Source organism: Phycicoccus elongatus Lp2, assembly GCF_000367525.1.
Classification (GTDB): Bacteria; Actinomycetota; Actinomycetes; order Actinomycetales; family Dermatophilaceae; genus Phycicoccus_A; species Phycicoccus_A elongatus.
In genome coordinates, this window is sequence record NZ_HF570956.1 from 1591439 (window position 1) to 1682587 (window position 91149).

General features: G+C 69.4%; 90 protein-coding genes and 1 pseudogene. 57 read left to right on the forward strand and 34 right to left on the reverse strand.

Annotated features, from left to right (window positions below; genetic code table 11):
- From BN10_RS07505 to BN10_RS07515, 3 genes are all read right to left on the reverse strand, one after another.
- Positions 1–386 (reverse strand): AzlC family ABC transporter permease (locus tag BN10_RS07505; protein ID WP_040751058.1); only part of this gene is annotated, 386 nt, incomplete at its 3' end.
- Entirely contained in the window at positions 383–973 is a 591-nt protein-coding gene (locus BN10_RS07510; RefSeq protein ID WP_010850619.1) for a GNAT family N-acetyltransferase, read from the reverse strand. The genes BN10_RS07510 and BN10_RS07505, both read right to left, overlap by 4 nt.
- Positions 973–1704, reverse strand: a complete 732-nt coding sequence (locus BN10_RS07515) for an enoyl-CoA hydratase-related protein (protein WP_010850620.1) — start codon at positions 1702–1704, stop codon at positions 973–975. The genes BN10_RS07510 and BN10_RS07515 overlap by 1 nt, the downstream gene beginning before the upstream one ends.
- A 41-nt stretch (positions 1705–1745) precedes the next feature.
- Here BN10_RS07515 and BN10_RS07520 point away from each other — a divergent pair, with 41 nt between their 5' ends.
- Complete coding sequence (locus BN10_RS07520) at positions 1746–2588, forward strand: FAD-binding oxidoreductase (RefSeq protein ID WP_233354286.1); 843 nt, start codon at positions 1746–1748, stop codon at positions 2586–2588.
- Here BN10_RS07520 and BN10_RS07525 read toward each other — a convergent pair.
- Both BN10_RS07525 and BN10_RS07530 read right to left on the reverse strand, forming a co-directional pair.
- Positions 2573–3049, reverse strand: a complete 477-nt coding sequence (locus BN10_RS07525) for a dihydrofolate reductase (RefSeq protein ID WP_010850622.1) — start codon at positions 3047–3049, stop codon at positions 2573–2575. The two genes, BN10_RS07520 and BN10_RS07525, sit on opposite strands and share 16 nt — an antisense overlap.
- A gap of 10 nt (positions 3050–3059) precedes the next feature.
- A complete protein-coding gene (locus BN10_RS07530; protein ID WP_040752915.1) occupies positions 3060–3893 on the reverse strand; it encodes a thymidylate synthase in 834 nt (277 codons plus the stop codon).
- Positions 3894–4020: 127 nt separating this feature from the next.
- Here BN10_RS07530 and dapA point away from each other — a divergent pair, with 127 nt between their 5' ends.
- The 3 genes from dapA to BN10_RS07545 all read left to right on the forward strand — a co-directional run bounded on the left by dapA (position 4021) and on the right by BN10_RS07545 (position 9421).
- Complete coding sequence (dapA, locus tag BN10_RS07535) at positions 4021–4908, forward strand: 4-hydroxy-tetrahydrodipicolinate synthase (RefSeq protein WP_010850624.1); 888 nt, start codon at positions 4021–4023, stop codon at positions 4906–4908.
- Complete coding sequence (locus BN10_RS07540; RefSeq protein ID WP_010850625.1) at positions 4905–6590, forward strand: ribonuclease J; 1686 nt, start codon at positions 4905–4907, stop codon at positions 6588–6590. The genes dapA and BN10_RS07540 overlap by 4 nt, the downstream gene beginning before the upstream one ends.
- A gap of 158 nt (positions 6591–6748) precedes the next feature.
- Positions 6749–9421: an FtsK/SpoIIIE family DNA translocase gene (locus BN10_RS07545; protein ID WP_010850626.1), complete on the forward strand. Its 2673-nt coding sequence runs from the start codon at positions 6749–6751 to the stop codon at positions 9419–9421.
- Here the strand turns inward: BN10_RS07545 and BN10_RS07550 are convergent.
- A complete protein-coding gene (locus tag BN10_RS07550; protein WP_010850627.1) occupies positions 9337–10497 on the reverse strand; it encodes a MauE/DoxX family redox-associated membrane protein in 1161 nt (386 codons plus the stop codon). The genes BN10_RS07545 and BN10_RS07550 overlap by 85 nt on opposite strands.
- Positions 10498–10537: 40 nt before the next feature.
- On the opposite strand from BN10_RS07550, the gene BN10_RS07555 reads away from it, so the two are divergent.
- On the forward strand, positions 10538–11236 hold the full coding sequence (locus BN10_RS07555) for an ion channel (protein ID WP_010850628.1): 699 nt from the start codon (positions 10538–10540) through the stop codon (positions 11234–11236).
- A 33-nt stretch (positions 11237–11269) separates the two neighbouring features.
- Here the strand turns inward: BN10_RS07555 and BN10_RS07560 are convergent, their stop codons facing one another.
- Positions 11270–12415, reverse strand: a complete 1146-nt coding sequence (locus BN10_RS07560) for a dipeptidase (RefSeq protein ID WP_010850629.1) — start codon at positions 12413–12415, stop codon at positions 11270–11272.
- 53 nt (positions 12416–12468) lie between these two features.
- Between BN10_RS07560 and rimO the strand changes: the two genes are divergently transcribed.
- The 4 genes from rimO to BN10_RS07580 are packed head-to-tail and all read left to right on the forward strand — an operon-like array spanning position 12469 to position 15358.
- Positions 12469–13890: a 30S ribosomal protein S12 methylthiotransferase RimO gene (gene rimO, locus BN10_RS07565; RefSeq protein WP_010850630.1), complete on the forward strand. Its 1422-nt coding sequence runs from the start codon at positions 12469–12471 to the stop codon at positions 13888–13890.
- Positions 13887–14525, forward strand: a complete 639-nt coding sequence (gene pgsA / locus BN10_RS07570) for a CDP-diacylglycerol--glycerol-3-phosphate 3-phosphatidyltransferase (RefSeq protein WP_010850631.1) — start codon at positions 13887–13889, stop codon at positions 14523–14525. The genes rimO and pgsA overlap by 4 nt, the downstream gene beginning before the upstream one ends.
- The gene (locus BN10_RS07575) at positions 14522–15016 is read left to right on the forward strand and encodes a CinA family protein (RefSeq protein WP_010850632.1); all 495 of its coding nucleotides are present in this window, start codon (positions 14522–14524) and stop codon (positions 15014–15016) included. The genes pgsA and BN10_RS07575 overlap by 4 nt, the downstream gene beginning before the upstream one ends.
- Positions 15017–15058: 42 nt before the next feature.
- Entirely contained in the window at positions 15059–15358 is a 300-nt protein-coding gene (locus tag BN10_RS07580) for a helix-turn-helix domain-containing protein (RefSeq protein WP_010850633.1), read from the forward strand.
- On the opposite strand, the gene BN10_RS07585 is transcribed toward BN10_RS07580, so the two are convergent.
- The 3 genes from BN10_RS07585 to BN10_RS07590 form a co-directional block, all read right to left on the reverse strand.
- Entirely contained in the window at positions 15345–16205 is an 861-nt protein-coding gene (locus tag BN10_RS07585) for a DNA-formamidopyrimidine glycosylase family protein (RefSeq protein ID WP_010850634.1), read from the reverse strand. The genes BN10_RS07580 and BN10_RS07585 overlap by 14 nt on opposite strands.
- Positions 16206–16209: 4 nt before the next feature.
- Entirely contained in the window at positions 16210–16389 is a 180-nt protein-coding gene (locus tag BN10_RS16810; RefSeq protein WP_156917173.1) for a hypothetical protein, read from the reverse strand.
- Positions 16390–16532: 143 nt separating this feature from the next.
- Positions 16533–21101, reverse strand: coding sequence for an Lhr family ATP-dependent helicase (locus tag BN10_RS07590; protein ID WP_010850636.1), 4569 nt, complete (start codon positions 21099–21101; stop codon positions 16533–16535).
- Positions 21102–21205: 104 nt separating this feature from the next.
- Between BN10_RS07590 and BN10_RS07595 the strand changes: the two genes are divergently transcribed.
- The 10 genes and pseudogenes from BN10_RS07595 to BN10_RS07640 all read left to right on the forward strand — a co-directional run bounded on the left by BN10_RS07595 (position 21206) and on the right by BN10_RS07640 (position 30459).
- A complete protein-coding gene (locus BN10_RS07595; protein WP_010850637.1) occupies positions 21206–21424 on the forward strand; it encodes a DUF3046 domain-containing protein in 219 nt (72 codons plus the stop codon).
- Positions 21421–22431, forward strand: coding sequence for an NAD(P)H-dependent flavin oxidoreductase (locus tag BN10_RS07600; protein ID WP_010850638.1), 1011 nt, complete (start codon positions 21421–21423; stop codon positions 22429–22431). The genes BN10_RS07595 and BN10_RS07600 overlap by 4 nt, the downstream gene beginning before the upstream one ends.
- A gap of 42 nt (positions 22432–22473) precedes the next feature.
- Positions 22474–23403 carry an ABC transporter ATP-binding protein gene (locus tag BN10_RS07605; RefSeq protein ID WP_010850639.1) on the forward strand — a complete coding sequence of 310 codons (930 nt, stop codon included), beginning with the start codon at positions 22474–22476 and terminating at the stop codon, positions 23401–23403.
- Positions 23403–24248: an ABC transporter permease gene (locus BN10_RS07610; protein ID WP_010850640.1), complete on the forward strand. Its 846-nt coding sequence runs from the start codon at positions 23403–23405 to the stop codon at positions 24246–24248. The genes BN10_RS07605 and BN10_RS07610 overlap by 1 nt, the downstream gene beginning before the upstream one ends.
- A gap of 1 nt (position 24249) precedes the next feature.
- Positions 24250–25020: an ABC transporter permease gene (locus BN10_RS07615; RefSeq protein ID WP_010850641.1), complete on the forward strand. Its 771-nt coding sequence runs from the start codon at positions 24250–24252 to the stop codon at positions 25018–25020.
- Between the two features lie 238 nt (positions 25021–25258).
- On the forward strand, positions 25259–26326 hold the full coding sequence (gene recA / locus BN10_RS07620) for a recombinase RecA (protein WP_010850642.1): 1068 nt from the start codon (positions 25259–25261) through the stop codon (positions 26324–26326).
- A 58-nt stretch (positions 26327–26384) separates the two neighbouring features.
- Complete coding sequence (locus tag BN10_RS07625; RefSeq protein ID WP_233354287.1) at positions 26385–26984, forward strand: regulatory protein RecX; 600 nt, start codon at positions 26385–26387, stop codon at positions 26982–26984.
- A gap of 91 nt (positions 26985–27075) precedes the next feature.
- Positions 27076–28703: pseudogene (locus BN10_RS07630) on the forward strand (circularly permuted type 2 ATP-grasp protein).
- Positions 28697–29617, forward strand: coding sequence for an alpha-E domain-containing protein (locus tag BN10_RS07635; protein WP_010850646.1), 921 nt, complete (start codon positions 28697–28699; stop codon positions 29615–29617). The pseudogene BN10_RS07630 and the gene BN10_RS07635 overlap by 7 nt, the downstream one beginning before the upstream one ends.
- On the forward strand, positions 29617–30459 hold the full coding sequence (locus tag BN10_RS07640) for a transglutaminase family protein (RefSeq protein ID WP_010850647.1): 843 nt from the start codon (positions 29617–29619) through the stop codon (positions 30457–30459). Before BN10_RS07635 ends, BN10_RS07640 begins: the two co-directional genes overlap by 1 nt.
- 15 nt (positions 30460–30474) lie before the next feature.
- On the opposite strand, the gene BN10_RS07645 is transcribed toward BN10_RS07640, so the two are convergent.
- Complete coding sequence (locus BN10_RS07645) at positions 30475–30888, reverse strand: YccF domain-containing protein (protein WP_040751062.1); 414 nt, start codon at positions 30886–30888, stop codon at positions 30475–30477.
- On the opposite strand from BN10_RS07645, the gene BN10_RS17980 reads away from it, so the two are divergent.
- A complete protein-coding gene (locus tag BN10_RS17980; protein ID WP_267878870.1) occupies positions 30887–31012 on the forward strand; it encodes a hypothetical protein in 126 nt (41 codons plus the stop codon). The two genes, BN10_RS07645 and BN10_RS17980, sit on opposite strands and share 2 nt — an antisense overlap.
- A 6-nt stretch (positions 31013–31018) precedes the next feature.
- Positions 31019–32542: a tRNA (N6-isopentenyl adenosine(37)-C2)-methylthiotransferase MiaB gene (gene miaB, locus BN10_RS07650; protein ID WP_010850649.1), complete on the forward strand. Its 1524-nt coding sequence runs from the start codon at positions 31019–31021 to the stop codon at positions 32540–32542.
- A 65-nt stretch (positions 32543–32607) separates the two neighbouring features.
- Here the strand turns inward: miaB and BN10_RS07655 are convergent, their stop codons facing one another.
- Positions 32608–32796: an antitoxin gene (locus BN10_RS07655; protein WP_010850651.1), complete on the reverse strand. Its 189-nt coding sequence runs from the start codon at positions 32794–32796 to the stop codon at positions 32608–32610.
- A 136-nt stretch (positions 32797–32932) separates the two neighbouring features.
- On the opposite strand from BN10_RS07655, the gene def reads away from it, so the two are divergent.
- The 3 genes from def to dapF are packed head-to-tail and all read left to right on the forward strand — an operon-like array spanning position 32933 to position 35337.
- Complete coding sequence (def, locus tag BN10_RS07660; RefSeq protein WP_010850652.1) at positions 32933–33538, forward strand: peptide deformylase; 606 nt, start codon at positions 32933–32935, stop codon at positions 33536–33538.
- Positions 33528–34469, forward strand: a complete 942-nt coding sequence (gene miaA / locus BN10_RS07665; protein WP_040752925.1) for a tRNA (adenosine(37)-N6)-dimethylallyltransferase MiaA — start codon at positions 33528–33530, stop codon at positions 34467–34469. Before def ends, miaA begins: the two co-directional genes overlap by 11 nt.
- 1 nt (position 34470) lies before the next feature.
- Complete coding sequence (gene dapF, locus BN10_RS07670) at positions 34471–35337, forward strand: diaminopimelate epimerase (RefSeq protein ID WP_010850654.1); 867 nt, start codon at positions 34471–34473, stop codon at positions 35335–35337.
- 194 nt (positions 35338–35531) lie between these two features.
- On the opposite strand, the gene BN10_RS07675 is transcribed toward dapF, so the two are convergent.
- A complete protein-coding gene (locus tag BN10_RS07675) occupies positions 35532–36143 on the reverse strand; it encodes a class I SAM-dependent methyltransferase (RefSeq protein WP_010850655.1) in 612 nt (203 codons plus the stop codon).
- Between the two features lie 176 nt (positions 36144–36319).
- Here BN10_RS07675 and hflX point away from each other — a divergent pair, with 176 nt between their 5' ends.
- Entirely contained in the window at positions 36320–37807 is a 1488-nt protein-coding gene (gene hflX / locus BN10_RS07680) for a GTPase HflX (RefSeq protein WP_010850656.1), read from the forward strand.
- 122 nt (positions 37808–37929) lie between these two features.
- Here hflX and BN10_RS07685 read toward each other — a convergent pair whose 3' ends face one another.
- On the reverse strand, positions 37930–38871 hold the full coding sequence (locus BN10_RS07685) for a GlxA family transcriptional regulator (RefSeq protein ID WP_010850657.1): 942 nt from the start codon (positions 38869–38871) through the stop codon (positions 37930–37932).
- Positions 38872–38979: 108 nt separating this feature from the next.
- Between BN10_RS07685 and BN10_RS07690 the strand changes: the two genes are divergently transcribed.
- Positions 38980–39291, forward strand: coding sequence for a putative quinol monooxygenase (locus tag BN10_RS07690; RefSeq protein WP_010850658.1), 312 nt, complete (start codon positions 38980–38982; stop codon positions 39289–39291).
- Positions 39292–39511: 220 nt separating this feature from the next.
- Here BN10_RS07690 and BN10_RS07695 read toward each other — a convergent pair whose 3' ends face one another.
- The 4 genes from BN10_RS07695 to BN10_RS07710 all read right to left on the reverse strand — a co-directional run bounded on the left by BN10_RS07695 (position 39512) and on the right by BN10_RS07710 (position 44061).
- Positions 39512–40114: a DUF3618 domain-containing protein gene (locus tag BN10_RS07695; RefSeq protein ID WP_010850659.1), complete on the reverse strand. Its 603-nt coding sequence runs from the start codon at positions 40112–40114 to the stop codon at positions 39512–39514.
- Positions 40111–40629 (reverse strand): phage holin family protein, encoded by a 519-nt coding sequence (locus tag BN10_RS07700; protein ID WP_010850660.1) that lies wholly within the window; start codon positions 40627–40629, stop codon positions 40111–40113. Before BN10_RS07700 ends, BN10_RS07695 begins: the two co-directional genes overlap by 4 nt.
- Positions 40626–41363: a hypothetical protein gene (locus BN10_RS07705; protein WP_010850661.1), complete on the reverse strand. Its 738-nt coding sequence runs from the start codon at positions 41361–41363 to the stop codon at positions 40626–40628. Before BN10_RS07705 ends, BN10_RS07700 begins: the two co-directional genes overlap by 4 nt.
- A gap of 124 nt (positions 41364–41487) precedes the next feature.
- A complete protein-coding gene (locus tag BN10_RS07710; protein WP_156917177.1) occupies positions 41488–44061 on the reverse strand; it encodes a DEAD/DEAH box helicase in 2574 nt (857 codons plus the stop codon).
- 10 nt (positions 44062–44071) lie between these two features.
- Between BN10_RS07710 and BN10_RS15710 the strand changes: the two genes are divergently transcribed.
- A complete protein-coding gene (locus tag BN10_RS15710; protein WP_010850663.1) occupies positions 44072–45103 on the forward strand; it encodes a GNAT family N-acetyltransferase in 1032 nt (343 codons plus the stop codon).
- A gap of 13 nt (positions 45104–45116) precedes the next feature.
- On the opposite strand, the gene BN10_RS07720 is transcribed toward BN10_RS15710, so the two are convergent.
- Positions 45117–45710 (reverse strand): YczE/YyaS/YitT family protein, encoded by a 594-nt coding sequence (locus tag BN10_RS07720; protein WP_156917178.1) that lies wholly within the window; start codon positions 45708–45710, stop codon positions 45117–45119.
- Positions 45711–45743: 33 nt separating this feature from the next.
- On the opposite strand from BN10_RS07720, the gene BN10_RS07725 reads away from it, so the two are divergent.
- Entirely contained in the window at positions 45744–48443 is a 2700-nt protein-coding gene (locus tag BN10_RS07725) for an MGH1-like glycoside hydrolase domain-containing protein (protein ID WP_010850665.1), read from the forward strand.
- On the opposite strand, the gene BN10_RS07730 is transcribed toward BN10_RS07725, so the two are convergent.
- Together BN10_RS07730 and BN10_RS07735 are read right to left on the reverse strand one after the other, a co-directional pair.
- Positions 48385–49887 (reverse strand): DHA2 family efflux MFS transporter permease subunit, encoded by a 1503-nt coding sequence (locus BN10_RS07730; protein ID WP_010850666.1) that lies wholly within the window; start codon positions 49885–49887, stop codon positions 48385–48387. The two genes, BN10_RS07725 and BN10_RS07730, sit on opposite strands and share 59 nt — an antisense overlap.
- 96 nt (positions 49888–49983) lie before the next feature.
- Positions 49984–51693, reverse strand: coding sequence for a formate--tetrahydrofolate ligase (locus BN10_RS07735; protein WP_051369644.1), 1710 nt, complete (start codon positions 51691–51693; stop codon positions 49984–49986).
- A 115-nt stretch (positions 51694–51808) separates the two neighbouring features.
- On the opposite strand from BN10_RS07735, the gene BN10_RS07740 reads away from it, so the two are divergent.
- The 3 genes from BN10_RS07740 to rpsT all read left to right on the forward strand — a co-directional run bounded on the left by BN10_RS07740 (position 51809) and on the right by rpsT (position 55484).
- Positions 51809–54001 (forward strand): ATP-dependent DNA helicase, encoded by a 2193-nt coding sequence (locus BN10_RS07740; RefSeq protein WP_010850668.1) that lies wholly within the window; start codon positions 51809–51811, stop codon positions 53999–54001.
- 52 nt (positions 54002–54053) lie between these two features.
- Complete coding sequence (gene holA / locus BN10_RS07745; RefSeq protein WP_010850669.1) at positions 54054–55034, forward strand: DNA polymerase III subunit delta; 981 nt, start codon at positions 54054–54056, stop codon at positions 55032–55034.
- A gap of 189 nt (positions 55035–55223) precedes the next feature.
- The gene (rpsT, locus tag BN10_RS07750; protein ID WP_010850670.1) at positions 55224–55484 is read left to right on the forward strand and encodes a 30S ribosomal protein S20; all 261 of its coding nucleotides are present in this window, start codon (positions 55224–55226) and stop codon (positions 55482–55484) included.
- Between the two features lie 66 nt (positions 55485–55550).
- Here the strand turns inward: rpsT and BN10_RS07755 are convergent, their stop codons facing one another.
- The gene (locus tag BN10_RS07755) at positions 55551–56054 is read right to left on the reverse strand and encodes a type II toxin-antitoxin system PemK/MazF family toxin (protein WP_010850671.1); all 504 of its coding nucleotides are present in this window, start codon (positions 56052–56054) and stop codon (positions 55551–55553) included.
- A gap of 39 nt (positions 56055–56093) precedes the next feature.
- Here BN10_RS07755 and BN10_RS07760 point away from each other — a divergent pair, with 39 nt between their 5' ends.
- The 6 genes from BN10_RS07760 (at position 56094) to BN10_RS07785 (ending at position 62167) form a co-directional block, all read left to right on the forward strand.
- Positions 56094–57308 carry an aminotransferase class I/II-fold pyridoxal phosphate-dependent enzyme gene (locus BN10_RS07760; protein WP_010850672.1) on the forward strand — a complete coding sequence of 405 codons (1215 nt, stop codon included), beginning with the start codon at positions 56094–56096 and terminating at the stop codon, positions 57306–57308.
- A gap of 73 nt (positions 57309–57381) precedes the next feature.
- Positions 57382–59244 (forward strand): translation elongation factor 4, encoded by a 1863-nt coding sequence (gene lepA, locus BN10_RS07765; RefSeq protein WP_010850673.1) that lies wholly within the window; start codon positions 57382–57384, stop codon positions 59242–59244.
- Positions 59245–59249: 5 nt separating this feature from the next.
- The gene (locus BN10_RS07770) at positions 59250–60431 is read left to right on the forward strand and encodes an MFS transporter (RefSeq protein ID WP_010850674.1); all 1182 of its coding nucleotides are present in this window, start codon (positions 59250–59252) and stop codon (positions 60429–60431) included.
- Positions 60428–60949 carry an O-acetyl-ADP-ribose deacetylase gene (locus BN10_RS07775; RefSeq protein WP_010850675.1) on the forward strand — a complete coding sequence of 174 codons (522 nt, stop codon included), beginning with the start codon at positions 60428–60430 and terminating at the stop codon, positions 60947–60949. The genes BN10_RS07770 and BN10_RS07775 overlap by 4 nt, the downstream gene beginning before the upstream one ends.
- 20 nt (positions 60950–60969) lie before the next feature.
- Positions 60970–61755, forward strand: coding sequence for a helix-turn-helix domain-containing protein (locus BN10_RS07780; RefSeq protein WP_010850676.1), 786 nt, complete (start codon positions 60970–60972; stop codon positions 61753–61755).
- A gap of 4 nt (positions 61756–61759) precedes the next feature.
- The gene (locus tag BN10_RS07785; protein WP_010850677.1) at positions 61760–62167 is read left to right on the forward strand and encodes a VOC family protein; all 408 of its coding nucleotides are present in this window, start codon (positions 61760–61762) and stop codon (positions 62165–62167) included.
- On the opposite strand, the gene BN10_RS07790 is transcribed toward BN10_RS07785, so the two are convergent.
- A complete protein-coding gene (locus tag BN10_RS07790) occupies positions 62155–62730 on the reverse strand; it encodes an NUDIX hydrolase (protein WP_010850678.1) in 576 nt (191 codons plus the stop codon). The two genes, BN10_RS07785 and BN10_RS07790, sit on opposite strands and share 13 nt — an antisense overlap.
- Before the next feature lie 41 nt (positions 62731–62771).
- Between BN10_RS07790 and BN10_RS07795 the strand changes: the two genes are divergently transcribed.
- Complete coding sequence (locus BN10_RS07795) at positions 62772–63239, forward strand: hotdog fold domain-containing protein (protein ID WP_010850679.1); 468 nt, start codon at positions 62772–62774, stop codon at positions 63237–63239.
- On the opposite strand, the gene BN10_RS07800 is transcribed toward BN10_RS07795, so the two are convergent.
- The 3 genes from BN10_RS07800 to BN10_RS07810 are packed head-to-tail and all read right to left on the reverse strand — an operon-like array spanning position 63217 to position 65415.
- On the reverse strand, positions 63217–63681 hold the full coding sequence (locus BN10_RS07800; protein ID WP_010850680.1) for an NUDIX domain-containing protein: 465 nt from the start codon (positions 63679–63681) through the stop codon (positions 63217–63219). The genes BN10_RS07795 and BN10_RS07800 overlap by 23 nt on opposite strands.
- A 1-nt stretch (position 63682) precedes the next feature.
- Positions 63683–64483 carry a tyrosine-protein phosphatase gene (locus BN10_RS07805; RefSeq protein ID WP_010850681.1) on the reverse strand — a complete coding sequence of 267 codons (801 nt, stop codon included), beginning with the start codon at positions 64481–64483 and terminating at the stop codon, positions 63683–63685.
- A complete protein-coding gene (locus tag BN10_RS07810) occupies positions 64480–65415 on the reverse strand; it encodes an ornithine cyclodeaminase family protein (RefSeq protein WP_010850682.1) in 936 nt (311 codons plus the stop codon). Before BN10_RS07810 ends, BN10_RS07805 begins: the two co-directional genes overlap by 4 nt.
- 26 nt (positions 65416–65441) lie before the next feature.
- Between BN10_RS07810 and hemW the strand changes: the two genes are divergently transcribed.
- The 3 genes from hemW (at position 65442) to BN10_RS16815 (ending at position 67663) form a co-directional block, all read left to right on the forward strand.
- Entirely contained in the window at positions 65442–66671 is a 1230-nt protein-coding gene (gene hemW, locus BN10_RS07815; RefSeq protein ID WP_010850683.1) for a radical SAM family heme chaperone HemW, read from the forward strand.
- A 14-nt stretch (positions 66672–66685) separates the two neighbouring features.
- The gene (locus tag BN10_RS07820) at positions 66686–67438 is read left to right on the forward strand and encodes an SDR family oxidoreductase (protein ID WP_010850684.1); all 753 of its coding nucleotides are present in this window, start codon (positions 66686–66688) and stop codon (positions 67436–67438) included.
- A 72-nt stretch (positions 67439–67510) separates the two neighbouring features.
- Positions 67511–67663, forward strand: coding sequence for a DsbA family protein (locus tag BN10_RS16815; RefSeq protein WP_156917180.1), 153 nt, complete (start codon positions 67511–67513; stop codon positions 67661–67663).
- A 3-nt stretch (positions 67664–67666) separates the two neighbouring features.
- Here the strand turns inward: BN10_RS16815 and BN10_RS07825 are convergent, their stop codons facing one another.
- Both BN10_RS07825 and BN10_RS07830 read right to left on the reverse strand, forming a co-directional pair.
- A complete protein-coding gene (locus BN10_RS07825) occupies positions 67667–68107 on the reverse strand; it encodes a DUF4870 domain-containing protein (protein ID WP_010850685.1) in 441 nt (146 codons plus the stop codon).
- Between the two features lie 101 nt (positions 68108–68208).
- Positions 68209–69090: a DUF3097 domain-containing protein gene (locus tag BN10_RS07830; protein WP_010850686.1), complete on the reverse strand. Its 882-nt coding sequence runs from the start codon at positions 69088–69090 to the stop codon at positions 68209–68211.
- Between the two features lie 129 nt (positions 69091–69219).
- Between BN10_RS07830 and hrcA the strand changes: the two genes are divergently transcribed.
- The 3 genes from hrcA to BN10_RS07845 are packed head-to-tail and all read left to right on the forward strand — an operon-like array spanning position 69220 to position 72171.
- Positions 69220–70248 carry a heat-inducible transcriptional repressor HrcA gene (hrcA, locus tag BN10_RS07835; protein WP_010850687.1) on the forward strand — a complete coding sequence of 343 codons (1029 nt, stop codon included), beginning with the start codon at positions 69220–69222 and terminating at the stop codon, positions 70246–70248.
- 21 nt (positions 70249–70269) lie between these two features.
- A complete protein-coding gene (gene dnaJ, locus BN10_RS07840) occupies positions 70270–71406 on the forward strand; it encodes a molecular chaperone DnaJ (RefSeq protein ID WP_010850688.1) in 1137 nt (378 codons plus the stop codon).
- 21 nt (positions 71407–71427) lie between these two features.
- Positions 71428–72171, forward strand: coding sequence for a 16S rRNA (uracil(1498)-N(3))-methyltransferase (locus BN10_RS07845; protein ID WP_010850689.1), 744 nt, complete (start codon positions 71428–71430; stop codon positions 72169–72171).
- Positions 72172–72174: 3 nt separating this feature from the next.
- On the opposite strand, the gene BN10_RS07850 is transcribed toward BN10_RS07845, so the two are convergent.
- On the reverse strand, positions 72175–72921 hold the full coding sequence (locus tag BN10_RS07850; RefSeq protein WP_010850690.1) for a Gmad2 immunoglobulin-like domain-containing protein: 747 nt from the start codon (positions 72919–72921) through the stop codon (positions 72175–72177).
- Positions 72922–73272: 351 nt separating this feature from the next.
- A complete protein-coding gene (locus BN10_RS07855; protein WP_010850691.1) occupies positions 73273–73797 on the reverse strand; it encodes an RNA polymerase sigma factor in 525 nt (174 codons plus the stop codon).
- 59 nt (positions 73798–73856) lie between these two features.
- On the opposite strand from BN10_RS07855, the gene BN10_RS07860 reads away from it, so the two are divergent.
- The 6 genes from BN10_RS07860 to BN10_RS07885 all read left to right on the forward strand — a co-directional run bounded on the left by BN10_RS07860 (position 73857) and on the right by BN10_RS07885 (position 78496).
- Positions 73857–74198, forward strand: coding sequence for a histidine triad nucleotide-binding protein (locus BN10_RS07860; RefSeq protein WP_010850692.1), 342 nt, complete (start codon positions 73857–73859; stop codon positions 74196–74198).
- Positions 74199–74223: 25 nt separating this feature from the next.
- The gene (locus tag BN10_RS07865; RefSeq protein ID WP_010850693.1) at positions 74224–75279 is read left to right on the forward strand and encodes a PhoH family protein; all 1056 of its coding nucleotides are present in this window, start codon (positions 74224–74226) and stop codon (positions 75277–75279) included.
- On the forward strand, positions 75276–75740 hold the full coding sequence (gene ybeY, locus BN10_RS07870) for an rRNA maturation RNase YbeY (protein WP_010850694.1): 465 nt from the start codon (positions 75276–75278) through the stop codon (positions 75738–75740). Before BN10_RS07865 ends, ybeY begins: the two co-directional genes overlap by 4 nt.
- A gap of 12 nt (positions 75741–75752) precedes the next feature.
- Positions 75753–77030 carry a hemolysin family protein gene (locus BN10_RS07875; RefSeq protein ID WP_010850695.1) on the forward strand — a complete coding sequence of 426 codons (1278 nt, stop codon included), beginning with the start codon at positions 75753–75755 and terminating at the stop codon, positions 77028–77030.
- Positions 77027–77968 carry a GTPase Era gene (gene era / locus BN10_RS07880; RefSeq protein WP_010850696.1) on the forward strand — a complete coding sequence of 314 codons (942 nt, stop codon included), beginning with the start codon at positions 77027–77029 and terminating at the stop codon, positions 77966–77968. Before BN10_RS07875 ends, era begins: the two co-directional genes overlap by 4 nt.
- A 282-nt stretch (positions 77969–78250) precedes the next feature.
- Positions 78251–78496, forward strand: coding sequence for a hypothetical protein (locus BN10_RS07885; protein WP_010850698.1), 246 nt, complete (start codon positions 78251–78253; stop codon positions 78494–78496).
- A 6-nt stretch (positions 78497–78502) separates the two neighbouring features.
- On the opposite strand, the gene BN10_RS07890 is transcribed toward BN10_RS07885, so the two are convergent.
- Positions 78503–79783, reverse strand: coding sequence for an HNH endonuclease signature motif containing protein (locus BN10_RS07890; RefSeq protein WP_010850699.1), 1281 nt, complete (start codon positions 79781–79783; stop codon positions 78503–78505).
- A 43-nt stretch (positions 79784–79826) separates the two neighbouring features.
- Between BN10_RS07890 and BN10_RS07895 the strand changes: the two genes are divergently transcribed.
- From BN10_RS07895 to BN10_RS07925, 6 genes are all read left to right on the forward strand, one after another.
- Positions 79827–80177 (forward strand): TraR/DksA family transcriptional regulator, encoded by a 351-nt coding sequence (locus BN10_RS07895; protein WP_010850700.1) that lies wholly within the window; start codon positions 79827–79829, stop codon positions 80175–80177.
- Positions 80178–80232: 55 nt separating this feature from the next.
- On the forward strand, positions 80233–81270 hold the full coding sequence (locus BN10_RS07900; protein ID WP_010850701.1) for an aspartate-semialdehyde dehydrogenase: 1038 nt from the start codon (positions 80233–80235) through the stop codon (positions 81268–81270).
- Positions 81263–81529: an acyl-CoA-binding protein gene (locus BN10_RS07905; RefSeq protein WP_010850702.1), complete on the forward strand. Its 267-nt coding sequence runs from the start codon at positions 81263–81265 to the stop codon at positions 81527–81529. Before BN10_RS07900 ends, BN10_RS07905 begins: the two co-directional genes overlap by 8 nt.
- 440 nt (positions 81530–81969) lie before the next feature.
- Positions 81970–82632, forward strand: a complete 663-nt coding sequence (locus tag BN10_RS07915) for a GntR family transcriptional regulator (RefSeq protein ID WP_010850704.1) — start codon at positions 81970–81972, stop codon at positions 82630–82632.
- Between the two features lie 70 nt (positions 82633–82702).
- A complete protein-coding gene (locus tag BN10_RS07920; protein ID WP_010850705.1) occupies positions 82703–83731 on the forward strand; it encodes a 1-aminocyclopropane-1-carboxylate deaminase in 1029 nt (342 codons plus the stop codon).
- Entirely contained in the window at positions 83728–86097 is a 2370-nt protein-coding gene (locus tag BN10_RS07925) for a transketolase-like TK C-terminal-containing protein (RefSeq protein WP_010850706.1), read from the forward strand. The genes BN10_RS07920 and BN10_RS07925 overlap by 4 nt, the downstream gene beginning before the upstream one ends.
- A gap of 13 nt (positions 86098–86110) precedes the next feature.
- Here the strand turns inward: BN10_RS07925 and BN10_RS07930 are convergent, their stop codons facing one another.
- Together BN10_RS07930 and BN10_RS07935 are read right to left on the reverse strand one after the other, a co-directional pair.
- A complete protein-coding gene (locus tag BN10_RS07930) occupies positions 86111–86995 on the reverse strand; it encodes a universal stress protein (protein ID WP_010850707.1) in 885 nt (294 codons plus the stop codon).
- Positions 86992–88485, reverse strand: coding sequence for an APC family permease (locus BN10_RS07935; protein ID WP_010850708.1), 1494 nt, complete (start codon positions 88483–88485; stop codon positions 86992–86994). The genes BN10_RS07930 and BN10_RS07935 overlap by 4 nt, the downstream gene beginning before the upstream one ends.
- A 117-nt stretch (positions 88486–88602) precedes the next feature.
- Between BN10_RS07935 and ddaH the strand changes: the two genes are divergently transcribed.
- Positions 88603–89367, forward strand: coding sequence for a dimethylargininase (ddaH, locus tag BN10_RS07940; protein ID WP_040751076.1), 765 nt, complete (start codon positions 88603–88605; stop codon positions 89365–89367).
- Between the two features lie 77 nt (positions 89368–89444).
- Here ddaH and BN10_RS07945 read toward each other — a convergent pair whose 3' ends face one another.
- On the reverse strand, positions 89445–90920 hold the full coding sequence (locus tag BN10_RS07945; protein ID WP_084310978.1) for a DEAD/DEAH box helicase: 1476 nt from the start codon (positions 90918–90920) through the stop codon (positions 89445–89447).
- Positions 90921–91149: the final 229 nt, after the last annotated feature.

A 91149-nucleotide genomic window follows, 5' to 3' on the forward strand; every position in this document is an offset into this window, starting at 1 on the left:
GGCTCGGGCTGGGCAATGCCCACGGCGGTGGATTCGTCGATGGTGAGTTGGGCCGCGGCCACCCGTCGAGGCCCGCGGACCCCCAGGAAGAGGGCGTTCTGGATCGCATAGAGACCGTTGCGCAGACCGAGCAGCGCGGCGGTCGCGATGGCGGCCGGGGCGGCAGCCAACCCACCCGCCGCGATGATCCCGACGAAGGCGAACTGCGAGCCACCGGTGAACATCAGGGTCGACAGCGCTTGGGTCTGCAGAACGTCGAGACCCGCCGCGACGGACAGCGCCCCGAAACTCACCCCATAGGCTCCGGTCGCCACCCCGACCGACCACGACTGGCGCAGCACATCGCGCCGGCGTTCTGGAGCCAGAGCCGTCTGCGGTGTGGTCATGCGGACAGGGTGCAGGACAGGCGCACCTCGCGAAGCACCTCGCCGTCGGCTGAGACGACCCGGTCGCGATACGCGCCGTCGGGCGCGAAGCCCGCACCCGTGAGGAAGGCGCGGGTCTGCTCGTCGTCGACGAGGATCCAGATCGACAACTGCTCGGCGCCGGCCGTCGTCAGGTGGTCGACGCCGGCGTTGAGCAGCCGGGAGCCGTGACCCTGCCGCCGACCGGCCGGGTGGACGCCCAGGGCGGTGATCTCGCCGGTCGTGGCATCGCTGTCGGGGTCTTGGCTCGGGCCCACGGCGACGAACCCCACGACCTGGCCACCGGCCAGGGCGACAAACAGGGCGTGGGCCCCTGGGGGAGGCGTGGCCAGGGAGTCGCGCCAGGCGTTCCCGAAAGCCGTCGGGGTGAAGGCCGAGGTCACCTCGGCCGGCACCTTCCCCTCGTATGCCGCGCGCCAGACTTCCGCCTGCACGTAGCCGACCGCGGGGGCATCGTTGACGCCGGCGCGGCGGACGCTGGCGTCGGCGAGCGGACCTTGCGCGGGGTCGTGGTCGTGGTCGTGGCCCTGGCCGTGGCTGTCCGGCATCAACGCCCCATGAACTCGGGGGAGCGACGCTGCGTGAAGGCCGCCCGCCCTTCCGCGAGATCGGCGCTGGCCCACGCGGCAGCGAAGGCCGCGGCATACCGGCCCTGACCTTCGGTGTCCGCGGACGAGACGTCGAGCCCGATCTTGGACCCCGCTTGGGAGAGCGGTGCGAGGCCGGTGGCGGCGGTTGCCAGAGCCACGGCGTCATCGAGACCACCACGGACCTGCGCGAAGCCGAGCCGCCAGGCGTCGTCGGAATCGAGGACGGCGCCGGTGAGGACGAGGTGTCGTGCGGCGCCCTCGCCGAAGAGTCGTCGCACCCGGTCGATCGTCCAGTGGTCGACCATGAGCCCGAGTTTGGCCACGGGGACGGCGAAGCGCGCACTCTCCGCGACGACGCGCACGTCGCAGGCGACGGCGAGCTGCATGCCCAGGCCCATGCACGATCCCTCGATGGCGGCGATCGTCGTGATCGGCACGCCCGCGAGATGGCGCAGGACCTCGGCGAGGCGCTCGGTGAAGCTGACGTCCTCGAGCTCCTTGAGGTCGGCTCCGGCGCAGAAGTGCCCCCCGGTCCCGGTCAACACGATGACGCGCGCGCCCTCGGCCACGGCTGACCGGACCGCCGCGTCGAGGTCCTCGAGGGCGTCGAGGTTGAGCGCATTGCGGCGCTCTGGCCGATCGATGGAGAGGACCACGATGCGGTCGGTCGTCGTCATGAGGATCGGCACCCGGCCAGCCTAACTTCCGGCCCAGGGGGTTGAATGGGGTGATGCCCCTGCTGTCCAAGCCTGCCCGGCACCCCCGGTTCGCGCCGTTGCGGGTCGCCGAGGTGAAGGAGGTCGCGGACCGGGCCGTCTCCATCGGCTTCGATGTGAGTGACCCGGGCCACGCGGCATACCTTGACTATGTGGCGGGGCAGTACGTCACCCTCGACGCCGAGGTGGCGGGCGAGCGCGTGCGACAGTCCTATTCGCTGTGGACTCGGCCGGCACGTGCCCGCGAGGAAGGCCTGCTCAAGGTGGCGGTCACAGAGATCTCCGGCGGGCGGATGTCGCCGTGGCTGGTGTCCACTGTCGAGCCCGGGGTCACGATCGGCGTGCTGCCGCCCATGGGCGAGTTCACCTACCTCCCCACAGCGGGAGCGGCTCGGCACGCGGTGGTCGCGGGGGGATCCGGCATCACTCCGGTGCTGGCGATCATGGCCGAGATCCTCGCGGCGGACGAGGCGACGAGCGTGGATCTGCTGCTGGCCAACCGCACCCGCGACAGTGCTGTTCTCCGCGACGAGGTCACCGCGCTCGTGGAGTCGAGCGGTCACCGGCTCCGAGTCATCGACGTCCTCAGCCGCGAGCAGGTGCGCGGTGTCCGCCACGCGCGGATCGATGCCGACCTGCTCGATCAGGTGTGGGGCGGCGAGGAGTCCGACATCGAGGGCTGGTGGCTGTGCGGACCCGAGGGACTGCTCCAGACCGCCGAGACGTGGATCGGGGGGCGCGACGTGGACCCCGCTCGGGTGCACCGGGAGCGCTTCACCCGCACGGGCCCGGTGGATCCGCGACCGGATCCGCGGTCTCGAGGGCTGTCCCGGGAGCGGTCTCAGCCGCGGGCGTAGCGCTCGTAGGTGACGAAGGCGAAGCCGTCTCGCTCGTCGCGGGCCACCTCACGCCAGTGGTTGGGGTTCCACTCGGGGAAGCGCGTGTCGCCCGGCGGGCTCGCGTCGACCTCGGTGAGGACCATGCGCTGGGCGAAGGGCATTGCTTGCTCATAGACCTCACCACCTCCGACGACGAAGACCTCGTCGGAGGTTCCGGCGAGCGCCAGGGCGTCGGCGAAGGAGTGGGCAGTCTCGACGTCAGGGTGGTGCCAGTTGCGGTTGCGCGTGATGACGATGGTGCGGCGGCCGGGGAGGGGGCGCCCGATCGAGTCGAAGGTCTTGCGACCCATGATCATCGGGTGGCCCATCGTGGTGGCCTTGAAGTGCTTGAGGTCGGCGGGCAGGTGCCAGGGCATCGTGCCATCGGCGCCGATGACGAAGTTGCGCCCCAGTGCAGCGATGAGGGTGATGTTGGTCAACGTCGTTCTCTCAGACCGCGATTGGCGCCTTGATGGACGGCTGCGCGACATACTCGAGGAGCTCGAAATCGGGTAGGTCGTAGGCGTCGATGCTGTCGCGCGGCGTGATGCGCATCGTGGGGAGCGGTCCGGGGGAGCGGCCGAGCTGGAGCCTGGCCTGGTCGAGGTGATTGCTGTAGAGGTGGGCGTCGCCGAGCGTGTGGACGAAGTGCCCGGCCGTCAGGCCGGTCTGCTGGGCCACGATCATCGTGAGCAGGGCGTAGGACGCGATGTTGAAGGGGACGCCGAGGAAGATGTCGGCGCTGCGTTGGTAGAGCTGGCAGTCGAGGTATGCCGTGGGCTCGCCCGAGCCGTGCTCGCCTGAGCCCTTCGTCGCGGGACGGACGTAGAACTGAAACATGGTGTGGCACGGGGGAAGTGCCATGTCGTCGACGTCGGCGACATTCCACGCCGAGACGATGTGGCGGCGGCTGTCGGGGTTGCGTCGAATGGACTCGATGACCCCGGTGATCTGGTCGATGTGGCGACCGTCGGGGGTCGGCCACGAACGCCACTGATGGCCGTAGACGGGGCCGAGGTCACCGTTCGCGTCGGCCCACTCGTCCCAGATGGTGATGCCCCGCTCCTGGAGCCAGCGGACGTTGGTGTCGCCACGGAGGAACCAGAGGAGTTCGCCGATGATCGAGCGAAGGTGCAGCTTCTTGGTCGTGAGGACCGGGAAGCCCTCGGCCAGGTCGAACCTCATCTGGTGCCCGAAGATGCTGCGGGTGCCTGTGCCGGTGCGGTCGGACTTGTCGACACCGTCGCGCAGCACGAGGTCGAGGAGGTCGAGGTACTGCTTCACGCAGGTCACGATATCCCCGCTGCGTTGGGGTGCGACGACCTCAGCCCCATGGAACGCCACCTCACCGAACTGCTCACCGCAGCCTGACGGAGACGTGACTCGCACGGCCGCCGGTAACCTTGGCCGCATGACTGATGCGCCCTTCGGCCGACTCCTGACCGCGATGGTCACCCCGATGACACCGGACGGAGCGGTCGACAGCGCAGGCATCGGCCGCGTGGTCGAGCACCTGCTCGCCAGTGGCCACGACGGAATCGTCGTCAATGGCACGACGGGGGAGTCCTCGACGCTGACCACGCAGGAGTCCATCGACGTCGTGCGCCAGGTCGTCGACCGGGTCGACGGGCGGGCGCACGTGGTGGCGGGGGCCGGGTCCAACGACACCGCGCACGCCGTCCACCTCGCGACCGAAATGGCGGCCGTTGGCGCCACGGGCCTGCTCGTCGTCACGCCGTACTACAACAGGCCACCGCAGCGTGGTCTGCTCGCGCACTTCCGGGCTGTCGCCGACGCGACCGACCTCCCGGTCTGCCTCTACGACATTCCCGGGCGCTGCGGCATACCGATCGAGACCGACACCCTCATTGCGCTTGCCGAGCATCCCCGGATCGTGGCCGTGAAGGACGCCAAGGCGGACCTCTTCGCCGCGACCAAGGTGATGGCCGCGACCGACCTGGCGTGGTACTCGGGGGACGACGTGCTCGTGCTGCCTCACATCGCCCAAGGCGCGGTGGGTCTCATCGGGGTCACCACGCATCTCGCGGGGCAGAAGTATGCCGCGCTCATCGATGCCGCTCTGGCGGGTCGGCGACAGGAAGCGATCGCGCTCAACCGCGAGCTGATCGCGGTCGCCGATGCCGTGATGAACACTTCGCAGGGCGCGATCATGGCCAAGGCCGGGCTCGTGGAACTCGGGGTCATCGAGCGTGCGACGGTACGCCTGCCGCTCGTCGAGAGCACACCGGAACACCTCGAGAAGCTGCGTGCCGGGCTCGCGGCTTCGGGCCTCGCGTGATCACCCCGCATCCCGACCTCGGGCTGCCGGCGCCGCTCACTGACAACGGTGTGCGGGTCGTGCCGCTCGGTGGACTCGGTGAGGTCGGGCGCAACATGACCATCATCGAGCACGCCGGGCAGTTGCTCGTCGTCGACTGCGGCGTGCTCTTCCCGGACGACGACCATCCGGGGATCGACCTGATCCTGCCCGACTGGTCGCACTACGCGGACCGGCTCGACGACATCCAGGCGATCGTGCTCACCCACGGCCATGAGGACCACATCGGGGCCGTGCCCTACCTGCTGCGCGAGCGACCCGGCATACCCCTCATTGGGTCACAACTGACGCTCGCGCTCGTCGAGGCCAAGCTCAAGGAACACAAGATCACGCCCTACACGCTCGGGGTGCGAGAAGGGGATCGCGAGCGGCTCGGTGTCTTCGACTGCGAGTTCGTCGCGGTGAACCACTCGATCCCCGATGCGTTGGCCGTCATGATCCGCACGCCCGGCGGGTCGATTCTGCACACGGGTGACTTCAAGATGGACCAGCTCCCGCTCGACGGGCGGCTGACCGACCTGCGGGCGTTCGCGCGGCTGGGGGAGGAGGGGGTGGACCTCTTCCTCACCGACTCGACCAACGCCGAGGTGCCAGGCTTCACGACTCCGGAGCGGGAGATCTCGCCGGCGATCGACAAGGTCTTCCGGCACACCGAGCGGCGCATCATCGTCGCCTGCTTCTCCTCGCACGTGCACCGGGTGCAACAGGTGCTCGATGCGGCGGAGAAGGCGGGCCGCAAGGTCGCGATGGTGGGGCGGTCGATGATCCGCAACATGGGGATTGCCGCTGACCTGGGCTACCTCACGGTGCCGGACGGCGTGCTGGTCGACGCCAAGCAACTGAGGGACCTGCCGGATCACCGGATCGTGCTCATCTGCACCGGTTCCCAGGGCGAGCCCATGGCAGCCCTGTCGCGGATGGCCAACGGTGATCACCAGATCGACGTCGGGCCGGGGGATGCGGTGCTCATGGCCTCCTCACTCATCCCGGGCAATGAGAACGCGGTCTATCGCGTCATCAACGGGCTGATGCGCCTGGGGGCGACCGTCGTGCACAAGGGCAATGCGCGGGTGCACGTCTCGGGCCACGCGTCGGCGGGGGAGTTGCTCTACTGCTACAACATCGTCCAGCCACGCAACGTCATGCCCGTGCACGGTGAGTGGCGACACCTGGTCGCGAACGCCGAGCTGGCTGTGGCCACCGGGGTGCCGCGAGGTCATGTGGCGCTGGCCGAGGACGGCGTGGTCGTGGACCTGGTCGACGGGGGCGTCTCGATCGCCGGCGCCGTGCCCTGCGGCTACGTCTACGTCGACGGCTCGAGTGTCGGCGGTGCCGACGAGACCCTGCTCAAGGATCGCCGGATCCTGCGCGACGAGGGCTTCATCTCGGTGATCGTCGTCATCGACTCGATGACCGGCAAGGTCGCGGCCGGGCCGGAGATCACCGCCCGCGGCTTTGTCGAGGATGACGTGATCTTCGACGAGGTCCGGCCCAAGCTCGAGGCGGCGCTGGACGAGGCGATCTCGCGAGGTGTGCGCGACACCCACGAACTCCAGCAGGTGATCCGCCGCGCTGTCGGGGGCTGGGTGGGCCGCAAGATCCGGCGTCGGCCGATGATCATCCCCACCGTCATCGAGTCGTGACGGGCCGTCCCAGGTCCTGCCTCTCAACACCACCGTCAGCGTGTCGGCGTCCAAGGTCAAGCCAGAACTCCATCGCCGCGGTCTGCCGAGTCCTGGCGCCAGTCGCTGGTGCGCGTGTGCTCCGTGGGATTGGTGTGACGATCACGTAGCCTGCCATCATGGCGACTCGTACGTCCTCGAGCACCCGCGCGCGCGGCGGCACCAGTTCGCGCCCGGCCAATCGACGACCACAGACCCGATCGGCCCCCCGCAAGGGTGCCAAGAAGCCCCAAGGCGGCGGCCTGCCGCTGCCCTTGCGTGCCTTCCGCACGACCTGGATGGGCATGGCCAATGTGACCGGCAGCGCCGTGCGCAAGGTCGGTGCGGCCGGTCGCGATCTGGAGCCCGAGCACAAGCGTGACGGCCTCGGCCTGGCGCTGGTCGCCCTCGCCGTTGTCGTCGCGGCCCGAGAGTGGTGGGGCCTGCCCGGCTTTTTCGGCAACATCGTCCACGCCGTCTTTGCCGGCACCTTCGGCACCGTGGCGTATGCCGTGCCGCTCGTCCTGCTCGCCTTCGGCCTCCACGTCCTGCGCGGCCCCGACCACCGTGAGGCCACCAACCGGCTCGCCATCGGCACCGTCGTCCTGGCCTTTGCCGCCTGCGGCCTGGTCCACATCGCCGAGGGCATCCCCGAACCCCCGGAGGGCGCGAACGCCATGCGCGCCGCCGGCGGCATCATCGGCTTCCTCGCCTCCAGCCCGCTCGAAGCCGCCGTCGGGTCCTGGCTGGCCGTGCCGCTCCTCGTGATCCTCGGTCTCTTCGGCCTGCTCATCCTCACGGCCACACCGGTCCACCAGATCCCGGGGCGCGTGCACCAGCTGCGGGCGTGGATCGCGGGTGTCCCGCTGGAGACCCTCCAGCCGACGACCGAGGAGCCCGCCCCGGCCAAGCCGCGCCGTCGCCGTCCGACCCGAGACCTCGAGGGCGACCTGGACGGCGACGAGGCCTTCGAGCAGGCCGCCGCCATCGACCCGGTCACCGGCAAGAGATTGCGCCCGGGCCAGAAACGCGACACCGCCGCCGGTGTGCTCGCGCCCACGACCAAGCCCGACCGTGCCCCCGCGACAACTGCGCCGGCAGTCACCCCAGCAGTCGACAAGGCCACCCTTCAGGCCCCCCCAACGACGCCGCTGCCCCAGCGCGTCGAGCAACTCGCCCTCGCCGGCGACGTCACCTACACCCTTCCGGACTCCAACCTGCTCGAGATGGGCAGCCCGCACAAGGAGCGTTCGGCAGCCAACGACCGGGTCGTCGATTCGCTGACCCAGGTCTTCGAGCAGTTCGACATCGACGCCCAGGTCACCGGCTTCTCCCGCGGCCCGACGGTCACCCGCTATGAGGTCGAGCTCGGCCCCGGCACCAAGGTCGAGCGCGTCACGGCGCTCTCCAAGAACATTGCGTATGCCGTGGCCTCGGCCGACGTGCGCATCCTCAGTCCCATCCCGGGCAAGTCCGCGATCGGCATCGAGATACCCAACACGGACCGCGAGAAGGTGTCCCTCGGCGACGTCCTGCGCAGCCAGGTCGCCCGCGGCACCGATCACCCGATGGTCATGGGGGTCGGCAAGGACGTCGAGGGGGGCTACGTCATTGCGAACCTCGCCAAGATGCCGCACCTGCTTGTCGCCGGCGCGACCGGCGCGGGCAAGTCGAGCTTCGTCAACTCGATGATCACCTCGATCCTCATGCGCTCCACCCCGGACGAGGTGCGTCTGGTCCTGGTCGACCCCAAGCGGGTCGAGCTCACGGCATACGAGGGAATCCCTCACCTCATCACGCCGATCATCACCAACCCCAAGAAGGCCGCCGAAGCCCTGCAGTGGGTCGTGCGCGAGATGGACACGCGTTACGACGATCTCGCAGCCTTCGGCTTCAAGCACGTCGACGACTTCAACAAGGCCGTCAAGGCTGGCAAGGTCAAGCCGTTGCCTGGGTCCGAGCGGGTCCTCCAGCCCTACCCCTACCTACTCGTCGTCGTCGACGAGTTGGCCGACCTGATGATGGTTGCCCCCCGTGACGTCGAGGAGTCGATCGTCCGGATCACCCAGCTCGCCCGGGCCGCCGGCATCCACCTCGTGCTCGCGACCCAGCGCCCCAGCGTTGACGTGGTCACCGGTCTGATCAAGGCCAACGTCCCCAGCCGGATGGCCTTCGCGACCTCCAGCCTGGCCGACAGCCGCGTCGTCCTCGATCAGCCCGGCGCGGAGAAGCTCATCGGTCAGGGTGACGCGCTCTTCCTGCCGATGGGTGCGAGCAAGCCCATGCGCGTGCAGGGTGCCTGGGTCACCGAGACCGAGATCCACGAGATCGTCAAGTTCGTCACCGACCAACTCAAGCCGAGCTATCGCGAGGACGTCACTGTCGTCGCGGCCAAGAAGCAGATCGACGACGACATCGGCGACGACCTCGACCTGCTGCTCCAGGCCACCGAACTCGTCGTGACCACACAGTTCGGATCCACCTCGATGCTCCAGCGCAAGTTGCGGGTCGGCTTCGCCAAGGCGGGTCGGCTCATGGACCTGCTCGAGTCGCGCGGTGTCGTCGGGCCCTCCGAGGGGTCCAAGGCCCGCGATGTGCTCGTCAAGCCCGACGACCTGCCGACCACCCTCGCGCTGATGCGCGGCGAGGACGTGCCGGACGTCGACGGCGATGACGGCACCCCGCTCGACGGTGACGAGCGAGCGATCGCCGAGGGGGTCGGCGCCGACTACTCCCGAGTCGCGGACAACTCCGCCGAGTGGGACGACGAGGAACCGTCCGAGGACGCCTGGGAGTTGACCGGCAGGTCCTGACCCTCGGCGACAAGCTCGCCCACGACGATGCCCTCGGCCTCAGCCGGGGGCATCGGCGCATCTGCCAGCGCCTCACCGATCTCGGCGAAGAACTGCTCCACGTCCTCCTGACCGGACACTGGGCCACCGGCCAGGAGGCCGTCGGCGCCGATGAGGACCGCCGCCGGGCTCGCACCCAAGCCGAAGGCCTTCCATCCCAGCGAGGCGTGATCCCGCCAGGCGTCGTCGGTTGGGAGATCCGTGGAGCTCTCCATGACCGGGATGCCCGAGAAGACCATCCGGACGTCGATCTGTGGCAGACGCTGCCGCCACTCGTGGGCCGAGCGGAGGGCATGCACCGTGGGGCCGCAATAGCAGTTGGCAAAGACGAGCAACTGGGCCCTGGTGGTCGCCATCTCGGCGACCGTGTGGGGCTCACCCTCGGCATCGACGAGGACCGCGACGGGGATCGGCTCGCGGACGTAGCCCTCGGGGTCGTCGTCAATCGCGCTCGTCGAGGAGGCTTGCTCGGTGGCGGGTGCAGGACCCTGGTCGTGGGTATGCCGCGGGGTGCCGGTCGGACTCGATCCGATCAGCCCGACCACCACGCCGACCGCGGCGGCCATGACCAGCCACAGCCAGCCGGCCCTGCCGAGGTCGGCCAGAGTCCCGGGGACCGTCGCACCGCGACCCGCGAACCAGACGACGACAAGAGCGAGCGTCACGAAGACTGCGTTTCGCCAGACCGTCTGTGCGCGCACGCGTTGGTCGCCGATGTTGCCGAAGCAGCCGCACGAGGGCCGCGGGTCGAAGGTCATGGCGCGCGCGATGATGAGCAGGTATGCCGCGAAGAGCGCGAGGGCGGCCCAGCTGGCGAGCCGTGCGAGGGGCACCCACGGCGACAGCATCGCGAGTGCCAGGACGACCTCGCCGACAGGCAGGGCCCGGGCGATGGTCTGGTTCTGCAGGAAGCGCGGCAAGCGCAGCAGCGTGATGGCGCTGACCGTGGAGGAGGGTTGTCGGGCCTTGGCGACGGCGCTCGTCACGAGCACGACGGCCAGGATCAGGGGAGCCACGACTCCGGCAGGGATCGGCATGGCGCTCAGTCTAGGTCGGTGCTCAGCCTAGGCTGCCGCCATGGCCATGCCCTGGGAGGACGACTTCACGCCCGCGAGCCGGACCGATCGCCTGAAGGCGATTGCGCGTCAGCAGCCGTCGGCGGTGCTCCTGCTCGTCCAGATCCTGGTGATCCTTCTGCTGCCGTGGCTGCAGGCGGTCTCCTATGGCCGGGTCGTCCTCAGCGTGCTCAGCTTCATCGCGTTGACCATCGCCATCGTGACCGTGCGCAGCACGCCCGCGCTGACCTGGCTGGCGGTGCTCCTCGGCCTGCCGGCCGCGACCTTGGAGATCGCGTCGATCTTCACCGATTCCGCGGTGGTCAACGCCTTGGGACACAGTGCCCTCTCCGCGTTCTACTTCTACACGGCATACAGCCTGATCGCCTACATGTTCGAGGACAGCTTCGTCACCAAGGACGAACTCTTCGCGGTCGGAGCCTGCTTCACCGTGCTCCTCTTCGCCTTCGCCTACCTCTTCCTTGCCATCCAGGAGATCTACCCTGCGTCGTTCACCGCGTTCGATGGCCCGGGCCGGCGCAGCTTTCTCGAACTGATCTACTTCTCCGGAGCCAATCTGACCAGCGTGGGCCTCTCGGATGTCACCGCCATCAAGCCTCTCGCGCGGTCGGTGACCACCGTCGAGCAGCTCGGGGGGGTGCTCTATGTCGCGATGGTCATCTCGCGTCTGGTCGCTCTCACCGTGCTCCGCAATCGCTGATGCCTGTCCTCACGCAGCGAAGGGCCGCGCTCTTCAGTGACGGCGAGGCTCGTCGCGGCCATCGGCCACGTCTTCGGCGTCGCCGAGCACCCGACGGATGTTGCCGCTGGTCAGGGCGCCCAGGTCCTGGGCCGACCACCCCCGCTCGGCCAGGGCCTCGAGCAGCCGCGGATACCCGGTTACATCATCGAGCCCCTCGGGCAGCAGGTCGACCCCGTCGTAGTCGCCGCCGAGCCCGATGTGCTCGATCCCCGCGACCTCGCGCACGTGCTCGCAGTGGGCCACCACGTCGGTCAGGGTAGCCACCGGCTGGGGCTCCCGCTCCCGGCGCCCCCGACAGAACTCTCCGTAGGCCGCGTAGTCGGCTGGGTCGACGCCCTCAGCCTTTGCTTCCTCGGCGGCCGCGAGATCCCACTCGCGCACCGTGGGCGACACGAACTTCGGCACGAAGGTCACCATGCAGACCCCGCCATTGGTCGCCAGGGACGCGAGCACGTCGTCCGGCACATTGCGCGGGTGATCACACACGGCACGGGCCGACGAGTGCGAAAAGATGATGGGCGCCGACGTGACGGCGAGCGCGTCACGCATGGTGTCCGCTGACACGTGTGAGCAGTCGACGAGCATCCCGAGGCGGTTCATCTCGCGGACCACGTCCCGCCCGAAGTCCGAGAGTCCGCCGAGCACAGGCTCGTCCGTGGCCGAGTCCGCCCACGGCACGTTGTCGTTGTGCGTCAGCGTCAGGTAGCGCACACCGAGCGCATGGAACATGCGCAAGGTTCCCAGCGAGGAATTGATCGAGTGGCCGCCCTCCATGCCCATCAGGGACGCGATCCGCCCCGATGCCCAGGCCGCGTCGACGTCGGCGACGGACGTCGCGAGGGCGAGCTCCGCGGCATACCGATCGGTCATCCGGCGGACGAAATCGACCTGTTCCAAGGAAGCCGTGACCGCCGCGTCCCCGGCGAGCTGGGCGGGGACGAAGACCGACCAGAACTGTGCGCCGACACCACCCTCGCGCAGTCGCGGCAGGTCCGTGTGGGTGCGCTCCCCGCGCGCGGCCACGTCGATCCGCTCCATGTCGTAACCGACCAGGTCACGCATCGCCCAGGGCAGGTCGTTGTGCCCGTCCCACACGGGATGCTCGGCCAGGACACCGGTCAACAGCTCCGCACTCATGGGAGGACTGTGCCATGCGTGGCCGACGCGCCTGACGCAACTAGAGTGACGACATGGCCACCGTGAGCAGTCCCGAGCGCACGGTCGCCCTCGTGACCCTGGGCTGCACCCGCAACGAGGTCGATTCCGAGGAACTGGCCGGCCGGCTGCAGGCCGAGGGCTGGACCCTCGTCGACGACGCTGCCGAGGCCGATGTGGCCGTCGTCAACACCTGTGGCTTCGTCGAGCAGGCGAAGAAGGACTCGATCGACACCCTGCTCGAGGCTGCCGATCTCAAGGAGCACGGCCGCACCCAGAAGGTCGTCGCCGTTGGATGCCTGGCCGAGCGCTATGGCCAGGAGTTGGCCGACGAGCTCCCGGACGCCGACGCCGTCCTCGGGTTCGACTCGTATGCCGACATGTCGGGTCATCTGCGCCGCATTCTCGCCGGGGAAAAGGTCGCCAGCCATGTGCCGAGCGACCGGCGTCGACTGCTGCCGCTCTCGCCGGTCGCCCGTCAGGACGGCGCCGGCGCCGTCGCCCTGCCCGGTCACGACAGTGGGGCGGAGGTCGTCACCCGGGCCCGGCTCGGCACCGGCCCGTGGGCGCCGCTGAAGATCGCGAGCGGCTGCGACCGGCGATGCTCCTTCTGTGCGATCCCGACGTTTCGGGGGTCCTTCGTCTCCCGCCGACCGACCGACGTCATTGCCGAAGCCCGGTGGCTGGGGGAGCAGGGCGTCAAGGAACTCTTCCTTGTCTCCGAGAACTCCACGTCCTACGGCAAGGACCTCGGCGACCTCGCCCTCCTCGAGAAGGTCCTGCCCGAGTTGTGCGACGTGCCGGGCATCGAGCGGGTGCGCGTGTCCTACCTCCAGCCGGCCGAGATCCGCCCCGGTCTGCTCGAGGCGATGGCCGGTCTGCGCAAGGTCATGCCGTGGTACGACCTGTCCTTCCAGCATGCCTCGCCGACCGTCCTGCGGCGGATGCGTCGCTTCGGTGGGACCGAGCATTTCCTGCGCCTCATCGACGGCATCCGTGAACGCGAGCCGCGCGCCGGCATCCGCACCAATGTCATCGTCGGGTTCCCCGGCGAGACCGAGTCCGACGTCGAGGAACTCGAGTCCTTCCTCGTGGACGCCGACCTCGATGTCATCGGTGTCTTCGGCTACTCCGACGAGGACGGCACCGAGGCCGAGCACCTGGGGGACAAGCTCGACCCACGCGTCATCGAGGAGCGCACGGCGCGGATCACCGACCTCGTCGAATCGCTGACGTCGGATCGAGCTGCGGCACGGGTCGGGGAGGACGTCGTCGTCCTCATCGACGAGATCGACGACGAGACCGGCGAGCCCATCGGGCGGGCCGAGCACCAAGGCCCAGAGGTGGACGGTGTCTGCATCCTGCCGCCCGGCTCGGGGGTCGTCGGCGAGTTGGTCGCCGGTCGGGCCGTGTCCTCGGAAGGGGTCGACCTGCGGGTCGACAGCGTCACCCCATGACGACTGCTGGCGGCCCCATTCGACGCGTGAGCGCGTGGAACATCGCCAACTACCTCACGGTGCTCCGCATCGCCCTCGTGCCGGTCTTCGGCTGGTTCCTTCTGGCTCACGACGGACAGAGTGAACCCCATCGGTGGGTCGCCTTCGGAGTCTTCACCGTCGCGATGATCACCGACCGGATCGACGGCGACCTGGCCCGCAGCCGCGGCCTGGTCACCGACTTCGGCAAGGTGGTCGACCCGATCGCCGACAAGTTGCTCGTCACGATGGCCCTCGTCGCGCTCTCCACCATCGCCCTCGTGCCGTGGTGGATCACCGTCCTCATCCTCGTGCGCGAGTGGGGCGTCACGGCCGTGCGCTTCTGGGTCATCCGGCACGGCGTCATGGCCGCGGGGCGCGGCGGCAAACTCAAGACCATGCTCCAAGCCATGGCGCTGGGTCTCTACATCCTGCCTCTGGACCTGCTGCCGTTGGCCTCCGTCACGACGGTGATCGCCTTCGTGCTCCTGCTGGCCGCCCTCGTGGTCACGGCCGTCACCGGTGTGGACTACGTCATCGACGCCCTGCGCCTGCGGCAGACGAGTGAGCGGGCCGCCATGAAACGGGCCCGCCGCGCGGGGCAAGGCGGGTCGTGACCCAGCCGTCGAACGCCCGGCAGGTCGTCCTCGCCCTGCGTGACCAGGGCCTGACCATCGCGACGGCGGAGTCCCTGACCGGCGGTCTGGTGTGCGCCGCTCTGGTCGACGTGCCCGGCGCTTCGCTGGTGGTGCGCGGCGGGATCGTGGCGTACGCGACCGACCTCAAGGCCGCGCTGCTCGAGGTGCCCGTGGACCTGCTGGCTGCGCGTGGCGCCGTCGATCCCGACGTGGCCAGCGCCATGGCTGACGGAGTGCGCGCTCGTTGTGGCGCAGATATCGGGGTCGCCACCACAGGGGTGGCCGGCCCCGACCCCCAGGACGGTATGCCGGTCGGTACCGTCCACCTCGCCGTGGCCGGGCCCGGCGCGGGAAGGGTCCAGGTGGAATCGGTGTTGTTCACCGGCGACCGCAACAGCATCCGCCGGCAGAGTGTGGACAGCGCCCTGCTGCTGGTGTCGCGGGTGTTGGATGTCGCTGCAGGCAGGTAACGTGACCCGCACGCAGGTCGTGACAGGTTGAAGGAGGTCGCCATGGTGTTGCTCAGACAAGAACTCGGCGAGCTCCTGCGCGAGACCCGACAGGAACAGGGCCGGACCCTGCGTGACGTGGCCGCTGGCGCTTCGGTGTCGTTGGGCTACCTCAGTGAGTTGGAGCGCGGGACCAAGGAGGCATCCTCCGAATTGCTGTCCTCGGTCTGCTCCGCGCTCGGGTTGCCGCTCTCGGCAGTCCTGGCCGACCTCACCGAGCGGGTCGCGCGAACGGAAGCGATGACCGCACCGGTGCAGTTGCCCGTGCCGGACCGAGACTCGGCACGCGTCAGCGCCGCCTGAGCGATCCTCTGCTGCTGCCCAACGGTGCCTGAGGGCGTCCGTCGTCGGTCGGTGCCAGCCCGCCCTGGCACGTCGGGCACGAGAAGAGGGTGCGTTGGCGCGGCTGGTCACCGGTCATCGCGACGCGAATCGTGTCGCCGCACCGCCGGCACGGCCGCCCGGATCGGCCGTGGACCCAGGACTCCTGACCGCGGCGCAGGATGCCGGTGCTGGACTGCGCCGCGTTCTCCTTGCCGCGATCCATCAGCGTGTGGATGCGGTCGACGAGGTGGGCGAGCCGCTCGCCACCAACGTCGGACGTCCTTCGCCACGGCAGGATGCGTTCGGCGAAGAGGGCCTCGCTCGCCCAGAACGTCCCGACACCGGCCAGGGTGCGCTGGTCGAGCAGGGCGTCACCCACGAACCCTTCGTATGCCGCGAGGTTGGCCACCGCTCGGGCCGGGTCCCAGTCGTGGCCCAGGACGTCCGGCCCCAGGTGCCCGACGAGGGTGTGCTCCTGCGCGGTCGGCACGACGTCGAGCATCCCCAGTCGCAGGCCCAGCGCCGTCCACTGCTCGGTGCCCAGTGCCGCCCGCAGGTCCGGATTGCGCAGGGCTCGCTCCGTCTCGGGACCGGGGTGGGCGATCCGCCATTGACCCTCCATCCGCAGGTGCGAGTGGACGGTCAGGCCGGAGTCGAGGCGATGGAGGAGGTGCTTGCCGCGCGCCGCAACCTCCACGGTGGTCATGGCCCGGAGGTCGACCGTTGCCACGGAGGCCCAGCGGAGATCGGCCAACACCAGTGCGTCGCCTGCCAGGGCTTGGTTCAGCCGGTGCGCCGTGCGCCACAGGGTGTCTCCCTCGGGCATGAACTCAGCTCGGCGAGAGGACGAGAAGTCCCTCGGACCGTGCGGCCTCGGCGAGGCGCTCGTCGTAGCTCAGCACGGTGGTTGCCTCAAGGGCCATGTGGCGCAACTCGGCAACAGGACGCAACTCGGCCACAGGACGCAGCTCGGCAACAGGACGCAACTCGGCAACAGGGTGTGAGAACACAAGGGACCGTAGCACCCGGGTATTACACCCGCTGCTGGGTGCGCACCACCACACCAGATCTCGCAGCCGACCATAGGTATGCCTGTGGTGCCGTGCGAGGTCTGGTCCGAGGGGGAACAGATCTCGCAACCCGTGCCCTGAACTCAGCGGCGGAATCGCAGGCCGCGTGGCGTGAGGTGGAAGCCGGCCGCGGCCAGCGCCTCACCGATCGGATGGTCGGTGCCGAGCACGGTCTCGCCGTCGGCCTTCTCGACGGTGATCCGCCCGAGCGCCCCCCGCCGCACCGCGTCGGCGATGGCGGCTGCCGCCCCGGCGAGCCTGTCCGGGTCGTGAGACCAGGTGAGCAGGGTCCGCCCGCCGCGCTCGACATAGAGGACGAGGTCACCGTCGACGAGGACGACGACAGCACCGGCCTTGCGACCCGGCTGGTGGCCGCCTTCGGCCTCCCGGGCCGGCCAGGGCAGGGCGGCACCATAGGGATTGGCCGGGTCGGTCGCCGCGAGGACCACGACCTCGGCCTCGTCGGCCCGCAGCCCGCGTCGGCGGCCGCCTTGTCGCAGTGCATCGACCGCTCCGGTGGTCGCGAACTGGGCCGCTCCGAGCCCCTCGACGAAGTAGCCGCGCCGGACCTTGCCGCTCTCCTCGGCACCGGCCAGCACCCGATACACCCCAGCGAACCCGCCGGGCAGATCCTCGGCCAGCGCCGCCCCCCGGGTGACCAGGCCGTAGCGGTCGAGCAACACCTCGGCATGAGCATGTGCCCGCACGGTGGCATTGGTCTCCGGCAGCGGCGTCGCCGACCACCGGCCGATCGTTGTCGGTGGCCCGAACCTCGTCGCCATCAACCGGCCACCGGTCCCCGTGGGGCTGCCGAGAGAGCCGCGGCGCGCGGCATACCGACTGCGGCGCGGGCCGGTGACGGCGCGGCGATGCGTGGTGCGTCCGCCACCGAGCAAGGCGCGAACGGGTGCGAAGGTGTCGCCGGTGACGCGGCCCTGCCAGACCAGGTCCCAGAGGGCCGTGGCGAGCGCGGCGTCATCCAGCCAACCCAGACGGTCGGCGAGGGCCCGGAAGAAGAAGGACCCACCGGAGTCCAGCGCCCCCAGGATGCGCGCGGTCAGCTCGGCGTCGTCGTCACCGATCTCGGCTGTGGGCGCCGGCTCGCGCAACGGCATCGTGAGGTGGGCGCTGTCGGCCAGGTGGAAGGAGAGCCAGCCGTCGTCGCCCCCCGTGGCGCCATGCCCGACCCAGAGGACCTCGCCCGCTGCGAGCACCTCGTCGAGCATCGCCGGGGAGAAGTCGGCGACGCGGGCCGGCAGGACCAGCGTCTCCCAGGCGCTCGCCGGCAGGGGGATGCCGCTCAGTTGCTCGAGCACCCGGAGCAGACCGTCCTCGCCTCGCAGCCGGCCACCGACGGACTGCCATCCGGGAAGGAAGCGCGCATAGTCCTGCGCCGGCACTGGCTCGACCTCAGCACGTAGGGCCGCGAGCGAGCTGCGGCGCAGCTGGCGCAGGACTTCGGCGTCGCAGAACTCGTCCCCGGCTCCCTGCGGCAGGAACTCGCCCTCGACCACCCGCCCACGGGCGACCAGCTGGGTCAGCGCCGACCGGACGACGGCCGGGCCGAGTCCGAAGCGGGCCGCAATCTGCGTGATGGTGAAGGGTCCGTGCGTGCGCGCGTGCCGGCCGACGAGCTCGCCCAAAGGGTCGGCGCTCGACTCCAGGAAGGCCTGTGGCACCCCGACGGGGAGCGAGGCGCCCAGTGCATCGCGCAGTCGGCCGGCATCCTCGATCGCCGCCCACTGGTCGATCCCGGCGACCCGCACGGGAATCACCCGTCGGGACTGCGCGAGAGCGGACAGCCAGCCCTCGACCCGGTCTCGCGCGTCCTCGCGGACCCGCAGCCGCACCGCATCGGTCGGCAGGGGCCCCAACATCCGCAGCAGATCGGCGACCTCGTCGGCGTCCCGGGCCGCGCGCTCGGGCACCAGGTGTTGCAGCCCGGCGACGATCCGCTCGATCGCGGCGGCGTCGAGCAGGTCGCGTAGGGCCAGGCCCTCGCTCGTGCCCAGCAACTCGGCAAGCAGCGCCGGATCGAGCGACAACGCCGCCGCACGACGCTCCGCAAGCGGTGAATCGCCCTCATAGAGGAATTGCGCGACATACCCGAAGAGCAGCGACTGGGCGAAAGGTGAGGGCCGGGCGGACTCGACGTCGACCAGTCGCACCCGTCGCGCCTCCAGGTCAGCCATCAACTGGACCAGACCCGGCACGTCGAAAACATCCTGAATGCATTCGCGCACGGCCTCGTGAACGATGGGGAAGGTGGGGTACTGCGCCGCCACTTCGAGCAACTGTGCCGCCCGCTGACGTTGCTGCCACAACGGCTGCCGTCGATCGGGTCGGCGCCGAGGGAGCAGTAGAGCCCGCGCTGCGCACTCTCGGAAGCGGGCGGCGAAGAGGGCCGAGCCGCCGATCTCGCGCACCACCGTGTCGTGGACCTCGCCGCTGTCGAGCCGCACGAGGTCGAGGATGTCGCGACCGATCGCCTCGTGGCCGTCCTCGAACTCCAGATCCGGGAGCCGGCAGATGATCCCGTCGTCCCCGTGTAGGGCTTGGACATCGACTCCGAAGCGCTCACGCATCCGCGCCGCGACCGCGAGCGCCCACGGGGCGTGCACCTGCGCCCCGAAGGGTGAGTGGATGGCGATCCGCCAGTCGCCGAGCTCGTCGCGGAAGCGTTCCACGACGATGGTCTCGTCGTCCGGCACGTGCCCGGTCGCCTGTCGCTGCTCCTCGAGGTAGGCGAGCAGGTTGTCGGTCGCCCACTCGTCGAGCCCGGCCTCACGCACCCGCTCCATGGCCGTATGCCGCGGGGCCGCCACCACCTCGCGCACGAACCCCCCGACGGCGCGGCCCAGTTCCGCCGGCCGACCCAGCGTGTCGCCCTTCCAGAAGGGAAGCCGGCCGGGCAGGCCGGGCGCAGGGGTGACGAGGACCCGGTCGTGGGTGATGTCCTCGATCCGCCACGTGCTCGTGCCGAGCGTGAAGAGGTCGCCGACCCGAGACTCGTAGACCATCTCCTCGTCGAGTTCTCCGACCCGCCGGCCGGGACCGTCGCCGGTGGCGAGGAACACGGCATACAACCCGCGATCGGGGATCGTGCCGCCCGAGGTGACGGCGAGTCGCTGGGCTCCGCGACGACCGATGACGGTGTCGGACAAGCGATCCCACGTGACGCGCGGGCGCAACTCGGCGAACTCGTCGCTGGGGTACTTTCCAGAAAGCATGTCGAGGACCGACTCGAGCAGCGGGCGGGTGAGGGTCGCATAGGGCGCTGCGCGGCGAACGAGGTCGTGGATGTCACCAACCGTCCAGTCGTCGAGTGCGCACATCGCCACGACCTGTTGGGCGAGGACGTCGAGCGGGTTGGTCGGCAGGTGGAGCGCCTCGATGGCGCCGGCGCGCATCCGCTCGGTGACGACGGCGGTCTGGACGAGGTCACCGCGGAACTTCGGGAAGAGCACTCCGTGACTCACGGCGCCGACCTGGTGACCGGCTCGCCCCACTCGCTGCAGCCCGCTCGCCACCGAGGGCGGGGACTCGACCTGCACGACGAGGTCGACGGCCCCCATGTCGATGCCCAGCTCCAGACTGCTCGTCGCCACCACCGCCGGCAGCGCCCCGGACTTGAGCGCCTCCTCGATCTCGACGCGCTGCTCCCGACTCACCGACCCGTGGTGGGCCCGCGCCAATGCATCGTCGTGACCCCGCTCGACCCAGATCTCGTTGAGTCGGGTCGTCAGGCGCTCTGCCAAGCGGCGGCTGTTGGCGAAGACGATCGTCGAGCGGTGCGCGCTGACGAGGTCGACGATGCGCTCCTCGACATGGGGCCAGATGCTCGCGCGACTCTCGGCGCCGGCCGCGGGGCCGGAGAGGTCCCCGGTCGTCGCGCCGAGATCGCTGAGATCGGGCACGGGCACGACCACGTCGAGATCCCAGGCCTTGGTCGAAGGGGGTTGGACGGTCGTCACCGGGCGTCCCCCGGCCAGGTAGCGCGCCACCTCGTCGACCGGTCTCACCGTGGCCGAGAGGCCGATCCGCTGGGCGGGACGCTCCAGGAGCGCGTCGAGGCGCTCCAGCGACAGGACAAGGTGTGCGCCGCGCTTGGAGCCGGCGAGCGCGTGGACCTCGTCGATGATGACCGACTCGACACCGACAAGGGACTCGCGGGCCGCGCTCGTGAGCAGCAGGAAGAGCGACTCCGGCGTCGTGATGAGGATGTCGCTCGGCGTGCGGGCGAAAGCCCGGCGCTCATCGGCCGGGGTGTCGCCGGTGCGCACGGCGACCGAGATGTCGGGCCGCTCCAGGTCGAGGCGGGCGGCCGCGTGGCCGATCCCGACGAGCGGTGAGCGCAGGTTGCGCTCGACGTCCGCGGCCAGCGCCTTCATCGGTGAGATGTAGAGGACACGGCAGCGTTGCTTGCGCTCCGCCGGGCGCGGTGTGGACGCGAGCCGGTCGATTGCCCAGAGGAAGGCCGACAAGGTCTTGCCCGACCCGGTCGGAGCGACGACGAGGGTGTGATCGCCGCGGCTGATCGCCTCCCAGGCGCCGCGCTGGGCCGCCGTCGGCGCGTTGAAACTCCCGCGGAACCACTCCCTGGTCGCGGGCGAGAAGGCGTCGAGGACGTCGACGGCGGGCTGCTCTGGCATGTCCTGCAAAGCCTCTCACCTCCCACCGACAGCCATGTCTTCGACCGAAACTGCACAATGGTGAGTTTTCGGTTGGATCGGTTGTCCCGACATAGGGTGTGCGAGTGCGGGAGAGCAAGTTCTGGGAACTCATGGAGGACGAGTTCGGCGCGTCCTATGCCGGTCACCTCGCGCGCAGTCATCATCTTTTCGCCCTGGGCGGGCGCACGGTCCTCGAGGCTCTCGTCACCGAGTCACCGCGCACGGTGTGGTTCGCGCTCTGCGACGACATGGACGTCCCCGAGGCGCGCCGCTTCGGCCGTGACGACCCGGTGCGGTCATGACCTGGCCGCACGGGCCGCTGGTCCTCGCCCCGATGGCCGGTGGACCGGGAAGTCCCGAACTCGTGGCAGCCGTCAGCGAGGCGGGCCTCTTCGGCTTCCTCCCGGCCGGATACCTCTCGGCCACCGACCTCGAGTCGCGGATCACTGCAATCCGCGCCCTCACGGCCGCACCCTTCGGGGTCAATGTCTTCGTGCCCTCCCCGGACTCGCCGCTCGCCCACACCGAGGCGATGGGGTATGCCGCGCGCCTGGCTCCGTGGGCGGCCGACGCGGGCGTGGAGTTGGGCCGACCCAGTTGGGACGACGACGGGTATGAGACCAAGATCGACCTGCTGGTCGGCAACCCGGTGCCCGTCGTGTCCTTCACGTTCGGATGGCCGAGCGGGCACGATGTCGAGCGCCTGCAGGACGTCGGCAGCCAGGTGTGGGTGACCATCAACGACCCCGCGGAGACCGAGTGGGCGCAGGAGCTCGGTGTCGACGGTGTCGTCGCGCAAGGATGGGAGGCCGGTGGCCACCGCGGTGGTCCGGTCGACAACGGCGAGGAGCACCTGCCGACCGCGGCTCTGCTCGCCGCCGTGCGGGCGCGCACCGAGTTGCCTGTCCTGGCGGCCGGTGGCGTCATGACCGGTCAGGAGGCGCGCGCGCTGCTCGAGGGTGGCGCAAGTGCGGTCGCCTTCGGCACCGCCTTCCTCGGGTGCCCCGAGGCCGTGCTCGCCCCCGTGCACCTGCACGCCCTGACCCATCGCGAGGGCACCACGGTCACGCGCGCCTTCACCGGGCGCAGCGCCCGCGCCCTGCGGACCACGTGGACCGACGTGATCGGGGAGGGCGCGCCCGCGGCATACCCCCATGTGCACCACCTCACGGCCCCCCTGCGTGCGCACGGGAAGGCGACCGGGGAGGCCGACCTCGTCCACCTGTGGGCCGGCGAGGGGCATGCCCGGCTGCGGCCGATGCCCGCCGCCGACCTCGCCCGCACCCTGCGCACGGAGGCCGGGTTCTAACTCGGATGAGGATGTGGGTGGCGTTCGGTAGCGTCCTTCGTCGTGACTGACGACGTACTCCTGAGTGCCAAGGGGCTGACCAAGACCTTCGGCGACTTCACCGCGGTCGACGGGATCGACGTCGAGGTGCGGCGTGGGGAGTCCTTCGGGTTCCTGGGCCCCAACGGCGCCGGCAAGTCCTCGACGATGCGGATGGTGGCCGCGGTGTCCCCGGTGACCTCCGGGGAGTTGCGGATCTTCGGTCAGGACCCGGCGACCCACGGCCCCGCAATCCGCGCGCGCCTGGGCAATTGCCCCCAGCAGGACCGCCTCGACGAGGAACTCTCGGTGGAGGAGAACCTCTGGGTCTATGGCCGCTTCTTCGGGTTGACCCGCGCCGAGGTGCGGGCGCGGGCGGATGAGTTGCTCGACTTCGCCCAACTGACCGAGCGCCGCAAGGACAAGGTCGAGCCGCTGTCGGGAGGCATGAAGCGACGACTGGTCATCGCGCGCTCATTGATCAACAACCCCGAGCTCCTGTTGCTCGACGAGCCGACGACCGGCCTCGACCCGCAGGCCCGGCATGTGTTGTGGGACAGGCTGTTCCGGCTCAAGCGCCAGGGCGTCACGCTCATTCTCACCACGCACTACATGGATGAGGCGGAGCAACTCTGCGACCGGCTCGTCGTCATGGACCACGGCCGGATCGTTGCCGAGGGGAGTCCACGCGCGCTGATCCAGGAGCACTCGACCCGCGAGGTCGTCGAGGTGCGCTACGACGTCGATGACCACGGCGTCCATGCGGGCCCGCTCGAGGGGATCGGCGACCGCCTGGAGATCCTGCCCGACCGCGTCCTCATCTACGCCGACGACGGCGACGCGGCAGCCGGCGCCGTGGCGCGGTCCGGCACCGAGCCCCTCTCGACCCTCGTCCGGCGCTCGACGCTGGAGGACGTCTTCCTCCATCTCACCGGCCGGACTCTGGTCGACTGATGAGTGCCCTCCCTGAGTCCCCACGCTCCCGGCTGGTCCACGGCGAGCGGAGGCCCCTGTCGGCCGTCGAGCGCACGTGGGGACTGGTCGGCTTCCACCTGACCCTGCTGCGGCGGACCTGGAGGGGTCTGGTCGTGAGCCGATTCCTCACGCCGGTGCTCTTCCTCGCGGCCATGGGCATCGGAATCGGTCGTCTCGTCGATCGGTCCTCCGGTGGTGTCGCCGGAGTGCCCTACCTGCAGTACGTCGTGCCCGGCATTGTCATGGCCTCGGCCATGCAGTGGGCGGTGGGGGAGTCGACCTGGCCGGTCATGACGCTCATCAAGTGGAACCAGATGTATGCCGCGATGCTCGCCGCTCCCACGCGGGTCGCCGACGTGTTGCGCGCCCACTGGGTGGTCGTCTCGTTCGGGATCGCCTGGGGTTCAGGGGTCTTCATCGCGATCGCGGCGCTCTTCGGTGGAGTGCGGTCGTGGTGGGCTCTGCTCGGCGTCCCGATTGCCGTCCTCACCGCGATGGCCTTCGTCGCGCCCCTCTTCTGGTTCGCGGCCCGCACGGACAACGAAGAGGGCTTCACGACCATCTTCCGCCTCGTCATCACCCCACTCATGCTCTTCTCGGGCACCTTTTTCCCGGTCTCGCAGTTGCCGATCTGGTTGCAGCCCGTCGCGTGGGTGACCCCGCTGTGGCACGGCACCGAGCTGGCCCGTCCCGCGTTCCTGGGCGACCCGCTCGACCCCGGCCACGGCGCCGGGTGGGCGATCCACCTCGCCGTGCTCACGGCATACGTTGTCGTGGGTGGGTGGGGCGCCCACCGGGCCTTCCGTGCGCGGTTGGAGGCCTGACGTGCTCGCGCTCGGCCTCGCCCGCTTCGTCATCCTGCGCAATGTCACCTCGTTCCGGCGGGGATGGCCGGTGTTCCTCTCCGGCTTCTTCGAACCGGTCTTCTACCTGTTCTCCATCGGGGTCGGGCTCGGTGCGCTGGTCAAGACCGTCACGACGGATTCCGGTGCGGTGGTGGGCTATGCCGATTTCGTCGCGCCCGCGATGCTCGCCTCCGCTGCGATGAACGGCGCGATCATGGACGTCACCTTCAACGTCTTCCACAAACTGCGCTTCGCCAAGCTCTACGACACGATGCTGGCCACTCCTGCCGCGCCGAAGGACATCGCGGTGGGGGAGGTGACCTGGGCGCTGATCCGGGGCGGGATCTACTCCGCCGGCTTCCTGGTCGTCGCGCTCTTCATGGGGTTCGTGCACTCGTGGTGGGCGGTGTTGGCGCTGCCTGCGGCGCTCGTCATCGGCGCGGCTTTCGCAGGGGTGGGCATGTGGGCAACCACCTACATGACGACCTGGCAGCAGTTCGAGATCATCTTCCTCATCGTGCAGCCGATGTTCCTGTTCTCGGCGACCTTCTTCCCGTTGTCGTCCTATCCCGAGGCGCTGCAGTGGGTGGTCCGTGCGACGCCGCTCTACCACGGGGTCGTGCTCGAGCGTGGGCTCATGCTCGGGGACGTGGGGTCGGGGCTGGTGGGCTCGTTGGCCTACCTGCTCGTCCTCGGTGGGGTGGGCATGTGGGGTGCCGGGCGCCGGATCGAGCGACTCCTCCTCACCTGATCGCGCGGCTGCCCGACCCACTCCGGCGTGTCGCAACGCCAATCCTTGTGTCGAACATTCGTTCGGGTACCTTGTCCACAGGTGCCGACACCGAGGGTGTGTCGTCCACAGACCGACGGCAACTGCGGGCTGACTGTCGGTGGCGGCTCCTAGCGTCTGACCAGACCTCGCGACGAGACCGACAGCGCGGGATGGTCGCCGGTGGACGCGACCCGATTCGACTCCGAAGGAGCAGGACATGGCAGCAGGACTCAGCGTCGTCAAGGCCCAGGGCGGCGACAAGGACAAGTCGCTCAGCGCGGCTCTGGCCCAGATCGAGAAGCAGCACGGCAAGGGTGCCGTCATGCGCCTGGGCGACGACGTGCGCCCCCCGATCGAGGTCATCCCGACCGGCGCGATCGCCCTCGACGTCGCCTTGGGCATCGGTGGCCTGCCTCGCGGTCGGGTCGTGGAGATCTATGGCCCGGAGTCGTCGGGCAAGACGACCGTCGCGTTGCACGCAGTGGCCAATGCGCAGAAGGCCGGCGGCATCGCCGCCTTCATCGACGCCGAGCACGCGCTCGACCCGGAGTATGCCGCGAAGCTGGGCGTCGACATCGACAACCTGCTGGTCAGCCAGCCCGACACCGGTGAGCAGGCGCTCGAGATCGCGGACATGCTGATCCGCTCGGGTTCGATCGACATCATCGTCATCGACTCGGTCGCTGCCCTCGTGCCGCGCGCCGAGATCGAGGGCGAGATGGGTGACAGCCACGTCGGTCTCCAGGCCCGCCTGATGAGCCAGGCGCTGCGCAAGATCACCGGCGCCCTCAACTCCACGGGCACGACGGCCATCTTCATCAACCAGCTCCGCGAGAAGATCGGGGTGATGTTCGGTTCACCCGAGACCACCACGGGTGGCAAGGCGCTGAAGTTCTACGCCTCGGTCCGTCTCGACGTCCGACGTATCGAGACCCTCAAGGACGGCACCGACGCGGTCGGCAACCGCACCCGCGTCAAGGTGGTCAAGAACAAGGTGTCCCCGCCGTTCAAGCAGGCCGAGTTCGACATTCTCTACGGCCAGGGCATCTCCCGTGAGGGAGGCCTGATCGACATGGGCGTCGAGCACGGCTTCGTCCGCAAGGCCGGTGCTTGGTACACCTACGAGGGCGACCAGCTCGGGCAGGGCAAGGAGAACGCCCGCAACTTCCTCAAGGACAACCCGGATCTGGCCGACGAGCTGGAGAAGAAGATCAAGGACAAGCTGGGGGTCGGCGTCCGCAAGGAGGACGCGGAGCCGATCGCGGACGTCCCGGTCGACTTCTGATCGTCTCTGATCCCGTATGCCGTTCTCGGACAGCCGCACTCCACCGCCCGCTTGGGCGGTGGAGTCCGGCACGGCAGCGTCGCAGGGGGCAGCCGTCATCTCGATGCGCACCCGGCGCCGGGTCGCCCCGCTCCCGGCCGATCCCGAGGGTGACCCGCGCACGCGCGGCCAGGAGCCCGATCCGCATGACTGGGCCCGCGAGATCGTGCTGCGGATGCTCACCGCGTCCCCGAAGACGCGCTCGCAGCTCGCCGAAGGACTGCGCCGCAAGGACTGCCCCGACGATGTTGCGGCTGCCGTGCTGGATCGCCTCGAGGGTGTCGGCCTCATCGATGACGCCACCTTTGCCGCCGACTTCGTCCGTCGTGAGCAATCAGCCAAAGGCCTGTCCGGTCGCGCCCTGGCCCAGCGACTGCGCGCCAAGGGGGTCGATGCGGACACGGCCCGCGACGCCCTCGAGGCCGTCGACCCGGTCCTGGAGGAGGACCAGGCGCGTGATCTCGTGGCTCGCCGGCTGCGCTCGATGGCCGGCCTTGACGCTGTCGTCCAGACCCGCCGCTTGGCGGGGATGCTCGCACGCAAGGGCTACGGCCCGGAGCTGTCGATGCGGGTCATCCGTGAGGCGCTCGCCGAGGCGCCGGAGCATCAACGCGACTGAGGACGAAACGTGGCCGTGACATTTGCGTGATCTGCGGCTAACGGCGTCGCCCTACGGTCGGACCGTGAGCAGCGTCGAGACCTCGGGTGGGATGTTCGTCGGCTATCCCCACGGGGCCGCTTGGGACGAAATGCTGGATGCCGACGAGCAGCCCAGGACTCCCTACAAGGCGGTCCACCACACCCTCAGGGACATGTCCGCCGCGTCACTCAAGGAACGCGCAGACACCTTGGCCAGGGCCTACCTCGACCAAGGGGTGACCTTTGACCATGCGGGCGAGGAGCGACCGTTTCCGCTCGACGCCGTCCCACGAGTCATCTCCGCCCACGAGTGGGATGTCATCGAGACCGGCGTCGTGCAGCGGGTCACGGCCCTCGAGATGTTCCTCGACGACATCTACTCGCGAGAGGGTGAGATCCCCAGGGCTGTCCACGAAGGGGTTATGCCCTGGCGGCTGATCGCCTCGTCGCAGCACTACCACCGGGCCGTCATGGGGATCCGCCCCGCCAACGGCGTGCGCGTCCACGTCTCCGGGGTGGACCTCGTCCGCGACGAGTCCGGCACCTTTCGCGTGCTCGAGGACAACGTGCGGGTCCCTCCGGCGTCAGCTATGTCATCGCCAACCGACGGGCGATGGCCAACGTTTTTCCCGAGGCCTTCAACACGATGCGCATCCGACCGGTCGGCAACTACCCGCAGATGCTGCTTCACGGCCTGCGTGCCTCGGCGCCCGACGGGGCCACTGACCCGACCGTCGTCGTCCTGACACCGGGCGTCTTCAACTCCGCCTACTACGAACATTCGCTGCTCGCCCGGATGATGGGCGTCGAGCTCGTTGAGGGCCGCGACCTGGTGTGCACCGGTGGACAGGTACGGATGCGCACGACCCATGGCGGCCGCCCGGTCGACGTTATCTACCGCCGAGTGGACGACGAGTTCCTCGATCCCGTCCATTTCCGCGGCGACTCCGTGCTGGGTGTCGCCGGACTGGTGTCAGCGATGCGTTCCGGTCGGGTCAGTGTGGCCAATGCGGTCGGCAACGGGGTCGCTGACGACAAACTCATCTACTCCTACCTCCCCGATCTCATCCGCTTCTATCTCGACGAGGACCCGATCCTGCCCAATGTCGAGACCTTCCGGTGTGACGAGCCGGCGGCACTGGCGCATGTCCTGGACCACCTCGACGAAATGGTCGTCAAGCCGGTCGATGGGTCAGGTGGCAAGGGCCTGGTCGTCGGGCCCCGCGCCGACCGGGCGACCCTCGACCGGCTCCGGGCCGGCCTGCGGTCGAATCCCCGTGGCTGGATCGCCCAGCCGGTCGTCCAACTCTCGACCGTCCCCACCTTCCTCGAGGGCCGACTCGTGCCGCGCCACGTCGACCTGCGACCCTTCGCCGTCAACGACGGTGAGCGCATTCAGGTGTTGCCCGGGGGACTGACCCGGGTCGCGCTCCCCGAGGGTGAACTGGTCGTGAACTCCAGTCAGGGTGGCGGCAGCAAGGACACCTGGGTTCTCGCCGGGCGAGGGCGACTGCGCGTGGCTCCGTCGGCGGAGCCGGCCGGCGAGACGCGCCAGATCGTCATCATGAGCGCGCCGACAGTCTCCCACGACGATTCGATCCGTTCCCAGCAGCAGCAGCAACAGCAACAGCAACGACAGCAATTGCGACCGCATGGACCACGGTGGGCACGGCCCGAAGCGGGGGAGGACCAATGCTGAGTCGGATCGCGGAGTCCCTCTTCTGGATCGGTCGCTACATCGAGCGCGCGGACGGCACGGCTCGGATCGTCGACGTCCTCCGCCTGCAATTGCTCGAGGACCTGGCCCAGGAAGGGGAAGCCGCACACACGGTCCTCTCCGTGATCATGGGCATGCCGAGTGACGGTGCGGTGGGTTTCACCGACGTCGGCGACCGGCTGGTCTTCGACCGGCAGAACCCCAGTGCGATCGCCGGAGCGCTCCTGGCAGCTCGCGAGAATGCGCGGCGCGCCCGCGAGACCCTCTCGACAGAGCTCTGGGAGGCGATCAACACCACGTGGCATCGCTGGCAGGGCCTGGGCCGTCAGGACGTGACCTCACGCCACCTCTCATGGGCGCGCGAGCGGGCCGCCCTCATCTCCGGAATCGCGGATTCCACGATGAGCCACGACGACGCCTGGCACTTCCTGGTCCTGGGCCGCAACCTGGAGCGCGCCGACATGACGGCGCGCCTCGTGGCCACGGGCGGGAGGCCGGGAAGCGGCGCACCATGGAGCGTCGTGCTGTCCAGTTGTGGTGCCCAACAGGCCTTCATGCGTTCCCAGCGCGGCCTGCACAGCGATGACCGGGCCGCGGCCTTCCTCGTCCTCGACCGGGAGTTCCCGCGATCGGTCTTCTACGCGATGACCAAGGCAGAGCAGCATCTGGCCACGCTGGACCCGCATGCGGATCGGATCGGCGTGAGCGACGAGGCCCGTCGGCAACTCGGTCGGGTGCGCACCTCCTTGGAGTTCCGCGCGACGAGCGAGGTCCTGGCCGAGTTGCCCGAGCAGATGCTGCGTGTCCAGCAGAGCGTCAACGGTGCAGCACAGGCGGTGGCCTCCCGCTACTTCCAGGCCGGGCCGCTGCCGACCTGGACCGAGGAGCTTGTCTGATGATGCGCCGCTACCGGATCACGCACAGCACCTCACTGTCCTATGACTCACCCGTGCGGGCCTCCCACAATGAGTTGCGGATGACGCCGCTCAACGAGCCGGGCCAGACCACGCTGGAGAACAGGCTGCGCATCAAGCCTCTGACGTGGAGCCTGGTCTACCGCGACCACTGGGGGACCCATGTGACCGCCATGGAGAGCTTGGCGGCGCACCCTCGACTGGACGTCGAGGCGACGTCGACCGTCGAGCGCACGCACCTGGGCCGGGCGGAGGAATCGCTCGGCTGGGAGGCCGTCCGGGACCTCGAGGTGCAGGACCGCAGCTACGAATGGCTCATGTCGACGGCTCGCACCCGGGCCGGTGACGGCATCCTCGACCTCGTCGAGTCGGTCCGTGGCCTCTCTGGGCCGCGTGATGTCGGCTTGGCGATTGCGTCCGTGCTTCGTGACACCATGACCTACCAAACTGGCGTGACGGGTGTGCACAGCAGCGGTGAACAGGCCTGGGCCGAGCGTCGAGGCGTGTGTCAGGACTTCGCACACATTGCCATCGGCGCCCTGCGCACGCTCGGCATCCCGGCTCGCTATGTCTCCGGCTACCTCGTGCCGCAGCGATCCCTCGAGATCGGCGAGTCCAGCGTCGGGGAGAGTCATGCCTGGGTGGAGTTCTGGGACGGTGGGTGGACCCCCATCGACCCGACGAACGGCACTCCCGTCGATCTCGACCACATCGTCGTCGCGCGCGGCAGGGACTACGAGGATGTGCCGCCCTTCAAGGGTGTCTACTCGGGCACCGGGTCCGCAGCCCTCGCCGTCGAAGTCACCTTCACGAGGCTCGCCTAACCCGCAGCGCCGGGCTCAGACGATCGCGTGGAGCGGACGCTGCCCCGCCGGCAGGAGGCGGGCGTCGACGATCTCCTTGCCGAAGGGCGCCAGCGAGACCGGAATGAGCTTGAGGTTGGCGATGGCCAGCGGGATGCCGACGATCGTCAGGGCCTGCGCCACGGCTGTCGTGAGGTGACCCAGCGCCAACCACCAGCCCGCGAGCACGATCCACACCAGGTTGAGCAACACGCTGCCGGCACCGGCCCCCGATGTCGGCACCACGGCCCGACCGAAGGGCCACAGGGTGTAGGACGCCATCCGGAAGGACGCGACCCCGAGCGGGATCGTGACGATGAGAATGCAGAAGATGACACCGGCGAGGGCGTAGCCCAGGGCGAGCCACAATCCGCCGAAGAAGAACCAGAGGATGTTGAGGAGGGTGCGCATGGCGCGGTCACAGTCCTTCGTCGAGGGGCCCGAGACCTCCGGGCCGGTCGTGGGGTCCAACGCGGCCCTTGGCTCGCGTGTTCCGCCGGATTCCGTGGGACGGGAGCGCGCGGCATACCCTTGAGCGGTTATGACGACGCAGCGCACCTATGACGTCCGCACCCACGGATGCCAGATGAATGTCCACGATTCCGAGCGCCTCGCCGGCCTGCTCGAGACCGCGGGCTATGTCGACCTCGCCAGCATCCCCGCCGCCGAGCGGCCCGCCACCGCTGACGTCGTCGTCTTCAACACCTGTGCCGTGCGTGAGAACGCCGACAACAAGCTCTATGGCAACCTGGGTCAATTGCGCCCGGCCAAGACCGCCAACCCCGACCTGCAGATCGCCGTGGGCGGCTGCATGGCGCAGAAGGACCGCGACACCATCGTCAAGCGGGCCCCTTGGGTCGACGTCGTCTTCGGCACCCACAACATCGGCAGCCTCCCGGCGCTGCTCGACCGAGCGCGCCACAACAAGCGCGCCGCGGTCGAGATCCTCGAGTCGCTCGAGACCTTCCCGTCGACTCTCCCGACCCGCCGTGACAGTGCGTATGCCGCGTGGGTCTCGATCAGCGTCGGGTGCAACAACACCTGCACCTTCTGCATCGTCCCGAGCCTGCGCGGCAGGGAGCAGGACCGTCGACCCGGCGACATCCTCGCCGAGGTGCAGGCGCTCGTCGACCAGGGCGTCATCGAGATCACCCTGCTGGGGCAGAACGTCAACACCTATGGCGTCGAGTTCGGCGACAAGGGCGCCTTCGCCAAGCTGCTCCGGGCCTGCGGCGAGATCGACGGCCTGGAACGGGTGCGTTTCACCAGCCCGCACCCGGCGGCCTTCACCGATGACGTCATCGAGGCCATGGCCCAGACACCCAACGTCATGCCGCAGCTCCACATGCCGCTGCAGTCCGGCTCCGACCGCGTGCTCAAGGCGATGCGGCGCTCCTATCGCAGCGAGAAGTTCCTCGGCATCCTCGACAAGGTGCGCGCCCAGATCCCCGATGCGGCGATCACGACCGATCTGATCGTCGGTTTCCCGGGGGAGACCGAGGAGGACTTCGCCCAGACGCTGCGCGTGGTCGAGGCCAGCCGCTTCAGTTCGGCCTTCACCTTCCAGTACTCCATCCGCCCCGGGACTCCCGCAGCGACGATGGAGGGCCAGGTTCCCAAAGCCGTTGTGCAAGAACGTTTCGAGCGCCTCATCGCCCTGCAGGAGGACGTCTCCTGGGCGGAGAATCGCCGCTTCGAAGGGCGTGAGGTCGAGGTCCTCGTCGCGCCCTTCGAGGGACGCAAGGACGGCGAGACGGCCCGCATGAGCGGGCGCGCACAGGACAACCGGCTCGTCCACTTCTCGGTACCTGACGGGGGAGAGCGGCCCAGGCCGGGTGACCTGGTCACCGTCGGTGTGACCTATGGCGCGCCGCACCACCTCGTCGCCGACGGAGCGCTTGAGGGCGGGCGGTATGCCGTGCGGCGCACCCCCGGAGGTGACGCCTGGGAGCGGCTCCAGACGGCGGCCGTGCCGGGCAAGCCCGCGGTCAGCCTCGGGATGCCGTCGGTGGGTGCGCCGGACCGGTCGAGCGTGCCGAGTGGGGCGGCCTGCGCCAGCTCTTGATCACTGACAGAGGAGGGGCCCCGGTCGATGACCGGGGCCCCTCCGACGTCGGTGTGAAGGAGACGTCACTCGCCGATGCGCTCGTCCGCCGCGTCCCGACCCTGCTGGATCTGGTCGCCGTACTTGCCGCCGGTCAGGTCATTCGCCCTGTCCGCGGCCCCGTCGAGGCCCTTGTCCGAGAACTCCTCGACCTTGTCGGGGTGCTCCCCGGCGAGGTTGGTCAGCTTCTCCTTGGCGTCATCGAGAAAACCCACAAACGCCTCCTTCCTTCCAGGTCCGGCCGGGTGGCCCGACTTCTGGTCCCAGCCTGTCCCCGAGAACCGAGGAAATCAACCGGTGCCGGCTGGGAGTTGGCTGAGACCACCGGGACGCTCTGACAGAATTTCGGCCATGACCATCCGCCCCGTCGTCATCACCGGCGAACCCGTCCTGCACCGCCGCGCCGAACCCGTCACCGTCATCGACGACGAGATCCGCACGCTGGTCGCGGACATGTTCGAGACGATGGACGCGGCCCGCGGAGTCGGACTGGCTGCCCCCCAGGTCGGGGTGGGCCTGCGCATCTTCACCTGGCAGATGCGCAATGCCGACGGCATCCCCGAGCGTGGGGTCGTCATCAATCCGCACGTGGTCTCGAGCAAGCCGGCACCAGGGGACCCGGACAAGGACGAGGAGTCCGAGGGCTGCCTGTCCGTGCCGGGCGAGTCCTTCCCGCTCAAGCGCGGGGAACGGGCGACTCTCACCGGCCAGGATCTCGACGGCAACGACCTGCACTACGACGCCACCGGCTGGTTCGCGCGGATGTTCCAGCACGAGTTCGACCACCTCAATGGCTTCCTCTATGTCGACCGCCTCGATGGCAAGTGGGCCCGCCGCGCAAAGAAGGCTGTCCGCAGCAACGGCTGGGGCACGCCGGGACAGACGTGGATGCCGGGTGTCGACCGGGACCCCTTCGGCCACGACGACGACAGCCCGGACGACGAGCTTGCCGACTGACGCCCGACCAGTCCTGGCCGTCGTCGGCGCCACCGGGACCGGCAAGTCCGAGCTCGGGGTGCGGCTCGCCGAAGCGTTGGGCGGTGAGGTCGTCAACGCCGACGCGATGCAGCTCTACCGCGGGATGGACATCGGGACGGCCAAGCTCACGCAAACCGAGCGCCGCGGCATACCTCATCATCAGTTGGACGTCCTCGACGTGACCGAGGAGGCGAGCGTCGCGGCCTACCAGAGCGCGGCGCGCGCCGACCTCGCCGCGGTCCGCGGTCGAGGTCGCGTGCCGATCCTCGTCGGCGGCTCCGGGCTCTACGTCAGGGCCGCGCTCGACCACCTCATCATCCCGCCGACCGACGCCGTCGTTCGGGAGCGCTGGGAGGCCGAGGCCACTGACCGCGGCACGCCGGCCGTGTATGCCGTGTTGCGGGCCCGCGACCCGCAGGCGGCGGCTGCGATCGAGCCCGGCAACACGCGCCGCATCGTCCGGGCGCTCGAGGTCATCGAACTCACCGGGCAACCCTTCTCGGCGACCATGCCGCGACGCGAATTCGTCACTCCCACACTGCTGGTCGGCCTGCGTGCAGAGCGAGCGGTCCTCGACGAGCGACTTGGCGAGCGGGTGCACCGGATGTGGGCACACGGACTGGTCGAGGAAGTGGCCGCCCTTGCCGAACGGGGACTGCGCGAGGGTCGAACGGCGCGCACGGCGATCGGCTATGCCCAGGCGCTCGCGCAGGTCGACGGTGCACTCACTGCCGAGCAGGCCCGTGAGGAGACCACGACGGCGACCCGACGCTTCGTCCGTCGGCAGGAGTCGTGGTTCCGACCCGACGACCGAATCCTCTGGTTCGACACGACCGATCCTGACGTCGGCTTGATGGCCGCGACGACCGGGGTGATCTCGCAATGGACGGCCATGACGGACAATGGGTGACATGACGCGCGAGATCGCCTTCACCAAGGGGCACGGGACCGAGAACGACTTCGTCCTCGTGCCCGACCTCGACGGCGCCCGCGAACTCACGCCGGAAACGGTTGCTGCACTTGCTGATCGACGCGTGGGCATTGGTGGCGACGGGGTCATCCGAATTGTCCCGGCTGCGTCGGCGATCGAGGCCGAGGTGCGCGACCAGGCTCGCTCGGCTCGGTGGTTCATGGACTACCGCAATGCTGACGGCTCCTTCGCCGAGATGTGCGGAAACGGCACCCGCGTCTTCGCCGCCTATCTGCGTCGCGAAGGCCTGGAGACGGCGGACGAGTTCGCCATCGCGACCCGCGCCGGGGTCAAGACCGTGCGTGTCGAGGGCGAGGAATTCGCCGTCGATCTCGGACCCTGGCGCCTCACCGACCCGATGGCGGCTGAGCGGGATGGCTTCGACGCGCTCGTCCACGTCGACGACGGCGACCCCTTCTCTGCCCTCTCCGTGGACCTGGGCAACCCCCACACCGTCCTGGCGCTCCCCGAGACCGTCGACCTGGCGGCCATCGATCTGACCCGAGCGCCCGTGGTGCGCCCCACCCCGGCACGGGGGACCAACGTGGAGTTGGTCCGCCCGCTCGGCCCGGACCACATCGCCATGCGGGTCCACGAGCGCGGCGTGGGGGAGACCCGGTCCTGCGGCACCGGTGCGGCCGCGGCCGCCATCGCGACGAGCTTCTGGGCCGGCCAGCACCTGGCCACCCCCACCTGGACCGTCGACGTCCCCGGTGGGCGGCTGCGGGTGCGGCTCCTGCCCGGCCAGCACGTCGAGCTGGCCGGTCCCGCTGCGCTGGTCGCGGACGGAACCGTCACCCTCCCCTGAGCGAAACATCGTGCCGGCGAGGAGTTCACCATTGCGTGCAACGGCCGACGCGGACTGGTCGGAGATGATCCGCGTGATGGAGGAGGGGCCGATCTGCGCTCCTCGACTCGCGTGTCCTGCTCGACGTCCTGGCCGACCATCCCCGACTGGGGCCCTCGAGGACCGCGTGATCCTCGCCTCGGACATGCCCTTTGTCAGGGACGCCCGGCTTTGATTTCGAGCACCCGGAAGCCCTTGTGGCTGCCCAGGCGAGCACACGGCATACCGAGGTCGGCCTCGATCCACCGGGCGAGGGAGTCCGATCCGAGATTGCGTTGCACCACGAGGTATGCCGTGCCGCCCGGTCCCAGCCTCGGCAACCAGGTCCGCAGCAGGTCGTGCAAGGCGGCCTTGCCGATCCGGATCGGGGGATTGGACCAGATCAGGTCGAAGCGCAGGTCCGGGTCCACTTCCGCGGGGAGTGATGCCCGAATCCGGGTGCAACCCAAGCGTTCTGCATTGCGCCGCGTGAGGTCGAGCGATCGTTCGTTGACGTCGATGGCATGGACACGGGCTGCCGGAGAGAGCATGGCCATCGAGATGGCGATCGGGCCCCAGCCGCAGCCGATGTCGAGGAAGTCGCCACCAGGTGGCGGGTTGGGAACTTCGCCGAGCAGCACGGCCGTGCCCTTGTCCAGGCCACCGGGGGAAAAGATGCCGGGCGCGGTCTCGACGACGACCCGTCGCCCCATGAGTTCGACCGCGACCTCCTGGCGCTGGTCCGCGGTTGCCGGTCGGGCGCTGAAGTAGTGGTCCTGCCCGGTCACCGGAGAACGGTAGCGCGGTCACGGCGTCTCCACGCAGTTGTGAACCGGCAGAAGGCGGCGCTGGGACGGCAGGGGTCGGCGACGCGCTATGGCGCCGGTGCGCGGCTGCTCCTGAAAACGCGGTCCAGAAACGGGTTGGAACTGCCCTGTGCCGAAATGAGAGGCTGGTGGGCACGATGACTGAACGCAACAGCTCCACGGGCAGCCTCTTCACGCAGCGCGCCGAGGCCCTGACCGACGATCGCTTCGATGAGGCCCGCTTCCTGACCGACGAGGAAACCGCCGACTCCCGGGACGACGGCGACCAACTCGACCGTGAGGAACGCGCCGCGCTGCGACGCGTCCGCGGCCTGTCGACCGAACTCGAGGACATCACCGAGGTCGAGTATCGCCAGTTGCGGCTCGAACGGGTCGTCCTTGCCTCCGTGTGGTCCGAGGGCACCCTCGAGGACGCGGAGAACTCCATGCGCGAGCTGGCCGCCTTGGCCGAGACAGCCGGCTCCGAGGTCCTCGACGGCCTGATCCAGCGGCGCAGCCACCCGGACAACGCAACCTACCTGGGCAAGGGCAAGGCCCAGGAACTGCGCGACATCGTCATCGCCGAGGGTGCCGACACCGTCATCTGTGACACCGAGCTCGCCCCGAGCCAGCGCCGCGCCCTCGAGGACGTCGTCAAGGTCAAGGTCATCGACCGCACCGCACTGATCCTCGACATCTTTGCCCAGCACGCCAAGTCCAAGGAGGGCAAGGCGCAGGTCGAGCTGGCCCAGATGCAGTACCTCCTGCCGCGCCTTCGTGGTTGGGGTGAGTCGATGTCCCGGCAGGCCGGTGGCCAGGTCGGTGGCGCCGGCCAGGGCATGGGGTCGCGAGGCCCCGGTGAGACCAAGATCGAGCTCGACCGGCGTCGGATCAACACCCGGATGGCCAAGCTGCGTCGGGAGATCAAGGAGATGAAGACCGTCCGCGACACCAAGCGCGGATCGCGTCAGGCCCGCGAGATCCCGAGCGTCGCGATCGCTGGCTACACCAACGCTGGCAAGTCCTCGCTGCTCAACCGACTCACCGGCGCGGGCGTGCTCGTCCAGAACCAGCTCTTCGCCACCCTCGACCCGACGGTCCGCCGCGCCGAGACCCCCGACGGCCGCGAGTACACCCTCGCCGACACCGTCGGCTTCGTCCGTCAGTTGCCTACCCAGCTCGTCGAGGCCTTCCGGTCCACCCTGGAGGAGGTGGGCGATGCCGACCTGCTGCTCCACGTCGTCGACGGCTCGCACCCCGACCCCGAGGGCCAGATCTCGGCGGTCCGCTCCGTCCTCGCCGACGTCGACGCGGCCGACGTCAAGGAGGTCATCGTCGTCAACAAGGCCGACATCGCCGACCCCGAGGTCATCGACCGGATCCTGCGCCACGAGAAGCACGCCATCGCCGTGTCCGCCCACACCGGCCAGGGCATGGAGGCGCTGCGGCAACTCATCGCCGACGAGATCCCCCGTCCCGACATCCTCGTCGACGTCCTCGTGCCCTACAGCCGGGGCGACCTCGTCAGCCGGGTCCACGACGAGGCCGACCTCCTGACCGAGGAACACGTCGCCGACGGGACCCGCATCACGGCCCGCGCCAAGGCCGACCTCGCAGCCGACCTCGAGCGGTATGCCGTCCGCTGACCTCCCAGCGGACGTCGCCATCCGCCCGACCGTCCAGGGGCGACGCAGGAGCGTCGACGCGACGTGCTGAGAGGTGGTTCCAGTCGAGCAACCAGGACACCGGCTACAGGCATGGCGATAGGTCAGGAGCGGCGTCGCTCCCTACGCAGGAGGGAGCGCAGAGTCTCGGCGTTCGCGTAGCCGACCCGTAGCGCGATCTCGGCGGAGGTGAGGTCCGTGGTTGCTGAGAGGTGCCGAGCTCGTTCCATGCGAAGCCGTTGGACGAAGCCGAGCGGAGTGAGGTTGAGCGCCGCACGGACTCGTCGTTCGAGGGTGCGCCGGCTGGTGCCGAGCGACTGCGCGACGAAGGCGACGTTGAACGGTTCGTCCAGGCGGGCGCGCACGAAGCGTTCGAACTCGACGACGATCGGGTCCTCGTGCCGGAGATGTTCGTAGGCGACGAAGGCCGCCTGCGACGGACGCTCGTCGATGATGAGGAGCTTGGCGACATGTTGGGCCAGATCGGGGCTGATCGATCGTACGAGTGAGAGCGCGAGGTCGATGTGGGCGAACGCGGCGCCGGCGGTGACGAGGTTCCCGTCGACCACGACCATGGTGTCGAGATCGAGGTCGACGGTCGGATAGCGCTTCAGGAACTCGGGCCCCAGGAACCAGCTGGTCGTCGCCCGCCGATGATGCATCCGTCCGGTCTCGGCGACAGCAAACACGCCGGTGCACGCCGCGGCGATCCGGGTGGTCGCGTCGTCGAGGCGCCCGAGCGAGGCGATGACCGAACGAGCATCTCGGCTCTGGAGGGCGTCGTTGGTAGCGGCGGCCGTGAGGGTTCCAAGCGCAGGGACGACGACCACGTCGAACTCTGCGGACTCCGACAGCGGGTGGTCCACCGACAGGGTCATCGATGCCGTCGTGGTCACTCTCCGTTTCGGTCCGAGGATGGCCAGTTCGATCGGGTCGATCCGCGGGTCGACATCGCCGCGGGCTCCGTCGGCCACCCGCACGATGTCGATGACCGACGCGGCAGCCGAACCGAAGCAGCCGTCGATCGCGATCAGTCCGATACGCATGGCGCGAACAATAGCAATACTGGCGTATACGCCACTTCTCACATGCCCTTGCTCGTCATACGCTGAACTCGCTTCACCAAGAAGCCTCGACACCCAGGAGAACCCCTCATGTCCACACCCGCATCACTTCCGTATGCCTTTGTCGCCAAGATCGTCGCGGCCGATGGACAGCACGACGCGCTCGCCGATCTGCTCGCCGGAGCTGTCGCGCTCGCCAACGAAGAAGTAGGAACGATCGTCTGGTTCGCGGTCAGGACCCACGCCGACACCTTCTGGATCTTCGATGCATTCCCCGACGAGGCCGCTCGCGACGCCCACGCCAACGGCGCCATCGTCGCAGCCCTGATGGCCAACCAGCACCTCCTCGGCGCAGTACCCGAGATCCTGGCGGCCGACGTCCTCGCGTCCAAGCTCCCGTAGTCCGCCAACGCGCGAGACGATCGCGCCCCGCCGAGCCGTCGCCAGGTCGCGACCCAACGCCACGCTGCGTTTCCGAGCGGTGCGAGGCCTATCGGCACACGGACAGGATGCCGACCGCGAGCGCTCAGCGGCGAGGGGTCCGTCGCAGACCGACGACGACCGACCAGTACCGACTGCCTCCGGGCGGCACCCCTGCCCAGGGTGCCGCCCGGAGAGTGGTTCACAGGCTGGTGTCGGGGCGCTGCTGGTGCTCCTTGACGCTGTCCGCCGATTCGGCGGCAGACGCCTTGACCGTCTCGGTCGCCTGCTGGCCCTCGGCCTTGACCGTCTCCACGGCGTCCTGGGCGGTGGCCTTGAGCGACTCGGCAGCCTGCTGCGCGGGCTCCTTGAGGTTCTCGGCCGCCTCCTGGGCGACGTCCTTGACCTCATCGACCATCGGCTGCGCCTTCTCCTTGGCCGCGGCCGCGAGCTCGCGCTCCTTGTCGCTGGCGGGCAGCAGCGAGCCGAGCAGCCAGCCCGCGCCGAGGGCGATCAGACCGGCGGCCATCGGGTTGCCGCGCGCCTTGCGGGCGGCCTGGTCCTTGACCTCACCGACCCGGTCGCCCACACCGCTCGCGGTGTCAGCGGCCGAGCCGGTGGCATCGTCCACGGTCCCCATGACCTTGTCCTTGAGGCCCACCGCCGCGCCCGCGACCTTGTCGACCTGGCGCTTGGCGATGTTGCCGGGCGTGACCGCCTCGCCGAGCGCGTTGACGTTCTGGCTCAGGTCGGACCGGGTGCGCTCGATCTCCGCGCGCAGCTGGTCCGGGTCGTTGCTGCTCATGACTGGTCCTCGTTTCCCTTGAGCGCATCGGGAACCTTCTTGGCGGTCTCCACGGTGCGCGGCATTCCCTTGACGTGCTTGAGCTGGTTGCGGCCGGTGGCCGCGAGGATGGCCGCGATGACGGCCCAGAGAACGGCGACGGCGACGGCCGCCCAGCCGCGGTTGTCCCACCACGACCCGAGCGCCCACCAGAGGGCGATCGAGAGGAAGAGCAGCGCGAACCAGCCGGCCAGACCGGCCCCGCCGAGCATCCCTGCTCCTCGCCCGGCCTGGCCGGCCGACTGCATGGCCTCGGCCTTGGCCAGGGCCACCTCCTGGCGCAGCAGCGTCGCGAGGTCGGCGGTGATGTCCGAGATCAGTTCACCGATCGAGGACACCTCGCCCTTGGCATAGGTCTGGTGGGCGCCGTGGAGCGGTTCGGGGTCGGGGATCGCGTCGGAGACCGAGTCATAGCGCCCGGTCACAGGGTTGACACCCTCGGTGCGGTCGGTGCCGCGGGGAGGAACGGTGCTCATGGCGCCCGCAGGTCGTCGGGGCCGTCGCCGTAGACCCCGTCACCGTGGACCCCGCCACCCTGGGCGGAGGTCTCGCGCGTCTCTTCCCCGTAGGTCGGGGAGGGCGAGGTGACGCCGGGAGCCATCGGCGTGATGGGCGTGGGCGACGCGGAGGTGTTTACGGGAGTCGTACGCGGCGTGCTCACGTCGGTGCTCAGCGGCCGACGGTCCGAGGACTGGCTGTCCTGGGCCTCGGCGGCCAGGCCGCGGGTCAGCCGCCCGCCGACGAGGCCGAGCACTGCTGCGCCGAGGAGGAAGGCGCCGGGGCGGCGACGCGCGAAGGAGCTCAGCTCGTCGATGACGTCCCCCGGCTCGCGGTTCTCCAGCCAGCCGGCGACCTGGTTGGCCTTCGTGGCCGCCTGCTGCACGAGGTCGGTCGCGACGCCAGAGCCCTGGTGGGAGGCCATCGAGTCGAGCTCACCGGCGAGGGACCGCAGTCCGCTGGCCGCGCGTCCCTGTTGGCTCGACGCCTGGTCGGCGAACTCGGACCGGGCCTGCGCGAAGAGGTCCTTGGCGTGGTCCTTGGCCTCACCGGCGACCTGCTTGGCCTGGTCCGTCGCCGTCGAGGCCACCTGCTGCGCATTGTCCTTGGCGTCGCTCGCGACCGAGGCCGCCTCGTTCTTGGCGACGTCCCGGGTCTGGGTGTCGTCGTCCCGGTCCCGGGTCTCGATCCACGGTGCAGGGGGTTGGGTCATGGCTCGTCCGTTCCTCAGCAGGATGCCGCGTCCTCGCCGGGGTGAGGGCGCGGCCTGGGGTTGTGCCCCATCGACGCTATGAGCGGCCCGGGGTGGGCGGTACACCCCTGCGGGTGAAGGGCGCTCAGAGTCGGCGCAGGGCGGTGCCGCGCAGGATGAGCTCGCCGACGGCATCACTGGCGTCGAGGTCGGCCTCGGCCTCGATGACCCAGTCATGGTCGCCCTCCGGGTCGGCGAGGGTCTGGCGCGCCCGCCAGGTGCGGGGAGCCTCCGGGTCCGGGGTGATCGCAAGCATGGCCGGCCCCTGCGCGTCGCCGGTCACCTGGATCTCGTCGTGCTCGCCCCAGTAAGCGCCCAACGCCTCGTCCCACGCGACCCGGTCCATGACGACCTCGCCGGGCGGGTCGGTGAGGGCGGCGCTCGCCTGCTCCGCGGCATACAGGCCGTCGACGTCGTCGCGGGCGGCCAGCTGGACCCGGCGCCACATCGCCTTGCGGACCATGGTCCGCAGTGCGGTCTCGTTGGCGGACAAGGGCCGGACCGGCGCGGCCGCGACACCGGTGTGGACGGTCGGGTTCTCGGGGTGGGTCATCGACTCCCACTCGTCGAGCAGGCTGGAGTCGGTCTGGCGGATCGTCTCGCCGAGCCAGTCGATGATCTCGTCCAGCTCGCGGGAGCGGTGCGCGGCGGTCACGGTCTGCCGCAGGGTGCGATAGGCGTCGGAGAGGTAGCGCAGGACCACCCCCTCGGAGCGGGCCAGGCCGTAGCGGCCGATGAGATCGGTGAAGGACAGCCCGGTCTCCCACATCTCCCGCAGCACCGACTTGGGTGACAGCGAGTCCTCCGGGAGCCACGGGTGAACGGTGCGGTATGCCGCGAAGGCTGGTTCCAGCAGGTCGGCCAGCGGCTTGGGCCAGGTGACCTCGTCGAGGAGTTCCATCCGCTCGTCGTACTCGATCCCGTCGGCCTTCATCTCCTGGACGGCCTCGCCGCGTGCCACCCATTGTTGCTGCAGGAGAACGGGTTTCGGATCGTCGAGGACCGCTTCGATCACCGAGACGACGTCGAGGGCGTGGGTGGGGGACTCGGGGGCGAGCAGGTCGAGGGCTTCGAGCGCAAAGTGCGCCAACGGCTGGTTGAGGGCGAAGTCGTCGGGCAGGTCGATGGCCAGCGCAATCGTCCGTCCGTCGGGCGCCGGCCCGGCCAGCCGGGTGATGACGCCGCTGTCGAGCAGCGATCGCAGGAGTCGTATGCCGCGGCGCGCGAGTGCGGCCTGGCGCACCGGGGTCTCGTGGTTGTCCCGCACCAGTCGCGAGAGTGCGGCGATCGGGTCGCCGGGGCGGGCGATGACATTGAGGATCATCGCGTTGTCGATCCGCATCCGGGACTGGAGGGCCTCGGGCTGGGCGGCGACGAGCTTGTCGAAGGTCGCCTCGGTCCACACGATCTGCCCGGCGGCCGGCTTGACCTTCTGGACCCGCTTGATCTTCACCGGGTCGTCACCGGCTTTGGCCAGGCGGCGGGCGTTCTCGACCAGGTGCTCGGGGGCCTGCACGACCACTTCACCGCTGGTGTCGTAGCCGGCCCGTCCGGCCCGCCCGGCGATCTGGTGGAACTCCCGGGCCTTGAGGATCCGCTCGCGGGTCCCGTCGAACTTGGCGAGTTGGGTGAAGAGCACGGTCCGGATCGGCACGTTTATGCCGACGCCGAGGGTGTCGGTGCCGGAGATGACCTTGAGCAGGCCGGCCTGCGCGAGTTGTTCCACGATGCGGCGATATCGGGGGAGCATCCCGGCGTGGTGAACGCCGATTCCCCTGCGCAGCAACCCTCCCAGCGTGCGACCGAAACCGGGGGCAAAGCGCACACCGGCCAGACGCTCGGCGACAGCGGCCTTCTCCTCCTTGCTGAGCAACTGCAGGGTGTGGAGGGAGCGGGCGTGCTCAGCGGCCGCGGCCTGACTGGGGTGGACAACGTAGACCGGTGCCCGGTGGGTCGAGACGATCTCGCCCAGGGTGTCGGCCAGTGGCTCCAGGCTCCACGCGTAGGTGAGGGGGATCGGTCGCTCGGCCGTCGTCACCTGTGCGACCTCGCGGCCGGTGCGCCTGGTGAGGTCGTCGGCGATGCGGCTCATGTCGCCCAGGGTCGCTGACATGAGCACGAACTGGGCTTGTGGCAGCTCGAGCAGCGGCACCTGCCAGGCCCAGCCCCGCTGCGGGTCCGCGTAGTAGTGGAACTCGTCCATGACGACGAGTCCGACGTCCGCGTCGATGCCTTCCCGCAGGGCGATGTTGGCCAGGACCTCCGCGGTGCAGCAGATGATCGGCGCGTTGCTGTTCACACTGGCATCCCCGGTGAGCAGGCCGACCTGGTCGGCGCCGAAGACCTCGCACAGCGCGAAGAACTTCTCGTTGACCAGGGCCTTGATCGGGGCCGTGTAGAAGGAGACCCGGTCGCCGGCGAGCGCCGCGAAGTGGGAGGCCGTCGCAACGAGTGATTTGCCGCTGCCGGTCGGCGTTGCCAGGACGACGTGCTGTCCCGAGAGGACCTCGATGATGGCCTCGTCCTGGTGCGGATACGGCGTGATCTCGAGGCCACCCACCCAGTCGGCGAACGCGGCATACAGGGTGTCGGCGTCCGTGGTGACCGATGCGAGGGCGACGTCCGTCAGCGGATGTCGGGTGTCGGTCACGGCTGTCATGATGCCCGGTATGCCGTCCGCCCCCGACATCGCCACCGCTCGCCTCGTGCTTCGGGCGCCGTCGGAAGCCGACCGAGACACCTGGATCGCGCTGCACCGGGACCCGCGCACCTATGCGCACGCGCCACACGCGATGGCGGCCAGCGACGAGGTGGCGAGTGTGCAGTTCGACAAGGTGCTGGCGCACTGGGATCGCGAGGGCTACGGCTATCACCTCGTGGAGGAGCAGGGGCAGGTTGTCGGATGCGGGGGGTTGAAACGCAACGACGACCAGGCCGAGCTCAATCTCTACTATCGGCTGGTCTTCGGGGCCGTCGGGCAGGGTCTGGCCCGCGAGGCCGCGCGGGCCTGGGTGGCGTGGGGCCTGGAGTGGCTGCCGACGCTCCCGATCGTCGCGGCGGCTGCCGAGCACAACGCGGCGTCGGTCGCGACGGCCCGCACCTGCGGGCTGGTGCCGACGTCTCGCCGTCTCCTGCCCGGCGATCCGCCGGAGTTCGGGGCGGCCGTCATCCTGACCGCGCCGCGGGTCGAGGTCGTGCGCACCGAGGGATTCGACCCGGTCACGCTCGCCCAGGTGCTCGACCTGTGGGTCGCGACCACGGCCGCCGGGGGAGCGGTGGGCTTCCTGCCGGGCGACTCTCGCGAGCGGCATGCCGAGGCCCTGGCGCACCACGAGGCAGACATGGTGGCCGGCGACGTCACGGCCGTGCTGTTGCGGGCGCCCGACACCGACCGAGTCGTGGCGATCGGCTTCTGGCAGCGGCCGTCGAACCCGCTGCTCCACCACCGGCGGATGGCCTATCGCGTCATGACGGACCCGGACCTGCGCGGGCGCAACCTGGGCCGGTTGCTCATGGCCGCCATGCACCGAGTGGCTCGTGAGGATGGCGTCGAGATCGGCGAACTCGGCGTACGCGGTGGGCTGCAGACCGAGACGTTCTACGCCGGGCTGGGCTGGGTCGAGTGCGGGCGGCTGGTCGGCGGCATCCGGGTGGGGCCGGGGGATGACCGTGACGACATCTGGATGATGCGCCGGTTCTGACGCCCAGGGCTGGTCAGTGCACCTCGCGCACTCCCGGCGGGGTCACCCAGTGGATGATCCGGTCGGTCACCGGCCCGATCGCCAGGATGACGATGACGGTCCCGATCCCCAGCGTCGCCCCCAGCGCCCATCCGGCGAGCGTGGTCACGAGTTGGAAGATCGAGTAACTCCACTTGAAGGGAAGCGGCGGATCGAAGGCCAGGGCTGCACCCTCCGCGGGACCGGCGCCGAGGTCGACCGCGAGATACGACGCCACGCCCAGACAGAGCACGAAGAAGCCGAGGACGAACTGCGCGCTGCGCCAACCGATCGAGTCCGGCGCGGGGAGGTGGTCGATGATCGCCGACACGGTGACGCCCACGACCACGGGCTGGACGAGGGTGCCGAGGCCGGGCCGGTGGCGGCGCAGCATCGCGAGGAGGACCAGGACGATGCCGCAGGTCGTGTTGACGATCCAGAAGGCGACCCCGCTGGTCGCGACGATGCCACTGACGAGCATCGTGTAGCCGTCCGCGCCCAGTCGGGCCTGCAGGAGCAGGGCGATCCCGAGTCCGAGCACGATGCAGCCCAGGACGAGTTGCGCGGGGCGGCGCACGGTGACCGGCACCCGGACAGCAAACCAGATCACTAGATTGAAGTAGTGGACCCCCGACCTCCGACCGATGAGCACGAGCGCCTCGGTGAGGCGCCGAGTGACGACGACGCGTGGCGGCTGTGGGGCCCCTATGTGTCGGCTCGACAGTGGGGCACCGTGCGTGAGGACTACTCCGCGGACGGCGATGCATGGGCCTTCTTCCCCTTCGAGCACAGCCATGCGCGCGCCTATCGCTGGGGCGAGGACGGCATCGCGGGGCTGTGCGACCGCTATGGGTTCCTCAATCTCGCGGTCGCCGCATGGAACGGGCAGGACGACCGGCTCAAGGAACGCCTCTTCGGCCTGACCAATGGCGAGGGCAACCACGGCGAGGACGCCAAGGAGTACTGGTGGGCCCTTGATGCCACACCGACCCACAGTTGGGCGCGGCACCTCTACCGCTACCCCCAGGCGGCCTTTCCCTACGACGAACTGCGCCACCGCAATGCCTGCGCGGGGTTGGAGGGCGCGGAGGTCCGGCTCGCTGACACCGGAGTGCTCGACGGTGACCGCTTCTTCGACATCGTCACCACCCACGCCAAGGCCGCGACGGACGACATCTGCCTGCTCATCGAGGCGACCAACCACGGTCCCGATCCGGCGCCCTTGCACCTCGTCCCGCAGATCTGGTTCCGCAACACGTGGTCGTGGGGGCGCGACCCGCGACGTCCGAGCCTGCGCGCGCTGGCTCCGAAGCAGACGGTGGCCGCGGACACGACGGTCGTCGAGGCCAGGCATGCCTGGCTCGGCACCTATGTGCTGGTTGCTGAGGGAGCACCGCGAATCCTGGCCTGCGACAACGAAACCCACACCGAAGCAGTCTTCGGGCCGGACGCGGGACCCAGCACCACGGCATACCCCAAGGATGGGGTGACCCGAGCGCTGGTGAACGGCGACGACTCCGGGATCAATCCGGCAGGCACCGGCACCAAGGTCGCGCTGGCCTACCACTTCCCGCACGTGGCGCCGGGGGAGACGGTGAGCGTGCGGCTCCGGCTGCGAGGTGACCACCAGATCGACCGGCCTTTCGGCGCCTCGTATGCCGCGGTGCTCGCCAATCGTGAGCGCGAGGCGGACGAGTTCTATGCGCACGTCATCCCGTCCGAGGTAGGTGAGGAGGACCGGCTCATCGCACGGCGTGCGTTCGCCGGGCTCAACTGGGGCAAGCAGCTCTACCGCTTCTCGGTGCGGGAGTGGCTCGACGGCGACCCTGCCGGCCCACCCCCTCCCGCCTCTCGACGGAGCCCGGGCGGACGGGACAACGGGTGGGGTCATCTGGCGCTCGCTGACGTCATCTCGATGCCGGACGAGTGGGAGTACCCGTGGTTCGCGACGTGGGACCTGGCCTTCCACTGCGTCGCGATCGCACACATGGACCCGGGGTTCGCGAAGAACCAACTGTTGCTCCTCGTGCGGGAGTGGGCGCAGCACCCCAACGGCCAACTACCTGCCTACGAATGGGATTTCGGGGACGTCAACCCACCAGTGCATGCGTGGGCGGCGTGGCTGGTCTACCGCCTCGACGGGGCACGAGATCACGCCTTTCTCGTGCGGGTATTCACCAAGCTGCTCATGAACTTCTCGTGGTGGCTCAACCGCAAGGACAGTGACGGGTCGAACCTCTTCGAGGGTGGCTTCCTCGGGATGGACAACATCTCGCTCTTCGACCGCTCACGAGATGTCCCCAAGGGGTGGCGACTGGAGCAGTCGGATGCGACGAGCTGGATGGCCTTCTTCTGTCTGGCGATGTTGCGGATCGCGCTCGAGCTCTCCCGCACGGACAAGTCCTTCGACGGGCTGGCGTCGACCTTTCTGGAGAACTTCTTCTCCATCGCCGAGGCGATGGAGACCTTCGGCACCGACGACGTGTCGCTCTGGGACGAGGAGGACGGCTTCTACTACGACACCTTGGTCGATCCCGAGGGCAATTCCCAGCCGGTGCGCATCCGGTCCCTGGTGGGGCTCCTCCCCCTGATCGCGATCACGAACGTCCCGACCTGGGTTTTCGAGGAGTTGCCGGACTTCGTGGGCCGACTGCGTTGGCTGCAGCGACGTCGGCCGGACCTGGCCGACTCGCTCGTGTCGGCACGCGCGGGAGGGACGATCACGACGACGCTGTCCCCGTTGCCGTCGCCGCGACTGCAGGCGGTGCTGCGGCGAATGCTCGATGAGGGTGAGTTCCTCGGGGCACATGGGGTGCGCTCGCTGTCCGCGGCCTACCGCGACGGGGTGACCATGGAGGTCGCCGGCACGCAGATGTCGATGCGCTACGACCCGGGCGAGGGAAGCACGCGCGCCTTCGGGGGCAACTCGAACTGGCGCGGACCCATCTGGTTCCCCATCAACTCCCTGCTCGTGGACGCCCTGCGTAGTCACGCGGCCGGAGCGCACGAGGATCACGTCGTAGAGTTCCCCACCGGCAGCGGGCGCATGGTGGGGCTGGACGTCGTGGCCGACGACCTGGACGAGCGACTGATCGGCCTCTTCCGGGTCGGGCCGGGCGGACGGGCGCCCGCGACACCGCGCGATCACCCGAGCGGACCGCTCTGGGACGTGCACCCCACCTTCAGTGAGTACTTCGACGGTGACACGGGCCGGGGGTGCGGCGCGACCCACCAGACCGGGTGGACCGCGATGGTGGCTCACCTCATCTGCGTGCGAGATGCCCGGGACGCTCGAAGAACAGCACGGCCAGCAGGCCGATGACGAGGACTGCAGGCGGCAGGTAGAGCGATTCCGCCATAACGATGCTGAGTTTCTCGGCCACCGCTGCGGGCAACTGGTGCCCGCTGCCGGACTGCATGGAGCCAGACATGGCGCCCAGGCCTTGGGCGGCCAGTCGTGAGTCCATGAGGACGGCGATGGCGGCCGAGCCGAGCACTGCGCCGACCTGGCGGGTGGTGTTGTAGACCCCGGAACCGGCGCCCGCGTGTCGTGGTGGCAGATTGCGGGTCGCGGAGGCGCTGTTCGGGCCCCAGACGAAGCTGTTGCCGATGCCGAGCAGCAGCATGGGGGCGACCGTCGACCACAGGGCGGTCGTCGGCGAGATTATCCGGGCCGTCCACACGAGCGAGATGATCGTGCCGGTGAAGCCGAGGGCCGTCAGCAGCCGCGGGTGGACCCGATCGGTGAGCCGACCCGCGATCGGGGCGAGAAGCAGGCTCGCGAGCGCCATCGGCGCCATCAGCAGGGCAGCCCGGGTCGGGCTGAGGCCACGCACGACCTGCGCCCAGATCATGAGCGGGATCGCCATGGCCGTGATGGCGAAACCCATCGTCGAGATCGCCAGGTTGGCGACGGCGAAGTTGCGGTCGCGGAAGAGCCCGAGGGGCACCAGCGGCTCGCGCCGGTTTCGGGCCTGCCAGGCGATGAAGAGGGCGAGCACGAGAAGCCCGACCACGATCATCGACCAGATCACGGCATTCCAGTCGTGCTGGTGGCCCTCCTGGATGCCGAAGACGAGGAGGAACATTCCCACTGCGGACAGGGCGACGCCCAGCCAGTCGAAGGCGTGCGCGTGCGTGTCGACGCGGGGCACCAGCCGGGAGGCCAGGACGAAGGCGATGATCCCCACGGGGACATTGACGAAGAAGACCCATGGCCAGCCCGCAGCATCGACGAGGAAGCCGCCGAGGATCGGACCGACGAGGGTCGCCACCCCGGCCGTCGCGCCCCAGACGGCCATGGCCGCTCCGCGGCGCGCAGCGGGGAAGATGCGCGTGATGATGGCCATCGTCTGCGGAGACATCATCGAAGCGCCCAGACCCTGCACCACGCGGGCGATCACCAGGCCCTCGATCGTCCCGGTCAGACCGCACCACAGGGACGACAGGGTGAAGACGACGAGGCCGGCGAGATACATCCGCTTGGGCCCGACTCGATCGCCGAGCCGACCCGTGATGAGCATCGGCACGGCATACGCCAAGAGATAGGCGGAGGTGACCCACACGACGGTGTTCACGTCCGCTCCGAAGTCCTCGATGATCGCCGGTGTCGCAACCGACACGATCGTCGAGTCGACGAGGATCATGAAGAAGCCGAGGACGAGCGCGCTGAGTGCCAGCCAGGTCTCCCGCCGGATGTCATCGGGCGGAGCGGGGGCTGAGGCATGCGCGGGTGTGTGCGCCGGTGTCGTTGCGGGTGTGGTCACCGGACCAGTGAACTCCTCGACCCTGACAGCCGTCTGTCGCCGCCCGAGGGGCAGTCATCCGGCCCGCCTCACGACAACCGCCTCACGACAACCGCCTCACGACAACCCGGTGATGCGCCCCTCGTCGTCGATGTCGATGTGCTCGCTCGCCGGCACCTTGGGCAGGCCCGGCATCGTCATGATCTCGCCGGTCAGCATGACGACGAACCCGGCACCGGCGGACAGGCGCACCTCACGCACGTTGACGGTGTGCCCGCTGGGAGCGCCCCGCATCGTCGGGTCGGTCGAGAAGGACGACTGGGTCTTGGCGATGCAGACCGGCAGGTGGCCGTAGCCCTCGGCCTCCAGCTGCTCGATCTTCTTGCGTGCCTTGGCGTCGAAGGTCACCGTGTCGGCGTCATAGATCCGTCGGGCGACCGCCTTCACCTTCTGCGCCAGGGGCAGCTCGTCGGGGTAGGTGAAGGACACCGGTCCGGCGCAGGCCTCGACCGCCTCGACCACCGCGCGCGCCAGATCCGCGCACCCCGCGCCGCCATCGCTGTAGTGGGTTGCCTCGACCGCGACCGAGCCGAGGGCGGCGACGAGTTCCTTGAGGCGCTCGATCTCGGCATCGGTGTCGCTGGGGAAACGGTTGATCGCGACAACCGCGGGCACACCGAAGACCTCGGTGACATTGCGCAGGTGGCGCCGCAGGTTAGACATGCCCTCCTCCATGGCCGGGACGTTCTCGGCCTTGAGGTCGGCGACGGCCACACCTCCGTGGTACTTCAGGGCACGCACTGTCGCGACGAGCACGATCGCTCGAGGAGACAGGCCGGCCGCGCGGCACTTGATGTCGATGAACTTCTCGGCCCCCAGGTCGGCTCCGAAGCCGGCCTCGGTGATCACGTAGTCGGCCAATTTGAGCGCCGCCGTCGTCGCGATGACCGAGTTGCACCCGTGCGCGATGTTCGCGAAGGGTCCGCCATGGATCAGGGCCGGTGTGTGCTCGAGGGTCTGCACGAGGTTGGGTGCCAGGGCATCGCGCAGGATCACGGCCATCGGGCCGTGCGCCTTGAGGTCGGCGGCCCGCACCGGCTTCTTGGCCCGGGTGTAGCCGACGACGATCCGGCCCAGCCTGTCCCTGAGGTCCTTGATCGACGTCGCCAGGCAGAAGATCGCCATCACCTCGGAGGCCACGACGATGTCGAAACCATCCTCGCGAGGGAACCCGTTGACCGGGCCACCGAGTCCGACGACGACTTCCCGCAGGGCCCGGTCGTTGAGGTCGACGACCCGCTTCCAGGTGATCGTCCGCGGGTCGATGTCGAGCGCGTTGCCATGGTGGACGTGGTTGTCGATGAGGGCGGCCAGCAGGTTGTTGGCGGCCGCGATCGCCGCGAAGTCACCGGTGAAGTTGAGGTTGATGTCGACCATCGGCACGACCTGCGCGTACCCGCCGCCAGCCGCCCCGCCCTTGATGCCGAAGACCGGACCCATCGACGGCTCGCGCAGGGCGACCATCGCCTTCTGACCGATGAGGGAGAGACCGTCGGCCAGGCCGACGGAGGTCGTCGTCTTGCCCTCACCGGCAGGGGTTGGGCTCATCGCGGTGACGAGCACGAGGTTGCCGTCCGGATGGTCAGTCAGGGTGCGCAGGTGTGCCAGCGACACCTTGGCCTTGGTGTGGCCGTAGGGCACGAGGTCGGCGGCGTCGATGCCGAGCCGGTCGCGGGCCAACTCGACGATCGGGATGATGGTCGCCGCCTCGGCGATCTCGATGTCAGGGGGGACGGGGGTGGTGGGTGCAACGACGTCGGTGCTCACGTTTCCCGAGTCTGTCACCAACTTCTCGCTGCGTCCGACATTGGCATGCCTTCCCTGTCCACAGGCGATCCAGGCGGCGGGGCGCGCAGGTGACCCCGCGGCATACAGTGCTCTGGTGCCTTCCCTCGACGACCTGCTGACCGCCGCCGTGGCCGGCGTCGGGGGGTCGACTCGTGAGGGTCAGGTCGCCATGGCCCACGCGGTCGCCGCCGCCGTCGAGGAGCGGACGCACCTGCTGGTGCAGGCGGGGACCGGCACGGGCAAGTCGCTGGCCTACCTCGTCCCGGCGATCGAGCACGCGATGCGCACGGGGGAGACAGCGATCGTCGCCACCGCGACGCTCGCCCTCCAGGGCCAGATCGTGGCGCGCGACCTCCCTCGCCTGGCCAGCTCGCTGGAGCCCTTGCTCGGCCGGAAGCCCACCTTTGCCCTGGTCAAGGGACGGGCCAACTATGTCTGTGCCCACAAACTCGAGGGTGGGTTCCCGGACGACCCCGACGAGGGCGCACTCCTGGGCGTCGGCAGCGTCGATGCGGCCGCGTCGAGGCTCGGCAGGGAGGTCGTCCGCGTCCGCGAGTGGGCCAAGGACACCGACACGGGGGAGCGCGAAGACCTCACCCCGGGCGTGAGCGATCGGGCCTGGCGGCAGGTGTCGGTTTCGGCCCACGAGTGCCTCGGATCACGCTGCCCGGTCTTCGACGACTGCTTCGTCGAGAAGGCGCGGCGTGAGGCCACGCAGGTCGATGTCGTCGTCACCAACCACGCGTTCATGGCGATTGACGCCTTCGAGGGGCGAGTCATGCTGCCTGAGCACGACCTGCTTGTCATCGACGAGGGCCACGAACTCGTCTCCCGGGTCACCTCGACGATCACCGACGAGATCTCGCCGGGCATGATCCGCACGGCGGCTCGCAAGGCCGGGCGACAGGCCGATTCCTCCTCCACGATGGAGGAGGCGGCCGACCTGCTCGACGGGGTTCTCGAGGGTGCGCCGGAAGGGCGACTGACCGGCCTACCCGAAACACTCGCGATGGCCCTGGGCCGGGTGCGCGACACCGCAAGGGCCGTCCTGTCCGAGCTGAAGCCCGAGGGCAAGGGCAAGGACGGTGTCGACGGGACGCGTCAGGTGGCGCTCGCCGCGGTTGAGGAGATGTTCGACAACGCGGCGCGCATCCTCGAGGCGCGCGATCTCGACGTGGTGTGGCTGGCGCACGACCAGCGGCGAGGCCCGGTGCTCCGGGTCGCCCCCATGAGCGTGGCCCTCCTGGTGCGCGACAAGATCTTCGACGAGCGCACCGTCGTCGTCACCTCGGCCACCCTCGAGCTCGGCGGGAGCTTCGACGCGGTGGCCGGCACCATCGGGCTGCGCGGTGAGGGAGCCCCGGAGTGGACCGGTCTCGACGTCGGCTCGCCCTTCGACTACCCGCAGCAGGGCATCGCCTATGTCGCGGCCCACCTGCCCCCGCCCGGGCGCGACGGTGCGAGCCCGCAGAGTTTCGACGAGATGGAGGCCCTCATCCGGGCCGCCGGGGGCCGGACGCTTGGGCTGTTCTCGTCGATGCGGGCCGCGCAGGCAGCGGCCGAGGAAATGCGGTCGCGCTTCGCTGACTCCGAGATCACCTTCCTCTGCCAGGGCGAGGACCTCACCGGTGCCCTCGTGCGACAGTTCTCGGCCGAGCCGACTGTCTGTCTCTTCGGCACCCTCTCGCTGTGGCAGGGCGTCGACGTGCCCGGGTCGACCTGCCAGTTGGTGCTCATCGACCGCATCCCCTTCCCGCGGCCCGACGACCCGCTGGCGTCGGCACGCACCCAGGCCATCCAGGAGCGGGGCGGCAACGGCTTCATGGCCGTGTCCGCGACCCATGCCGCGCTGCTCCTCGCGCAAGGTGCGGGGCGACTGATCCGGCGCCGCGACGACCGCGGCGTCGTCGCGTTCCTCGACTCCCGGATGATGTCGGCCCGGTATGCCGGGTTCCTCCAACGCTCGCTTCCGCCCTTCTGGCCGACGACCGACCGCGACCTCGTGCTGGGCGCGTTGCGCCGGTTGGACCAGAACGCGCCGCCGCCGCACGAAACCACGAGCACCACGAGCGCTCCGAGCGCCACGACCCGACCCGTCGCGCCCGACCCCGGTCCCGCGCCGTCGGTGCGCACCGCGGTGACCAAGGGTCATGCGTGGACACCCGAGCAGGACGAGGAGTTGAGGGACGGGTTCGAGAGCGAGATCCCCCTCGACGAACTCGCCGATCATCTCGAGCTCGACGTCGAGGTCGTCGCCGCGCGCGCGAGCGCCCTGGGGCTCTCCTGATCCACACTCTGACGTTCATGGGCTGTCCGCGCGACGTGGCAGGCTGCACCCCATGAGCGGCGTTCCCCCCCTGGTCCTGATCGCCGGACCGGAGCAGGTGCTCGCCGACCGAGCGCTGGCCCAGACCGTCGCCGCCCTGCGCGAAGGAACGCCCGACCTCGAGGTCATCCGGCTCCAGGCGGGCGCCTACGCCCCCGGCCAGTTGGCGATCGAGGCCAGCCCCAGCCTCTTCGGTGGCGAGAAGGTCATCGTCCTGGCCGATCTCGACGAGGCCACCGACGAGGCCCAACTCGACACCCTCGACTACCTGGCCGCTCCTCAACCCGATGTCACGCTCATCGGCATCCATCGCGGCGGGCAGAAGGCCAAGAAGGTCCTCGACACCTTCAAGAAGAGCGGTGCCCGCGTCATCGATGCGCCCGCGATCAAGAGCGACCGCGACAAGGTCGACTTCGCGATGAACGAATTCCGAGCCGGTCGCCGCAAGGCGACGCGCGAGGCCGTGCAGGCCCTCGTCGACGCGGTGGGCAGCGACGTCAGCGAACTCGCCTCCGCGTGCCAGCAGCTCATCGCCGACACCCAGGGCACCATCGACGAGTCCGTCGTCGCCAGGTATCACGGCGGCAAGGTCGAGGCGACCGGCTTCAAGGTCGCGGACGCCGCGCTCGCGGGTCGCACCAGTGACGCCCTGGCTCTCCTGCGGCACGCCGTCGCCGTCGGCGTCGACCCGGTGCCGATCGTGGCCAACCTCGCGGCCCAGGTGCGCCAACTGATCCGGGTCGGTGCGGCCGGTCGAGGGGGGCGAAGCGCGGACCTGGCGCGTGAGTTGGGGATGGCTCCCTGGCAGGTCGACAAGGCGCGCCGCACACTGGGCGGCTGGGACGGCGAGTCGTTGGGGCGGGTCCACCGCGCCTTGGCCGCCGCCGATTTCGAGATCAAGGGTGGCAACCGCGAGGGTGGCGGTCGAGACCCGCACTTCGTCCTCGAGCGCACCCTGCTGCGCGTCTGCGGTGAGCACGCCAACAACCGATGAGGCGCGCCACCGTTTTGGGGCGGGCGGGCTCCCGCTGGTAGATTTCCCCCTTGCGTGCGCGCTCAGGTCGTGCGCGTCACGTCTGCACCACCCAGGGTGACTCAAGCAAGGGTGCCCCACGCCCGGTCCCGAGTCGCACCTGCCGCCCTCTAACGGCATACCGACCACTTCAGAAAGACGAATCACCAGATGGCGAACATCAAGTCCCAGCTCAAGCGGATCAAGACCAACCGCAAGGCGACCGAGCGCAACAAGGCCGTCAAGTCCGAGGTCAAGACCGCGGTCCGTCGCTTCCGCGAGGCGGCTGCCGAGGGCAACGGTGAGAAGGTCACCGAGGCCCTCAAGGTTGCATCCAAGAAGCTCGACAAGGCCGTGAGCAAGGGTGTCATCCACCAGAACCAGGCCGCCAACAAGAAGTCGGCCATGGCCAAGAAGGCCGCGTCGCTCTGACGCTCCTTCGCACGGCAAGGGCCCGGTCACCACTGGTGGTGACCGGGCCCTTCCTGTTGGGCCGCCTCAGGCCCGATGGGCGCGAACCGCCTGGGTGACGCGCTCGAAGATCCCGCGATCGAGGATCGCCCCCTCACGACGGATCCTCGCAGCGTCGACCCGGATGATCCGGTTCACCCGCACCTCGCTCGGCCGACCCTGACGGTCCCAGCCGCCCGTGCCGATGTCGACCCACTCCCGACCGGCGCGCCGCTCCTGACCCCCGTCACGGTCGTGGTCCTTGCTCGTCAGCGGCAGGCCCAGCAGCCATCGGCCGTCCCGCCCGATGAGCAACACCGGACGATCCTTGCCCCGGCTGTGATCCTCCTCGAAGGGCACCCACGTCCAGACCACCTCGCCGGGGTCCGGCTGGCCGTCGGCGTCGGCTGCCCACTCCATCCTCGGCACGCCGTGAAAGTCCCCCGGGTATGCCGCAGGGCTGGCCTCGCGGGTCAGGGGGCCTGCCACCCCGGGCGGGTTGGGTCCGGGTCCGCGCAGCACGGTGAGGAGTCTGGAGAGCAGTCCGGCCATGGCGACCACCCTATGAGGGGCGTGGGTGAGAATGGCCGGGTGAGTCCACGGCTGTCGCAGCGAGGCAGGGTCGAGCCCTTCCACGTCATGGAACTGCTCAAGGCCGCCAACCGTCGCGCAGCGACCCATGGCGACGTCATCTCGCTGTGCGCCGGCCAGCCCTCGACACCGGCTCCTGTGGTGGCTCTCGAGGCCGTGGCCACCGCGGTCCGGGACGGGGCGGTGCTCGGCTACACCGACGCGATGGGCACGGCCGTGTGCCGCGAGGCCATCGCGGGCCACCTCCAGCGCACCTCCGGCCTGCGCGTGGACCCGGCCCACGTCGCGGTGACGACCGGCTCCTCGGCCGGCTTCACGGCGCTCTTCCTCGCCGCCTTCGACCCCGGCGATGTGGTGATGATGACGCGTCCGGGCTACCCGGCCTACCGCAACACGCTGGCCGCGCTGGGCTGCCGAGCCGTCGAACTCGAGTGCGGACCAGCGGTGCGCTTCCAGCCGACCGTCGCCCTGCTCGAGGAGTGGACCGCCGCGGCCGGCGCGCCACCGGCCGGGCTGATCATCGCGTCACCGGCCAATCCGACCGGCACGGTCATCGCGCCCGACGAGCTCGCCGCGATCGCGCGCTGGTGCGACGCGAACGACGTGCTGCTCGTGAGCGACGAGATCTATCACGGGGTCACCTTCGGCGAGCAGGCCGCGAGCGCGTGGGAGACCTCGCGGGAGGCCGTGCTCGTGGGTTCGGTGAGCAAGTACTTCTCGATGACCGGGTGGCGGGTCGGGTGGCTGGTGCTGCCGGAGCACCTGGTGCGGCCGGTCGAGTTGCTGCTCGGCAACCTCAACATCTGCGCTCCGGCGATCGCCCAGGTGGCCGCCGCGGCCGCGCTCGGCCCGACGGCGCGACTCGAGCTGGACGGTCACGTGCGGCGCTACCGCGACAATCGTGACCACGTGCTCGCCCGCCTCCCCGAGCTGGGCGTCACCCAGTGGGCACCCGCCGACGGCGCCTTCTATGCGTATGCCGATGTCTCTCACCTCACGCTCGACTCGGTCGCCTACTGCGACCAGTTGCTCGCTGCCACCGGTGTCGCGATCACCCCGGGCGTGGACTTCGCGCCCGGACACGGCCCGACTCCCGGTCTCGACGGGCAGCGGTGGGTGCGGATGAGCCTGGCCGGCTCGACCGAGGACATCGACGAGGCGATGAGCCGCTGGATCGCCCACGTGAGGTCCGGCCCGGGCACGCGGCATACGTGACCTGATGACGGCGCCGAGCGTGGGAGACTAGGGGGAGTGCCCTGATCCCCCCACCCAAGAGGTTCCATCTCCCGTGTCACCCCGCGCCCGCACCGTGCTGCAACCGCACGCGACGCCGCCGGCGGCGATCCGCAACTTCTGCATCATCGCCCACATCGACCACGGCAAGTCGACCCTGGCCGACCGGATGCTCCAGATCACCGGTGTCGTCGACGAGCGCTCGATGCGGGCGCAATATCTCGACCGGATGGACATCGAGCGCGAGCGCGGCATCACGATCAAGAGCCAAGCCGTGCGTATGCCGTGGGAACTCGCCGACGAGGCGGGCAGCCTGCAGCCCTACATCCTCAACATGATCGACACCCCCGGCCACGTCGACTTCACCTATGAGGTCAGCCGCAGCCTCGCCGCCTGCGAGGGTGCCGTGCTCCTCGTCGACGCCGCGCAGGGTATCGAGGCCCAGACCCTCGCCAACCTCTACCTGGCGATGGAGAACGACCTCCACGTCATCCCGGTCCTCAACAAGATCGACCTGCCGGCCGCTCAGCCGGAGAAGTATGCCGAGGAGTTGGCCAAGCTCGTCGGCTGCGAGCCCGAGGACTGCCTCAAGGTGTCCGGCAAGACCGGTGTGGGGGTGGAGCCGTTGCTCGACGAGATCGTCCGTCAGTTCCCGTCGCCGGTCGGTGACGCCGACGCGCCGAGCCGGGCGATGATCTTCGACTCCGTCTATGACACCTACCGCGGGGTCGTGACCTATGTGCGGGTCATCGACGGCAACCTCAACCCGCGTGAGCGGATCGTCATGATGTCGACCAAGGCGCACCACGAGCTGCTCGAAATCGGCGTCATCTCACCCGAACCCGTCCCCGGCAAGGGCCTGGGGGTCGGGGAGGTCGGCTACCTCATCACCGGTGTCAAGGACGTCCGTCAGAGCCGCGTCGGCGACACGGTCACCAACGCCTCCAAGCCGGCCACCACCGCCCTGGGTGGCTACCGTGACCCCAAACCGATGGTCTTCTCCGGGCTCTACCCGATCGACGGCTCGGACTACCCGGATCTGCGCGACGCCCTCGACAAGCTCAAGCTCAACGATGCCGCCCTCGCCTATGAGCCGGAGACCTCGGCCGCGCTCGGTTTCGGCTTCCGGTGCGGCTTCCTCGGCCTGCTCCACCTCGAGATCGTCCGTGAGCGGCTCGAGCGCGAGTTCAACCTCGACCTCATCTCCACCCAGCCCAACGTCGTCTACGACGTGACGATGGAGGACGGCAAGGAGATCACGGTCACCAACCCGAGTGAGTTCCCCGGCGGCAAGGTCGCCGAGGTGCGCGAGCCGATCGTGCGCGCCACGATCCTCGCGCCCAGTGAGTTCATCGGCGCGATCATGGAGCTGTGTCAGTCCAAGCGCGGCTCGCTGCGCGGCATGGACTACCTCTCCGAGGACCGCGTCGAGATGCGCTACACCCTCCCGCTCGCCGAGATCGTCTTCGACTTCTTCGACCAGTTGAAGTCGCGCACCAGGGGTTACGCGTCGCTCGACTACGAACCCGACGGCGACCAGGTCGCGGATCTCGTCAAGGTCGACATCCTCCTCCAAGGCGAGCCGGTCGACGCCTTCAGCGCGATCGTCCACAAGGACCGGGCCTACGGCTATGGCGTGATGATGGCCGGAAAGCTCAAGGAACTCATCCCGCGGCAACAGTTCGAGGTGCCGATCCAGGCCGCCGTCGGCGCGCGAATCATCGCCCGCGAGAACATCCGCGCGATCCGCAAGGACGTCCTGGCCAAGTGCTACGGCGGTGACATCAGCCGCAAGCGCAAGTTGCTCGAGAAGCAGAAGGCCGGCAAGAAGCGGATGAAGAACATCGGCTCGGTCGAGGTGCCCCCGGAGGCCTTCATCGCGGCGTTGTCCTCGGACGAGCCCGCCAAGAAGAAGTAACTCGTATGCCGCGGGGCCGGCTCCCCGAGACGCTCCGGCTGAGCCGGTCGCGGCTGCTCATGTCGGGCAGTGCGCTCCTCTGGGGCCTGCAGTTCGCCTTCCTCACCCCGTCCATCGGCATCATCCTCGTTGCCCTCTACTCGGCGACCCCGGGGGAGGTCGGCTGGGCGCTCATGCTCTACAACATCTCGGGCTTCATCTCCACCCTCGTCGTTCCGAGCCGCGCGGACCGCCAAGGTGACTACCTGCGCCCCCTGCTCTGGTGCGGCGGCCTGACCATCGCGCTGGCCACTGCCCTGGCCCTCGTCATGAGCCTGCCGATGGCGTTCCTGGCGCTGGTGGCGCTCGGCGGTCCCGCGGGCGTCGGGATCGGCCTGCTCTTCGCGCACCAGAAGCACGTCGGCACCTCGGTGTCCGGCATCATGAAGACCCGCGCGATCTTCTCCTTCGCGTGGGTGGCCGGCCCACCGATCGCGACCTTCATGATCGGCCTGCTCGGCAAGCGGTCGGTCCTCTGGGCTGTCGTGGCCATCGCCGCGCTCGGCCTGGCCTTCACCATCCTGATGATGCGCGAGCGGGCCCGCACCGGTGGGCCCATCGTCACCGAGGACTCGCGTGAATCGGTGCTCACCGTGCTTCGCGAGCCGCGCGTCGTCGTCATGACGCTGGCCTTCCTCGTGCTGGTCGGGACCACCTCGGCGTCCGTGGCGACGGTCGCGCTCTTCGCCACCAACCGCCTCGACCTCGACGTCATCTGGGGTGGTGTCGCGCTGGGCACGTGCGCCGCCCTGGAGATCCCGATCCTGCTCGGCCTGGGTCGATTGACCACCCGGTTCGGGCCCGCGCGGTTACTCCTCGTGGGGAGCATCGCCGGGGTCATCTACTACGCTTCGATGGTCGTCATCGACGGACCCGTCCTGCTCGTGGCCCTCCAGGTCCTCAATGCGATCTTCATCGCGACCGTCCAGGGGCTCGGGCTGACCATCTTCCAGGAGGTCGTGCCGCGACCCGGCCTCGCCTCCGGCCTGTTCATGAACACCCAGCGCCTCGGCGCCATCCTCTCCGGCCCCATCATCGCCCTGGGAGCCCTGCCCGGGCTGGGTTACGCCTGGGTCTTCGCCGCCTGCGTGCCGTTGGTGCTCCTCGGCCTGGGCCTGCTCGCCGTCGCCCGCCGGCTCGGTCGATGACTCGGATCACGGCCGTCCGTGGCGACCTCACCGCTGAGGTGGTCGACGCGATCGTCAACGCCGCCAACTCCTCCCTCCTCGGCGGTGGCGGTGTCGATGGCGCGATTCATCGTGCCGCGGGGCCGCGACTGCTGGAGGCCTGTCGCGAGGTCCGGCGCACGGCATACCCCGACGGATTGCCCACCGGGTATGCCGTGGCCACGCCCGGCTTCGACCTCCCGGCTCGCTTCGTCATCCACACGGTGGGGCCGAATCGCCATGCGGGACAGACCGATTCGGCCCTGCTTGCGTCCTGCTTCCGCGAGTCCCTGCGGATCGCGCGCGAGGCGGGTGCTCGGTCGATCGCCTTCCCGGCCGTGAGCGCGGGCGTCTATGGGTGGGCCGCTGACGAGGTCGCGCGGATTGCGGTCGACACGGTGCGGGCGGAGACCGGTGACGGGGACTCGATCGAGCTCGTCCGTTTTGTGCTCTTCTCGCAGCCGCTTCTCTCGGCCTTCGACGCGGCCCTCACCGACTGAGTCTCCGTAGACTCGCGACCATGGGCCCACTCGTCGCCCGCGTCGAGCCCTACGCTCTCGTGGGCCTTTCCCCGGGAACCCATCTCGGTATGCCGTCCGCCCACCTCACGCTCGTCCTCACCCTCGATGCCCCGCTTGAGCTGAGCGGTGGACCGATGGGACCGGACCGCCACCGCCTTCGCGTCAGCCTGGCCGGCCTGCACACCACGCCAGTCTCGATCCACCACGAGGGCCGGATGCGCGGGATCCAGCTCGCCCTCACGCCTGCGGGCTGCCGGGCCCTGCTCGCTTGCCCGGCGGGAGAGCTCGCGGAGCGCGTCGTCGAGGGGGCGGACGTCCTCGGACGACTGGCGGACGACCTGCGTGACCGGCTGCACGAGGCCGTCGACGCCGATGAGCAGGTCCGCCTGGTCGCGGCGGGGCTCGGTCGGCGAGCCGCGCTCGAACCCATGGATCCGCGTCTGGCTCGCGCATGGGAACGATTGGCGCACAGCCATGGACGCGTGACCATCGCCGAGCTCGCCGACGCCGCCGGGTGGTCGCGGCGCCACTTCACGCAGCGGTTCACTGCCGAGTTCGGGCAGGGGCCCAAGGTCGTGGCCGGGCTCCTGCGCTTCGGGAGGTCACGCGAGATGGTGCGCCGCGGCATACCCGCCGTGGAGGTGGCGCAGCGGTGCGGCTACGCCGACCAGTCGCACCTTGTGCGGGAATGGCGACGACACACCGGCACGACGCCAGGGCGTTGGGCGGGCGAGGACGACATCGCATTCGTTCAAGACCGGACCAGCGAGGCAGGGGCATCCTGAGCGCATGGACACCACACCGCAGCAATCCCGCACCGACCACAACGTCTGGGCCGCGATCTTCGCCGACGACCCGCTCGCGCTGCGCGCCTGGCTGGTCGGCATCGGTTTCGAGGAGGGCATCGTCGTGCCCGACGAAGACGGGGTGAGCATCCACCACAGCGAGCTGCTCTGGCCCGAGGGCGGCCGTGTCATGGTCTCCACCCGGGACACCAAGGAGCAGGAGTGGGAGGGTGTCGGCCGGGTCTCGCTCTACGTCGTGACCGCGGATCCCGCGGCCGTCCACGAGCGCGCGGTGGCTGCGGGCGCCACGATCACCCGTCCCCTCAAGAACGAATCCGATTATGAGTCAAGGGGATTCAGCTGCACCGACCCCGAGGGCAACCACTGGAGTTTCGGCACCTACGCCGGCTGAGGCCCCTCTGAGGGGACCGTGCTCTCCTCGGTGTCCGGCAGGGCCAGCCCGGCCAGCCCCGGGTCGCCGGTCATCGCCTCCCAGTGGTCCCAGAGCATGACGAGCTCGGCCGGCCAGACCGGCTCGGAGGCCGCGGTCACATCGTCGCGAGTGAGCCACTCGGTCGCCACGATGCAGGCGGCTTCCTCCTCCGTGTAGCCGGAGGAATCGGGCGCGAAACCCGTTGTCCGCACGCCGAAGAACACCTCGTCCTGGTCGACGATGACATCGGAGTAGCCGTGGACGACCCGGCGGGTAGCCACCGGCCCGAACAGCGCACCGGCGTCCACCGCCAACCCGGTCTCCTCGTGCAACTCGCGCACGGCCGCCTCGAGGTCGCTCTCGCCCGGGTCGACCCCACCGCCGGGGGTCATCCACCAGTGCGGCACGGGGTTCAGGCCCAGGTCGCTGTCGCGGAAGAGCAGCACCCGGTCCGCCTCGTCGACGACGAGCAGGCGAGCAGTGCGACGACGGACCCTCGGCCGGTTCGCAGGGGCGGGCACGCCGGACGTGGAGTGGGGCACATCGGCAACCTACCCGGCATACCGATGAGTAACATCACGGGGTGACTCAGACCTATGCGCTCTACCGCAAGCTCGCCACGTTCCCGCAGGGCAAGCGGATGTTCTCGATCATGTTCGCGCGCAAGGCGCCTTACTTCCGCACGGTGCGCCCGCTCGTGCGTGAGGTGCGGCCCAACCACGTCGAGTTGACGATCGCCAACCGCAAGGCGGTCCACAACCACATCGGCACCGTGCACGCCATCGCCGTGTGCAATGGCCTGGAGGCCGCGATGGGGCTGCTCGCCGAGGCGACCATCCCCAGCCACCGGCGCTGGCTGCCCAAGGGCCTGGAGGTCGCCTATCTCGCGAAGTCGACGACCGACCTGCTCTGCATCGCCGCGACGGACCCGAGCGACTGGGCCGACGATGTGAACGAAGTGCGTGTGCGGGTCCGTGCGATCCGCACCGACGGGGAAGTCGTCGTCGAGGGTGTCATCCCGCTGCACGTCACGGACAAGCCGCAGCGCTGAGCCGGTCGAGGAAGACCCGCTGGCCCTTGACCAGGCGCTCACGCGCTCGTTCCAGACTCATCCACTCACCGCGATCGACTTCGGGAATCGACATCGTGCGACCCGATCGCGGGGGCCACTCGATCTCGATCTCGTTGCTGCGCAGCCATTCCAGTGACTCGGTGGCCCACACGGCATACGCAGTGACGACCTTGCCACTGTGCCGCGTCTCGCCGAGATCGACCCACTGACCCTCGGGCACCGCTCGCCCGACCTCCTCGGCGAACTCGCGCCGTGCCGTCGCACGGGGCTCCTCGGTCTCCGGGTCGTACTCACCCTTGGTGATGCTCCAGGCGCCCTCATCCTTGCGGGCCCAGAAGGGTCCGCCCATGTGCACGAGGAAGACCTCGAGATCACCGTCGTGACCGACCCGACAGGGCATCACCCCGGCGCTGTGCCGCATGTCAGTCGACCAGCCGGGTGCGCAACTGCTCGACGTCGCCCCCGGACCACCCACGGGAGCGCAGCCACGCCCGTGTCCCACCGTGGCGCTCGCCGAGATCGGCGAGGATGGCCAGCATGGTCTCGGCATGGGGGATCTGGTCGCTCGGCCGTTGCGTGGCCAGCGTGTCGCCGTAGAAGTCGTGGGCCATGAGGCGCTCGATGATCGCGGGCAGCCGCAGGGCGGTGAGGGCGTAGTCGTCGGCGATGACGTCGTGCGGGACCCCTGCGACGTCCAGCGCCAGGGCGACCACGGTGCCCGTCCGGTCCTTGCCGGCAGCGCAGTGCACGACGGCGGCGCCCCGAGCGCCCGCGATGACCGCGAGGGCGTCGGCGATGGCCGGGCCGCGCCGATCGAGATAGGTCCGGTAGTGCGCGGTCCAGTAGTCCGCATCCCGCGTGCCGGGTGCTGCAGGGTGGACGACGAGGGCCGAGGCCATCGTGGCCGCCACGTCATCGGTCGGACGCGTCTCCACGAGGGAGTGGTGGTGATGGGTGAGCGACTCGATCTCCCGCAGCGGGCCGGGCCCGGTCAGGTGCATCTCGGTCTCGCTGCGCAGGTCGACGATGTCGGTGACGCCGAGTTCGCCGACCAGTCGGGTCACCGAGGCGTCGGTGAGGTCCTGAAGGTTGTCGGAGCGGATCAACCGGCCGTATGCCGTCCGCCCACCATCACGGGTCGGCAGTCCGCCGACGTCGCGCATGTTGACGACGCCCTCGAGGTCGATCCACCGGGCGGCGTTCCCCTCTCGACCCTGGGTCACAGGGCCACCTCCGTCCCGAGCCCGGCGGACTGCGCTCGCGTGGCGATCGCGTCCGCGACCAGCAGGTCGCTCGCGCCGCTGCCGAGATTGGCGATGACGACCCGACCTCGCGGGCGCGACTGCCCGAGCAGGTGCCCCGTCCACGCCGTGGCCCGTGGGTAGGCGCCCAGCTTGGCCCGATCGGCGCGCACCGCCTCGAACTGGCGCATGTCGTCAGCCGCCAAGGTCGCGGTCTCGGCGAGGTCCGGTCCGATCGAACTCGCATAGTCCAGAGGCAACATCAGGGCGTCAGACCGGGGGAGAGTGACGGGCAGCCGCGTGTCGGTGAGGCCGATCGACAGTCCGGTGATGATCGTCCCGGCATCGCGGACCGCGGCCTCCCTCGACGACGCCGACAGGATCGTCAGCCCCGGCGCCCCCGATCGCGCCCATTCGGTGAGCTCGCGCAGCGCCGAGGCGCGGCGTGCCCACACGGTCACCTCGCGACGCCCCAGAGCGGCGAGCATCGCCACGTGCGAGCGTGCCTGGCTGCCGGCGCCGAGGTAGGTGATCGGGTCGTCGCCGGCCAGGGCCCGGACGCAGGCGCCGGTGACGGCGGCTGTCCGCACGGCCGTGAGTTCCGTCGCGGGCATGAGGCACGTGGGCTCTCCGGTCGTGCCGTCATTGACGATCATGACCCCCGTCGCCGTGGGTAGCCCCCGGACCGGATTGTCCGGAACGACACTGATCCACTTGCAGCCCAACAGATTTCGCTCTGGGTGCGCCGCTGGCATGGCGTTCGCGAACATCCCCGGAGCCGTGTGGACCGCCGGCTTCGGCGGTGCCTCGGCACGGCCCTCGGCGAGCGCCACCAGCGCCTCCTCGGCGAGGTCGAGAAGCTCATCCCACGAAGGCAGGGCCGCGCGCACGTCGTCGTCGGTCAGCACTCGCACCCGCCCAACCTAGCCGCGGTGGGAGGATGACGGGTGTGCCGCAACTCCCCGAGGGTGACCCCGCGCCGCCCACCGGGCAGCTTCCGGCGTCGGCGCTGACGCATCTCCCTCGCCGTCCGCTGGCCGTCTACGTCCACGTTCCCTTCTGTCGGGTCCGCTGCGGCTATTGCGACTTCAACACCTACACGCTCGGCGAGCTCGGGTCCGAGCGGTCGCCGGCCACGTACGTCGACTCTGCCCAGCGCGAGCTCGCCCTCGCCGACCGCGTGCTCGGACCGGACGTGCCGCCCGTCGACACCGTGTTCTTCGGCGGCGGCACCCCCACGATGCTTCCCGCGGCCGACCTCACCGGTTTGCTGCGCGGCATACGAGAGACGTTCGGGCTTGCTCCGGGCGCCGAGGTGACGACCGAGGCCAATCCTGATTCGGTCGACGCGGCATACCTGGAAACGTTGCGGGAGAACGGGTTCACCCGCGTGTCCTTCGGTGTGCAGTCCGCTGTGCCTCACGTCCTCGCCACCCTCGACCGCACCCACGACCCGGCGAATGTCGAGCGAGCGGTGGCCGCCGCCCGAGCCGCGGGGCTCGCCGTGAGCCTCGATCTCATCTACGGCACGCCGGGGGAGTCCACGGGTGACTGGGCGACGTCCGTCGACGCTGCCCTCGCCCTCGCGCCCGAACACCTCTCGGCCTATGCGCTCACGGTCGAAGAGGGCACCAAGCTCGCCGCCCAGGTGCGCCGAGGCGTCCACCCCGCGCCGGATCCTGACGACGAGGCCGACAAGTACGCGCTCGTCGACGAACGCCTCGCCGCCGCGGGCTACGGGTGGTACGAGATCAGCAACTGGGCCCGCACCCCGACCGATCGATGCCGACACAATCTGCACTATTGGTCAGGCGCGAACTGGTGGGGGATCGGGCCGGGCGCGCATTCGCATGTCGGGGGCGTGCGCTGGTGGAACGTCAAGCATCCCAGCGCGTATGCCGCGCGGCTGGCTTCGGGCGACTCCCCGGCGGCCGCTCGCGAGACGCTGACGGTTGAGCAGCGGGACGATGAGCGTGTTCTCCTCGGCATCCGCCTGGCAAACGGTCTGCCGATCGACGGCCTGGGCGCGCAGGCAAGACTGCGGGTCGGTGAACTCATCGGCGACGGGCTCGTCGATGGCCAGCTCGCCCTGACTGACCGCCGACTGGTCCTCACCCGCCGGGGTCGGCTCCTCGCGGACACTGTCGTCCACGCCCTGCTGGCCACCTGATTAGGCTCGCCTCCATGACGCGACTGACCGACCAGACTGCCATCGTCACCGGAGCCAGCCGAGGAATCGGCCTGGCCATCGCCAAGCGCCTCGTGGCCGAGGGCGCCCACGTCGTCATCACGGCCCGCAGGCCCGAAGCACTCGAGGAGGCCGTCGAAGCCCTCGGGGGGCCCGACAAGGCGCGTTTCGTCGCGGGATCGGCCGATGACCCGGCCCACCAGGACGAGGTGATCGCGACGGCGACCGAAGCCTTCGGGCCGGTGACCCTCATGGTCAACAACACCGGCATCAATCCGGTCTTCGGCCCCCTCATGGACCTCGACCTGGACGCCGCCCGCAGGATCGTCGAGACGAACTGCCTGGCGGCCCTGGCCTGGGTGCAGAAACTCCACGCCGATGGCCTGGCCGAGCGGGGTGGTTCGATCGTCAACGTCGCCTCCGTCGCCGGTGTGCGCCCCGCCCCCGGCATCGCCTTCTACGGGGCTTCCAAGGCGATGCTCATCCACCTCACCGAAGAACTCGCCGTCGAACTCGGCCCGACGATCCGGGTGAACGCGGTCGCCCCCGCCGTGGTGAAGACGAAGTTCGCCAAGGCGCTCTACGAGGGACGCGAGGAGCAGGTGTCGGCGCCGTACCCGCTGAAAAGGCTCGGGCGCCCGGAGGACATCGCCGGTGCGGTCGCCTACCTGCTCAGCGACGACGCGGCCTGGGTGACCGGCCAGACGCTCGTTCTCGACGGAGGGGTGCTCCTGCGAGGCGGCGTCTGACGTGACCCTGTCCTGGTCGAGGATCCGCCACGTCCTGCACACCGAGGCCGGCAGCGCGGCACTGCTCAGGGCGTGACTCTGTTGGCCCTGCAGGCCGACACCTTCAGCGCCGAGGCCAGCGGTGCCCGGGGGACGCCGACCTTCTTCGTCGGCACGCAGCGGCACACCGGGCCCCATGACGCAGCGACGCTGATCGCTGCGCTCGAGGACCACGGTGGCCGCTGAGCCTCACTTCACGAAGTCGGGGGTCATCGGCGGCTTCCAGTACTCACCGTTCATCGCCTTCACGGCGCCGACGACGTGGAGCACGATGCCGACGATCCACACGATCGGGTAGGTGATGAACCCGACGAGGATGATCATCAGCAGCGCCGAGATGATCAGGCCGATGCCGATCATGATCTGAACGTTCAGCGCATTCGCGACGTGCGAGCGGACGAAGGGTCCGCGGTCGCGGTAGATGAAGTACATGACGAGCGCGGCGACGAAGCCGAGCGTGCCGCCGGAGAAGAAGGTCGCGGCGGCGCCGACGCCGTGCGCGAGCGCACCGATCTGCTTCTCGGTCTCCGGTGACAGTTGGGCGGGCGCCTGCCCGTAGTGGGCGGCCTGCGGCGGGATGGTGCCCTGCGACTCGGCCGGCTCGAACGGCTGGTTGGGTGATGTGCTCATGGTGTTCTCCCTGGGGTGGTGGTCAGTGGTGCTCCCTGCCCTCCATGGAAGCACGCCGGGGGACCTTTCGTTCCCCGCTTCGGGGTGGGTTCAGGGACCGGTCAGGGTGCTGCCGGAGCCGTGACGAAGTCGATCAGTTCCTCCACCCGGGCGAGCAGGGAGGGCTCGAGGTCGGCGTAGGTCCGCACGGTCCCGAGAATTCGCTTCCAACCGTGAGCCACGTCCGCCTGGGTCGCGTGCGGCCAGCCCAACTCGCGCAGGATCCCGTGCTTCCAGGATGTGCCTCGCGGGATGACCGGCCACTGCTGCCAGCCCAACCGCTCCGGGCGCACCGACTGCCAGACGTCCACGTAGGGATGGCCGACGACCAGGACATGCGCGGCATACGGCTGGAGGGTGGCTGCCCTCGCGACGACCGCCGACTCCTTGGTGCCCGGCACCAGATGGTCGACCAGCACGCCCATCCGGCGGCCCGGACCGGGGGAGAAGTCCCGGATGGCAGACTCGAGGTCGTCGACTCCGTCGAGCATCTCGACGACGACCCCCTCGACGCGCAGGTCGTGGCCCCAGACCTTCTCGACGAGTTCGGCGTCGTGGCGGCCCTCGACGAAGATGCGCGACCCGCTCGCGACCTTCGCCTTGACGCCCTGGACGGCTCGCGACCCCGACGCCGTGCGGGCCGTCGCCGCCCTCGCGGCCGCCAGCCGCGCCTGCTGGGCGGCCTCTGGTGGCGTGAGCACGACCGGCCTGCCGTCGACGAGGAAGCCCGCCCCGAGCTGGAACCCCTTGAGGCGGCCGTGCCGGTCCTCGAGGTGCACGACGTGCTGGCCGCCGGCCTTCTCGACGCGCACGACGGCACCGACCCAACCGGTGGTCGCGTCCTCGACGACCAGACCCGTCTCGGCCGGGACCGGCCGGGATCGACCGCGGGCGGGGGCCCGCCAGTCACCGGCGAGCACGTCACGGCCATAACGATCGGTCACGGTCAGCCACGGTAGGTCGCGCACTCGCCGCGCGCGGGAACGGCACGCCGACCGCACCGCGTTAGGATTGGCACTCAGGCAGGGAGAGTGCCAGCAAGCAGGGTTGAGGACCGGACGAGGAGGGCAGGCATGAGCGAGGAGCGCCGCTTGGCCGTGCTGCGTGCCATCGTCCAGGACTATGTCGACACCTCGGAGCCGGTCGGATCCAAGGCACTGCTCGACCGCCATCACCTCGGTGTCTCTGCCGCGACGATCCGCAACGACATGGCTGTCCTCGAGGAGGAGGGCCTCATTGCAGCCCCCCACACGAGCGCCGGTCGGATCCCCACCGATGCCGGGTACCGACTCTTCGTCGACAAGCTCGCGGCCATCAAGCCCATGAGCGTGGCCGAGCGCCGGGCCATCAGCCATTTCCTCGACACCGCCGTCGATCTCGATGACGTCGTCGAGCGCACGGTCCGCCTCCTGTCGACGCTGACGCGTCAGGTCGCGCTCGTCCAGTACCCCTCGTTGACGCGGTCGTCGGTGCGCCACATCGAGCTCGTCCCGATCGCCGCTGATCGTCTCCTCGTCGTGCTCATCACCACGACCGGTCGGGTCGAGCAGCGCATCGTCGCCAGCGAGGTCGACCTGCTCTCCCCGGCCGGCGAGGACCTCATGGCGCGCGTGCGCGCCGACGTCGGATCGGTGGCCTCCGGTGCCACCCTCGCCGAAGCGGCCGCCGGCCTGGCAGAGCTGCCCACCCGCCTGTCCGACAGCGATGCGACGCTGACCCGCACCATCGCCACGGCCCTTGCCGATGCCCTGGTCGAAGAGCGCGAGGAGCGCGTGGTCGTCGCCGGCACCTCGCACCTGGCCAGGCACGGCGCCGAATTCACGACCAGCCTGGGCCCGGTCCTCGAGGCCCTGGAGGAGCACGTGATCCTCCTCAAGCTCTTGGGCACGGCCAGCGAGCAGGGTGCGCTCGCCGTCCGTATCGGCCACGAGAACCCCCATGCCGGCCTGCACGCCACGTCGATGGTGTCCACCGGCTACGGCAGCGGCAGCGACCTCGTGGCCGGGCTCGGGGTCGTCGGCCCGACCCGCATGGACTACCCCACGACGATGGCCGCCGTCCGTGCCGTCGCCACCTATGTCAGCCGCATCCTGGATCGCTGAAACCGCCACAAAGGAACCTGAGTGAACGACTACTACGCCGAGCTCGGCGTGTCCCGCGACGCGAGCGCGGAGGAGATCAAGCGCGCCTACCGCAAGGCCGCCCGCAAGCTCCACCCGGACGTCAATCCCGGCCCGGAGGCCGAGGAGCAGTTCAAGAAGGTCTCCCAGGCCTACGACGTGCTCTCGGACGTCGACAAGCGCCGGCAGTACGACATGGGTGCTGACCCCTATGCCGATGCTGCCGCCGGTTTCGGCCCGGGCTTCTCCTTCTCCGCCAGCGACCTCTTCGATGCCTTCTTCGGTGGCGCTGGTGCGGCCCGCGGGACGCGCGGTCCGCGGCCGCGCATGATGCGCGGCCAGGATGCCCTCGTGCCGCTCGACATCGACCTGTCCCAGGCCGTGTTCGGTGGCAATGCGGACCTCGTCATTGACACCGCCGTCGGCTGCCCGACCTGTCACGGCGACGGATGCGCTCCGGGCACCACGCCCCGCACCTGTGATGTGTGCAAGGGAGCCGGCGAGATCCAACAGGTGCAGCGCAGCTTCCTCGGCCAGGTCATGACGACCCGCCCGTGCCTGACCTGCCAGGGTTTCGGCACCGTCATCCCCGACCCCTGCCGCGAATGCTCCGGCGACGGCCGCATCCGTCATCGCCGCACCCTGACGATCAAGGTGCCCGCGGGCGTCGACACCGGCACGCGCATCCAGCTCACGGGGGAGGGCGAGGTCGGGCATGGCAACGGCCCTGCCGGCGACCTCTATGTCGAGATCGCGGTGCGCAGCCACCCGATGTTCCAGCGCCGAGGCGATGACCTGCACGCGACGCTCGAGGTCCCGATGACGGCGGCTGCCCTGGGGGCGGCCATTCCACTCGAAACCCTCGACGGCGCCCGCGAGGTCGACGTCCGCGTCGGCGCCCAGTCCGGCGACACCGTGACCTTGCGCGGTCTCGGCGTCACCCACCTGCGCCAGAACACCCGCGGCGACCTCACCGTCCACCTCCTCGTCCAGACCCCGACGCGGCTGACCCCCGAGCAGGAGGCGCTGCTGCGCCAGCTCGCCGAGTTGCGCGGCGAGGAGAAGCCCAACGGCAAGGTCGCCAGCCCGGCGGAAGCCGGGCTCTTCGGCAAGCTCCGCGACGCCTTCAAGGTCCGCTGACCCCATACGAGGTATGCCGCGATGACCCTGCCGCTCTACCTCACCGATCCTGGGGCGCTGGCCACGGCGGTTGTCGGCAGCCGCGTCGACGTGACCGGCCCCGAGGCCCGACACGCGGTGACGGTGCGCCGAACCGCTGTCGGTGATCAGGTTCTGGTCGCCGACGGTGCTGGCGTCCTCGTGACGGGAGCCGTACTCGACGCGAGCCCGCAGAGGCTGACGGTCGTGGTCGAGTCCATTGACCTCATGCCGGAGCCGTCACCGCGTTTCGTGCTGGTCCAGGCCTTGGCCAAGAACGATCGCGACGACCAGGCGATCGAGGCCGCCACCGAACTCGGGGTCGACGAGGTCATCCCGTGGCAGGCCGACCGGAGCATCGTGCAGTGGCGCGGAGAACGCGGCGAGAAGGCCCGCCGCAAATGGGACCAAGTCCTCCTCGCCGCCACCAAGCAGTCCCGCCGGTCACGCCGCCCCCTCCTGGGTGAGGCGATGACCACCACCCAGCTCGCCGGGCGCATCGCAGGTGCGGCCGCGGCATACCTGCTGCTGGAGCACGCGAGCGAGCCCCTCGCGGGGCTCACCCTCCCGAGCGCCGGTGAGGTCTTCGTCATCGTCGGGCCCGAGGGCGGCGTCACCCCCGCCGAGGTCGAGCGCCTCTGCTCAGCCGGGGCACGCCCCGTGCGCTTGGGGAGCACCGTCCTGCGATCGAGCAGCGCCGGCCCGGCCGCGCTCGCCGTCCTGAACGCGGCCGGCCCCTGGCGCTGACCGTCAGCGCACGGTCAAGGAGACCGAGTCGTTGGCGACCTCACCCGCGCCGTCCTTCATCGACACCGCGAACGCCTTGAGCACGTACTCACCTGCGTCGGGGATCGTCACCGAGATGTCGAAGGTCCCACGGTCCGGCGCCCCGGCGCTGGCGGTGACGAAGCCCTGGTCGACCACGTGTCCGGTCGCGTCGCTGAGCTGCCACTGGACGTTGGCCTCGAAGACTGTGGCCTCCCCGGAGATCTTGAGGGGCCGGCCCGCCGGAACGACGGCGGTGCCGCCCTCGGGGTAGCTGGGCTCGGTGATCCACAGATCGGTCAGCACGGTGTACTGCTGTGCTCGGGCCGGACGGGTGAAGGGCGCCGAGATGTCCACCGTCCAGAGCCGTGATGCACCATCGGTCGTCGTCAACTGCACCGGGAGGTTGCCCTGGCCGACGGCGGCCTGGGCGGTCCACACGAGTTGCTGCACAGCCAGCCCGGCAATGTTGTCGGCGATGTCGGCCGAGGGAGCGCCGCTCAGGGTGACCGTGATGCGGTCGCTGTCGATGACGATGTTCGAGAGGGACACCCCGTCCCACGCCTTGATCTGGCCCTCGGTCGCCGTCGGGCGTCCCAGGGCGATCACCAGGGCCGCCTTCGCCTTCGCCGCCGGTGTGTCGGGTGTTTCGGCCGGCACCCAGACCCGGCGCAGACCCAGGCCGGACTCGGGCCAGCCCAGCGCCTCGGGAGCGATGTAGTAGACCGGCACGGTGCCACCGAAGCCGGTCTCGGAGGTCGACGGGGTTCCACTGGGCGTCGCCGAGGGACTCGCACTGGGTGAGGGCGACGCGTCGGTGGCGCTCGCCGTCGGTGACGGTGTCGCGGGAACGGTTGGCGTCGCCTGCGGACGGAGGAACCACGTCCCGGCGACGACGGCCGGCCAACACGGCGGCCGCGGCCAGGAGCACGATCGGCCAGCGGCGGGTCGTGGTGGGGGCCTTGGCGGTGGTCATGGCGATCTCCTCCCAGCGGTCCGACGGCCTGACCTGCTCTGCGCGGTGCGCGAGGGCGGCCCGCAGCTCGTTCTCGAGGGCCCCGTGGTCGTGGTGGTTGTCGGTGTTCATGTCAGTTCCTCCCGGCGGGCGGCGAGGGCCGCGAGTGCGCGGTGGGCGTGTGTCTTGACCGAGCCCTGGCTGATGCCCAGGGCGTCGGCGATCTCGGTCTCGGTCAGGTCGTTCCAGTACCGCAGCGTGAGGACCTCGCGCTGTCGTTCGGGCAGCGAGTCCAGGGCGGCGAGAAGCTGGTCATGCCGACTCCGGGTGATGGCGAGGGTGTCCGCGCCGGGGGTCGTCGTGGCCACCGTGGGATCCGATGCCTCGGCGCGCAGGTGACGATGCACCACGACGTCGTGGCGTTGGGCACTGCGCACACCATTGACGACGCTTCGTCGCAGGTATGCCGTGGGGCTGCCCTCGTCGACGCTGTCCCAGCGACGGTGCAACCCGATGAAGGCCTCCTGCACGATGTCCTCGGCTCGGGACTGGTCCCGCAGCAGCATCGTGGCGAGGCGGACCATGGGAACCCACTGCGCGGCATACAGGCCACGCACGGCCTCGTCGGCTGCGCGCTCGGCGACCACCTTCATTCCCATGACCCTAGAGACGCGCGGGTGTGCCGCTCGGTTGACACCCCTAGGGTGGAGAAATGAGCGACTGCCTCTTCTGCAAGTTCGTGGCGCGGGAGATCGTGCCCGATGTCGTCGCCGAGAGCGAGCACAGCCTGGCCTTCCGCGACATCAACCCGCAGGCCCCGACCCATGTGCTCGTCGTGCCGAAGCGACATGTCGAGAACGCCGGCGAACTCGCCAAGGCCAGCGCCGAGGAGTTGGCAGACCTGGTGCTGCTGGCCCGGGCAGCGGCGCGTCAGGACGGACTCGTCGACGGCTACCGACTCGTCTTCAACACGGGCGCGCAGGCCGGCCAGACGGTCTTCCACGCGCACCTGCACGTCCTTGGCGGCCGGACAATGGAGTGGCCGCCGGGCTGACCCTCCGCCGTAGACTGGTGCCAACATGTCCGAACCCTCCAGCACCAGTCCGGCGCCCTCGGTCACCGAGGGCGCTTCCTCTCGCGTCCCCCAGCACACCGTGGTCGTGCCCGATGACGTCTCGATGGTCGCCCTGTTGGGTCCTCGCGACGAGTTGCTGCGCACCATGGAGCGGGCCTTCCCGCACACCGACATCCACGTGCGCGGCAACGAGATCCGGGTGAGCGGCCCGAGCGCCGACATCGCCCTCGTCGAGCGTCTGGTCGACGAGTTGCTGGCGGTCATCGACGCAGGTCAGCCGCTCAATCGGGACGCTGTCGAGCACTCGATCAAGATGTTGCGCGCCCAGACGAACGAGCGGCCCGCGGACGTCCTGACGATGAACATCGTGTCCAACCGGGGGCGGACGATCCGCCCGAAGACGCTGGGCCAGAAGCAGTATGTCGATGCGATCGACGAGAACACCATCGTCTTCGGGATCGGGCCGGCGGGCACGGGCAAGACCTATCTGGCCATGGCCAAGGCGGTCGCGGCGCTGCAGGCCAAGCAGGTCAACCGGATCATCCTGACTCGGCCGGCGGTCGAGGCGGGGGAGCGGCTGGGCTTCCTGCCCGGCACGCTCACCGACAAGATCGACCCCTATCTGCGGCCGCTGTATGACGCCCTCCACGACATGGTGGACCCGGACTCGATCCCCCGACTGCTCGCGGCCGGCACGATCGAGGTGGCGCCGCTGGCTTACATGCGTGGGAGGACGTTGAACAGTTCGTTCATCGTGTTGGACGAGGCGCAGAACACCACGCCCGAGCAGATGAAGATGTTCCTGACGCGACTCGGCTTCGGCTCCAAGATGGTGGTCACCGGCGACGTGACGCAGGTCGATCTGCCCGGTGGCGCGCGCTCGGGCCTCCGGGTCGTGCGCGACATTCTCGCGGGTGTCGAGGACATCCATTTCAGTGAGTTGACGGCCGAGGACGTGGTGCGCCACCGGCTCGTGGGCGCAATCGTCGATGCCTACGGCGAATGGGACGAACGTGAGCGGCGAGGATCCAGGGGTCGCCCGGACAAGGACCGCCGATGAGCATCGACGTCCTCAACGAGACGACCTTTGACCTCGACGAGCTGGAGCTGGTGGCGTGCTCGCGCTTCGTCATGGAGCAGATGCGCGTCCATCCCGGCGCTGATCTGTGCGTCCGCCTGGTCGACGAGGAGGCCATGACGACCCTGCACGTGCAATGGATGGACCTGCCGGGCCCCACCGACGTCATGAGTTTCCCGATGGACGAGCTGACGCCGGGGCACGAAGGCGAAGACCCCGAGGAGGGGATCCTGGGTGACATCGTGCTGTGCCCCTCGGTCGCGCAGAAGCAGGCGATGGAGGCCGGTCACGCCCTCGAAGAGGAACTCCTGCTGCTCACGACCCACGGCATCCTGCACCTGCTGGGCTTCGACCACGCCGAGCCCGAGGAGGAGAAGGAGATGTTCGACCTGCAGCGCACCCTGCTGCTCACCTTCCTCGCCGGCCGTGGCCGACCGGTCTGACCGGGCCATCCGTTGACCCGCCTCGTCATCCTGGCCGTCGTGGCCGTCGCGCTGGCCTTCCTCGCGGCCGCCGGCGAGGCCGCGCTGGGTCGCGTCTCGACGGTGCGTGCCCACGAACTGCTCACTGAGGAACGACCGGGGTCGAAGTCGCTCGTCAAGGTGGTCGGTGACCGCGCGGCATACGTGGCACTCCTGTCCTTCATCCGTGTGCTCGGAGAGGTGACCGCCGCCGTCATGGTGACCTTCGTCGTCGTCAACGAGGTCGATCAGACGTGGTCGAGTTTCGCGTTGGCGATCGCGATCATGACGGTCGTGTCGTTCGTCGTCGTCGGGGTGTCCCCGCGGACCATCGGCGCGCAGAACAGTGGTCGCTATGCACTCGTCGCCGCTCCAGTGGCAGTGTGGCTGCGCCGGGTGCTCGGACCGGTGTCGGCGCTGCTCGTTCTGATCGGCAATGCGGTGACGCCGGGCAAGGGTTTTCGCGACGGACCGTTCGCGAGCGAGTCCGAGTTGCGTGCCCTCGTCGACGTCGCGAGCGACAGTGAACTCATCGAGGCCGACGAGCGACGGATGATCCACAGCGTCATCGACCTCGGGGACACGATCACCCGGGAAGTGATGGTTCCGCGCACCGACATGGTGGTCATCGATCGCGACAAGACCTGCCGTCAGGGCTTGAATCTGCTTCTGCGGTCGGGCTACTCGCGGATCCCGGTGGTTGGTGAGGACACTGACGACATCATCGGGATGCTCTACCTCAAGGACGTCGCGCGGCGGGTCACCCATGATCCGGCCGGGGCGACCGTCCCGGTGGAGGAGGTGATGCGGCCGGCCGCGTATGTGCCGGACAGCAAGCCGGCCGATGACCTGCTCAAGGAGATGCAGCGCGACCGGGTGCACGTCGCGATCGTCGTCGACGAGTACGGCGGCACGGCTGGCCTGGTCACCATCGAGGACATCCTCGAGGAAATCGTCGGTGAGATCGCCGACGAGTACGACCGTGAGGACCCAGCCATCGAGGCCCTCGAGGACGGCACGTGGCGGGTGGACGCGACGATGGACATCGACGACCTGGCGGATCACCTGGGGGTCGCGATCGAGGACGACGAGGTGGACACCGTCGGGGGGCTCATCGCCAAACTCGGCGGGCGCGTGCCGATCCTGGGTTCGACGGCCGAGATCGCCGGGCTCAAGCTCACCGCCGAGCGGATGGAGGGTCGACGGCACCGCATCGCGACCGTCATCATCGAGCGACTGCCCGAGGTCGAGGACGAGGAGGACGACCGATGACCGGGGTGCCACCCACGCCACCCGCCGAGCCGTATGCCGCGGGGTTCGCCTGCCTCATCGGCCGCCCGAACGCGGGCAAGTCGACGCTGACCAACGCCCTGGTGGGGGAGAAGGTCGCGATCACGTCGTCGAAGCCACAGACGACCCGGCACACAATCCGTGGGATCGTCACCTCGGCGACCAGCCAACTGATCCTCGTCGACACGCCGGGGCTCCACAAGCCCCGGACCCTTCTGGGCGAGCGGCTCAACGACCTCGTGCGCGAGACACTGCTCGACGTCGACGTCATCGGGTTCTGCCTGCCGGCCGACCAGCGGGTGGGCCCCGGGGACCAGTTCATCGCCGCCGAACTCGCCGAGTTGCGCCGGGCCAAGCGGACACCCGTCGTGGCGATCGCGACCAAGAGCGACCGGGTCGATCGCAAGCGCTTGGCCGAGCACCTCATCGCCGTCGACCAGTTGGGGGACTGGGCCGACATCGTGCCGTGCTCGGCGACCTCCGGCGACCAGGTCGACACGGTGGCCGCAGTGCTCGCCTCGCACCTGCCGAGCTCGCCGGGCCCCCTCTATCCCGAAGGTGTCATCACCGACGAGCCGGAGTTGGTCATGATCGCCGAGTTGGTCCGCGAGGCGGCCCTCGAGGGGGTGCGTGACGAGTTGCCGCACTCGTTGGCCGTGGTCGTCGAGGAGATCGTGCCCCGCCCCGATCGGCCGGCTGACAAGCCGATGAGCGATGTGCGGGTCAATGTCTTCGTCGAGCGTGACTCGCAGAAGGCGATCATCATCGGGCGTGGCGGCTCTCGGTTGCGCGAGGTCGGCACGAACGCCCGGGCGGGCATCGAGCGGCTGCTGGGTCACCGCGTCCACCTCGACCTGCACGTCAAGGTCGCCAAGGATTGGCAGCGCGATCCGAAACAGTTGCAGCGCCTGGGCTTCTGACGCGGGCGGTCGATGGGGTCGCCTGCTCGCACCGAGAACACACATGTGGCACCCAGCCGCACGGCAAACCCTCATCCGGAGTCACTCACTCACTCACTCACTCACTCACTCACTCGCCCACCCCACTCAGGTCAGCAGACCCTCCACGCCGACGATCGACGTGTATGCCGCGTCCTGCACCTTCGCCGACACCGATCAACTCGCCGTGGACCTGGCCACGACCGTCATGACCATCGAACAGGTGCCGAACATCCCGATGTCCGCAAGAACACGGCAGCCTTCGTGCACGAGCTCCCCGCGTCGGCTCTGGCCAACGTCGACGGCGACTCGCCCTACGTGCGGGTGCAGGTGCTGACCAACGCCGGAGCCCTCGACCGGGACCGCACCTGGGTCCTGCTCACCGAGGCGTCGGAGGGCGGTTGGGGACTGCACGGTGTGGCGCACACGAACGCCGAACTCGTCATGGCGGCGCGAGCCGAGATCGCGGCGCTTCAAGCGGCCGCTGCGGAGCGCGACCCTCAGAACTGACGCCGCTCACGGTCTCGGCGCGTCGTCCTCGGTTGCCTCCCGGTCCCCGCGGTCGGTCCACGCCTGCCACGGCCGGACGTGGTTGGGTGCCAGGTCGACCCGGTGACGATCGAGTCGTCCGCCGGTCGGCCCGCGGAACTGTGGTGGCGTGCGGTCCGGGCCGGTGGTCGGTTCGTCGACGCTGTGCAGCGAGCGAACCAAGGGCGTGAGCAACCAGCCGCCTCGTCCGGTGAACCGCAACCCGTCGCCCTCGTCGGCATCTCCCGCGATCGCGAATTCACCCCGATGGTGAGCGTCGTGATGGAAGGCGCAGAGGCAGACGAGCTCCCAGGTGTTGCTCTCCCCGTCGTCGCGCCAGTGCCTGATGTGGTGGACCTCAACGTGCCCACCGCTCGTGGAGCAGCCGGGGTATCGGCAGCCGCGGTCGCGGGCCTCGACGAGGCGTCGGGTTCGGCGTGGCACGATCCGGTGGGCGCGACCGACGTTCACCGGGTGACCCTCGGTCTCCCACACGGGCTGGAGCACGCCGTCACAGGTGAGACGGTCGACCATGTGCTTGGGCAGTCGACCGCCGCGCGAAATCCACCCGCCCTCGGTGTCGAGGTGGACGTAGATCCGGAACTTGTCGACGCGCGACGAACTCTTGATCGCCCCGAGTGAGCGGTTGGCGATCTCGACCATGCCGTCGGCCAAGGTGGCATCGGTCTGTCCGTCACGGAACAGCCGATCCTTGGCCTCGCGGATGGCTGCCTCGATGAGCGCCCCCTGCGCGGCCGGCCCCGCATACCTCAAGGTGAAGCGCCCCTCGGCCGTGGCCATCTGGAGCGTCGGCTCCTCCTCGAGGGGCTCGGGATTCGGCTGGGGTTCGCCGTCGGTGAAGGAGTACCTGGGGAGAACGCGCCTCAGCTGCGTCACGGAGGCGTTCTCGGCAAGCTCCTGGGCTGCCCGCGAATGCGTCGCCGGCACATGCCGCGCCACCACGGCGGCCTGGTCCACGGAGACCCGACCGGCCATCAACGCCTCGGTCGTCTCGGGCAATTCGGTGCGTCGGCGCGCCAACAGGACTATGTCGCGCGCTCGGCCGGGGGACAGGCCCGCCCGCACGATCAACCAGTGCTCAGGGGAACGGATGCCGACGCCTGCCCACAGCTCGCTTTCGATCAACTCGGCGGTGATCTCCACCAACTCGGCGTGGTCCCGATTGAGTCGCGCGCAGACCTCCCAAGCACGCGCGTGGAGCTCGCCGACGTCTGCCGCACGAGCCACCACCTCGGGAATCGCTGTCATGGAACAACTGTACGAACGAGGTCTGACAGCCCATGCTTTCTCCATGGCGCAGGACACCCCACGTGAGCGGCTGACCCGCGAGGTCGACGAGATCACCGCGCGGATCGCGACGATGACGACCGACCTGCACGCGATCTTCGACGCCTCTGTGGACTCCAACGCCGACGACGAACACGACCCGGAGGGCCAGACCATCGGGTACGAGCGAGCCCAACTCACCGCGCTCATCACTGCCGCCCGAGCCCAGCTCACCGCTGTCGAACAGGCGCTGACCCGCCTCGAAGAAGGCAGTTTCGGGATCTGCACGGTCTGCCTCCGGCCCATCCCGGCCGAGCGCCTCGAAGTGCGCCCGACGGCCACGACGTGCGTCGAGCACGCATCCGGGTCGCGGTGAGCCCGCATCGTGAGCCGAGCGACCGGCATACGGGCACCTCTTTAGACTTGACCCCATGCACGTCGGAGTCTTCGGAGCCACCGGTCAGGTCGGCCAGGTCATGCGCACCCTTCTCGCCGAGCGGGGCTTCCCCGTGACGTCGATCCGCTACTTCGCCTCGGCGCGCAGCGCCGGCAAGCAGCTCCCGTGGGGTGACGAGCAGGTCATCGTCGAAGACATCGCGACGTCGGACTTCTCCGGCATCGACATCGCGCTCTTCAGTGCGGGCGGCGGCACGAGCAAGGAGTGGGCGCCCAAGGTCGCCGCGGCCGGCGCCGTCGTCATCGACAACAGCAGCGCCTGGCGCAAGGACCCTGATGTGCCGCTCGTGGTCTCGGAAGTCAACGGTGACGACCTCCTCGACATCCCCAAAGGCATTGTCGCCAACCCGAATTGCACCACGATGGCCGCGATGCCGGTCCTCAAGCCACTCCACGACAAGGCCGGCCTCGTCCGCCTCCACGTGTCGAGTTACCAGGCGGTCTCCGGATCGGGTGGCGTCGGGCTCACCGAGCTCGACTCCCAACTCAGGAGTGGGTATGCCGCGGGCGACCCCAAGGAATTGGCGCTCGACGGCCGAGCCCTCGCCCTCGCCGAGCCCCAGGTGTATGCCGTGAACGTCGGCTTCAACGTTGTCCCCGTCGCCGGCTCCTTCGTCGACGACGGCAGCGGCGAGACCGACGAGGAGCAGAAGCTGCGCAACGAGTCGCGCAAGATCCTCCACGCGCCCGACCTGCGAGTGTCGGGCACCTGCGTGCGTGTGCCGGTCTTCTCCGGCCACAGTCTGGCCATCCACGCGGAGTTCGCGCAGGACATCTCGCCCGAGGAAGCACTGGACCTGCTCAAGAACGCGCCCGGTGTCGTCGTCGCCGACGTCCCGAACCCGCTCGAGGCCACCGGCCGCGACGAGGTCTACGTCGGCCGGGTTCGTGCCGACCAGGGCGCGCCGGACGGAAAGGGCCTCGTGCTCTTCGTCGTGGGTGACAATCTGCGCAAGGGCGCGGCACTCAACGCCGTGCAGGTCGCCGAGGAATGGATGAAGCGTCATGGCTGAGCAGATCAAGACCTTCGAGGACGCTGTCGCCGCCGTCCCGACGTTGACCAAGGATCCGGGCAACGACACCAAACTGGCCCTCTACGGGCTCTACAAGCAGGCCACCGAGGGTGACGTGACGGGCAAGCGCCCCGGCTTCACCAATCCTGTGGGTCGCGCGAAGTATGACGCCTGGGCGGCGGTCGAGGGGACCTCCGCCGCGGACGCCGAGGCCGACTACATCGCGAAGGTCCGCGCCCTCCTTGCTGCCGAGAAGTGATGAGCGACAACCGGTTCGGCGTGTCGCCGGTCTGGGTTGTCGTGGGCGCCTCAGCCGGCGCCAGCCGTGACCGCCAGCATCTCGGGTGGCGCGGCTGTCCATAGGGTGGGGCGCATGAGCGCAGCCATGCGCAGTTTGGTCATCCCGGTCTCCGACATGGGCGCCGCCAAGAAGGTCTACACCGCGGTCCTCGGCGACCCCCACACGGACACTCCCTCCTAGGTGGGCTACAACGTCGACGGCTTCGAGGTGGCCCTGGCACCGCGATCGGCCTGCGCGGCGCCTGACTCTTCGCTCCTCTCCCGGACAGTCGAGTGAGGAGAACATGCCGTATGCCGCAGGGCTGAGACGGCGTGTTCTCCTCACTCGACTGTTTGCCGGCTCTGGGGTGCTGGCCCGCGGCGTTGACAGCAGGCCGTTGCTGATGTGCAATATATTGCATGCCGATCCCGATGAGCGATGGGTCCAGCGCCCTCAAGCGCGGCCTGCTGCGCGATGACGTCTACACGCGGCTGCGCGATGCCATCGTCGATGGCACCTTCGCGCCGGGGGAGCAACTGCGCGACCTGGATCTTGCGCAGTGGCTGGGGGTGAGTCGCACTCCGGTGCGCGAGGCGCTGATGCGGCTGGGTGCCGCCGGCTTGGTCACCACTGCGCCCGGCCGCTCGACGACGGTTGCTCCCCTCGACGTGCGCACCATTCGCGACGCGCAGGGCGTGGTCGCGGCCATGCACCGGCTCGCCGTGCAGCAAGCCGTGCCGCTGCTCACTGCCGATGACCTGACCGCGATGAGAGAGGCCAACCGTGCTTTCGCTCGGGCGATGCGCAGGCAGGACCCCGATGCCGCGCTGGCCGCGGACGATGAGTTCCACGCCATCCCCGTGCGCGCCACCGGAAACGAGGCCCTCGCGGCCGTTCTCGACCAGTTCACTCCCGTCCTGCGACGGGTCGAGCGGCTGCGCTTCTCCTCACTCTCCGGCCGGTCTTCCCTGGCTCTCCACGAGCGCCTCGTCGACCTCGCCGAGGACGGCGATGCCGAGGCCGCCGCGGATGTCAGCCACGAGACGTGGCAGACCCTCCAACCCCTGCTCGACACGCTCTGAGACCCGCGATGTCCGGCGAGATCACGGCATACCAACCACAGAGCCGGACGCAACGAAAAGGAATGCACTGATGAAGTTGCACGAGTTCGACCGCTACCCACTGACCTTCGGACCGAGCCCGGTCCACCACCTGGGGCGCCTCTCCCAGCACCTTCGCGGCGCCCAGGTCTGGGCCAAGCGCGAGGACGTCTCCTCCGGCCTGGCCTATGGCGGTAACAAGGTCCGCAAGCTGGAGTACATCGTCCCGGACGCCATCGCCTCTGGCGCCGACACCCTGGTCTCGATCGGCGGCTATCAGTCCAACCACACCCGCCAGGTGGCCGCGGTCGCCGCCCACCTGGGCATGAAGTGCCGTCTCGTGCAGGAGAAGTGGGTCCCGTGGGAGGACCCGGTGAACGACAAGGTCGGCAACATCCTGCTCTCCCGGATGATGGGCGCGGACAGTCGCCTCGACCCCGCCGGCTTCGACATCGGTATCCGCGACTCGTGGAAAGACGCCCTGCGCGAAGTCGAGGAGTCCGGCGGCACCCCCTATGCGATCCCGGCTGGAGCCTCCGAGCACAAGTACGGCGGACTGGGATTCGCCAACTGGGCGTTCGAGGTCGCCGATCAGGAGAAGGCCCTCGGGGTCTTCTTCGACACCATCGTCGTCTGCACCGTGACCGGCTCGACGCACGCCGGGATGATCGCCGGGTTTGCCGCCCTCGAGGAGCTGACCGGCGTCAAGCGCCGGGTTCTCGGGATCGACGCCTCCGCCACCTTGGAGAAGACCCGCGACCAGGTCGCACGCATCGCTCGCCACACCGCCGAGCTCATCGAGGTCGGGCGCGACATCCGCGACGACGAGATCCAGGTGCTCGAAGGCTGGGCGGGAGACCTCTACGGCATCCCTGTCGAGTCGACGATGAACGCGATCGCCATGGGTGCCCAACTCGAGGCGATGATCACCGACCCCGTCTACGAAGGCAAGTCGCTGGCTGGTCTCATCGATCTGGTCAAGGACAAGGACATCCCCGCCGACAGCAACGTCCTCTACGCACACCTCGGAGGCCAGCAGGCCGTCAATGCCTATCACCGCCTGTGGGACCCTTCGGCATGACCACTTCTCCCGAAACCCGGGTGCACTCTCGCCCGGACACCAAGGTTCTCGACGAGATCGCACAGCGAGTGCTCTGGTTGAGCACCCGCATCGTCGACTCGGCCAACCACGACCGCGGCGCCGGTGACGGGGTCAAGGTCGGCGGCCACCAGGCGAGTTCGGCCTCCCTGGTGTCGGCCATGACGGCACTGTGGTTCGCCCACCTCGATGGAGCGGATCGGGTGAGCGTCAAGCCCCACGCCTCGCCGGTGCTGCACGCCATCAACTACCTCCTGGGCGGACTCGACAAGTCCTACCTGTCGACGTTGCGGGCCAAGGGCGGGCTGCAGTCCTACCCGTCGCGGACCAAGGATCCCGACCAGGTCGACTTCTCGACCGGTTCGGTGGGCCTCGGACCCGCGGCACCCCTCTTCGCGGCCGCGACGCGACGCTATGTCGATGCCCACTTCGGTGCACGACCGGCAAGTCGCTTCATCGCGCTCCTCGGTGACGCCGAACTGGACGAGGGCAACATCTGGGAAGCGGTGTCCGACAACGCAACCCAGGGCCTGGGCAAGGTCATGTGGATCGTCGACTTCAACCGTCAGTCCCTCGACCGGGTCGTGCCCGGCATCCGGATCCACCAGTGGCGGGCCCAGTTCGAGGCGGCCGGCTGGCACGTGCTCGAGGTCAAGTGGGGGCCGCGTCTCACCGCGGCATACGGCCGGCCCGGGGGAGCCGGTCTTGAGGCCTGGATCGACGCCATGCCCAACGAGCGCTACCAGTCCCTCTTCGGCCTCGAGCCCGCAGCGGTGCGCGAGCGTTTCCTCGAGGGGGCGCCGCACGAGGTGGTCACCTTCCTCGAGGGTATGCCGGACGCGGACCTGGCGACCCTCGTCACCGACCTCGGTGGTCACGACATCGACGCCATGCTCGCCGCCTATGCCGAGTGCGACGCCGTGACGGACCGCCCGTCGGTGGTCTTCGCCTACACCGTCAAGGGATGGGGCCTGCCGATCGCCGGCAACCCCCGCAACCACTCGGCGCTGCTGACGACCGAGCAGGTCGACGACCTGCGCACCCGCATCGGGCTGACGACGGCCACCGAGTGGGACCGCATCGATCCTACGAGCGAGGCCGGCCAATGGGTGGGCGTGCGATCCCAGATCATGGAGCGACCTGCGCCCACCCGTCGGGCACCGATCTCGGTGCCCGTGTCGACCGAATTGCGCTCGGCCAAGCCGATGTCCACGCAGGAGGCCTTCGGACGCGTCCTGGTCAACCTGTCGCGTGACGACTCTGTGGGCAAGCACCTCGTGACCACCGCGCCCGATGTCGCCACCTCCACCAACCTCGCCGGCTTCATCAACCGCACCGGGGTCTTCGCGCCTGAGGAGAAGCGGACCTGGAGCCCTGATCCACTCGTCAAGTGGACGGAAAGCCCTGCGGGACAGCACATCGAGCTCGGCATTTCGGAGATGAACCTTTTCCTGCTCCTCGGCCAGCTCGGCCTGTCATGGGATCTGTCCGACCAGCCACTCCTGCCCGTGGGGACCCTCTACGACCCCTTCGTGCTCCGTGGTCTCGATGCCTTCGTGTATGCCGCGTACAACGGTGCTCGCTTCGTGGTCGCCGGCACCCCGTCGGGCGTGACGCTGGCGCCGGAAGGTGGAGCGCACCAGTCGACGATCACGGCCTCGGTCGGTCTGGAGTTGCCCAACACGACGCTCATCGAGCCGGCATATGCCGCGGCGCTCGACTGGTTGCTGTGCGACGCACTCGCCCACGTAGCCGACCCCGGTCGGGCCGACGCGGTCGGCCAGGCGCAGGACGGGTGTTACTACTTCCGGCTCACCACGCGCCCCCTCGACCAGGCTCCCTTCGACGATGCCCGTGCACGCATCGGCGATGCGACGATGCGTCGCCAGGTCCTCGCCGGCGCCTATCGCTTGGTCGACGCCGGCCAGCGCGACGGCATGCCGACGGTCCAGATCGCCGCCTCCGGCGCGGTCGTCCCCGAGGCACTCGCGGCGGCAGCGGAGTTGGAGGACGAGGGCATCGCGGCGCACGTCATCGACGTGACCAGCCTCGACCGCCTGTATGCCGCGTGGCAGCGCACGCTGCGCCAGGGCATCCGCACGGCGACCACGCCGTCGATCCCGGGTGCCTTGCGGGCGGCCTTCGACATGCGCGCACCGATCGTCACCGTGCACGACGCTTCGAGCCACGCGATGGCGTGGCTCGGGTCTGCCCTCGGGGTGCCCGCCGTGTCGCTCGGCGTCGACTCCTTCGGTCAGTCGGGAACCGTGAATGATCTCTACGAGATCCACGACCTCACCCCGGGCTCGATCGTCAACGGCGCTCTGGCGGCTCTGGCTCTCCGCTGAGCCAGGATCGCCCTTACGGGACGACGACGACGGGAACAGGCGAGGCGCGCACGATCTTGGCCGCGCTGGACCCGAGGAAGACCTGCGTCAACAGGTGTGTGGAGGAGGACCCCACGACGAGCACGTCCCCGGAATGCCACTCGACGCTGTCGAGCGCCTCCACCCACGTGGCACCCCTGGCCAGCACCGTCTCCACTTCGTCCCGGGCGAAGCCGGCGTCCACCAGGTGCTCGACGGCTTCGTCCTGAGCGGCCGAGGCCTGACGACGCCACTGTTCCCGCACGAGGTCCTCGGCCCCACTGACCGCGGCCGTATACATCGGGGGTCGGTCGAGGGCGACGGTCACCAGGCGCAGCGAGGCACCGGTGCGACGACAGATGTCCGCCACCCGCTGGAGCAGGTGCCACGTGGCGTCGTCGTCGCGGAACCCGACGGTGACCCGGGTGAACCGGGACCCCGGCTCCGCGGCATACCCTCGGGGGGCGATCGCCACCGGCACCGGGGAGGAGTGCAGGAGGCGGTCGGTCTTTGCTGTCATGGCAACCCGGCCGGGAGCCCCGTTGGCGCCCGAGCCGACGACGATCATGTCCGCGTCGAGGGCCTCGACCTGCTCCAACAGCGCGGCCGGGACCGATCGGCCGGTCACCCAGCTCGCGGCGATCGGCACCCCGGCGTCGGCACCCAATAGGGTCAGCGCCTCCTCGGCGCTGGCCTCACCCTGGCCCTGCGCCCACGCCGTGAAGTCACCGTCGGTCGCGCTGCCCGCTGCGACCTCCCACCCCTGCGGGACGACAGTGACTGCATGGACCGAGTCCTTGTCGGATCGGGCGAACTGTGCGGCCACCGACAGGGCACAGGCGTCGTCCTTGTGCGGGCTGTAGCCGACGACGTAGGTCATTCCTCGTCCTCCCGCAGTCGACGGCCGGCCGGCTCGGCGATCTCTTCAGGATCGGTATAGGTGTTGAGGGTGGCGTGGTGGCGACCGTAGAAGAAGTAGAACAGCAGGACGATGGCGATCCAGATCCCGAAGATCACCCAAGTAATCGCGGCCAGGCCCCAGAGAATGTAGAGGCAGGCCAGAACCGTGAGGATCGGCGTGACCGGGTAGCCGGGGATCCTGAAGGGTCGCTCAAGGTCCGGATGGGTCCGTCGCATGACGATGATGCCGATGGCGACCATCGAGAAGGCGACCAGCGTCCCGATCGAGACGGTGTCCCACAAATAGTCCGAGGGGACGAAGCCGCCGATGAGGGCGACGACGATGGCGACGACGATCGTGTTGAAGGTCGGGGTCATCGTCTTCGGGCTGACCTCGAGGAACTTGCGCGGGATGAGGCCGTCGCGACCGATCGCGAAGAGGATTCGCGTCTGCCCATAGAGCGTCACCAGGGTGACCGAGAAGATCGAGATGACGGCGCCGGCCGACAGGATCGTGCTCCAGAACTCGTTGCCCGTGATCTCCTTGAGGATCAGGGCCAGGCCCGCCTCGGCGTTGTCACTGTCCTCGAAGAAGGACACCGGCTTGGCGGCCAGGCCGGCAGCCGCGACGGCCAGGTAGATGCCCGACACGATGGCGAGAGCGCCGATGATGGCTCGGGGCAGGGCCTTTTGGGGGTTCTTCACCTCCTCGCCGGCCGTGGCCACGGCATCGAGACCGATGAACGAGAAGAAGATCGTGCCCGCGGCCGCGCTGACGCCGGCGAGACCCTTGCCGAAGAAGTTGGAGAAGTGGTCGGCGTCGAAGGCCGTGAAGCCGATGACCGCAAAGAGGATCAGGACGCCCAACTTGATGAGCACCATGATCGCGTTGATCCTCGCGGACTCCGATGCGCCCCGGATCAGCAGGACCATGCAGAGGAGCACGAGCACCACCGCGGGCAGGTTGATCAGGCCGCCGGTGGGTTCCCCGTCGGTGCCGGGGATCGGGGAGATGGACAGCGCCTGCGGCAGCCGCCAACCGATCGTCTCCGAGAGCAGTTCGTTGAAGTATCCACTCCACCCGACGGCCACGGCGCCGGTGGCCACGCCGTATTCGAGGAGCACACAGCCGGCGATGACGACGGCGACCAACTCGCCCATCGCGTGGTAGGCGTACGAGTAGGTGGACCCACTCACCGGGATCGCCGAGGCGAGTTCGGCATAGCACAGGGCGCTCAGGCCCGCGGCCAGGCCGGCGATGAGGAACGAGACGAGCACCGCCGGACCAGCTTTGGGGACCGCCTCACCGAGGACAAAGAAGACCCCGGTGCCGACCGTGGCGCCGACCCCGAACATCATCAGCTGGAAGGTCGAGAGGTTGCGTGCCAACTCCTCGCCCTGATGGTGCGTGTGCTGGAAGACGATCGGCTTGCGCCGCTTCAGCTGGTCACCCAACGACATGGTCGGCATGGCACCTCCTGGGGAGACGATGAAAGTGCCGCTGAACCTAGACCCCTACCGGCGAGTAGGCGACCGGTGGCTGCAGAGTGGTCATCGGTGGACGCGCGGGCAGCGCACAATCGTCGGATGAACAATCGCGCCCTCATCCGCCGTCCCGGCCCCCGCCTCGCGGACGGTCTCGTCACACACCTCGAGCGCTCGCCGATCGATGTCGACCTCGCCCTTGCCCAATGGGAGGGGTATGCCGGGTGCCTTCGGTCGGCGGGTTGGGAGACGATCGAGGTCCCGGGCGCCGAAGACTGTCCCGACGCCGTCTTCGTCGAGGACGCCGTCGTCATGTTCGACGATCTCGCGGTGCTGACCAATCCCGGTGCGGCAGAGCGCAAGCCAGAGGTCGCGGGGGTTGCCGAGGCCATCAGTGGCCTTGGCCTGGAGTCCGTCCGGATCTCGGGTGAGGGCACGCTCGACGGAGGTGACGTGCTCAAGGTGGGCCGCACGGCATACGTGGGGTTGGGTGGCCGGACCAATGGCGCCGGCATCCAACAACTCGCCGACCACGTGCGCGACCGCGGCTGGACCGTCCAGGCGGTGACCGTCGAGCGAGCGCTGCACCTGAAGTCCGCGGTCACGGCGTTGCCCGACGAGACCGTCATCGGTTGGGATCCGGTCGTTGACTGGCCCGGCGCCTTCCCTCGCTACGAGGGCATGCCCGAGGAGGGAGGAGCCCACGTCGTCATCGTCGGCGAGGGTCATCTCCTCATGGCGGCCAGCGCCCCACGGACGGCCGAGTTGCTGCGTGGCCGCGGCTACACCGTGACGACGACCGACATCAGCGAGTTCGAGAAGCTCGAGGGTTGTGTGACCTGCCTGTCGGTGCGCGTGCGGGCCTGATTGGCAGAGCTGCGGACCATCAATCCACGGATGATGCCTGTCGGTGCGTGTGCGCGCCCGATGCTCAGGCCGGGGTCTCAGCGCCCGGCGCGACGCCCCGGCCGAGCGGCCGAGGAGAACGCCGCTGCGCCTCTGGGCGCCTGGGACGCGCGGCTCGACGATCCGGCCCGGGGTGACCCGGAGGTGGTGGTCGCTCGGCCGGTCGATATCGCTCGGGCGGGCGATGCCTGGCCGCGGCCGTTGCCGCGACCTGACCCCCGTGGGGAGCGACCGCGTCCACCGCCGGAACCCGAGGGTTGCGGCGCTGCCAGGGCCAGACCGCCGGGGAATATGCGCTCGCCCGGCGCCAACTCGCGCAGCAGCGGGTGGCCGGCGGCAACCTTGGTCGTCGTCGGTTTGACCCCCGCCTTGCGTGTCAGGTCACGCACGTCGCGCACCTGCTCGTCGGTCATCAGGGTCACGACCGTGCCCTCGTTGCCGGCTCGCGCCGTGCGGCCGGACCGATGCAAATAGGCCTTGTGCTCGACCGGCGGGTCCGCGTGGACCACGAGGGCGACATCGTCGACGTGGATGCCGCGGGCGGCGATGTCGGTCGCGACCAGGGTCTGGGCCGCGCCGGAATGGAAGGCGTCCATCGTGCGGGTACGGGCGTTCTGGGAGAGGTTGCCGTGGAGTTCGACCGCCGGGACGCCGGAGGCGTTGAGTTGGCGGGCCAACTTCTTGGCGCGGTGCTTGGTGCGGGTGAAGACGACGGTGCGGCCCGGTGCGGCGACCAGGTCGAGGAGCACCGGCAGGTGCTGGTGACCCTCGACGTGCAGGACGTGGTGGGCCATCGTCGCGACCGGGGACTGCTCCGAGTCGGCCTCGTGGGTGACCGGATGGTCGAGGAAGCGCTTGACGAGGACCTGGACGCCGGCGTCGAGGGTGGCCGAGAAGAGCATCCGCTGACCACCGCGCGGGGTGGCGTCGAGGAGTCGTCGGACAGCGGGCAGGAAGCCGAGATCGGCCATGTGGTCGGCCTCGTCGAGGATGGTGATCTCGACCTTGTCGAGGCTGACGTGGCCCTGACCGATGAGGTCCTCGAGACGACCCGGGCAGGCGACGACGACGTCGATGCCCTGGCGCAGGGCGGCAACCTGTGGGTTCTGCCCGACCCCGCCGAAGACGGTGCGGCTGGACATCCGGTTGCTTGCGAGCAGAGGCTGGAGGGCCTCGTCGATCTGGGTGACGAGCTCGCGGGTGGGGGCCAGGATCAGGGCGCGCGGTCGCTTGGGGGTGCGCCGCGTGCCCGAGGCCGCCAGGCGGGCGACGAGGGGGAGCAGGAAGGCGTAGGTCTTGCCGGACCCGGTGCGGCCTCGGCCCAGGACGTCGCGCCCGGCGAGGGAGTCAGGCAGGGTGGCTGCCTGGATGGGGGTGGGGGTGGTGATGCCGCGGTCGGCGAGGACCGAGGTCAGGCTGGAGGGCACGCCGAGCGCGCCAAAGGTATTGATGGACAAGGGGTTCACAGCTCCGTGGGAAGGTCGTTCTGCCCGGCGCGACGTCTCGCGGCGCATTCGGCATCGACGGGTCAGGGGCTGACGAGTCGGGGTCTTCCGCTCCATGCAGCCGCGGACGTCGGTGTCCGGCGGTCGGAGGGGAGAGCGGTCCGAGGCAGAACTGAGCGGACCTGTTGACGACCATTCTACGCGACGGGCGCACCTGTCTCGGACCACAACCCTGTTCGGACCAGAACCCTGTTCGGACCACAACTCGCACCGGGACACAGGTATGGGTGTGGTCGGG

Excerpts from the sequence above, each read along its gene's own strand:
- BN10_RS07510 (WP_010850619.1), bottom strand. The coding sequence starts at position 973 with ATGCCGGACAGCCACGGCCAGGGCCACGACCACGACCACGACCCCGCG.
- BN10_RS07520 (WP_233354286.1), top strand. The coding sequence starts at position 1,746 with ATGCCCCTGCTGTCCAAGCCTGCCCGGCACCCCCGGTTCGCGCCGTTG.
- dapA (WP_010850624.1), top strand. The coding sequence starts at position 4,021 with ATGACTGATGCGCCCTTCGGCCGACTCCTGACCGCGATGGTCACCCCG.
- BN10_RS07545 (WP_010850626.1), top strand. The coding sequence starts at position 6,749 with ATGGCGACTCGTACGTCCTCGAGCACCCGCGCGCGCGGCGGCACCAGT.
- BN10_RS07550 (WP_010850627.1), bottom strand. The coding sequence starts at position 10,497 with ATGCCGATCCCTGCCGGAGTCGTGGCTCCCCTGATCCTGGCCGTCGTG.
- BN10_RS07555 (WP_010850628.1), top strand. The coding sequence starts at position 10,538 with ATGGCCATGCCCTGGGAGGACGACTTCACGCCCGCGAGCCGGACCGAT.
- BN10_RS07560 (WP_010850629.1), bottom strand. The coding sequence starts at position 12,415 with ATGAGTGCGGAGCTGTTGACCGGTGTCCTGGCCGAGCATCCCGTGTGG.
- rimO (WP_010850630.1), top strand. The coding sequence starts at position 12,469 with ATGGCCACCGTGAGCAGTCCCGAGCGCACGGTCGCCCTCGTGACCCTG.
- pgsA (WP_010850631.1), top strand. The coding sequence starts at position 13,887 with ATGACGACTGCTGGCGGCCCCATTCGACGCGTGAGCGCGTGGAACATC.
- BN10_RS07580 (WP_010850633.1), top strand. The coding sequence starts at position 15,059 with ATGGTGTTGCTCAGACAAGAACTCGGCGAGCTCCTGCGCGAGACCCGA.
- BN10_RS07585 (WP_010850634.1), bottom strand. The coding sequence starts at position 16,205 with ATGCCCGAGGGAGACACCCTGTGGCGCACGGCGCACCGGCTGAACCAA.
- BN10_RS07590 (WP_010850636.1), bottom strand. The coding sequence starts at position 21,101 with ATGCCAGAGCAGCCCGCCGTCGACGTCCTCGACGCCTTCTCGCCCGCG.
- BN10_RS07600 (WP_010850638.1), top strand. The coding sequence starts at position 21,421 with ATGACCTGGCCGCACGGGCCGCTGGTCCTCGCCCCGATGGCCGGTGGA.
- BN10_RS07610 (WP_010850640.1), top strand. The coding sequence starts at position 23,403 with ATGAGTGCCCTCCCTGAGTCCCCACGCTCCCGGCTGGTCCACGGCGAG.
- recA (WP_010850642.1), top strand. The coding sequence starts at position 25,259 with ATGGCAGCAGGACTCAGCGTCGTCAAGGCCCAGGGCGGCGACAAGGAC.
- BN10_RS07635 (WP_010850646.1), top strand. The coding sequence starts at position 28,697 with ATGCTGAGTCGGATCGCGGAGTCCCTCTTCTGGATCGGTCGCTACATC.
- BN10_RS07640 (WP_010850647.1), top strand. The coding sequence starts at position 29,617 with ATGATGCGCCGCTACCGGATCACGCACAGCACCTCACTGTCCTATGAC.
- BN10_RS17980 (WP_267878870.1), top strand. The coding sequence starts at position 30,887 with ATGGCGCGGTCACAGTCCTTCGTCGAGGGGCCCGAGACCTCCGGGCCG.
- BN10_RS07645 (WP_040751062.1), bottom strand. The coding sequence starts at position 30,888 with ATGCGCACCCTCCTCAACATCCTCTGGTTCTTCTTCGGCGGATTGTGG.
- miaB (WP_010850649.1), top strand. The coding sequence starts at position 31,019 with ATGACGACGCAGCGCACCTATGACGTCCGCACCCACGGATGCCAGATG.
- def (WP_010850652.1), top strand. The coding sequence starts at position 32,933 with ATGACCATCCGCCCCGTCGTCATCACCGGCGAACCCGTCCTGCACCGC.
- dapF (WP_010850654.1), top strand. The coding sequence starts at position 34,471 with ATGACGCGCGAGATCGCCTTCACCAAGGGGCACGGGACCGAGAACGAC.
- hflX (WP_010850656.1), top strand. The coding sequence starts at position 36,320 with ATGACTGAACGCAACAGCTCCACGGGCAGCCTCTTCACGCAGCGCGCC.
- BN10_RS07685 (WP_010850657.1), bottom strand. The coding sequence starts at position 38,871 with ATGCGTATCGGACTGATCGCGATCGACGGCTGCTTCGGTTCGGCTGCC.
- BN10_RS07690 (WP_010850658.1), top strand. The coding sequence starts at position 38,980 with ATGTCCACACCCGCATCACTTCCGTATGCCTTTGTCGCCAAGATCGTC.
- BN10_RS07695 (WP_010850659.1), bottom strand. The coding sequence starts at position 40,114 with ATGAGCAGCAACGACCCGGACCAGCTGCGCGCGGAGATCGAGCGCACC.
- BN10_RS07700 (WP_010850660.1), bottom strand. The coding sequence starts at position 40,629 with ATGAGCACCGTTCCTCCCCGCGGCACCGACCGCACCGAGGGTGTCAAC.
- BN10_RS07705 (WP_010850661.1), bottom strand. The coding sequence starts at position 41,363 with ATGACCCAACCCCCTGCACCGTGGATCGAGACCCGGGACCGGGACGAC.
- BN10_RS07710 (WP_156917177.1), bottom strand. The coding sequence starts at position 44,061 with ATGACAGCCGTGACCGACACCCGACATCCGCTGACGGACGTCGCCCTC.
- BN10_RS15710 (WP_010850663.1), top strand. The coding sequence starts at position 44,072 with ATGCCGTCCGCCCCCGACATCGCCACCGCTCGCCTCGTGCTTCGGGCG.
- holA (WP_010850669.1), top strand. The coding sequence starts at position 54,054 with ATGAGCGGCGTTCCCCCCCTGGTCCTGATCGCCGGACCGGAGCAGGTG.
- rpsT (WP_010850670.1), top strand. The coding sequence starts at position 55,224 with ATGGCGAACATCAAGTCCCAGCTCAAGCGGATCAAGACCAACCGCAAG.
- BN10_RS07755 (WP_010850671.1), bottom strand. The coding sequence starts at position 56,054 with ATGGCCGGACTGCTCTCCAGACTCCTCACCGTGCTGCGCGGACCCGGA.
- BN10_RS07770 (WP_010850674.1), top strand. The coding sequence starts at position 59,250 with ATGCCGCGGGGCCGGCTCCCCGAGACGCTCCGGCTGAGCCGGTCGCGG.
- BN10_RS07775 (WP_010850675.1), top strand. The coding sequence starts at position 60,428 with ATGACTCGGATCACGGCCGTCCGTGGCGACCTCACCGCTGAGGTGGTC.
- BN10_RS07780 (WP_010850676.1), top strand. The coding sequence starts at position 60,970 with ATGGGCCCACTCGTCGCCCGCGTCGAGCCCTACGCTCTCGTGGGCCTT.
- BN10_RS07785 (WP_010850677.1), top strand. The coding sequence starts at position 61,760 with ATGGACACCACACCGCAGCAATCCCGCACCGACCACAACGTCTGGGCC.
- BN10_RS07800 (WP_010850680.1), bottom strand. The coding sequence starts at position 63,681 with ATGCGGCACAGCGCCGGGGTGATGCCCTGTCGGGTCGGTCACGACGGT.
- hemW (WP_010850683.1), top strand. The coding sequence starts at position 65,442 with ATGACGGGTGTGCCGCAACTCCCCGAGGGTGACCCCGCGCCGCCCACC.
- BN10_RS07820 (WP_010850684.1), top strand. The coding sequence starts at position 66,686 with ATGACGCGACTGACCGACCAGACTGCCATCGTCACCGGAGCCAGCCGA.
- BN10_RS07825 (WP_010850685.1), bottom strand. The coding sequence starts at position 68,107 with ATGAGCACATCACCCAACCAGCCGTTCGAGCCGGCCGAGTCGCAGGGC.
- hrcA (WP_010850687.1), top strand. The coding sequence starts at position 69,220 with ATGAGCGAGGAGCGCCGCTTGGCCGTGCTGCGTGCCATCGTCCAGGAC.
- BN10_RS07845 (WP_010850689.1), top strand. The coding sequence starts at position 71,428 with ATGACCCTGCCGCTCTACCTCACCGATCCTGGGGCGCTGGCCACGGCG.
- BN10_RS07855 (WP_010850691.1), bottom strand. The coding sequence starts at position 73,797 with ATGAAGGTGGTCGCCGAGCGCGCAGCCGACGAGGCCGTGCGTGGCCTG.
- BN10_RS07860 (WP_010850692.1), top strand. The coding sequence starts at position 73,857 with ATGAGCGACTGCCTCTTCTGCAAGTTCGTGGCGCGGGAGATCGTGCCC.
- BN10_RS07865 (WP_010850693.1), top strand. The coding sequence starts at position 74,224 with ATGTCCGAACCCTCCAGCACCAGTCCGGCGCCCTCGGTCACCGAGGGC.
- ybeY (WP_010850694.1), top strand. The coding sequence starts at position 75,276 with ATGAGCATCGACGTCCTCAACGAGACGACCTTTGACCTCGACGAGCTG.
- era (WP_010850696.1), top strand. The coding sequence starts at position 77,027 with ATGACCGGGGTGCCACCCACGCCACCCGCCGAGCCGTATGCCGCGGGG.
- BN10_RS07890 (WP_010850699.1), bottom strand. The coding sequence starts at position 79,783 with ATGACAGCGATTCCCGAGGTGGTGGCTCGTGCGGCAGACGTCGGCGAG.
- BN10_RS07895 (WP_010850700.1), top strand. The coding sequence starts at position 79,827 with ATGGCGCAGGACACCCCACGTGAGCGGCTGACCCGCGAGGTCGACGAG.
- BN10_RS07900 (WP_010850701.1), top strand. The coding sequence starts at position 80,233 with ATGCACGTCGGAGTCTTCGGAGCCACCGGTCAGGTCGGCCAGGTCATG.
- BN10_RS07905 (WP_010850702.1), top strand. The coding sequence starts at position 81,263 with ATGGCTGAGCAGATCAAGACCTTCGAGGACGCTGTCGCCGCCGTCCCG.
- BN10_RS07915 (WP_010850704.1), top strand. The coding sequence starts at position 81,970 with ATGCCGATCCCGATGAGCGATGGGTCCAGCGCCCTCAAGCGCGGCCTG.
- BN10_RS07920 (WP_010850705.1), top strand. The coding sequence starts at position 82,703 with ATGAAGTTGCACGAGTTCGACCGCTACCCACTGACCTTCGGACCGAGC.
- BN10_RS07925 (WP_010850706.1), top strand. The coding sequence starts at position 83,728 with ATGACCACTTCTCCCGAAACCCGGGTGCACTCTCGCCCGGACACCAAG.
- BN10_RS07930 (WP_010850707.1), bottom strand. The coding sequence starts at position 86,995 with ATGACCTACGTCGTCGGCTACAGCCCGCACAAGGACGACGCCTGTGCC.
- BN10_RS07935 (WP_010850708.1), bottom strand. The coding sequence starts at position 88,485 with ATGCCGACCATGTCGTTGGGTGACCAGCTGAAGCGGCGCAAGCCGATC.
- ddaH (WP_040751076.1), top strand. The coding sequence starts at position 88,603 with ATGAACAATCGCGCCCTCATCCGCCGTCCCGGCCCCCGCCTCGCGGAC.
- BN10_RS07945 (WP_084310978.1), bottom strand. The coding sequence starts at position 90,920 with ATGCGCCGCGAGACGTCGCGCCGGGCAGAACGACCTTCCCACGGAGCT.